The sequence below is a fragment of the Microbacterium sp. Leaf320 genome (genome assembly GCF_001423485.1).
Classification (GTDB): Bacteria; Actinomycetota; Actinomycetes; order Actinomycetales; family Microbacteriaceae; genus Microbacterium.
This window is the reverse complement of sequence record NZ_LMOD01000004.1, coordinates 391219-506561: the sequence shown is the minus strand read 5'-3', so window position 1 is coordinate 506561 and position 115343 is coordinate 391219. Positions and strand designations below refer to the sequence as shown.

Genomic DNA, 115343 nt, shown 5'->3' with positions numbered 1-115343 from the left:
GTCCGGGCGGCGCACCAGTTCTGCGGCACATGCAACCCCGCGCAGGGTATGCGCCGGGAGCACATCAGCCCCTCCTGTGAAGCCAGCAGAGGCGTGGCTCCATAGGTCGATCCCCTCATGCCAATCGCTCCGCCCCACGGACGGGCAGGGTCAAACTCGCCTTGAGGGTCTTGTCGTCGCCAGGTTCAATAGTCCTTGGGCGGCGGCTGCAGCCGGTGGCGTTGCGGCCTGGCCAAGATCACTGTCGGAGTCTCGTCAATTCCGATGCGAGCGGTACGGTCACGAAGCACGTGGCGCGCACGGACCGGCCCGGGTGGCTGTTCGACGCGAACAGTCGAAGGCTCGCGAGCGACAGTCGTTGTCCATATTGTCGCCGCTGCGATGCTCTTGAGCGACCGCGTCAGCATCCGGCAGAAGTCGGTTGACCAGGTTGAATGCCCCGGGGCCACAACGAGCCAGGGGCCAGACACCGGGGATGAATGAATGCGCTCAAGCTGGTGAAGCTACGGTTCCGAGCAGCAGCAGCTGGACGACGATAGCGGCGGCTGCTGCGACCGACGTCGATGGCATACTCGCAGCCCCGTGGATCTCTCCCCATGAGGCGCGTGCCATCGCAGCGTTGATGACAAAGAACACGGTGAAGTACCCCCACATTGCAAGTGCGGCCCAGCCGAGGTCCAGGCATACAAGGAACTTGACCGCCGCCACGGTTGCCGGAGGGATGAGGATCAGGACGATGGTGTGTGCCCACGCGAATCGATATGTGGTGTCACCGGGAGTAGTAGCCATGCGGTGTCTATGCGCGAGCTACAGGTGCGCGACCCCACGGCCCACAACCTGCCCGCCATACTGACGAAGTTGCGTATATTCGGTGCCAGCTGGCAAGGCGAAGGGGCTCCAGCCTCGTGGTGCGCACGCGGTTGAGATCGCACGAAAATCTGCGCTGAGACCGTCAAGGTTCACCGCGCCCGTCGCCGTTTCGACGAGCACGTCCTGCGTCCTTCCGCTTGCGTGATGTAGTCGCACCGCGAAACGGAACAGCGAGTCCGGGGCAACGAGAATTGCGTCAATGAGCGGCCCACGCGCCGCACGCGGCGACGGAATGTACGCAACAAAAGCGTGGGGAAGGCCATGTGCCTCGAGCAGCGCGCCTCCACGTTGCCTGCCCGGGACGGATCCTATCGAGTACGTTACAGGCGCGTATCCTTCCGCTGTCGCCACCGCGGCCACGTCCAACGCTCCGAAGCACAAGGCACCGTCGCCAGTCACCCGTTGCGCCGGCGCGTCCAAGAACACAAACGGAAAGGCGAGCATGTCCACGCGCGTCAGGGGGAAGTCTGTGCCACCTTCGTTCCAGATCGCGATGCGTTGCGACACCCACACGCCCGGTGCCGATTCGACGCCGCCAACAAGGACGGCCCTCGGCCGCGCCTCGCGCGCCTGCTTCCGACTGCCCATAATGGGAACCACCAGCGCCCCGATGGCGACAATAACGGTAACGACAGCACAGATCGTGCTGATCACGCCCCACGGCGCCTCATCCATTCTTGGCCTCGATAGTCAGCCGGTCGTGCTTCACGGTCGCTCCGAACGAAAGTGTGCGTGATGTTCCAGCGCGGCGATCGCTCGCATCCCTGGGGCGTCGCAGCTTCGGACGAAGTTCCAGTCCCCGAGGATAAAGATCTGTTCCTTCGTTCGTGTGAGCGCCACATTCAGGAGCTTTGCCGCGCTGTTCGCGCGCTTTCCACCTGTCAGGTCTGCCGCCGCAACCCACCGTGGCTTGTCATCCTGCATCAGGTCGAAGATCACCGTCGGGTACTCCTGGCCCTGGAACTTGTGCGCGGTCCCTGCGGGAAGCTCTAGGCCACGTTGTCTTGCAAGACGTTCGACGAGCCGGGCCTGCGGGGCATAGGGAGTGATGAACCCGGCTCCCGCGTGGCGCGACGCAAGCTCTTTCGCGATGCGCGCTGTCGCTTCGCACGACCAGGATCCGCCGATTCGTGTGAGGCTTCGGTTCGCGATGTGGGATGTGTCGATGAACGTGACCACGGTGTCGTTACCGATGTCGCGCTGCGCACCGCTCTCCAGAAGACCGTCATAACAGAACTCGTTCACGACGTCAGCGATGATCGGCGGGTATCGATACTGTACAGACAACGCAACGCATCGGGGGTGGTTGTCCGCCGACGTGCGGTCGGTGATACCCGCGAGCTCGAACACGTCTCCCGCCCGCCAGACCGCAAGGTCCGTCGCTTCCTGCGTACGCGGGTCGTCGATCTCATTGATGGGTGCATTCTGGAGGAAGTCGCCGACGATCGCGAGCGTGCGGTTGGCACGCGAGCCGGCATAGATGACGTTGGCCGCAGTGGCGCTTGCTGCTTCGTCGACGATCACCACATCGAAGCGTCGGGACCGCAGCGCCGCGTTCGAGGCGAGCGTACTCAAGGTGCAAGCGACGATGCCGGCAGTATGAATCAGCTCGGTCTTGGTCTTCGCGAACTCCTCCGTCAAAGCCGTCCTTTGTGCTTTCAACGCGTCAAGGTCATCGTCGAGCAGCGCCACCCGGGCCACCGTCCGGCGGTACTGCTCGGCCAGATCCAACGACCCATCGTCACTGGCCTCTGTCATCAGAACGAGATGCGCGCCCGGGTCCCCCACTTCCCCTTTGAGGCCGGCGGCTGCTTGACGCACCGTCTCCCGTCGAGCCTGACAAGCAAACGACGCGTCCGCTGCCACCTGCACCTCTCGGGCCGTCTCCGCCTCACGTTGCGCGAGGCCTGCCAACGCCACACGCTCCTGCCGAAGGCCGTGGCACACTCGCAGCGCACCGCCCACCAGACGCTCGGCATGCCCAACCTCACGGGAGCTCACACTCTCTTCAAGGGTGGACCGGTGGACGGCGCGAAGCGCCTCCTCACGGGCAGCTTCCCGCGCCCGCCTGATCCACGGCACCGCCCTGATCCACCCCGATTGCAGGTCGAGCTCGCGGGTGCGGAGCATCGATTCGGCCATCGCCGTGGACGTTCGACAGGCGGCATGTTGTTGCCTCGCAGTGTCCAACGCGGCGCTACGTTCGGCGTGATCCCGGTCCGCACGCGCAAGATCAGCGTCAAGGGCCTGCAGGCGCTCGAAAGCTCCTCTCACCATCAGATACTCGTCGTACCGTGCTTGATGCGCTTCTCCCGCATCCCTGGCCTGCGCGGTGAGCTCCGCCAGCTCTCGTTGCATGCGACGCAGATCCTCGAACGAGGCAGAAGCGTCGATGGCTCGCAACAGCGCTGACAGGTCGTGAGTGCGGGCGTCGAACTCATCCTTGATCTCGGCCTCTCGGGCCCTATCGGGGTGTGCCAGGTTCTCCCGAATCGCCGCCTCGATCTCCGCCCGACGGTGCTCTACCCGCGTGATCCGGGCCGCACACTTGTCGACCATCAGAAAGTCGTGGCCCACGACCGTTGGATGGATCTTGGACTCGTCGGTTCCGACTCGGATCGCGCGCCCTTCGGTGACCACACCAAGCCCATACGCCTCGTTGTCGTTCACGACGCCGAGGAGAACGTTGTCGACGGCGACGTGAGTGTGCGAGGTGATGAGCACCGAACGTTGATGTCTCACAGCGTCGACCACCGCGCTCGTGATCACCGTTGTCTTCCCTGTCCCCGGCGGCCCCCACACGAAGAACCCGCCTGGAGATGTCATTGCGGACAGTGCCACCTGTTGGCCGTCGTTGAGACCTCGACCAGGCGGCAAGTACTCGGGGCGTGCCGCAGGTAGCAGCGCAGGTGCGGCAGCACGGTTCCACAACGACGCAACCACGTCCCCTCTCGTGGCCATGCCCAGTGCGCCTTCCAGCGCCTGCTTCATCTTCAGCTCGGTCGTGTCCGCACGCAGCACGTTCACACGCGTGACCCCCGTCAGCCCTTTTCGTCCGCTCGGCGTGATCGCAAGGACAAGTATTCCGGTTGCCTTGGTGTACGAGACGTAGGTCAGTGCAAACCGATTGACCCGCTGTTGCGGGTCCAGCTCTGCATCCACGGCGACGAACCTGGAGCTCTTCCAATCGGTGCGTTGCCGTGAGCCCACCACCACACGAACAGTGTCCGCGCCACCATTCCACGCGATGGGCTGCGACGGGAGAAGGACGACCGGATCCCTCTGAACGATCTCGGCAATGTCGGCCGCGGTCGCCTCTAATGCCCGTTTGTGGATGCGTCCCCAGCCGGGGCCGAAAGCCAGCTCTCTCGCACGACGGACTACATCATCTGTTTCGTCGGCCATGGCCCCTCCTCCGTCACTCGCTCACATCGAAGGGTCCTGGCTACTTCGTTGCATCACGCAGATCGCCTAAGTCTGCGTGGTTCCTCCTCGCCCTCATCCCCGGAGCAGGACGCTTGGGTGCCAAGGCGCGACGATTGCGTAGCCACAGCGACACCCGCGGCCACAGGGCCGACATCTTTAAGTGGACGGACCGCAATGCAGTGGATGTCTCGACGGCGCCCGCTACCGAGACGCGACGCGACGCGACGCGACGCGACGACCATCACGCCGTAAAGCGTGTTCGGCTTCCAGGCGTTCGCTGCCTTCCTGTGCTCGAACCTCAGGGACAGCGCCACCACACCAGGTCTTGCTCGAGGTGGTTGGTTTCGCCGATATCGAGTTGACGGACGACTCCACCGGCCCCGGCATGTTCGCGCTGGCTCAACGTCGCGCTCCCCGCTGAGGAACCGCCCGCAACATCCAGCGTGATCGAGCGGCGCCGCGACGAAGCGCCGAGCACGACGCAAGGGTACGCCAGTTGTTAACACCCGAGCCGCAAAATACTTACGCCCCTCGATGGCTTCCTTGAACGGAATCCGAACGCACTCAGCGGCTCGAGTGGTCCGTGCCCTCGCCCGGTTCGATGGGCCGCCCCTCGAGCACGGACGTGAGCACCGCGGCTGCGTAGTCGCCGTCCACTCGGATCCTGAGGTCGACATCTGAGGGCTCGCGCCGATAGAGCGCGTGAATGTCTTCATGGATGGGGGAATCCTCCGGTTCCTCCTCGCGGGCGAAGTTGACCGTGTACACCCACAGGACGGCTGCCGCATAGTTCAGGTCGAGGCCGCTGAGGTCGAATCCTCGAACCGCGGCCCACTCCTGGAGCTTCTTGGATGCGTCCTCGCCGTCGAGCATGTCTCGGATATCGATGACGATGTCACCGTTATCGGTGACGCGGACCTCCTTCGGTCCGTGGAAGCGTCGCCACGCGGGGCGACCGTTGTGGATCGGCGTGTGACGGAGTGCGTTGGTCGTAGTCATGGAGTTCCTTCTTCTAGTCGGGACAACCGTGTGTTATCCCTCACACAGGCATCTATGCGCGGCACTCGTCGCTCGGTGCCCCAGCGACGGGAGGCTGGCTCCTACTAGGGTGAACGCCCCTTGCGCTTTCCCTCCTTCGCGAACGCATACTCTTTCCCACCACATTCGGCATCATCACCCTGAGGCTGCCCTGTCATCCAGGCGCGTCTCATTTCCCTGAGCGCACGTGCGTGTGCCACGACCGTCTTCGACGACGGCACCCATCCGCCACAGTCGGCGAGTTTGTTGTCGCCGGGCCTCGGGGAGCAGCGTCCGGCACCGACTTCAAGCTCTCCAAAGAGCAGGTCGGCGTGCGCTTCGTCCCGTCGTTCACGGATGTTGACCTGCCGGAATCTGTTTCACCCAACGCCCCGAAATGATGCGGGGCGTGCCCCTTCGCGCGCCCGCACCACGCCTACCGAGGCACGACGACCATCACGCCAAGGAGGGTGTTTGGCGCCCAGCCGTTCGCTGCCTTGCTGTGCTCAAACCTCAGGGACAGCGCTACCAAGCCGGGGGCCGCGTCGAAGCTGCGGACGGCCTCGACGGCGATCTTCGCCACCTCGTCGACGGTTGCATCCTTGTCTTCGACGAAGTCGTTCTTGCTGGTCGCGAGCAGGAACGCGCCGTTGAGTTCCCCGCACACCCCGGTAGAGCAGGTCTCGCTCGAAGTGGTTGGTTTCGCTGATCATGAGTTGACGGACAGTGACTCCCAGGTACTCGCGGGCGATGCAGTTCAGGACCGTGGCGACGGGAGTGCGCATTTCAGATTCCTTCTCGGGGACGGATGCGGTCAACCGATCCCGGGATCGGTTGACCGCGAACCTGGCACGGCCGCGACGACGCGCGTCGTCGCGGCCACATTCACTGCGGCGCCTCATTGGGGAGTGGCGCGCGCCGCTCCTGCTTAGAACTCGATGAACGCGTGAACCTCGCAGCTTCGGCAGCTGCACTCCTTCTCGCGCGGCTTCGGCACCGGCTCACACCCGGCTTCCCACTCGCGCCACGCACCATCATCGCCGGCGCGCCATGCGGTTAACCGGAACTCCATGTCCTTGCCGAACGTCTCTTCCACCTCTCCCATGAGCCGCCCCTCGCTGAACACCTCGAGTCGCTGAGTCTCCGGGTAGCTCACGCTCTGCGTCAGGACGACCGTGAGGTTCTGCCTGTTTGACAGTTCGGCGCTTGCCGCGCGCAGCTTGGCGACGTCGTCGTCATCGGTCAACTGTTCGTCAACGTTGATGACGAGCAGTGCGTTCCCGTCGTTCCGGAGGAACAGTTCGGTTGACGTGCACAACGTGTAGTAGACGGAGTCCTTCGCCTGGTGGGCGAAGGCGGGGGCGGTTGTTGTCATGTTCTTCTCTTTCAGTCGTTTCGGTGCCCCAGCCTCGACAGCTGGTACATCCGAGGACCTCCCCTATGCGCGCGCCTATAGTGGCGACGGGCCCGTCGATTCGGTGGGCATCGCGGTCGCCAGATGTCGCTCCGCCGAAGTTCCCGATCTTCGGCCAGCCCCGGTCCCGAGACAGCACGGCCGTCGCGCCCGTCTGGGTCCGACGCGGAGCTAGCAGACTCTCCCTCAATCTGTAACCGATTGAATAGCTCGAACGCACGAGTGTGCTGGTTCGACTGACGGCCTCACACCGTGCCGGAGCTCGATGCTTCAGACGCGTGCGGCAGGTGCCTCCACCGTGGTTCGCTGCACAGACACCGCGGAACACGCTCGACGAGACATCTGGCATGCGGAAGCTGCTTGACGTGGCCTAGATCGCTGGGAAGTCGATCCACGCTCGATCCTTGGGGAAGCCTCGCGTCGCGTTTCGGCGCACGTTGATGGTGCCGTCTTTTTCGAGAGCGGTGAGGATGGGTCTCACATGCGTCTCTCGATAGGGCGTGTTGAGGACAGTGTGCCACTCGATCTCGTCGATGGGCACTTCGTGGCGCTCAGCGAAATAACTGAGAAGTTCGGCACGTAGCGGAGCTGTGTCGGGTTCAGCGTCGAAGAGGACCTCTACGCCGTGCAGTCGGTCCTGGAACGTGGTCCCGCCGCCGGGATCTGCCTTCCACATGGCAGCCTTCATCAGCTTCACGCCTTCACGGTGGTGAGTGCCGTGGACGAGATAGTACGACACGTTCCCGGTGAAGTTGGTCATCGCGAAGGAGCGCACGTATTCGAACCCGCCGACGTCGCGCAGTTGCCGCATGTAAACGTCTCGGAGATGCTCGACCCGTTTCGCGTCGGTGAGCTTGCCGGCCATGACGTCGCTGGCGGGCAAGCCGAACAGGGATTCGATGGCTGCCTCCTGCCCGTCGCGTTCGATGAAGCGTTGGACGGACCCAACCATGAAGTTCACAAGGACTTCGGACTGCGAGTTGCCGAACAAACTCTTGATGAGATCCATCGGCAAGCCCGTGTACCCGAACGGATCGATGAAAGCAAACGTCGGCGCGATCTTCGCGCCCTTGGCTTCGAGGCTCTCCGCTAGCTTCCGACCAGTCTTCTCGAAGGTGTTCTGCGTGAGGTCGATGCCGATCTCCGGGCCAGCTTCGTCGTCGTGCTCGGCGATAAACGAGGTCAGCTCTCCTCTGAGCGCCGCTTCGTTGTCTTTGTTCGCTTCAATGAACCAGAAGATGAACTTGCAGTGCGACATTCGGCCCAAGTGCTGATGGTCCACGAGCGCGCGCAGCGCGATGAGAGGCGATCCCTCGGTGCCATCTGTGTACCGGCCTCGGCCCGCAAACCCGTCGAGGTAGATGACTTTCTCCCGAAAGGACGTGAGCTTCGGAAACCAGCCCTTGAGGTAGCTGTCCAGAATCTGGTGCTTCGCTCGCGTATGCGGATCGATAGCCCATTTCTCGGGGCTCGCGTCGTTCATGTCGTCCTATCTATCGCCGCTCCGGCGCGCCGTTGAATCGAGCATACTGACCGCTCTTTTACATCGCTGCCCCGACCTCCTCCCCACGATGGTCACGGCAGCGGGTCGCAGCTATTGGACATCGAGTAGAGATGACGGAGGGCTTGCCGGATGTCCGGCAGGCGCCGCCCCTTAAACACACGTCATCTCTTTGGTGCCCCGGAACAATCGATTCCCCCTTTCGAGCGGTCTCCACTTAGCTGGAGCGGAAGTCCTGCTGGATCAGCAAACCTCGGTACGTAAGGCTCGACGCTCGATACCCAAGACGCACGTCGCGATGCGTGGGTCGCACTAGGGTCGAGATCACATGTTGACGCGGTTCACGCCGCATAATCTCGATGGAGAGCACGTGACCAAGACCGACGCGTTCTTTCAATCCCAGAAGCCGGCGGCGGTTCTCAAACACGCGCTTCTGCACCGATATCTCACGCCGTATGTGACCATGCTGGGGTCTTTCAGCCAGCACATCTGGCTGGTCGATGCGTACGCCGGCCCTGGCACGTACGACGCGGACGAGACGGGCAAGGGAACTCCCGGATCCCCGAAGATCATCTGCGACCTCGCGACAGCACAAGCGGAACGGGGGCTTCATGTGCACGGCACGTTCATCGAGCGCGATCCGATTCACGTTCAACGTCTCCGTTCGCTCGTTTCGCAGGCGGACCCTGCGCACGAGAGGCACACCGTCATCGAGGGAGATGCTCAAGAGCACCTTGAAGCGGTCAGCAACCGCGCGGGCTCTGACCCTCTGCTTCTCTTTCTGGACCCGTTCGGCACCGGACTCTCTTTCGCCACTCTGACTGCCGCAGTCCGCGCCCGTCCGGCCGGAGCATCCACAGAGATCCTCTTGAACTTCAACCTGGAGGCCGTGTGGCGTATCGGGGGCCTACTCAACCACGAGGGGCGCTCGCTCGCCGATGAGAAGACACTGACCCGGGTTGATGGATTCCTGGGCGGCACGTGGTGGCGGGAGCACTTTGTCACTGTGAGAGACGAACACGCTGCCTCCGCCGCTGCGGCCGCGAGAAGCGTAGCGAGCCAGTTTCGCGCTCGGGTGTACAACGAAATCGGGTTGCGGTCCCTCGCCGTTCCGATCCGACGGCGCCCGAATCACGAGCCACTGTTTCTGCTCACTCTCTTCTACACTCACCCCGCGGCGCCAGCGACCTTCATCGAAGCCGCATCCGGTGCGAATCAGGAGTGGCGAGCATACAACCGTCAACGCGATCTTGAAGCCGAGTTGGAACGCATAGGCGAAGGCCGCCTCTTCCCGTCCGAGTGGGACCAGGAACTGTCGGATTCGGAACTTGAAAGGGTCGAAACCGAGCTCGAATCAGAGTGGGTCGCTCAAATCGTAGAGAACATCCGCAGGCACGCACAGGAGCGATCGGAGCTCCCGCTCGCTGACACGCTCCCACTTATCTACGGAGAAACGTTAGCCCTCGCTCGCACGAAGCACCTCCGGCAAGCCTGGGACCAGCTCGCCACGGAGGGAGTCGTGCAACCTCGGACCACACGCGGCCGTCTTTGGAAGCTCGTCATTCGCCGCTGATGGAGGGGCATACCACTCAGCACCTCGCATGACGGTTCGTGCTCGCCGGACGGTTGCACCAGCGGCGCGATATCCGGGCGATCCCGTCGTCGCTTGCGCGTTGACGGTTCGAGCAACGCCGAGGCGTCAGACAGCTGGCCTCATCCCGTCGGTCGGCATTTCGCTCCATAGGCGGCCATCGAGAGTGCGTCCGCCTGCCTTGGGTGTACGACCGCCCCACTGCTTGTGGAAGAAGGGCACATCGTTCGTCGCGCAGGTGTCGCGGATTTCTCGCACCCAATCCGGGTTGAGCGGGCGAGCTCCCGGCCCAGATTCGCCTCCTGTGATCACCCATCCGATCCCGTCAAGGTCGAGCGATGACAGTGGACCGATGAGCGGTTCGCAGGAAAGGAATCGGACAGCCGCCGGCACGGAACGCAGATGATCTACGCGATACAGATGGTCCTCGTTTTCGACGCTGACACCCATCCACAAGTTGTCCGGCCAGTCAAGCTTGTCGGCGATCTTCGGCAGCCGGGCTGAGCGCTTTGTCAGCACCTGATAGGTGTGCTGCGGCGTGTCAGCGATCACCTCGAAGACGCGACGCACGAAGTCGAGGGGAACGCGCGCATGGAACAGGTCGCTCATGGAGTTGACGAAGACGGTGCGGCGGCCTGTCCACTTGTAAGGCTGCGCGAGCGCCGGCTCATGCAGCGTCAGCGCAAAGCCCGGGCCGGAGGTTGCGGGATTGCCGTCGTTCTGGTACTTGTCGGCGCCCATCGCCTTCAGCCTCTTTGACAAGGTCAGCGCGTAGCAGTTGTCGCAACCTGGGCTGATTCGGTCGCACCCGGTCGTGGGGTTCCAGGTGACCTCAGTCCACTCGATACCTGTTCGCTTGACCATGACGCTCCGACTCGATGTGCGTTACGCGATCTGCGTTACGTGATATGAGTATCTTATGGACACCCTCCCCCAGGTCGACGCACTGCGTGGCGTTTCGCGAAGTGCGTTCGGGCAGTCCTATCGCCTCGAGCTGATGCTTGCGATAGCCCGCTCGGAGGACGGCTTGTGCACCCTTACGGAGTTGGCCCAGCAGACTGGCGTCGCGATGAGCAGCCTGCAGCGGCCATTCCAGTCGCTCGTCGACGTCGGGCTCATCTCGCCCGTACCGGATGCGGACAGCCGATATCGGTACTTCCTGCGCAATCCCAGCGCAGCATGGACCTGGGCGGTCGAGCTCGCGTCTGCCGCGCAAGCCAGGTAACGGGGTTCGCTCCATGCTTGCACGCGATGCAGCATGGACCGGACCGCCATGTTGCTCAGCACGCTTCCGCGAACCTCGAACCCTTGAGCGTCGCATCAACATCGTCCGGCCTGGCTGACGATCAGGCAGCCGCGGATCGAGAACCGCCTGGTACGCGAGACGGCCTGGAGAACGACACCGTGGCGTGCATCGCACCGTTGGGCCGAAATCCACAGCCGGACCGCGCATGTAGAGGGGGAAGTCGCACGCCCAGTGCGACTACGACATAGGAGACTCGCATGACCACGCAGCACGACATCGCCAAGACCGCCTTCCAGGACGCCTCGGCGATCATCCAGCACTCCGGAATCGGGACGGCCGTCGAAAACTGGCTCAACGACCACGTGCTCGACTTCCCGCCGCACGAGCTCGATGCTGAGGTCGCCCTGACCGGATGGCTCGCTGCCGCCCTCGCTGGCCTGCCGCTCACCGATTGGAGCGTGACTCACCTCGTGAACACGTTCTTCGATAAGTATGAAGTGTCCGAGGAGCAGGTGCGCGAAGTCACCCACCGATTCCTCTGGACCGCCAAGCGCGCCTTCCCGGTGACCATCTAGGTCCCCGCGTGCCGGAATCCGTCAACGAGGCCGTCGGCACGCTGTCGGCGGCCTCATCGTGCCCGCGGGCACGGTCGAAGACATTCTTCGGTTCGTCAGCGAGAACGGCAACGCGCAGCGACTCGTTGCAGACGAGCACACGCCACAAACCTGGATCGGCGGCACAGGATCTTGTACTCTCGTCAGTGATCCCGGGATCCGGAGGCCGAGTAATGAGAGCTCTCGAACACACGAGCGACATCGTGTTGCCCGACCAACGCGTTGCGGTATGTGGAGACTGGCACGGCAACGTGGGCTGGGCTCGGACTATTGCCCGCGTGCTGCCGCACCTCGCACCCGACGTGACGACGCTCCTTCATCTCGGTGACTGGTGGATGCCTTCGGCAGAAGTCGACGAGGTCTTCGCCGACACCGGCATCGAGCGCATCTTCGTCACCCTCGGCAACCATGAGCAGTGGGACGAGATCACACCTATCCTCGACGCGCACCCCGGTGACGCTGTACGCATCTCCGAGCTGATCTGGCTACTCCCCCGTCCGGCGCGCCTCGTCATCCGGGGCTGTCGCGTTCTGTCACTCGGCGGCGCCGCCTCCGTCGACCGCCAGTCGAGGATAGAGGGCCTTACCTGGTGGCCCGATGAAGCCATCGATGACGCTCACGTCGCAGAAGCCATCGCTGGCGGTCCTGCCGACGTAATGCTCACTCACGAGTCGCCGGCGGGCACTCCCGTCCGGGTCGTCCGGGAGATCCTGCGCACGAACCCATACGGCTTCCCCGAGGCCGCGCTCGAAGCGTCCGCCGCGTCTAGAGCACGGGTCACGGAAGTCTGGGATGCCGTGCGCCCGGAGCTACTCGCTCACGGGCACCTTCACGCACCAGGTGGCGGCAAGACCGAGGACGGTCGCCGGGTCGCGAGCCTCGGAAGAGAAGGCCAGGAAGGGAACCTCGGAATCCTCGACATGAAGACGTTGAGAATGGCGACACCGTCCCTTGCGATCATCCGCAGCATGGCGGAGCAGTGGGAGGACGAGCACCTCGCACGCGAGAGGCGCGCGAAAGGGGCCGCCGAGGCCCTGCACTCAGGAGTGTTAGACGGGCTTACCCCAACTCCTGGGGCTCTCCGCGACGCCCAAGACTACGTCGACGGACGCCGCACGCTCGATGAAATCATCGATGGTGTTATTCGCCGCCACACTCGGCACCCGAAGGGCGACAAGGAGGACGAGCCATGACCGCTGACGAACTGAAACCGTGAGCCGAGATCGTTGGCCCCCGTTACACGATTACGCGGATGGCCCGCACCCTCGTGTGGACGGAGGCCAAGGTCGTGGCGGCCGGGAACGATCTACGACTCCTTGTGCTGCACTCCGACGAGGACATCTACCTCTGCCCGTCGTTCCAGCTTCAAGACGGCAATGTCGTCGAAGGATTACAGGAGGTTCTTCTCGTCCTTCAGACCGGGGTGAACTCACCGTGGACGTGGGCGCAGTGGTTGAACGGCGCGTTGCCCGAAGAGGATCCACCCCGCAACCTTCAGCGTCTGTTTGAGGGCCCGCTCGATGAGACCATTCGAGATGCCGAACACGTCGCGCCGGAGTGGAGCTCTTAAGGCCTCCCAGGCCCACGAGCGGCCGCCGCAAAGGAAGCGACCAGACAACCCTGGATGAACGGCGTCCGCCAGATCGACGTCACCGGCGGCGTGCTCGCCACCCGGTTCCGGCACTACGAGTCCCGCAACGGCGACCCGCACCTGCATGATCACCTGGTCGTGTCGAACAAGGTGCAGGGCACGGACGGGAAGTGGCGCACCCTCGATTCCCGTCTCCTGCTGCGCATGAAAGTCGCCGCATCTACCGAGTACGACAAGCAGCTCATGATCGAACTCGACCAGCTGGGACTCGGATCAGAGACCCGGATCCTCGTCGACGGGAAGACGCCCCGCCTCGAAATCGCCGGTGTCGACGACCGCCTCATCGACACGTTCTCCACGCGCCGCAACGAGATCCGAACCGTCACCCGCGACCTCGTCGACGAGTACGTCACCGAGCACGGACGCGCCCCCAACCCGGCCGCGCGGATCAAGCTCTCCGCGCAGGCATGGCAGCAGACCCGCCCCAAGAAAGACGCGGTCAGATCGCTCAGCGCGCTGCGCGCCGACGCCCGCGAGCGGGCCTCCGCGGCGACCTCCCCGGAAGCTGTGGCAAGAATCATGCACCAGGTGCAGACGGCGACCGCGCGGGTGCGCGCGGCCGAGCACGCCAAGGCACCCATCGACGTGCACCAGGCGCTCACGGACGTCATGCGCGGCGTCGAATCCGCGCGCGGAACATGGGGCGCTAACCACGTCATCGCCGAGATCAACCGCTTCACCGACGCGCACGCCTACCGCCGCTACACCCTCACAGACAACGGCCACACACAGGAACTCTCCCGCGACCACGTCGAGAGCTTCATCCTCTACGCCGCCCTGAACCGCGACTCCATCAAGGTCACCCCCGACCCCGTACACGGACGGTTCCAGCCCCTCACTCGCACCAGCGACACCGACAGCGTCTACGTGTCCAAAGCCCGCACCCTCTACACCTCCACCCGTGTTCTCGAAGCCGAAGTACGCCTCCTCGCCGCCGCCCGCACCACCTCGCAGCACGCCGCTGCGGTCGACGTCGACACCTTCGCCCAGGCGCTGCGCGACCTCCCCAATGGCGACTACGCGCAGGTGCGTCTCGCTCGCGAGTTCGTCACCAACCGCACCGCCCTCGTCCTGGGTGCGGGTCGCGCAGGCGCGGGCAAGACCCGGTCGATGAAGCTCGCCGCCCACGCCGTCAAGCTCGCCGGCGGACGCATGATCGGCCTTGCCCCGTCCAAGCAAGCAGCGGGCGTCTTCCGCCGCGACGTCGGCGTCCATGCATTCACCATCGACGGGTTCCTCACCGCGCACCGCGGCGCCCAAGCAAATGGCACAACCGTCTCGGCGAGATACCGAATCACTGCCGGCGACGTCGTCGTCATCGACGAAGCTGCCATGGCCACAACCACCCAACTCGACGAGGTGACAGCCATCGTCACTGCCGCCGGCGGATACGTCCGCCCCCTCGGTGACGACGGTCAGATCGGTGCCGTCGGCGCGGGCGGCGCCTTCCGGCTCATCCGCCGCGAGGTCGGCGCCGTCGAGCTCGAAACCGTGTACCGCTTCACCAACAAGGAGGAAGCCGAAGCGACCGTCCTCCTCCGCGAATCAACCGCCAGCATCGACCCGTTCACCTGGTACAAGGACAACAACCGCATCATCGCCGCAACCCCGGACCGCATCGGCGAAGTGCTGTTCGCCGACTACATTGCAGACCTCGCCGCGGGCGATGCGTCGATCATGATGGCGCCCACGAACGCCCACGTCGACGAGCTCAACGGCCGCGCACAAGCCCTTGCCATGACCGAAGGCCGCCTCGTCCCCGGTGCCGCGGCTACTCTCCGCGACGGCAACAGAGCCTACGTGGGCGATCGCATCATGACCCGCCGGAACACCCCGGATCTGCGCACCGACGACGGCACGCACGACGTCTCCAACGGTGACATCTACACCGTGCGCCAGGTGCACCCTGACGGATCCGTCACCGCTACCCACACCGACCACGGGGGCACCATCCGCCTCCCCCACGACTACCTCGCAGAGCACGCGCACCTCGGGTACGCGTTCACCATCAACCAGACGCAGGGCGACACGATCGGCGGCACGAACGACCTCAACGTGCAGATCGACGGGCACAGCCGTGCAATCGCGAACGCCACCACCGCCCGCGCAAACGCTTACGTCGCACTCACCCGCGGCACCACCAGCAACACCCTCTACGTCGAGATCGAACCCGGTCAGAATCCCGACGACGTCCTCGCCAAGATCGCATCTAACGCTGACACGAACCTCTCCGCGCACGAGATGATCGCCGTCGAATCCGACCGCATCACCGACCTGTCCCGCCTCATCGACGAGTACAACGACATCGCCAACCAGGCCAACGCGACCCGGTTCGAAACCCTCGCGGTCCGCGCCCTCGGAGACACAAACGCCGGCACCCTCATCAGCTCCGACGGGTGGGAAGCGGCGGCCGCGGGCCTCGCCCGCGCCGAAAAGCTCGGCCTCGACCCCGCCCACGTCCTCACCGAAACCTGGAACCAGCGCGAATTCAAGACCGCCGCAGACGTCGGCGCCGTCATGTCCTGGCGCATCGAAGGACACCTCGAAACAGAGGTCGACGAAGGCATCCTCGAACCCCTCCCCGAACTCGGGACAGACACCGGCCGCTACGACTGGGCGATCGACCGGACCGCACAGAACCACCCCGACGTCCCCGAACCCTGGCGCGACCACCTCACCGAACGCGGCACCTACATCTCCGACCGGATGACCGAGCGTGGTGTGGCGCTCACGCTCGAGAAGCCGACCTGGACACGACAGCTCGGCCCGGTCCCCGCCGACCCCCAGCGCCGCACCGCATGGATGGGATTGGCCGCCGAAATCGACCTGTTCCGCACCCGGTACAACGTCCCCGACGACAGCCCCATCGCGATCCCAGAGAACCTCCGCGATCACCCCGTCGGCGCCAACCTCGCCGCCCGCGTCACCGCCCTGCGCAAGTCCACCGCCATCCGTGCAGCCCGCGGCAGAACCCGTGAAGCGATCCCCGCCGAACAGCTCGCCGCACTCCAGAAGATCGCCCAACGTGTCGACGCGAAACGCCCGATCGCCGACGCCGAAACAGCAGCGGCAGCCCTGAACCCCGACCATCGCAGCCCTCTCTCGTCCCTCCTCGAGCGCGCCGCCCGGCTCGCCGAGACAACAACGCACAGCCTCGATGCCACCAAGAACAAGACCGACCCCACAGAGACGGTCGACGATGGCACACCACCGAGCATCACCGACTCGCCCAACCCGATAGAACGCCCACGCGGACCACGTCTCTGACTCGCAACGCTGGGAATCCCTGCGGCGCCGGCTGCTGCTGATCATCTGTAGGTTCCCGGCAGGCATGGCGGAGGACGCCTCGGGTTTCAAGCCCACTGACGGTGGTGCCGCGTATGAGATTCCACGGCAAGTGGCACATTCCTAGATCCGCAGGGGTGACGCTCTCCGCCGGACCGTCACCACGGGAAGCGTCAGCTCCACCGCGGATATGAACCGATCGGGTTCAGCCGCGCGACTCCTCAGCCGCTTGGGTTCTCTATGAGCACGGCAATTAGCGCTGATCAGGGAGTGGCAACGTTACAAGCGACTCGCGATCATAGAACCTCTCTTGTTGGTCCTCTACCAGGTCGATGAAGTAGATGATTGCTGCTCGCGCCACTCGGAGAGACTGGTGAGCTGCATGGACCAGCGCCTGCGCGTCGATGCTGCTGTGCGCGAGCTCCGTAACGCCGGTGGGGGAATCGTAGGTGAGGTGAACCAGCCGGTGCGTGCCCGCATTGCGTAGCGTCTTCGCTTCCGGGTAGAGACCTACGCCATCGATATCGAACGCGAGCTCCGCTAGCGCAACGGCGGCGCTGGCGAGCTCCTGCGGAACCGGGAGTCCTTCTCGAAGTCGACCAGTCCGTGCTTCGCACCAGAAGTTCGCGAAAGTGACCTTCCTTGGCGACATTCCCGTGCCGAAATGGTCGTTCGCCGCAACGGCGATCTTGTCCAGAAGATCGAGCGTCGCTCGCTGGGCGAGGATCAACCGCGCTGGAGGCTCACCATAGAGCGACATGTCCAGAGTGTCGGCATACACTCCCGTGTCCGTCGGATGTTGAGCATACGGTGACTCTTCCGAAGACGCTCCCCTTCGCATGCAAGACGCCGCGCCACCAGAAACTCCGCTTTGAGTACATTCATGGATGTGAAGATCCGCGGCGGATCGGGTTCGCCGATTTGGACGGCTACCCCCTCCACCATCGCGCTGTCCCAGCGAGGCTCATCCGACCCCAAGCCTTCAACCGCGACCGTCAACGCAAGTCGGTGTTCCTTGATCCACTGCTGATAGGCGTCGAGCGGGTCACCGTCGTGGGACGTGTGCCCCAGACTCCCCGAAGGCGCCAGAGCATCCCAGCGCCGAGCCACCAAACCGCCCGCGATAGCCGACCCGCGGACCTTGACCACGTGACCGTGTCGCTCACAGTCAGAGATCGCCGCGGATTCACCCACTATTACCAAGAGCTCGTCACCACACCGGTCGCTGTGCGCGACGCCTGGAACCTCCTTGCGCGAAACGCCCCACCACCCACCACCCATGCGGCGCGCTCCGACCACACACACCCACGCACAGAGAAGAATCAATGAGCACCCCGTGCTCTCGGCACCGATCTCCGATACGGCGCAGCGGTCGGAGTACTCCGGGCCCACATCTGCCGGCATTGGACACGAACGCTACGTCCAGGGAGGATGGCCGACAACGGCGACCGCGACGCAGAGCTGGTCAGTAAGAGCGTCACCGACGAAGAGTACGGTGACGCCTCCACTGTCAGTCGGAGGCCTACGTAGTAGGACATTGAGAAGCGCATCGCCCTTGGGGCCACTATCGAACAGGGCCCGGGCGCCACGCCGAGCTCCTTGTGATGGTCGTTGAAGGTGAGAGCGAATGGGCGCACGACTGCTGAGTCGTCCGGCGTTGCTGCCGAGCTGCGATCTGGTGCCACGTGCGGTGCGTCCGTGAACGACAAAGCGACCACCGGATCTCACCAGCAGCGAGTGCGGAGTCGATCGCAAACCGGCTAGCCGGCGCCGTCATCAGGATCGAAGTTAAAGGCGCCTCACCGGCAGGTCGTCGGGTCAAGACTCACTGCGGATGGGCCTTGTCGCCCGGGCTCGAGTCGTGTCGGGAATGACTTTCACCGTCACTTGCGCGCCTCAGGGCCTCGGTCATTCCCCATTCCGCGGCAACAAGGCGCTGCGGCCTTGGCCCCACAGGTTGCTAGCTCGGTGCGGTAGCGGACCTAGATGCCAAAGTTGCCCTCTCCCACGACATTTTGTGTTTCGCATGGTGGTAGCTCAGCCATTCCTCTGACCACTTCACCGGCTTGGTGGTTCCACGGCAAGGCTGCCGTCTTGCACTTAACTGTCCGCTATCAAGCACCGACGGACGTGCCCCTCCCGACACGGGAGGCCACCACCACGGGAAGATGAGCACGCACCGATGATGGTCGGTGCTCTCGAGCCTGCCCTTTGCGCGCCCTGCTGCCGGGCGCCGGGCAAGCACCTCGAGTAGCCGATACGAAGCAGTAAGGAACATCGTGGCGATAAAACCCACCTTCACAACACGCGTGCCATATGTCAACGGTGCACGAAATCGCCTGAGGAGGACGGTTGCCACAGCCACGGCCATCGTGCTCAGCTCAGTGGGGCTCGTCCTCTCAGGAGCTGTGTCTCCTGCCACCGCGGAATCGAGCGACCCTCTCGTGTACATGCGCGGATCCCAGACGCAATACGCCTACCTCGCAGACGGCGACGCACTGTCCTTGAGTTTCACCAAACAGCGGATTGATACCAATGGGGGGTCCACGACGGTGTACACAGCCCTCGACGCTGAGGGTACGACGCGCTGGACCTGCACCGTTGACGCCACGGACCCCATCGGAACAGCTTGCGCCACCCCCGCGCCCCTGACTGGTGCCGCCGGCGTCTGGGAAATACGAGTTCAGGACAATAGCAACACCGGCCAGAGTCGCGTCAGTGGGTACCACTGGGATCACACCGTTACCCACAACGGCGCCCCACTTGCGGGACGCCTCTGGACGAACCAGTACGTGATCTGGCAACCCGGTGACGCGTTTGTCACCGACATGTCGTTCTGGGCCGTGTCCGACGCTGGCTACAAATACACCATCAACATGGAACAGTACATGGGTGTTCACTCCACGCTTGCAGTCAATGCGGCCGGAGTAACCGATCCTCCAAACACGTGCACCTCGTTGTACGCATCTTTCGATGCAGACGGTACGGTCAACCCCAACTGCACCCTATTCCGGCTCTTCTGGGAAGAGCCTGCCGCCGACCTGCCCGAGTCGGCACCCTCACCGTCAGGCGAAACGAAGGTCGTTCCGCCCCTTCTGGACCTTGACGGCCTGGCTGTGCCCGACCTCGCATTCACGTCCAGCAGCACGGTCGCAGGAGCAGGAACGTTCAACTACTCGATCACCCCCTACTTCCTGGGAAACTACTGGGTCGAGATTGACACGAATGGCAATGGTTCGTACACGGACTCGGTCGATCGGCGTATCCTGCAGGGCGCCGACGGTTCAGGAACCTACTCCACCGCCTTTGACGGTCTCGACGGCGAAGGGAACCCGGTTGACGAGTGCGGACAGATGCGCGCACGCATCTATTACGACAAAGTTGGAGAGATCCACTTCGTCAGCCGGGACGTCGAATGGCGGGGCGGCGGAATCGAGATGATCCGGCAGAACGGCCCCGGGGCACCGGACGACGTGATCTACTGGGACGATACTCAGCTCGATCCGAACCGCCCCACGACAACGCCGCTGGTGGATGGGACTGCTGGTGTTCCTAGCACTGGGGGCGTCCACGGCTGGGCGCGCGCCGCCGGACCCGCTCCAGTCTCCTGGGGCGATGCGCGCCTGATGGACGACTGGGCTTATGTCCCCATCACGCAGGGAACCGGAGAGATCGCCCTCGACGGTCGTTGCCTGAGTCTGGAAAAGAGCACGGACGGCTCCGCGAACGCCGTAATTGGCGACACAGTGACGTACACCGTGTCAGTGACGAACAACGGTGCGGGCGACTACACCGAAGCCGACCCCGCCGTCGTTGTCGACGACATGACTGCCGTCCTTGACGACGCAACGTTCAATGACGACGCCGAAGCCTCCGTCGGCTCGGTCGAGTTCGCTGACAACGCACTCACGTGGACCGGCCGTCTCGCCGCTGGCGAGACGGCCACATTCACGTACTCGGTCACCGTCACCAACGTAGGCGACCATCGCCTCACCAACACCGCAGCCGTGACGCCCGGACAGTGTCTCTCGAACTCTGAGCGGTGCACCTCCACGACCGACACGCCACTGGCCAACGTGGTCCCGGCCAAGACTTCCAATCCTGCACCGGGCGCCACCGTCAAGCAGGGCGACGAGATCACATATACGCTCTCGTACACCAACGACGGCGCGGCCGCGGGACCGGTCGATTCCACCGACGATCTGTCTGCAGTTCTCGACGATGCCGAGATACTCGTCGAGCCTGTGTCAGACACATCCGGCATCACAGCAACGCGAACCAACGACACCCTTCGCGTCGTTGGCAGCCTCAATCCCGGAGCTACAGCAACCGTGACCTACACGGTCAAGGTTCGTGACGACGGTGCCCGCGGCGACAGCCAACTGCGGAACGTTGTTGTCCCGGACGTGGAACCGGCATGCTCGCTCACTGCGACCTGTCCGGAGCGAGCAACCGAGCACAAGGTCACCCCGACTCCCCCGGTGACCCGTTCGTCGCTCGCTTCCACAGGTCTCGACCTCCCCCCAGTGGTCCCCGTGGCCGCTGGGATACTGCTAGCGGTAGGTGCCGCAGCGTTCATGGTTGGCCGACGCAAGCGGCGCAGTCGGCACAGCGACTGATCGGCACAGAGATGGGGCTTTGGAATCCGACCGGACTTCAAAGCCCCATTGGTCTCGCATCGCTGTCGCTGTCGATGTCGATGTCGCCAGGATCGCAGAGGCCGAGATCACACACCCAGGCGAGGATCAGAAAGCTCCAGCTAGGCGCCGCCCGAGCGCCCGTCTTTGAAGTGTCGGCGTCACGGCAACAGACACCCCAGCCGGCGCGTCACAGGACCGTTGCCCGCACTGTTTGTCCCAAACCTCAGCTGCCAGACGCGCTCTCGTGCAAAGCGATCGCGACTCGCCAAACTAAGACGACGTGGTCGAAAACCCACTGTGCCCATCAGTTGCTCAGGATAGGCCAGATCTTGGAGCACGAATCTAGCCCTCCACAGATACTGTCCTCACCTAAGCGCGGTTGTCACCAGGGATTCGAGTTTCAGACCGAGCCGCAGCTTACCGAGAATAAGCCATCGCCTACGTCTCTCAGACCGCCATGGCCCCGAACCTCAGTGCCGTCGTGAACTTGTCACCTTTCTCGCCAACTGCAGGACACCGATCACAAGAATCCGCCAATTTCGGCTAGAACCTACATCATCACCGTGCTCGCGCTGCTCGCCGTGCTCGTCGCAGACGGAATACTCCGCATACAGTGACGTGACCTATCAGGTGGGGTATCCTAAACGGGAAGCTCCCCCTTCGCGGAGGTCGGAGAAGTGAACCCGGGATTTCCTGCTGATTGTGGGGCCCGGGTTTCGCGCATCTACAGGTCTACCCATAGCTGGTGATCGAGCCGCCTCGTCCAGGGATCGTCACCGTTCAGCCTGCCATTGACGGCGCCGCACACCGCATCAGGTAGCCACAACAAAGGCTCCAGTGCCCCACGCACATGATCGACACGCATCCCCGACGTAATGGTGCGGGACGCACGCAGCGACTGCACCATCTTCATGTCGCGCTGATCATCCGCAGCACCCCGAGACTCAAACACCACATGCGTATGAGAATGTCAACTTGATCTGAGACCGTCTTGTCACTCTGAACTGGGACCACTCCCTGCCCCGTGGAAGGGTGAATTCTTCGAGCAGGGATGCTCGTCAGGGGCGTCCTGCTGCTGGGTTTAGGCCATCTCACTGCTCGGCTGGATGGTTCTGCTAGGGAACGTCTCCCAAGTCGCGGAGGGACAGTTCGGTCGGGGATGCTGGTGTTGTGGCTCGGCGTCGTGAACTCTCGGATTCTCAGTGGGAACGGCTCGAAGGGTTGATGCCGCGGATGTGGGGTCGAAGTCGTCCGTGGCGTGATCACCGCCAGGTGGTCGAGGGCATCATCTTCCGGTACCGGACCGGGGTGCCCTGGCGGGATCTGCCGGATCGGTTCGGGCCGTGGCAGACCGTCTGGAAACGACACCGCCAGTTTTCCGTCGACGGCACGTGGGACCGGATCCTTGCGACGCTGCTGACCGCTGCGGACGCTGCTGGCGATATCGATTGGGTGGTCAGCGTGGACTCGACGATCGTGCGCGCGCATCAGCATGCGACCCGGCTTCCGCGGACCACAGGGGGATCTGTCGAATCACAAGAATCCTGGTGTCGAACCCGCCGATCACGCCATCGGCCGCTCCCGCGGCGGATTGTCGACAAAGATCCACCACGCCGTCGACGGGCGCCGCCGCCCCCTTGCGATCCTCGTCAGTCCAGGGCAGGGTGGCGACGCACCCATGTTTCTGCCGCTGCTCAGTCAGCTGCGGGTGCTGCGGTCGGAACGCGGCAGACCCCGCACTCGGCCCGTGGCGGTGCTCGCCGACCGGGCGTACTCGTCCAGGGCGATCCGGGCTGACCTGCGCCGCCGCCAGATCCAGGCCGTCATTCCGGAGAAGCGGGACCAGCAGGCTCACCGGAAACGTCGCGGCAGAGCTGGCGGTCGCCCGGTCAGCTACGACAAGGACACCTACAAACGCCGACACACGGTCGAGTGCGCGTTCAACACGCTCAAAGAGTGGCGGGCATTGGCTACCCGGTACGACCGGCACGCGGTAATTTTCCGCGGCGCCGTCGTCCTCGCCGCCATCCTGGCCTGGTTACGCTGACCCGTTCAATGGTGGCGCAGCTGGAACAGGATCGCGTCACACACGGATAGAGGCGAGGCAACGGCATTCGAATGGAACTGCCTCCATGAACTCCTCATCCCAATACACATCGCAGAGCCCGTCCCATTCGATGGCGATTCTCCCGTCAACGAGCTGTCCGAACCTCAGCTCAGCATCGAACACATCGTGATGTCCGAACACATACATGAACGCCGACTCCGGATGCGCGTAGTCCGCATCGGAGTGATGGCCCCACGAGAATCTGAGCCCTGTCAGAGCCGCTCGCTCCTCAGTCGGCACTGCCAGACCTTGGTGATACAGCCCCGGCGCCCACCACTCGCCGTCGATGTTCTGGGCGTGGGTTTCAATCTCAACCCCCGCGGCTGCGGTGCCGAGCACCACCATCGCCGTCGAGACTTCGAATCGCCGCTCACGCAGCAGTAGATAGCCGCTCATGGCAGGCCTCCCTCAGATTCCGACTGCCCATCCGAGGATGGCAAACCTTCAACGAAGCTACCAGCGACTTGGGAGACGTTCCCTAGCAGCAGGCTAAAATCCGCATCTGCTTCCGCGCCGGTGGGGAACGCGAAGACCAGATAATCAATCGGTCCGCCGTAGATGTCTGCGACAATTTCGGCAGAATAGACCTCTCGTCGTTTCGCTGAGAAGACTTTCTCGCGACGTTCGCCCGAAGATCGTCAGACGTCGTAGAGCAATTCCGTATGCCCGACGCGTGCGCCGACGGGCTGTTCGTAACCGGGTTCTCCCACCATGCGCCTATTCGGAAGAATCATCGCGTCCTCCCCGATGACTGCACCCGCGATGGAGATGCTCCCGGCGCCTGAGACTCGTGTGCGAGTCAGGTCCAGTGCTGCCGGCGTGTGCAATCTCATCCGGTCGAAGGAGAGGAGAGCGTCGCCGACGCCGCACCCGACTACGGCGACAGTCCCGGACAACACTTCCGTTCCGAAGAAGGTGATCGCAGAGTCGCCAGCCAGCGTCGTGGCATCGACGCGGATGGCCGCTTGGGCGCCGACGGATGCCTCCCGGAAGTCGATCTGTGCAGAACCGTCAAGACTGGAGTCCTCGACGATGATCCCGGCTCCAGTTGCCAGGGTGACCTCGTTCATGGCGATGGTGGAAGTGGCTTCAGGACGGACCCGGCGAAAGTTCAGCTGCCCGAGGTCCGACAGTCGTACTCGAGAAGCGATGATGGAGCTGCGGCTGTGCAGGTGCGTGTCGTCAAAGGAGACGCGTGCGCCGTTGTCGACGGAGACGTCCGCGAGCGACACAGTTGCGGTGTCATATATCTGGAGCGCATCGAAGAGGACGGTCCAGCGTCCCGAAATGCTCGCCCGATCCAGCCGCAGCATCGCATAGTCGAAGATCTCACCGTGCGATATGTCGAGTACCGTCCCGTTGTCGCACGCGATACCCTCGAGAGCGACCGGGAACCAGATCGGTGCGCCCGACAACGGAAACTGTCGCCCTTCCCACTCCGTGTCCAATCGGAAACCTTCCGGTGTGAGATGCGAGGCGATGAGCTGGTAGCCGGCTTGTCGCACGGATGCCTCCGCCGCCGTGCGCTCTGCCGCCGTCGCGGCCGAACGCAGGTAGCCACACATGACATCGATGCATACCTGGAGTTCATTCGGTCGACCGAACGCGAGCCAGTCATCCCCCAACGCTGCAAGCGCGTACAGTCCGGCTGTCCGCTTGACCGGTGCGTCGGCCCCGAGGAGCTCAACGGCCGCGACGAAACGGCTGCGGAGGTCACGCTCGACTTCCAGCTGGCGTTGCGCGGCCACATCTGTCGCTCGCGCATCCTCGCGGCCGCGTTCTAGCGCCAGTTGTGTGTCGAACTCTGTGCGACGCCTGTTCTCGTCGTCCCGCTGGTTGCGTGCGTCCAAGAGCGTTTGTCCGTGGCGAGCGAGACTGAGGGCGACACCGATAACTGCGATGATCCCTCCGAGCCCCAGGAGGACGATCTGTCCCGCGGACCCCAGCAGGATCCGTCTTTCGCCCTCTGTCCCGTTTGGTATCCAGTGCGCGAGAAGCAGACCAGGAACGCTGGCCACGATCACGATGCCAACGATCACGAAGGTAAGCGCGGGAACCCACAGTTTCCATCCCCGAGGGAAGCGCACAACAGGAGGTGTTTCATCGGCCATTCGGCCATCGTGGCACACGTCGGATGTGCCCATCGACGGCCGCTGGCCGTCAGAAGATTGGCAAAGCCGTGACGCGCCGCCCAGGGACGATGCTGCCCGCGAGGATGCCCAGCGCCACGGCGACCATCGTCGACAATGTCGCAAGGATCGTGTTCAAGCTTCCCGTACCCGCATCCAACAAGGTCGTTACCCCGACGAGTCCGAGCGCTCCCGGCACGAGCAGCCAGAACGCGGGAAGGAACGGCACAATCGCAGCGGGCCCGCCGTGGCGGGCGATGTATGCGGCCACCGGTGTTATTGCGAGCGCAGCGAGGAACGCGGAGATCACCGCCCCGACCAGCGGCTCGGTGAGAACCTGGACACTGTAGGCGACATACAAGAGTGCGGTAATCCAGGGAAGCGCGTACGGTGCGGCGTTCTGGTGAATACCGATAGTGATACCGAAAACCCCGACGGCCACCCAGGGGGCGATAGCGCCCAGGGGCTGCTGTGCAGGCCCGAGCTCGACAGCCGGGATACCCACCAGAGTGCTGGCCGCGACGATGCCGAGCGCGAGAAGGATCAGTTGCATGAACCCTGCCGCCAATCGTGCTCCCCCGGACACGATCTGCCCCGTCGTGAGTTCCACCACGGAGGTGGTCAACGTCCCCCCCCCCCCGGAAGGAAGATGATGAGGGGCGCGACGAGGGATGGGAGCGCGCCAGCGTCGACCGCGGTGACGTTCAGCAGCCAGAACACCGTCACCGCGACGACCAATGCCGACCCAAACGTAACTAGGGGGCGGGTGCGACTGGGCAGACGCACACTCCCGGTGAGAAGGACTCCCACGAGAAGACCCAGGATCGTCGCCACAACCACCCCGGACACCGACGCCCCCAGCAAGACGGACAACGACCCGGACGCGACCGAATATGCCAGGACCCTCTTGTATCCCGAGAACGGTTGACGTTCCTCCCTCAGCAATCGCACCATGGTCCGCACCTGCCCGGGAGTGAGATTCCCGTCGCGGGCGGACCGTGCCACCCGGTCCACCGCATCAACCTGGTGGAAGGTGAGGGGCCGGGATCCGGTGCTGACCGCACGTGTCAGCACCTGCCCTCGAACCCGTGAAGACACAATGATCGCGGTGGGGAGCACGACGACCTCCGCGTTGTCGAGGTTGTTGCGCAGGGCGACGCGATCCAGGGTCTCCCGCACCGTGTTGACGGTGTAGTTCGCATCGCTCATCGCCTCCCCCAAGGCGACAAAGGCATCCAACGCGTCCGCGTCGCGGCCTACGGCCGAGACACGCGCGTACGCCGCGGGGGCCTTGTGTGCAGGTTTACGCCTGACAAACGTGAGGGCTACTGCCGTGACCATCAGAACTCCTGCGGCGATAGTCGAAGACGCGTCCATGGGTTCGGTGAGCGGTTATCGCGAGTCTCTTTTCGCTTGTCGACGTGCCCCCCCTGCGCACGCGTGGACGCGTCCCGCTTCACTCCCCCGGTTGTCTGCTGGTGCTCTCGCATCCGTCCCGCGTCGACGCCCAGCTCATGCACGCCATCGGTTCCCGGGCCTGACCATTTGCCTGACCGCGCGCGCCAGCCGTTCATCCTTCAGCGCTTCTGCTTCTTCGTGTGCGACGCGAGCAAGTTCCGCACTGATGATGGACAGTGCTTCTTCGAACACATACGCATGCGCGCGCGCCTTATCGGAGCCCGCCGCCGCCGCACCGCGCCCGCCCGCCTGACTGACGCGTTCAGCGGCACCACGACGGTAGTTGGTGGTGTGCTTGTTGCGAGCCCGACGAACCCTCTTATGCAGGGCGAGAAGCCCGTCTTCGTCGAGCTCACCCAACCGGTCGGGCTCCAACTCGCGAATGAGGTCTCGTTCCTTGTCCTTCAAAACCCACAGATACTGTTCCATGTCCCTCGATCTCCTTTGAACGGGCGTTTCCGCCTCTGGGTGGTGCAACTGAGTATGAAGCTGGGGAGCCTTTGCCGCCAGTGTGGGGAGGGGGAGGGGCTGACGGCACCGACGTTCCTGTTCTACATATGTGGTGTTTTCAAGCTCAGTTGCGTGCACCACGCTCTCCGCTCAGTATCCTCGGCGGGCCATGTGAGCAGCGCCTCCCCTGCCGCCCGTTCCGCATCCCGCTGTCGGATCCATTTCGCGATAGCCGACTCCCACTTGCACCCACAGCCGTATGTGCCGACGATCGTTGATGAGAACCGGCTCAGCCAGGGCGTACCCAGCACCGGAGCCCGGCTGAGACCAGGGCCAGCACCGTACTGGGCTCCGAGATAGGCGGTGGGGACCGAGGAGAGAGCAGGTAGGGGCAAGTACGATGACATGTCGTCGATCCGCTCTTGCGGACGTATGTCGCCCTGGGCCGAGCTGATTATCGGTTCGATAGGCTCCGCATCGCGGGTCGCCGCTGTATTTGGAGGCGTGAGAGCCCCGGGGCGCCCGCACGTTGCCACGCCTGTGAGCGACGGCCTCCATCCACCGAATATCGGGAATCTCACCGCATGGCACCCGGACGATCCCCACCTAGTGGGACGGACCAGGGACACGCGATGCGACACCGGCCCGGACTGCAGATGCTCGCACCGCACGCTACCCCGCCTGATCCTCAGCTCCGATTGATGGGTTGCCGCACTTCTGCTGGTGAAGCACCGAACGCGGGCACCGGAATACGCAAACTGGCATTTCGCACCACCGCACGAACGCTTCCAACCTCGTTGCACTCCGGCCGACACGTCATCGTAGAGGTGTCGGCCGCCCGCCCCTTCCGAGATGATGGTCACCCGTGCTTCGAAGCCTTTTCCATGTTGCCGCCCCCGAACGCCACTCTGGGCTGCTCTCGCGCGTCCGTGACGAACACTGTTCCCTGCTTCGGGAAGAACTCGAGGCAGGCGAGCAACAACAGCACCGCGGACGCCTCTCCGGGTGGTGGCGACGTGCGCGAGGCCGGGAGGAGCGCCTCCGACACGACCAGGCCCGCGTGATCCGTCGCGAGTTGAGACGACCTGCGGTGTGAGCGCTCAGCGCCGTCATTCGAACCGCCGTGTCACGACGCGCGCGTCGCGAGAACATCCCAAGGGCGACCGGCAACGATGATGAGTCGACGACAGCTGACCTACACCGTCGCGGTCATCATCGGGGCATCAATCGCCGTGCCGGTGCTTCGTTGCGATGCCGCACGCCCCCGGCACGCTCACCCGGTAAGGCACCTCGGGCTCTCTGTCGCAACGAAGGGAGCACGCCCGTGATGACCCCATGCTGAAGACGTCGCGTGCGCGCGATGCCGCACGCACCCCACCACCCCACGCGGCGCACGCCACACACTCTCCCGACGCCCCGGGTTCTCGACGGGTCAGGCGGTGGGTGCGGGATATGATTGCGATTGTGCTGGTCGGAGCACTCGCGTCCTTCGGGCTGAAGAGTTACGTGGTGCGCACGTTCTACATCCCGTCCCCATCGATGGAGAACACTCTCCTTGTGCAAGATCGTGTCCTGGTCGACCTCCTCACACCTCACTGGGTGAACTACGAGCGCGGAGACGTTGTCGTCTTCACCGATCCGGGAGGGTGGCTCTCCCACACTCCCCCCGTGGGCTCGTGGGCATCCCGCGGGACGAGCTTTGCGGACCGGCTTCTCAGTTTTGCCGGCGCCGACGACCCCGACGAATACCTCGTCAAGCGCATCGTCGGGCTACCCGGTGATCACGTGATCTGTTGCACCGCTGAGGGCTTCGTCACGGTCAACGGTGAACCCGTCGACGAGCGGGCCTACCTGAACGGTGCAGACGTTGTCGCGTCTCACACTCCGTTCGATGTCGTCGTTCCGCCCGGCGCAGTATGGCTCCTTGGAGACAACCGCGACCGATCCTCGGATGCTCGCAGCCACCAGGACCTCCCCAGTGGCGGGTTTGTTCCCATCGAGAACATCGTCGGGAAGGCGGTGCTCCGGTGGTGGCCGTTGGACCGGTGGGGAACTATCGATGCCCACCATGAGGTTTTTGACGCTGTCCCGCCCCCATGAGGCCTCTCACACGCGTGCCCGCCACATGTCGACCTAACGCGTACCCGTTCTCTACCGAACCCTCACTGGCACCCACGGAAGGCGGATCTGCCACGTCTCGTCATCCGTTTTGCCGTCCGAAGCGAGATGGCTCGGGTGACGCCCTCACACAGATCGCACCCGGACATCACTGGACTCGATGAGGGCCGCTGGAAGAACAGCGTCGCTGGCGTGGCGACGGGTGCGCTCATCCCTGGCGGGACACTCCTTCGAGCCCTGCGATACCAAGACTCAGGTGGGGAGTTGCCACCGCTGCGGCGCCTCTGATGGACGTGACAGTGAAGGATACGACGTTCAAGGGATCCGCCCCGACGATCGATGTACAACGCAGGTCCCTGGGGGTGCTGCGCGTGTGTGCCACGGGCGGCAAAGGCACCCCAGTCATCAGCAGTGCCACATCCTCGAGTCGATCCGTGAAGACGCGGATCATTGTCCCAATCGGAGCCTCGGGACGCTTGATCGAATGGACCGCCATCGCGCAGGGAAGACGGCCAGGTAGCCTCTCCGCATATGCGTCGGTTCGTTCGCTCGTCGCTCAGATCAATCCGAAGTCCGTCGCTCCGTGTGCGCAGAGCTAGACAGCGAGAGGCCGCACTCACCGCGGACGTGGTGCGCACCTCACGGGTGTGAAAGTAGATGGTGATGTCGTACCGCGAGTCAACGCGGTACGACATCACCTTGGTGCAGTGCCGCTCTGTCGCGCAACGCCACGGATCTCGCCGGCGTTCACATGAGAGCGACTGCAGAAGGTTGCAGCCTCGGCTACCGTGAGCGCCCGACGGTCAGAGGGACTTTCGCGCTGAGCAGCTATCGAACCAGTTCGGAACCGTGACACACGCTCGGATATACGTCGGTCGGTGCTGTCCGGTGGGCATGGCCACCGTCAGCGTCTTTCCCGATCCGAGGCGATTGAACACCTCCCGCGTCTCGAAGCCCACACCTGCCTGACTTCCGTACGTGATCTGGGCGTAAGCCGTGCGGCCGTCGGCCTTCGTGTCTTTGATCGTGAGTGTCCCGTTGGCGCTCACGGATACGTCCGCGCCGACAACAGACACCGTCCGGGGCGTGACCGACACGGCTGACGCGGGCGCCGCGGCGCTGAGGACCGCTACCAGAGCGAGGGTTGCTCCCGCAATAGAAACTCCCACTCGGCGCGAACGGACTGAGTTGAACATGAATCTCCCACTTGGTCTGGTACCCAGGATTGGCGTACGAGCTGACGGTAGCGGCGGCCGTTGTTCTCGTCGGCCGAAACGCGGAGAGATCCGTGGCAGACTGTCCGGCCTTGAGTGGTCGACGTGAGTGAACACCGTGAGTTCTGCAAGTGTTGGCGAGTGTCCCGTCGCCGTTGGCGTGCTGTCCGGTGGCACAGTCGCCGTCCCGGCGGTCCGTTGCACACAGCCACGACTCGGAATCCCCGCTCACGAAATCCGTGTGTCCCCACATGCGCGCCTGCGTCGCCCACCAACTGCTGAGTTCGACCGATCGGTCCGACGCCTCGACGGTTCCGCGGGTTCCCGCTCCTGGTCCGACCTGGTCGGCAGTCGCGGTCGTCTCTTCCCCACGCACAGGGGCGAGAGTAGGACTGTCGATGTTCCTCCACGCAAGACCCGCACACCGTGTCGCCTCCGATCGATGACTCGGCTCGGGAGCTCCACCGTCTCACGAGGATCATGAGCACTCACACGCTCCGGATAGGGAGATCATTCCAACCGGGGTCTGAGCGGGTCCGCAAACTCTCTAGCGAGTCAGTCGGAACCAGCAAGGCGGCGACTAGTGGGGCCGTCGTTGCGAGAGCACGGACAATGTGCGCCGATATCGACGGATCCGGTCGATAGTGTCGACACCCTCGGACACAGCCTGCTCGGTGGCTCCTGGCCGACCCCACGTCTCGAACGTCGCCGCCAGAGTCGCCCCGCCAACCGCAGTCACGAGGACTCCGACAACACCTTCCGCGAGGTTGTTCACGCACCATAGCCCGGCGGCACCCACCGCGAGACCGACACCGTAGCCGACAGCTTGCGCGCTGTACCGTCGGCGACGCAGCTCCCGCAACCGGCGCCGACGGCGAGAGTTCTCCGCTTGAAGCGTCTCATCACTGAGCCCGCTGAAGGGGATGTGGTTGCGGCCTTCCGCGACCATATCTTCGCCGGTACTGCCGATGGTCCTCACGCGACCCTTTCCTTCCTCCCGGTGGCGCGCATGCGGCGCCACGATGAACGGACACTCCCGAACGCGCCGGACGCTCGTTCCGGTCTAGCTCCGCCAAATACGTGAACTCGCGCAGATCCAGATTCGCGGACAAGGGGCAACGCCACGCGCGTCTCACATCGCGTGCAGTAGGACGCGAGACTCGATGCAGTGCCGGTGCGCCACAACTCCGTGTCGGCAGCCGGCCCGACCGCTTCATGGGCGACACCGCCGGTCCTTTCCTTTGCCCACTCGTTGTGAAGACGGCGAGGCGCACAGCAACACGCGGTGGCACGCCGTCGGCGCACGACACGCACCCCTACCAGTGGGTGATCGCTCACCCACCCGCACGGACGGCATCTGCCCAGGGGACTCCGTGTAGTCATCTACATCCGGTCGGGCTCTGTCCGCACCGTGCTGACGCAACTGTGTACCGAGACCTCACACCCGGCTGGCGCAAATGGGGACATCCCTGGTGTCGTGAGTCGTCGTGAATGCCGTCCACCTGATTCCAGATCATGCGTGATCCGACGATGAGCGTCACCTCGGGTTGATTGAGCGCCCACTTCTGCAGTTAGCAGGTCCGACTAACCGGTGGTTGTGTCACGCGCGCCCGAGGACGGAGAACAGTGTGCAGACGGCTTGCTCCACATCTGACGCTGCGCTCTCACGCAGTGTCGTAGTGAGAGATGCCACTGCGTGATCGAGCTCCGTCTTGATCGCGGGATCAGTGTCTTTCGTGCCAGAGCGCAGCACACAGTGAGCCGCGAGCGCCACCTCGGCGAGATGCACAGCCTGACGTGGATGGTCGATGAGGTCGGTCACGGCCGTGAGGAATCTCGACGCCGCGTCGGCGCGAGCGGCGGGAGAGTCCGCGCGGAGGAAGTGCTTGGTGGCAGATGTGAGTGCGCGCCGTGCAGCACGGCTATCGCCGGGAAGCGCGCCCCGAAGGGCGAGTCCCGCGAGCAGGCCCGCGTAGCCGACCGTCGCGCGTGCCTCCGGGGTCGAGAAGTCCGCAACCTTGGTGTACCTGGCCGGAGACACATCCACAAGCCCGACATCGCGGAGACGGATGAGGGCTTCGCGCACCGGGGCCATGGACACGCGCAAGTCGAGTGCGACTTGCCGGGGCTGCAGGGCGTCCCCCGGGGCATACTCGCCCGCGCGGATCGCGTTACTGATGTGAGTGAAGACGAGGTCGGGCAGAGGGGTACGGTCGAGGAGACGGCCGAGCATGATTCATGGACTCCGAGTCGAGGGGCACGTCTCGTAGGGCGCGCGAGACGGGAGCGTGCAGGGTGGTGGTGGTGCGCGAGGTGACGACAGTACCCCCGCGAACACGACGCAAAGTGCCGTCTACGTGCGAATCATCCAAGATGCAGTATCTATGGGGCGCTTTCTGAAGAGCTCTCACACGAGCCCCTGTGCCTGAGTCCGTACACGCCTAAGCGATGGCGTGGCAACCGCTGCGGGCGCCTGGCTTCCCTGACGCGAAGTTCGTCGCAAGCGTCCGCCTGCAGCCTTCTCCTCGACGATTCCGCCCCGTACGCGATCGACGACGCAGTTGCGACGACGGGGCCACCGGCCGGCGTGCACCGGTGCGGGAGCGGGCTCAGCCTCGCATGCGTTGTAGGCATGCGAGGCTGAGCCTCGACGACATGTGTCGTCAGGTGGTGTTACGCCTGCTGACGGCGCTTGGACAGCAGCAGGATGCTTCCGGCAGCCAGGAGCGCGGCGATGATCCCTCCTGCAGCGGCAGCGATCGATCCACCCGTCTGCGCCAGGGTTGTGGTTGCGGCCGTCGCGCCGGGGCCCGTTGCCGTTCCCGTGTGCCCGGCGTCCGACGTCGCGGGGGCGACGGTGATGCGCACGGTGGCAGTGGCCGTGGCTCCCTCTTCGTTGGCGACGGTGTAGGTGAACTCATCCGCACCGGTGTAGCCGGCTGCGGGCGTGTAGGTGACGGTGCCGTCGTCGTTGAGGACAACCGTACCGTGGGACGCGTCGGAAACCGAAGTGACGGTCCATCCCGTCGTGTCGCCGTCGTTCGCGAGCACGTCGATGTCGACGGGCGACCCGCTGGTGGCAGTTGCGGTGTCGTCGACAGGCGAGACGCCTGCGGGCTGCGCGTCCACGGTCACCGTGACGGTCGCCGTCGATGAGAACCCGTCACGGTCGGTCACCACATAGGTGAACGTGTCCTGACCGGTGAAATCTGCCCCGGCGGTGTAAGTGAGAGTGCCGTCGGCGTTCACGGTAACCCGCCCATCCGTGACCGCGGCACCGCCGTCGAGGGTGACGGTCGAGCCGACACGGACCGTGTCGTTCGCAAGCACGGGGACGCTGATGGTCCCACCGCTGAGCGTTGTCGCGGTGTCGTCGGCTGCTGCGGGCGGGTCGACGACCCGCTGAGTGAGAGTGCCGTCGAACGCGCCAGTCGCTCCGCCGATGGTGACGTTCGTCGCCCACGTGAGCTTCTGCACGCCCGGCGTGGTGTATGTGACGGCCCCGGCGTCGTAGCTACCACCCGTGACCGCGAGAGGGAGGGCGGTGCCGTCGGCCGCGGTGACCGTCACCGCGTAGGGGGTGCCGACCGCGGCGACCTTCATCGTTTCGATCTGCCGTTTCGCGGACACGAAAGTGAGCTCAGGGAGCTTGCCGTCCAGCGGGCTGAGGTCCGTGATGTGGTTACCGTCGAGCCACAGCGTCTCCAACGCCGCCAGCTCGCCCAGCGGGGCGACATCGGAGACGAGGTTGAAGGCGAGGTTCAGGTCCAGAAGGTTGGTGTTCAGGGCGGTGAGAGCGGAAACGTCGGTGACCAGGTTGGAGGACAGGTCCAGCGTGGTCAGGTTCGTCAGGTTCGACAGCGGCGACACGTCCCTGATCCCGTTGAGGGTCAGATCGAGGAAGTCAAGGTTGGTGAGCCCTGCCAAAGGCGTGAGGTCCGTGGCCTTGTTGTTCTCGAGCTCGAGATCCGTGAGGGTCGTCATGCCCGACAGTGGGGACAAGTCGGATACCTGTCCGGGCTGGATTTTCAGCGACGACAGCGTCAACCCGGACAGGGGCTGAATGTTCGACACCTGGCTCTGCGAGATGGAGAGCCGATCCAGCGTGGTGAGCCCGGACAGTGGAGAGAGGTCCACGTCGCCGCTGCCGGAGAATGACAGCGACGTTGCCTGCGTGGCGTGCTCCAGACCGGTGATGTCGCTGATCGGAGCGACGCAAGCGAGGGTGCGCACCTTGGCGATGTCCGCCGTGCCCACCGCGCTGGTAGCGTCCAGCCCCACGCTCTTCGCGATACACGCCCGGAGGTTATCGTCGGGGACGATCGCCGTGGCGGCGGCGGCCGGGTGTGCGGCGAACAGAGTCGCCCCCACTGCGATGACGGTGGTCGCGCCACCCCAGTTCTTCAGTCTCGTTCGAACGCCCATCGGACGCCCACCTCTTTCCCTACGTTCTGGCGCGCCAGCAGTGACGCACATCACTTAGACGTTACGAATCGCGGGCGTTCACCTCACGACGGGCGGGCAGGGATTGCGTGTGCGTCGCGGGGATTGCAGTGCCCGCCCGTGCAGGTTCTCGGAGAGCGCTGGCACTCTTAAGTGGCGAGAGATCCAGACCGCCCCCGTCCCAACGAACCGCCACGCCGCCCGCCTCCGCCGGCGACACGGGAGCGTGTCGGCACGGCGAAGGGGCAGTTGATCGCGACTCAACTGCCCCTTCAGGTGACCGCTCACGATGGTCACCACCGTGCACGCCAAGTCGGCACGGCCTGTCACAGAGTCTGGGAGGAATCCCGTGACGCTGTCACTCTATGCACGCCACTGGCCCACCGATCGCGCTTTGCGTGCTCGACACCAGTGCCACCGAGGAACTGCATGTCGATTGCCGTGCTCAGGGCAACAGAGTACGTGTGCGGCCGACGCTCGGCTGACTGTCTAGTGCCGTGGAGGTCAGTATCCGTAGGGGCTGCTGGCCGCGCCGAACGCCGCGATTGCCGCCGCGAACATCCCGATGTAGACGATGACGAGAATCGCCCCCAGTGCGGTGAATGTGTAGCCGAGGATGAGCCCGGCGCGCGCGAATCCACGACCGGGCTCCCCTCTGGCGTTGACCTGGCCGACGGCGATGTGGCCGAACACGATCCCGACGACGGGGACTACGAAGCAGCCGAGAAACGCGATGAGAGCGAACAAGTTGTACCGGGGTGCCGTGCGCGGTCCCGTGAACTGCGGCGCGGGTCCCGGGACGGTGAGACCCGCAGGTGGGTCGACGATGTGTGTCATAGAGTCTCCTATTCGTTGAAGAATCTGGAGCCTGTCAGCGCCCAGGCATCACAACCGGAAGATGACCGCGGATGCGGTGGCGGGAGCCGAAGGGTTCAGTGCCCCGCGTCACAGGTGCGGTGCAGCGGGCTCACCCGTTGAGGGGCTGCATGCGCGCACGTGTCCGCGATACCAGCACCCCTCGACGGGTTGCGCCCTGTCAGGTCCTCTTTGGCGCGAACAGTCCCGGCACGTCATCCCGCACCGGGCGGTGTACCGCCGTTCACGATGGTGACGCCCGTCGAGCGCCGCCATTGACGTGCCGCCGACATGGTCGCCCGCCTTGCTGAGGCAGCACCCGCAGCTGAGGGGCACCTCATTTTCGGAGCACGACACTCAAAGACTTCGCGGGCGACGTTCGCCGTGTCGAACGGCAGGTACGGTCGCCACGGCGGCGGACGGTCCGTCGCAGAAAGGCGAGCCTCAGAGGATGATCACGTGCACCGTGACGACGGCAGCGATGGTTGCTGACGACCCGGCGTCGGCCCTCAGCGGGAACCGGAGGTGGCGGACGTCAACAACACGCCGTCACGCACCACGTTCGCGCACCACGGCGCCAGGAGTTGCGGATACGGCGAATTCAAGCGGGCCATCGCGTGGGCGAACGGGCGGACGAGGGCTGCAGCGTGCCACCAGATGCGTGTCCTCTAGCCGTCAACCGCGTGCCTGTGCGCGCGGGTCTCACCGTGGGCACACGGCGAGTGTGACGTTTTCGTGGCTATCGGCGAATACCTAGTGTGAAACGACAAACAAGAACTCCTACCCCGCCACCGGGCGACCACGCACCCGCGGTGCGCCGGATCGGGCACGACCCTGCCGAACTAGAGGCGTTCTACCGCGAGCACATTGACGCTGTCGAAGCATTCGTCGCCCGCCGCGTGTCGGACGCGCACACCGTGGCGGACGTTACCGCTGATACCTTCATGCGGGCTGTCGACACATGCCGCCGCTACGACGCCGCTCGAGGCACGGCACGCGCATGGCTGCTCGGGATCGCCTACAACGTGATCGTCGACAGCGAGCGGCGGGCCGCCCGCCGTTGGCGCGCCCATTCCCGGGAGGGCACACGCCGCCTCATCGACGCCGACGCGTTAGACCGGGTTGATGCCCGCATCGACGCAGAAGAACCCGCCCGCGCTCTGCGTGCCGCATACACCAGCGTCACCGGCATCGACCGTGCCCTCCTGGAACTCACAGCCATCGATGAGCTCAGCGTCACGGACGCCGCGACCGCCGTCGGGGTATCCCCCGGGGCGGCTCGGACCCGGCTCTACCGCGTGAAACAGCGCCTTCGCGAGCACATCACCACTCACGCAGCGTACCCGCCCCTCGGCGCACGCCTCCACACCCTCGCCGCTGAACACCCCACCCCTTGAATGGAGACCCCCATGACCAACACACTCGACTCGCTTCAGACGTCCGTGCTCACCGAGGTGCAGGCACACGCCGCACGCCGGCGCGGTCGACGCCGCACCCTTGCCGGAGCGGGCAGCGTCCTGACCGCAGCGGCTGTTGCCGGCACCATCGCGCTCAGCAGCGCGCTCGCCCCCACCGCCGCGTTCGCCGTCGATGAGCAGTCCGATGGCGACATCCTCATCACCATCACCGCGCTCGCCGACAGCGACGCACTGCAAGCAGAACTGCTCAGTCACGGCATCGAGGCGATCGTGGACTTCACCGGCACATCCAACACCGCCCCCGTCGCCCCGTCCGAGGCCGGGCCCCCCGCGCCGAGCGTGCCCCTGCCGACCCCCATGCCGGAAGCGGGCGCCGTGACCAGCCCGGGAGTGGTCCGCTCCACCGCGGACGGAAGCAAAGTCTTCGATGCGGACGAATACGCGACGATGTGTGGGGCTGAGACGGGCGCCCTGCCACGCCTCGAGGTCGCCAGCAGCGGGGCCGCCACCGTCACCATCCCCGCTGGCACTCTTCGCTCCGATACCCCGCTGAGCATCAGCGCGTCCGCCTCTTCCGGGGTGTCCACCCTCAACATCAGCTGGCCCGCATCTGGCGGAACCTGCCTCCTCGAGATGGCGAACGCCCCCAAGTAGCACGAGCGGATGGGGCTGCTGCGGTGGTTCAGCCCCGTCCGGCACACGTGGTGTCACTCGGCTAGCGGACAGCGCCCACGATGACGTATCCGCCAACCGCGACCACAGCTGCCTCGTCGCGCCGCGACGGTTGCTCGAGACGTTACGATCATCGCAACGACCAGCAGATGCCCACCCCACGTCTATATCGGCGGGGTGGGCATCTGCCGTAACGGCCGACCCGGGCTCCCGGACGGAGTCCACGCGTGTCCGACGTCCGCTGCTCCTCCTGCTGCGGACGAAGAGTCCGGAACGCAACCCCGTCGTGGTGACGCGCGGCGCGACCGCCGAGGAGGCGAAGCGGTCATGCGTTGTGGATGATCTTGCGGCGGTTGCTGGACGACTGTCCGCGGTGCGCGCATGATTGGGCGCATCTGGTCTCCCCGGCGTTCCGGGCGAAGGAGAGGGTCTGCCATGGATGTGTCGCTGTCGCCACGTGTCAAGGTCATCGCCGCATCCGGCGTGCTGCTCGTTGCCGCCGCCGGCATCACGCTCGCCGCGTTCACCGACAGCGGGGACGTGGAAACGACATACGCGACAGGGACCCTGGATCTGAAGTTCGACGATGACCAGGACGGCGCACCCTCCCCGTACCTGGTCGACTTCAGTGCCGGTTTCGACAACATCGCGCCCGGCGACACGGTCACGCGGGAACTCCTGGTGTACAACTCCGGCACGGTGGACGCGCTCGTCGATCTCACCGCCCCGCAGATCACGAACGCGGCAGGCTCCCCCGCGTCCGCGATGGAGGACGCGATGACGCTCACCATCTCCGAAACCGCGACGTCCACAGTCCTGTACACGGGTCCGCTGGCGGCCGCCCAACTCACGGGGGTGGACATCGGCTCCGGCGGGTCCGGGAGTGGAGTCACGATGCTGTTCACCGTTACCCTCGACCCGGCTGCAACGGTCGATGTCGCCGGGCAGTCGATCTCGGTGGTGTTCCCGTTCACCGCGACCCAGAGCTGATCACCCCATGCCCACCGCCGTTCCTTCGACCCTGGACTGGATCCCCCCAAGCATCACCGTCTCGAACGTGAAGCCCGGTGACATCACGACAACCACGTTCGTGTTGCACAACGACAACACGGTCCCCATCGAGTTGAGCACCGTTGAGCTCCGTGACGGAGCTCTGTTTACCGGCTCGACGCCGCTCACCGTGGACATCTCCCTGTCGGCGGCCGGTGCCTGCCCGCTGAACGCGCAGGCTATCCCTCCAGACACAACAGTGACGCTGACGATGACCGCATCCCTGCCCGCGGAGGCCGGTAACGAGTATCAGGGGCTGACGGGCTCGGCGACGGTCGTCGCGACTGCCACCGAAGCTGCCGTCTGCGAACCCGCCATCGCCGGCCCCGGAGGTGATCTCGCATCCACCGGCAGTCCGGTGAGCATCGGGCTCACGCTCGTGGTCGCAGGCGCGCTGATCCTCGGCGGCATCGCCGTTGCCCGACGAAGGCGAGCACGATGAGGACCGCGCGGCGCAGCCTGTTTGCCCTGGTCGTGGCCGCCGCCTTGACCGGCACGCTGATGGGACCAGCCATGTCGACGGAGGCGGCGTTCACGGATGCAGGGTCCGTGGGTGCGTCCTTGACCACCGTCCCGCCGGTCACCCTCGACTTCGTGGACCTCGCCGCAGGAGAGGACTACTCCCTTGGATGGACATCCGACGGGCAGCTGTTCTCCTGGGGATTCAATGACCGTGGACAGCTCGGCACCGGCGACACACAAGATCGCGACATTCCGACCCACGTGCTGTTCCCCGACCCCGTGACCATCACCGACGCCGATGCCGGCATCAATACATCTATCGCCCTCACCTCGGCCGGTGAGGTGTACACCTGGGGGAACTCCGACATCGGCGGCAACACAAACAGTCCCCAGAAGGTGGTCGCCCTCGAAGGGGCCACGGTCGTCGGCGTCGCCTCCGGCGGCTACTTCTATCTGGCGTGGACCGGTGAAGGGAAACTGTACTCGTGGGGGACGCCGGGCGGCGGCCGGTTGGGCCGCGGAGGGTCCGCCGACACGCCGGCACTCGTGACCGCGCAGGGCACCTCGGCCGGGTTCGTCACGACCGCGGACGCTGGTCGGTTCTACGGAACAGCGGTCCTCGACAACGGCTCCCGGGTCACCACCTGGGGCCAAGATCACGGCAGCGCGACCGGTGTCACGACCACCGGACTGCCGGCAGGAACGGTCATCGCAGGCATGTCGGCAGGAAACAACTTCACCTTCGCGTGGTCCACGGACGGGGCGTTGTTCGCAGAATCGTCCGGGGTCTACACGCAGCCGACCGCACCCGCAGGGTATGTCGGAGCGCAGGTCAGCATCCAAGCTTTCGGCGGCAGTTCGTTTTATACCTGGCGAGACACCGGCGAACTATTCGCGTGGGGGGAGAACTCTGACGGGCAGCTCGGGCTCGGTGACAACACCGACAAACCCGCCCCCGTCCCCGTGACCCTCCCCGCCGACGCAACGATCCGAGGAGTCGCTTCGGGCGGAGCTCATGCTCTCATCACCGCCGACGGGGGCGCCTACTCCGCCGCCGGTTCGAACAATGCCGGGCAGCTCGGGTCGGGTACCCTCACCCCACGAAACACGTTCAGCACACCGGTGGTCGTCAGGCGGTGGCCGTGACCCGCGTCCGTGGAGCGCGCACGCGTTCAGGGCACCCGGCACGGATACTGTTGAACGCAGCCGCGATTCTGGGGGTGGTGTGCGTCATCACCGCCACTGCCATCTTTATCGCCGGCGGGAACGTGATCATCTTCTCGTCCGGGTCCATGGCACCCGCCATTCCCGCGGGAGCCGTCGCCCTCACCGTTCCTACCCCTGCAGATACAATCGCGAAAGGGGACGTCATCACCGTGCGCCGCGATGACGGCAGACTCGTTACCCACCGAGTGCAGGAAGCGACCACGTCACAGCACATGACCCGCGTGACCCTGCGCGGCGACGCAAACGCCAGCGACGACCCGCACCCGTACGCCCTCCAAGGCTCGGTACAACGCGTCCTGTGGAGTGTGCCCGAGCTCGGACGGGTGATGGCGGCCGCACAATCACCCTGGCTCCTCCTCCCCGTCGCTGCCCTGCTGATTCTGCTCCTCCTCCCGACCCGGCGCGCGCACACGTCACGGCCCACAGGCGGCGATCCCGGCCACGGAGACTCCGTGCCCGTCTGACAGCTGAACCGGCACCCCGCACTCCTGCGCAGTACCGCTCGCGCGAGGCGCGGAGCCTCCCGATCAGCCGGGATCGCACCCAGTCACTGATTCTCGAAGCGCACTGCTGCTCGGTCGTCCGCATCGTGCGGTCTACCACCGGAAACCGTCCGGCAGAGCATGGTGGGGGCGCCTTCCCTCACAGGCGATAAGGCGCCCCCACAGCCGTAACGCGCTGGGGCGGCACGGCCAGTCGCTGAGCGGGCCAACGGGCGCCGCATCAGCGATGTCAAGTATCCCACTCGGGTCCCAGGGGCGACCGGTGTCCGCCTGCGCGAGAGGGAACGCGAACGGGTCGACCTGCGAGGAGCAGGGCGGCCCGTTCGCGGTGACTACCCGTTTCCTGCGGAAAGGGAGCGTGTTGCGTTCTTCCGACGTCCAACGAGGAGTGCCGCCGCACCGGACACGATGAACAGTGTCGCGAAGACAACAATCACCATCTGCACCTCACCGCCGGTCCGGCTCAGCGTCGGGGGCACCGTCGGGTGCTCCGTGCAGAGGCCCGTGTCCGGGACACAGACAGGATCGTCCCCGGCGAGGGCGACCACGTTGGCGAGCCTGTGGTTACCCTGATCCGCATACGCCTTCACCTCCACCACATAGGTAACGGTCGCGGTCTCGCCCGCGTCGAGGAGACCATCGACGGTGAGGCGGTCCTCCGCGACCTCGACCGTCAGCGTGTCCACGGAGGCGCTCGGCTCGCCCTCGAGGACGGCGTCGTCGAGAACATCGCGCATGTGGTCGACAAACGACACGGGTGCGGGGGACGCGTCCGGGGAGGTGGACGTGTTCGTGAACGTGAGCGTGTACTGGACGCGGTCTCCGTCCTTGACCGTCGACCGCGATACCGGGTCGGAGGATTTCACTACCGTGACCACCGAGACAGGGTTGACCGTGCATGTGCGCTCGTCCGTGTCACACCGCGGTTCATCGCCCGTCGGAACGAGGAAGTTCCCCAGTCGGTCATCCCCGCGTGACCCATCCGCGTTCACCGTGACCTGATAGGTCACCGTCGCGGTCTCACCGGGTGCGAGGGTTCCGGTGACGCGCACCCGCCCGTCCGTGAGATCCCCGGTGGTGATCGCGGCGACCGAGGAGGCGGGGGCAGAGGTAAGCTGCGCGTCGTCGAGGACACCGTCGAGGACATCTTCGTAGTCGACGCCAACAGGGGCCTCTCCCGTGTTCTCGAAGTGCAGGGTGTATGTCAGAACGTCGCCGGCGGAGACCAAAGCACCGGATCCGGGATCCACGCTCTTCCACACGTCGAGCTCACCAACGGGATGAGTCGTCTCGCAGACGGAACCCGCGCACGCGTCCGGGTTATCGGGGAGCAGCACGTTATCGAGGGTGTTGTCGCCGCGCTCTCCGTCCCCGCGGATAGCGACGGTATACGTCACGAGTGCGGTCGTACCTGGGGCGAGGGATCCCGTCACCCGGAGAGTGTCGCCGGTGAGCTCCGGGCTGACACTGGTGGTGTCGGATGACGGGGCGGTGACGATGTCTGCGTCGTCGAGGATGTCGGACAGGTCGTCCGTAGAGTCGACGACGTCGGGCGCGTCACCGGTGTTGGTGTACGTGAGCGTGTACCTGATCAGATCACCGGCGTTCACGGCAGACCCGCTGGCCGGGTCGGAGGACTTCGCCATCCGCACTTCCGGGACACCGGCGGGAAGGACGATGGTGTCCTGGAGCGCGATATCGATGGTCGCCCAGTCGTCGATCACCCGGTTGTTGCCCCACGTGCCGCCGGACACCCGGTCCGCTGCAGGGGCGTTCGCCATCGGCGACCCGACCCACACACAATCCCCAAGACCCCATCAATGCACACCGCCGGCGCTGTCCACACCCGCGACCCCGCTGGCCAGCGGGGCCGTGGCCGAACACTTCAGGTCGGCCTGCGGGTCATTCATCGCAGACGTCACGTGCGTGTCGTCCCAGAAAATGCGGGTTTCGGTGCCGTCTGCGGGGCCGTTCAGACGACGCACCTGGATTCCATTGCCGAGAACTTCGGTGTCCTGGTCGGAGAAATGCACCTCCGCGAACCCGTCAGCGCTCACCCTGAAAGCCACAGGCGTGGTGTACGGGATGGGATTTCCGACAGCGTCGAGGCCGTCGAAGACAACCGAGCCTTCGCCGCCGACGATTCCCATCGTCGTGGTGCGCTCGTTCGGCCCATCGAAGGCCCCGTCACCGTCCGCGTCAACGTGGACGAGCGCGCTGCCCTCGAAGTTGCTGAAAACCGCCTCGATGGTTCCCGAACGGGAGCCGACCGTGTCCTGCGTGAATGTCACCGCATCCAGGGTGGGGGTGACCGGGGGTGTCGACAACCAGGTCGTCTCCCCGGTGGGGAGCGTCACCTGCGCGGGAAGGTCGTCGGCGGGTGCGGCGAAGAACATCTTGAACGGGGTGTACCGGCAGGTCGTGTTCGAGATTTTCTGATACCCGCGGCCCGCTGTCGAAGAGTGTGCGGACGCGCACGTGGCCGGGTCGACCACACCGAACGCGTCTGCGGTGTAGATAGAGTCGATGCCTTGCATCCCCAAACGGTCCACCTCATAGATGTACCCCTGCTCGGTGAGATACCAGAGTGTCAGGTCTACCGGGCCTCCGAGCGGTGCGGGCTGCAGCGGCAGGTCGTACTGCGCGTATCGTTCTGTCCACACCCGGCCGGGGCGTGGCTCGCCGCCGTCGTAGACGGAGATGTCCCAGTCGAGTACCTGGCGACCCTGAGCAGTCTCCTGCCCCTCGGGGGCGACCAGGGCCACCGACCACACGCCGTCACCTGCGGCCACTTCCGTGAACGCGCATTGGGATCCGACCGGGTCAGCGGCCGTGAGCGCGCACTCTGACGCCACGCTACCGTCAGGGCGCGTGATGACGACGGTGGGGTCCATCTGACCGTTGAGCACCTGGAACACTTTGGTGAAGTCGGTCGACACCGTCTCGCCGGCCCCAGCGTACAGGTACCAGGTCTGCGGCGTCCGCACATGCCCGGCCGGCGGGGATGTTTCGGCGGACGCCGAGGTTGGCACCACCAGACCGCCCACGGCCATCAGCAACGCTGCCACGGCAGCGATACCCTCGCGCGACCCCTCGATTTCGTCATCGTCCTCACGACGTTCCTTCCCAGACAGTAAACAGTTCCTGTGCACGAGCATCAAGGCCGCACCGATTCACGGCAGACCAGAAGTACCCCGAATCTGTCGAACATAGAAGATGGCGGACGACGACTCTCAGCCACAACGCCCGATTACGTAGTCACGGAGCACAATGCAGTGGTCACCACACCGTTCTCCGCGGTAATGACGTGCAGATGAGCGAACCGTCGCCGAGAGAGACGATCTCGATGCTGTCCGCTCCCCCAGTGTGACGCTGCGCGCCGCCGACGCATCCGCGGGATCCGAAAAGATCATCCACAGCGGACGAGGCGGGCATGCGGCAGCTGACTGCCACCCCGCCGCCACTCGTGTCCCGAACGCCGCCGCGCCGACACGGCACAGCTCGCACACGTAACCGAGCGTGAGCGGACACGCACACCTCGCAGCCCGGCCACGCAAAGATGCCGCATGGTCACGCAACCCACCGGCGCATCTCCGCGGTGACCGGTCACGCCGTCTACCGTGGATCGCAGACCGGTCGGGCACACTCGGCCGCCTCCACCCGAACCCGCCCCCACCTGGAGCATACGCATGACTGCACGCCCTCGCACGCATCCGCGTCGCCGCATTACCGCCCTCGCCTCTTCCCTCGCCCTCGGGACCGTCATCCTCGGGGTGTGCGCACCGTCCGGCGCCTGGGCAGCGCCCGTTCCGGGCGCGATCACCGGCATCCGTGTCGTCGACGCGCAGGCCGCACCGTTCGCGCCGGTGAAGGTCGAGCTGGAATGGACGGTACCGGACACCGCGCACACCGGTGATACGTTCACAGTCGCGATGCCCGGACAGCTCACACCTCTCACCGCAGGGTTCGCTCTCACCGACGCGCAGGGCGTGAAGGTTGCGGACGCGGTCGTGACCGGCGCGACAATCACCTTCACGCTCACCGACTGGGTGGACACGCACGCGGATGTGTCAGGCGCGGCGTTCTTCGACGCCACCTTCTACACCGACCAGGCTCCCGGCGTGGATGTGCCTGTCGCGTTCACCGCCGACGGGACGCCGTTCCAGGATGTGGTGCGTGTTCTCAGCGTCGATGAAGTTGACCGCACGAAACCGCAGCTCGCGGGCTACTGGACCGACCCAGCCGATCAGGGCACCGTTTCCCCGACGGGGGCGATCAGCTGGTCATTGCAGACACCCCTCGGGCCGTTGCCGTCCGTGGTTCTCAGCGCCACACCCGGACCGGGACAGTCGCTCGCATGCGACAAGCCGATCCGTGTGGAGCGGACGGAAACATATCAGGCCGGCACGGGATGGCTGACCAACCTCACCCCCGTTCCCGCCGGCGACTACTCCGTCGACTGTGACAGCACCAGCATCCGTGTCACCCTGCACCGTGCGGCCGGCGACCACGAGATCATCGCCGTAACGTACGCCACGAACGTGGACGACCCCTCCGCGCAGACCTACCAGGGTGAAGGAACCATCCACGTCGGCGACGACCCGCGGGCGGCACACTCCTCCGTCACGCGCGCGAACGCCGGGGGCGACGGGACCGGTGCGGTGCCCGCACCTCCCACGTCGCCCGCGCCCCCCGCCGCTGAAGTCCCGCCGGTACCCACGACCCCAGACACCACGGACACTCCCCCCGTGGTCTCGGTGGACAGTGCACCACAGGGCCAGGCCGCGACCTCCTCCCCCTCCGCCCTCGCCGCGACCGGTGGCACGCTCGGAGCCGGAGCCCTAGCGGGGACGCTGCTGATGCTGTCGGGCCTGGTGTTCGCAGCCCGCGCCCCACGCCGCGCACTCCGTCGCACACGCTGACACGCCCCCTCCCCCGCGACGAGGAGAGCCCCGTGCATGTCGCACCGACAGCACGGAATCTCCTGTTCCCCGCGCCCATCCCGCACCATGCTCTCCCGGCCGAACAATCACTGGCCCCGCCTGGACCACGAATCGTCTTCTCGGCTCTTCTGCTCGGCCGAGGATCCTCCTGCCGCTCCCGGCATCCACCGTGGGCCACGCTGCGAAGAGCGAGGGAACCCGGAGCACCCCGCCCCGCCCCGCCCCGCCCCGCGTTCACCGTGCAGTAATCCACCGCGACGCGCAGCGCGACCATGCTGACCGGAGCGGTGAGCGCCCTCCGGGGTACTCGCCCTCATGCGACCGGGCCGCGCGATCCTCACCCGACCCCATCGAGCCAGCACACGAGACCGCGTTCCCGTTCCGCGAAAATGCGAGCGGTCGGTGTCGCGACATGTGCCCGGTCGTCCACTCTGTGCTGCGACCAGGGGCGTGCTCCCCGGTGACCGGTTCTGCCCTTCTTCGCACACGACGGGACGAGAAGGCGGTTCCCACACGACAAGACGGGGTGAACTCTGCGCCAACGAGCACAGAGCCCAGCCCGAGGTGCGGCGAGAACGAACGGGAGGCGGTTACGGCAGCTCCCACACCACCGCGGGTGTCTCAGCGGCGAAGTCCGCGCTGGGGGTGCGCAGACGCGCACCGGAGAGGACAGCGAACGACCGGCGGTCTCCGGCGGCGTTTGGCCCCTCGAGGACGATGTCGATGTCGATGTACGTGTACGCCGACACCACAGAGTTCGTTCCCCTCTCGCCCGACACGGAGGCCAGTGCGAATTCACTACCAGCCGTGAGTGTAGGTACGACCGTCTCGTCGGCGCGGTCGTCCGCGTCCTGCCCGTAGCTGGACACGTCCAACCCGCACGCAGTCGTCAACGCCGTCGACGCCAAGCATTCTCGCGAGGACGCCGAGACGTGCGCCTGGAAGGACGCCTGACCGGTCTCGCTGAGCTCAGCCCGCACGGTAGGAGCGTCATCATCGTCCTCCACCACCACAAGCGGGTCCCCCGCAACCGCGACGTTCTCCGACGCGGACGCGAGTTCGGGGCCACCATGACGCGACCGCCGAGCCTGCGCTGCCCCCGGGTTCTCTAAGGCGGGGACGCCGCCCCACTCGGCCCGCGTGCGCTGAATGAGACGGTGCAGCACACGTAAAGGTCCCAAAAGACCACGTCCCGCGCCCCCGGGGACACTGCGCCACCGGGCGCCGCGCACGGCACCTGAGCAAGCGGCCTCCGTCCGGCCGACGCGCGACGGTAACCTGTGCTTGTCCCCGCAGCTCGAGGAGCCCCTATGATCACCTCCCGCTCCCCGCGTCACCCAACAACGTCCACGCCTGTTCGCCCTCGCGATGTGACCCTGACGGGGTGCGGCCGCGTATATGTGTTCCCGCCCGACGCCCCGCAGTTCACTCGGGCGGCCGGACCCGGCCACCACGCGCACCGTGTCGGATACGTCGAAGCCGCCGATGACTCCTGGGTGGCCCGAGATTTCGGGAACTGGATGCTTGGGTCACCGACTTCGTCCCGCAAGGAAGCACTGCAGAGAGTTCTCCACGCGTCCGGGTACCACCTCACTCCGGCGGCATGGCCGCCCGCGGAGTCGGCGGGGAGGACCGTTCCGGTCCCTCGCTCGCTCGCATCGAAGTACGGACAGGTGTTCGTCGACGCCCTCGGGCTGGTGTTCCTCGGCGGTCACGGACGCGGGGTCCGTCCGCGGGTGAATCGCCGTCTCGTCCTCGGCGCAGTCTGGGCCACGTGCGGGAGTTTCGCCGCACTCCCCCACGGTGCGCATAGCACTACGCTGACGATGTTCCCGTCCCGGCGGGCCGCGATCCGCTCACTCGTCCCCGCAGACCCGGACGCCCCCACACACTGACACGTCACCGCCACGACAGGTCCACGCACTGTGGATCCGCCGGGGACCCCGTCGGCCACTGCGGTGGAGAGGTCAGTTCACCGGAGCCGGGGGTGGGTCCTGGGGTCGGCGCCAAGCGGCGGCTCCGACACGGCGCGGCCTCACCAGCACGAACACGACCGTGGGGACACCGACGACCAGGATTGCCCACCACGGGATTCCGGGCCCCGTTGCCTGCGCATCGGCGAGGGTGTCCGAGCGGTCCGCAGCGACGTCCGTCTCAACGCGTTCGGCCCGCACGAGGAGCCGGTGGGTGTTCACTCCCGTGGGCGTGCAGGTCACGAGCGTGAGGTAGTCCTTGCCGTCCACTCGCCGCAACGCGTCGATCTCCGTGGGCAGAACGGTGGCCCGTTCGTCCACCTCATAGGTGAGAGTGCGCCCGAGCACATCGATGAGGATACGGTCCCCGGCACGAAGGTCACGAATGTCATCGAAGAACGTCCCAGAGATGTGGCCGGTGTGGCCGGTGAGAACGGTGTGGGTGTCGGGGCCTCCCACAGGAAGGGAACTGCCGTAGAGGTGGCCGATACCGCGGGTGAGGGTCTCATCCGTCGTTCCGTGCAGTACCGGCAGGTCCACACCCAAGGAGGGTATGCGGATACGGGCGATGGTGTCGGTACCGTCCACCCGCAACGAGTCGGCGTACCTGCCCTGATGATCGTCAACAGTGATCGGAGTACCGTCCCGGTCGAGGGCGTACGGGTCACGCAGGGGACCGTCCGGCAGTGTGTCGTTGAACGCGTGCGCACTCTCCAGGAGCGCGGTCGTGGTATCGGTGGGGAGCGCGGCGACGCTGTTGACGTAGCCGTCGACGTCCGTGGCGTGAGCCCACGCGGACATCCATGCGGCCGCGCTCGGGTAGGCGAGGATCAGTGCACCGAGGATCGCACCGACGACGGTCAGGCGTTGCGTCCATCCCCAGGCGGGAGGGCGGCGGCGGGAGGCGTCCGCGAGAGCGCGTCGGGTGAGGTGAGCCGGCGGGTGTGCAGTCATAGGTGCGGGGAGGTGAGGGGCCGGGTCTGCGCAGCACGCAGACCCGGCCCGGGGGTCACTCGGTTGCGGCGGAAGCCCGGCGACGAGTGCGGAGGGTGAGGATCGTCACGCCGACGAGCACCGCGACACCACCCACGATGAACAGGACAGTACCTGCGCCGCCGGTCAGAGGCAGCGGGAACCCGCCGTTGCTCTTGACGTTGACGACATCCAGGTCGATGCCCACGGCAGTCGTCTGCGCGGTGACCTCGAACGGGATCGGTTCGGAAAGCTTCTCGTACCCGCTGGGAGCGACGACCTCCACCAGCCAGTACTGCTGGTAGCCAGCCTCTCCCGGGGACACCTCCGCGTTGTTCGCCCAGCCGGAGTAGCGCAGCCCGGAGAGGGTGAGCGTGCCGTCCTCCCCGACGGCGAAGGTGGTCGCCCCGGCGAGAGAGAGCGGGTTCTCCCCCGCGCGCGCGTCTGCCTCGGACGTGTATACCGAGAACACGGCGCCCTGCAGGGGGGCTGCTTCCTTCGTGGTCTTCTGAATGGTGATCTCGCCCCACTTCGTGACGACCTCGGGCGTGACGGGCGGGCCGCCGGGCTCACCGGGACGAACACTGAACGACGGTGCGTTCGGGTAGAGCAGGGCCGTGTTGGCGATCTCCCCGATGGTGTTCACGGTGGTGGTGATTTCGGTCACGACACGCAGGTCGGTGTTCGCGGCGAGGAGCTCACGCCCGGCGGAGGTGAAAACCACTTCCACGACCGGACCGGCTGCGGTAGGAGCGGTGGGCGTGAGGTCGTAGTGGGTCCCGACCTGCAGGACGGTTCCATCGTCAAGGGTCACACGGGTCGACTGGTAGTCGAGCTTGTCGTCCAGGTCGTCCACGACCTTGTACCCGTCGATGATGTCCACATTAGGGATATCTGTGGTGATCGTGAACACCAGTTCGTCACCGAGCTGGACGTCGCTGGCGTCATCGACGTCCTTGACGGCCCCGGTGAGAGCATTCTTCGGGTAGACGTGCACGTCGTACAGCCACGCGTCAAGGTTGTCGGGATCTGTGAGCGGGATCGTCACGAGGAACGGTGAGACGGCGGTGGCCCCCGGCAGCGGGCTGGTCTCCACCACGAAGTACAGGCCCAGGTCCAGGTCGGTGAGCGCGATCTCCCCAGCAGTGTTCGTGAGCTGCTCGCCCCGGCTCGCACTCAGCGTGTAACCGGCGCTGGTGACGGAGTCGGAGGTCCCGTCGAACCGGTCGTACAGTTCAGAGGTGTCGGTCCAGCCGCTGTTGGTGGTGAGGTCGATGCCGTCGACCTTATAGACGGTGAAGCCGACACCGGCAAGCGGGTCGAGAGCGACCTGCTGTTCCGTGCCGTTGTTGGCAAGTCCGGTCCGGTCGACAGGCGCGTCGTACTTGTGGATCGTCAAGGATCCTCGCCGTTCCGCATCCACCACGTTCGCGGCGGTCGCCGGGGTGGCGAAACTCAGGGCGGCAGCGGCAAGGGCGACAGCTGTCGCCGCAAGCCGGTGCCACCGACGTGTTGTGGGAGTGTTCATTACCTTCTCTTTCCGTGACCGGGTTCCCCCCGGGTGGTCGTGAATGTTGTACGGTCCTGCTGGGTCAGAGGAGCCCACGGTCCCTGCGACGGGAGCGGTACACCGCGCCCGCTGTCGCGGCGATCACCGCGAGCCCCGCCACGAGGAACACGTCCGCGCCCGCTCCGCCTGTCGCCGGAAGTTCCACTGCCGGGACGTCGCGCACGGTGAGGGTGTCGCCTGTCACCGTGACGGCGGTGTCGCCCGCTGCGGTGAGAGTGAGCGCACCATCTGCGCCGACCGTGAACGGAACGGGTGCAGCGAGCAGTTCGAAACCATGGGGGGCTTTCGTCTCGGTCAGCCAGTAAGCTCCGGGCGCGATATCGGTCACCTGGAACAGTCCGGTCTCCACCGGTTCGGTCGGGATGTCAACGAGCTCACCGGGACGACCATCGTCGTCCCGGCGGATCGACCACGCTGATCCGTCCATGCGCACCCATGTGCCGTCGATGGACTCCCCCACCTTTTCGACGCGGAATCCGAACAGGGAAGGAAGAGGGGCGGGCAGAACCAGCGAGTGGTCTTCGACCTCGCCGGAGTCCGCCATCCCGACCGGGCTGAGCAGCTGGTCGCCCGTGAACCCCACTCGCAGGCGCAGGTACGTCTCGCCCGGGATGTAGTCGGCAGGGACGGTCCACGTCAACGCGCCGTCCGTCGCCCCCGTCGCGACCGTATCGGAAGCGCGTTCGGTGTCGTCGAACGTGCCGTTGCCGTTGAAGTCGATCCACCCGGCAAGAACGGCGTCTTTGACGATGCCAGACATGGGCACGGGCACGGTGACCGTGTCACCGGGGACGGCTGCGGCGAACAGCTCCGTCAGTTGCGCGGTGGTCACAGCGTCGTAGCCGGTGTCTGAGGAGGACTCTGCTGTCCCGGATCGCGCTTCGGTGAGGAAGGCGTCATCGAATGCGGGCACGATCTCCGCCCCCAACCGCGCACCCGCGACAACGTGGGTGGCGGGTCCGAACGTGGCAGGAATCACCGCCGGAGATCCGGAGACCTCGGTGCGCACCTCCACAGTGAACGCCTGCGACGTCTCCGTCACGATCCTCGGAAAGTAGCTTGTTTCGGGGCGTCCTTCGACACCGTTGGCGACGTCGTCGAGGATGACCTGCACGAGAACTCGCAGCTTGAGAGTGCTGACGAGCACCCCGCCCGTGTCGATGCGAACCGTCCCGCAAGGGTTCGTCACGGTGCGGACATTCGGGTTGTCGAGGTTGAGCGGGAGGCCGAGGAACTAGTCCTCGTCGATGGGGTCGGTGTAGTAGTAGTTGTCGGTGTCGCACCGCCCCGGCATGGGAACCTCGTTGGCCGGGTCGCCGGGGAGGATGGTGGCATTGCCGGTGTCGTACCCGGTCGCGAACGTTCCGGTCGGGTCCGCGAAGGCGACCGGCACCTCTTCTCCCGCCGGTGTCACCGCACCGGTGACCCCGAAAGTGGAGTTACTGACGGTCACCCGCGCTGGCTCATCGCTTGCACCGACCGGGGCGCTGGCGGATCCGGCGGCGTGGGCGCGGAGGATCGGGTCGGCGACAGGTTGTGACAACTCGAGCTCGAACGTGGCTCATTCGTGCCAATCCACCCCGTCGAAGGGGGCGACGCCTCGACGTCCCGGGTTCTCCAGCACGAGCTGGAGCGCCGCTTGACCGTCCGCGAACCCGTAGGTCTGAGAGTCCCAGCAGGTGGAAGCGAGCGTGCAGGTCGGGTCGGGGTTCATCAGCCGGGACGTTGCCGTCAGAGTCCCGTCCTCGAAACCGGGGTAGACCACCGGCCGTTTGCGAACGACAACGAGAACCCAGAAGGGGAGGTGATTGTCTGTGCTTCGGCCGTATCGGGCCGCTCGGCCGCGCTGGACGATACGGCCGTACCGGCACACAAGGCCATCGCCGTCATCGCAATGCACGCCCGATAGAACCATGTCCCGCGGGCGGGCGCGGGCGAATCTCGATTGATCATCGTCTCTCCAAGTGGGACCAGGCAATGCGGTGCCCGGTTCGAGTGCGCGCAACCAAGCGCGCAGGCGGGATCACGGGCCCCAGAGCACCGCGAAAGGCATCGAAAGTCTGATGCATGCTGACACCGTGCACCGGCCACCTACGAGTAAATGCAGTAGGTGGGGAGCGATTTTGGGTGCGCGCGGTGCATCGTGCAGTGACCGCCGCGTCAGTAGGCGGCAACAGGCAGGCGAGACGCTCTTATCGGATCGGGCGACGCATCGAGAAGAGTCCCCGGTGGACGCCGTGCTGCGTCGGCAGCGCTCGGGCTAGCGGACGTCAACCGTCCATGTGTCACCGTCGTGGGTGAGGTGCAGGTGCGCGGCGGAGTTCGTCAGACCGACGATCACTAGCGACCCCGTTGAGCGGGTGTCGGCGGTGAGGGCAACACCGTGAGGGAGGCTGCCTTCAGCGGCGTAGAGGCGCAGAAGGTCCGGGCAGCCCAGGTTCAGTCGCTGTCCTTGCTCGAGGAGTGATGCGGACGCGTACGCGCACGCGCCGTCGTAGTCGCCGGCGTTCACCTCTGCCAGAAATGCCGCGGCCGTGTCGCGAGCCGTCGGCCCTGCCGGCGCCTGCGGGGCGAGGAGCGTGAAGAGGGTGAGGCCTGCGGCGATGATCAGGGCGGCGCCGCCCACGCACGCAAGAAGATACCGGTAGGGCATGGGATGCTTTCGGTCAGGGGGCAGGGCCGGGTCCGGCATTCACCGGACCCGGCCCCTCGGTCACTCGGTCCGCTGGCGCCAGCGGGAAGCGCCGACGACCCCGAGGACGCTCAACGCCACACCGAGCAGCAGAGCGGTGAGGGAGATTGCGCCGCCGGTGGACGCGAGCCCGTGCCCACCCTCGGTGCCGATACCGGTGCCGGGTGCGGCGACCACATCTGTGGACGCACACGCCGGGTCACTCTGCGCATCGCCGACAAGCTCAGTGTCGACGGCCCAGTTCGCCGGGTCATCGACAACGGCGCAGTTGGTGATCGTCGCGCCGGCGGGGGCGGCCACCCGTCCCGTGACGGTGAGTTCCCGGCTGTCACCGGCGGCGAGGTTCTCAATCTGCCAGGTGACAGTCCCGTCCGCGAACGTCGCGTCACCGCTGGCCGTGTCGAAGGTGACACCGGTGGGGAGCGTGTCGGTGACCGTGACGTCGACCGCGTCGATGTCGCCGGCGTTCGTGAGCGTGAGCGTCCAGGTGAGGGTGCCGTCAGCGGTCACCGTCGACGGTGCGGTTTTCGTCAAGGTCAGCGCACCGGCGGGCGCATCAACACAAGCGACGTCCGTGACGGTAGTGGCGTCCAAGTCCACCGCTGCGGTGTTCCTCAGGCCTTCCCCGGCCTCACAGGACATACTGTCCGCCGGCAGACCGCCGGGAACCTGCACGGTCGCGGTGACCTGGAACTGCTGTGTCCCACCGGCAGGGACAGTCGCGTCACGGACGACGACCGGCTGGTCCACACCGTTCCATGACGCGTCCGGTTCGATGTCGCCCGTGACCGTAGCGCCCGCAAGGGTGATGCCAGGACCGAACGCGAACGCATCCCGGAGCGTGTACTGCTCGTCGAACGCGCCCGTGTTCGTGACGGTCAGCAGGTACGTGATGGTGCCCGTCCCATCAGCCGCAATGTCAACACTGTCGACGGTCTTGGTGACGTCGACAGACGAGGCCGCGGCGGTCAGCTCCGAGGAGTCGGAGGCGTCGTCGGTCTGACCGAACTGGTCGGTGATCGTCGCCGTCGCCTCATTGAGCTGCGTGCCCGCCTCGGGGATCGTTGCCTGGAAGGTCAACGTCGCCGACTGGCCCGGCGCGAGCTCTCCGACCGTCCAGGTGGGGGTGAAGCCCGATGTGTCGCCGGTGTCGGCGTTCACGGTCCCGGGCACCAGTTCCAGACCGGCGGGAAGCACATCGTCCACCTGCACGTCTCCGCTGAGAGCTCCGGTGTTGGTGACGACGAGGCGGAACGCTCCGACGCCCCCGTGCCGCACGGTGTGGCTCTCCGCCCAGACGGAATCATCGGCGATCTCGCACTCGGACACGTCCTCGGCCGTGCACGTCTGCTTGACGAGCGCGACCTGGGGTGCCTGCACCTGAATGGGCACATCCGGGGAGTTCACGGGGCGGCTGAGCACCTCGGGGTTCACCCGGGCACGGAACCGGTTGGTGTACGTATCACCGGTGACGTTCCCGGTCGGCACAGCGGACAGCTGCCACGTGACGGTCTCGTTGGTGTCGAGGACCACCTGACCGCCGGTGGACGGGGATGCGAACCGCACCGCGGTCGCATTCGCGGTGGTCGGGCACCCGGCCGTGTCCAGCTCGTCGATGGTGCACGCCCACACGCCGGTTCCGGGTTCCACGAACCACGCGTCGCCCGGGGAGCCGGGGTCGGCGAAGCCGTCGGCATCTCCATCGGCCGCATCGAGCTGCTGCGGGGAGGTCACGGTGACGTACGCGGTGAGGGTACCGGGCAGGTTCTCGACGGACAGGTCGGTGAAACCACCGCTGAACGACGACGCAGGGGTGCGCTCGTCACCGGTGAACGGCAACACGTCGATGACATCCAGACGGTTCATCGGATTCTGGGTGGCATTACGCACCGTGAGGTCCCACACGAGGGGCCCAGCGAGCGGCTGGTACGGCGCAGCAGTGGACTTCGTCGCGTAGACAGTGGCACCGGCGATGACCTGCGCGGTGGCGGACGCTGTCCGCAAGGTCAGCGCGGAGGGGTCATCCGGGGAGGACACCGCCGCCGTGTTGAGGTACTGGGCGCCATTCGCCGCATCGAGGGGCACTCGGGCGGAGAACTGCACGTCCGGGAGGGTCGTGCCGGGGGCGACGTCTCCGAACAGCCACCGCACACCGAACATCGTCCCCTCCGGGGTGCTCGTCCAGTCCGACCCGTCACAGAGTGCGCAGAACTGCACCTCCGCACTGTCGGGACGGCTCACACTCAGCGGGTTCACTTCCAACCGGGGTGCGGTCGATGGCATCACGTCTGTGACGGTGACGTCCCGTAGCGGGTCGCCGGGGTCTCCGCCGCTGACCGTCTCCACTCGCGGGGTGAGGCGGAAGGTCGCGTCGGTGCCGGGGGCGACCTGTGAGCCCGAACCGGGGTTCTGTTCTACAACAGTCTTGTCCAGGCGGACCTGCCCGCGCACGAGGGTGATCCGGTCTCCCATCCCGCCGCCGTGGGTGACCGGGTCGTAGGTGGTGGAGTTCCAGACGAACGGAGACCCGGACCCGGTGACACCGAAGTTGCTGACCAGGGTCCCGTCAGGGTTGTTCGCCGGATCGAGGGTCGAGAGGGAGTCGATGCGCAGGTAGGTGGAGAGGCTGATGCCGCTGCTGCCCGGAAGGTCGACGAGGAACCGGACACGGACCCGGTCGACGCTGTCCCGGTATCCGTCGGGGCTGAGTGCCCCGCCGAGGGCCGCGTCGGTGGGGTCGGTCGACCAGGTCGCGTCGGTGTCCCCACACCGGGCCGCACGCATGTCGGCAAAGGTGGACGGGCGGGTGGTGGGTGCCCCGTACTCGAGGACGTAATCGGTTCCTTCGACCAGCACGCCTGCGTTGACGCGGGCAGGCGTGACCCCCGTTCGACTCGTCGTGAGACGCTGGGAGGTGTTGTCGAACACGTCACAGACGACGAGGTTGGGGGTGGGGAGCAGCTGCTTGGCGTACTGCACCAGCGAGATGAACCGGGAGCCGACGTTCGCGCGGGCGTCGCCGCTGCGCTCGCCGGACGCACTCGATGGCGCACCTCCGGTGACAAAGTCCCGGTAGGACTTCAGTCGGGATACGCCGCCGGCGATCACCTGACGGGTGTGGGTGTTGTTCGCCAACGGTTCGACGTCGTCACCGTAGTTGGAGCGTCCGGTGACGTCGGTGGGGTCGAAGTCCCGGTACGTGTTCGCGAAGGTCATGTTCCCGGCGATGTCAGACAGCGGTGTCCACACGAACACGCGGCCGGTGGCGACGTAGAACTTGCCCGGGGGGAGAGCTTCGCCCGTACCGACCTGCGTGGGGTATGAGAGTCCGCGGGTGTCCGTGCCAGTGAGGGTGACCTGGAAGGTGCCTCCCGGCGTCCCGGGGGTGCAGCTGATGGTGCCGGTGTTCGGGACGGAGTTCACGCTCGTCGCGCTGCCCCCGATTCGGGAGTTGGGGAGGAGGCGGTTCGCACTGATAGTCGTGCATCCGGGCCCCGGGTTGACCTGCGGGGTGGCCCACGTCATCAAGCGGGTATTCGGGGTGAGGCCGCTGAGGTCATCGGTGAACGTCATCGGCGACGCGAGCGGGGTGATGCCTTTCAGGGCTTGGTCACCCGTGCGGGTGGGGTGGGACACGGTGATCCCGAACGTGTATCCGGAGTACACGCCCGGTTCGACACCGTCCTCGCCGACGGTGGAGGTGAAGGAGGTGAAGTTCTTCTCCAGGTCGTAGAACGCTCCGGCGGAGACGGTCGTAGAGACGGTGTTCGTGGTCGTCACCGGAGTGCCGTCCGCATCCCCCAGATCGAACGTCACATCCTTGACGTCACCGTGGAGCGACGCGGTGGTCACTTTCGCGACCGGGCTGATCGATTCGGTGCCCGGGCTGGTGGTCGAGTCGCGCTGACAGATCAGCACGCGACGGTCACCCCCGGGCGCGCCGGTGACCGAGTCGTACACGCCGGTGCTGTTCGGGACGGTGCCGGGTCCGGTGCACTGCGGTGGCGCGGCCAACCATTCCATTCCTGCCGGGAGCGTGGAAGTGAGGTACGGGTTCGTGGTCGGTCCGTCGTAGTCGTACTCCAGGCGGTACTGGACAGTGTCGTTCGTGCGGACGATACCGTTCGTGGCACCGGAGTCGTTGCCGGGTTCATCGTCTGCGTCGAATACCGCAGTGCCGTCCGCGACGACGCTGAGCGTCGGCGCTGTGACTGCGAAGGGGGTGATAGTGGCGCGTTCCGAGGCGGTGGGGTCCTGTTCATCGTCGGACTGTGGGGCCGACTCCTCAGTCTGTGCGTCCGGGGCATCATCGACCGGCGGGGTCGGGTTCGGTGCAATAGTGTCCGACGGCAGGGCCGGGTCGGGAGTGGCTGTCTCGGTTGGCGCGACGTCGGGGGCCGGGGTCGGCGAGGTCACGTCCGCGACTGCAACGGCGGGAATCAGCGGGGACACCGCTACGAGGACGGCGGCGAGGATCGCGATCCCGCGCCGTGGGCGCAAGCGATTACGGTGCTGACTCATCAGCGGATCTCCGTTTCTGGTGGCGCGGCAACGGCCGGGCAACGGGCGTATGTGGGAAGGGTCGTCCGCCGCTGCCAGGCAGGCTGGGACGACGAATGTCGAAGGGCGCGGAAGACGGCGGGATTGGCAGGCTCGGTGATGCCGCAGGGGCGGTCACGCGCCGACGGCAGTGCGTTGTTACGCTACGTCTCACAATCGTGGCGGTGTTGCCTGCTGCCCCTGCTGCCGTACCCGCGGTGGGGGGCCGCGCAGATTCGGAGGCAACTTAAGTGGACTCCGGTGGTCGTTAAGTGTTCCCGGCATGCGATCCCCCGCGGTGCGCTTTCCGCCCGTGGACTGTGGTGGCCGGAGGCGGCGCCCGGGCACTCTACGTATCGACGTGGCGGGGGCGGGAGAATACCAGCGCATGCATCAGTCCTCACGGTGACGGTGATGCTGATCCTGCACCGGGCTGTGCGCGACGTCCAGAGTTCTCATCCTCCACGCATGAGAACTCTGGACGTCGATGCGGGTGCGCGGCTTCTGACGGGCCTGCGATTGTCAGCGGACGAGGTGGACCAGTGTTCCGACGGGCAGCGAGTCGATGGTGGTGAGGGTGTCGTTGTCACCGCGAATGCATCCGTGGGAGATGGTGCCGCCAGTGATGGCGCCGAAGTGGATGCCGATCAGGCCGCCGTCAGAGCCTCGGAACGGTTCGTCAGCGGCGGTCGCGTGAAGGGACGTCAGCTGAATACGATGCGTCGTCTGACCTTGACTGGGGTCGAGATAGCGGGCTTGCAGGTACCCGACCGCTCCCGTCGGAGTCGGGGTACCGGGGGCTCCCACAGCAACAGGGAACGAGCGTATGACCCTGCCGTCGGTATCCCGGATCTCCAAGGTCTGCCGGGACGCGGATATGACAACATGTTGCCTCAACTCGTGTGACGGGGTCAGTAACACCGTCGGGACCCAGGCTGCCGTCTGCGCGGCCGCGGTGCTACCATCCGGCACCTGCGAGGGCTTGTTCTGACGCGACGGGGTGAGAACCAACGACCACTCGCCGTCGGTGGCGACCTGCACGACGGTGGACGGTTCGCCGAGGAAGTTCTCCGCCTCAAACCGGGCCACCGGCACGGTGCGGTCATCCCCGAACAACGGCGCGTCCGCGGCGAGGGTGAACGCGGCAGCGGTGTCGACCGTGGATGGCCCGCGAAGCAGCCCCGGAATCACCGCGTCGTAGCGGGCGGGGCTCAGAGCGGCGATCTCATCCGGGCTCACCGGCGGTGGGACGGGAGAGAATACTGGTTGGGCTGATCGCGCCGGTGCCGACACCGGAGATGGTGTCGGTGAGGCAAAGCCCTCGTCGTGCGACGCCCAGGGTCCCCAGAGGACGAGCGGCAAGGCGGCAACAGCCACGGTTGCGAGCGCCGCGGTGAGCGCAATGGGCGTGCGTGCACGCAGCCGGACACGGGTCATGGTGAGCCTTTCGGGTGGGGCCGGGCCGAGGAACTCTCGGGCCGGCCGGGAAGCGTCAGCCGCTGACGATGGGAAGGTTGGTCGGAGCAACCGGCGCAGCGGCGGCACCGGCAGCGGCAGTAGCACCGGGGACGACAGGCGCGGGCGGCGTGGCAGGGGTCGCCGGGTCCGCGGTGATGGTGGCACTGCCAGTGACAGTCACCCCGCTGACATCGCCCACGGCGGTGACAGTGACGGTCCCGGCGACAGAGGCGCCGCTCTCCAGCCACAGCTGGAACAGGATCCACCCGTCTTCGTCCGCCTCGGATGCCTCGACCTGGTAGGTGACGCCGGCGTATTCGGCGGTCACCTGCACCGTCTCCCCCGGCGTGAAACCGCTCGCTTCGACGAAGATGCCCTTGTCGGGGTTCTGCCAGTCGCCGGTGGTGAGCGAACCGGGGGTGATGGTCATAGTCGCCTCCGCCGCGGCCTCCGCCGCACCGGTGTCGGGCGTCTCGACGGTTTCCTCAGTGACGACTGCGGGAGGCACGGCCTCCTCAGCGTGGGCAGTCCCGGCAGCCCCGGCGACCAGTCCCGTCGCAACCAGTGCGGTCAGAGCGGTGCGGGCGAATCGGCCTCGTGTGATCACGGTGCACTCCTTTGTTGTTCGCGACGCACGGAATATGCGCGTCCCCTGCACGCTCTCGCGGCTCCACTCGACAGCCAGTGTCGTGCCCCGAGTTCCGTGTCCGATGACTAGGAGTTAAGTGCTCACACGGTCGATTTCGGGGTCGGCTCTCAATGTGGCGGTGCACCCGCAGCGCGACATCACGTCATCGCGGCCTCGTCCGGGGTCTCATCCTCCGGTGGTGACATTCCTGGTGTGCCACCGGACAGCGCTGGCAAGCTGGTGTGCACGCGGCCGCCCGGCTGCAGATGTGGAGATCTTCATGATCGGTTTTCGGCTGTCCGCCACCCCCCTGACCGGCGGGGAGAGCCTGCCGTTCACACCGACACCCAGCGGCAGCACCGCGGGAATCACCATGCAGGATTCCACGTACTCCCCCCGGCCCCGTCCTGCGCGTCTGCCCGAGGACGCCCCGAACATCGTCATCATTCTCATCGACGACGCCGGACCCGGCCTTCCGGAACCGCTCGGCGGAGAAGTGCGGACCCCGCACCTCGGTCGGATTCTCCAGGAAGGCGTGTCCTTCAACCGGTTCCACACCACCGCCATGTGCTCTCCGACCCGGGCGTCACTATTGACCGGCCGCAACCAGCATCGGGTTGGTGCCGGGCAGATCGCCGAATTCGCGAACGACTGGGACGGGTACTCCGGACGCATCCCCCGGGAGGCGGCGCCGTTGCCGGAGATTCTCCGTCACTACGGGTACGCGACCAGCGCGTTCGGGAAATGGCACAACACGCCCAGCAACGAAACCCACCCGGCCGGCCCGTACGACAACTGGCCCACCGGGCTCGGTTTCGAGTACTTCTACGGCTTCCTCGCGGGGGAAGCGTCCCAGTACGAACCGAACCTCGTTCGCAACACCACCAGTGTGCTCCCCCCTCGCACCCCCGAAGAGGGATATCACCTCTCTGAGGATCTCGCGGACGACGCCATCAGCTGGCTGCACCAGCACAAGACACTCCGCGCACACGACCCGTTCTTCATGTACTGGGCCAGCGGTGCGATCCACGGCCCCCACCACGTCGCCTCCGAATGGGCAGACAAGTACGCTGGCCAGTTCGACGACGGCTGGGACGCCTACCGGGAACGCGCGCACGCCCGAGCCATCGAACGCGGGTGGATCCCCGCGGGCACAGAACTCACCCCCCGCGACCCAGAGCTGGCCGCGTGGGAGGACATCCCTGAGGAGGAGCGTGCGTTCCAAGCCCGACTGATGGAAGTCGCTGCCGGGTTCGCCGAACACGTCGACCACCAGGTCGGCCGCATCCTCGACGAGCTTGACACGCTCGGGTACACGAACGACACGCTCGTGTTCTACATCTGGGGAGACAACGGCTCGTCCGCCGAAGGCCAGAACGGCACGATCAGCGAACTGCTCGCCCAGAACGGCATCCCCTCCACCATCGCCCAGCACATCGACACGCTGGAGGAGCTCGGCGGACTGCCGGTGCTGGGGTCCCCGAAGGTGGACAACATGTACCACGCCGGGTGGGCGTGGGCAGGCTCCACCCCTTACAAAGGGATGAAGCTGCTCGCCTCCCACCTGGGCGGCACCCGCAACCCGCTCGCGATCCGTTGGCCGTCCCGCATCGCCCCTGACGCGCGGCCCCGCACGCAGTTCCACCACTGCAACGACATCGTTCCGACGATCCTCGAAATCACCGGAATCCCCGCCCCCACCCAGGTGAACGGGGTGCCGCAGAAGTCACTGGATGGCACCAGCATGGTCTACGCCCTCGAAGACCCCCACGCGACCGGGCGTGTGCGCACCCAATACTTCGAGGTGATGGGAAGCCGGGCGATCTACCACGACGGGTGGATGGCGTGCGCGCGGGGACCGCGCCTGCCGTGGAAGCCGGGACTCCCCCCGGGGATCCACACCTGGACCCCGAATGAGGACGTGTGGGAACTGTACAACCTCGACACCGACTGGTCCCAAGCCCACGACCTCGCCGCCGAACACCCGGAGCGCCTCACCGCCCTGAAAGAGCTGTTCCTGGTCGAGTCGGCTCGCAACGACGTGCTCCCCGTCGGCGGAGGGCTGTGGATCATGGCACTGCACCCCGAAGACCGCCCCCAATCTCCGTATACCGAGTGGGAGATGTTCGACAGCACCACCCGCATCCCCGAATCCGCTGCCCCCACTCTGGGGAACCGCAGCAGCGTCGTCACGTTCGACGTCGACCTCGAGCACGACGCGTCCGGGGTGCTGTTCAAGCTCGGCCAGGCGGCGGGCGGCATGACGGTGTACATGGATGAGGGTCGGATCCACTACGAATACAACCTGTTCCTCATCTCCCGCACGCACATCAGTACGCCTCCCCTCCCCGGCGGCCCGGCGACGATCACGATCCGGTCCACACGCCGCACCTCCGCACCGGACTCGGCGATGGACATCACTATTGAGGTCAACGGGGACACGCTCACGTCAGGGACCGTACCGGTGCTCGCAAACATCGGGTTCTCCGCCAACGACGGGCTCGACATCGGACGAGCCCTGGGATCCCCGGTGTCGCTCGCGTACGCCGACCGCGCCCCCTTCCCATTCACGGGCCAGATCCGCCGCGTCCACATGGCATATGTCTGACGCTGGTACTGCACCACACCGGCGTCGCGACATGGTGACATTCCCGGCAGCTCACTTTGTGATGGGCTCCAACCGTCACTACCTAGACGAACGTCCCACGCACCTCCGGCACGTGGACGCCTTTCACCTCGACCGCACACCCGTGACGAACGCCCAGTTCGCAGCGTTCGTCACCGCGACCGGATACGTGACGGTCGCGGAACGCCCCGTTCCCGCGCACCTCACCGGCGGCGCCGAGGACCTGCCACCCGGGAGCATGGTGTTCACCCCACCGGAACGGCCTGTCGACCTGTCCGATTGGCGAGCGTGGTGGTCGTGGGTGCCGGGCGCCACCTGGTCACATCCGGAAGGCCCGGGCAGTGACCTGACCGCACGCGCCACTCACCCCGTCGTGCACGTCGCATTCGATGACGCCGCAGCGTACGCGGCATGGGTGGGCTGTCGGCTGCCCACCGAAGCGGAATACGAGTACGCCGCCGGCGGCGGCACCGGTCACGCGTTCGCCTGGGGAGACGACCCCTACCCCGCCGACGGGCCACGAGCGAACACATGGATCGGACGGTTCCCGCACGACAACCAGGGCATCGGGGGAACCAGCCCGGTGGGCAGCTACCCGGCGAACGCGGATGGCCTGTTCGACATGATCGGGAACGTGTGGGAATGGACGACCGACACCTACCGTCCTTTTCATCAGCCTCCGCACGTCGACCCGGACGGACGCCTCCCGCTCCTCACATTCGGCAACGGCAGCACTGCCGCGCCTCGCCGCGTCCTAAAGGGAGGGTCGTTCCTCTGTTCGCCGGACTACTGCCTTCGATTCCGTCCGGCCGCCCGGTCCCCGCAGACTGACGACACAGCCATGTCCCACATCGGATTCCGGTGCGCGGCGGATGCGGCACCTCACAGCTAACGCGCACGAATCCGACGGTGCGTCCGGTCCCTCGAACTCGACGTCCTCACGCTGAGCTCACCGCGACATCCGACGCACACTTCCGTCGCCCTCAACGCCGCCGGCCTCGTCGAAGATAGGGCCCGGCGGCGCTCACGGGACGCGCGCTCACGGAAGGTTTGCCAAGAAGGCGTCGACCTTCTTGAAGAGTTCAGGGATGCTCCCGCTCTCCACGCGCTTCCCGTCGAGCTCAATCGTGGGTGTGCTGCGGATGTCGTGCTCTTCCGCCTGCACGCGCACATACTCGGCGTACACGTCATCCCGGACGCAGGACATCGCACTCTCCGCGCCCACGGCTCTCGCATAGTCGGCGAGTTGGTCGCTCGTCAGTCCTGCCGTATTCTCCGCAGGCTGGTTCAGGAACAGCAGGCCGATGAAATCAAGTACCAGGTCGGGATCGTCCTCCGCGACGCAATACACGGCACTGGCGGCGCGGGAGGAGTACTCCGTCCCTTGCGAAAACCGGTCAAGCGCCGAGATGGGGTGCACGTTCCACGTAACCTTGTCGCCGTCGCTCAGCGAATCGAGGCGCTCCGAGAAAGACTGCTCGAACGCGTTACAGGCCGGGCACATGAAATCGACGTACGTATCGACCGTGTGCGCGCCATTTCCGTAGCTGATCGCGCCCGTCTCTACATCGACACGGGTTCCGCTCGGGACCGCGTCAACGGTTGCAGCCTCATTGTTGAGGTGCACGACAACCGCACCCAGAACGAGCAGGATCAACGCGACGACCGTGGAGACCCCGACAACGAACCAATTGGTCTTCCGCGCGCCGATCACACTAAACACCCCTCAGGAGAACGCGCACAGGCGAATACTTGCTGCGCGACAGGTCCGAACATGAGATCCCAGGTTCACACGGCCCACACGAGACCTCACGCACCCGTCCATCAAGCGCAGGGTGAACGCGCTGTTCTGCAGTGCACAAGAGAGCCTGCTACGTAGGTCTCTGCCGTCCATTACGAGTCGCGATAGAGCGCTCTAGTGTGGACGTTGCGGGTGAGAGCCGTCACGCGCCGTTCCCGGCCGGCGGGGACAGCCGCATGGCTTCCGGCGATCGCATTCACCGATGCAGTGGCACGGAGGACCAGATGCTTACGTGCACGCGCGTGCGCGGCGCACGGGCTGCGAGTACAGGCTGGCAGTCCTCGACCCGCCGCCCGGTGCGCGTCCGCTCCCAGGGGTCTCCCCCAGAAGCGGGCTCGGTCCGCCTACCTCACCTGTGACCCGCTGTATCCGCGCGCTCCGACTCTGGCTTTCACCGTCACGAGACACCGCCGCGCAGGCCAATGATCCGGAATTCCACCTTCTCTGGCACTGCACCACGGTGATGCCGGCACGCAAAGTATCCGCCGCTGGGTCATCGGTCGTGTCGAACGCTCATTGTTAGTAGCGACCCGCCTTAGTTTCGGCCTGCGCACGCCGCAGGGCCCGCTGTGGTCGGCGCAGTAGACAAGCGAGTGATGAGGGTGCCCAGCACCGCGCGAGCCGCCGCGACGGGTTCATCGTGATCGATGGCATTCCCGTCGATGAGTCGGACTACCTCAACCTCAGGGACGGAACTGCGGATGCGTCGCACTCGTCGTTCGACGTGGTCGCGCCTACTGGGATGGCGTGGGCGGGGGCGAGAACCGCGTCCATCCACCTGTCTCCGCCGCCATCAAGACTTACCGGGCGGCGGCTTCGTTCCCCAAGGCAACCTCGTCGGAAACGTGCTCCTGCGGCGGCGGCCACCTGCCTGGTCGGTTCCGATCGATCGCCACTCTGCCGCGTTCGCGAATGTCGCGCCCGGGCGCCGCTACGAAACGACAAGCGGTCGATTCGCCAGGCCGCGGGAGCGGCGCTGCCCCGCTGTGCGGCGGCAGCAGCGCGGCCCTCCACGCGGCGACCGCGGCGGGTGAACTTTCTTGGAAGTGTTTTGAGCGAACGGGGCAATACCTAGTATGAAGACCGATAGTGAAGTGATCCGCGAGTCACTCAAACAGCCCGAGCGGTTCTCGGAGATTTTCGAACGACACGGCCCCAGCGTCGGCTCGTTCGTGGCTTCCCGCCTCGGCATCCACGGGGCAGATGACGCTCTCAGCGAGACGTTCCTCTCTGCATTCCGACACCGGGCGAAGTTCCGTCTTGAATCCGCATCGGCGCGCCCGTGGTTGATGGGAATCGCGGTGAGAGTGATGCGCCGGCATCGCTCGAAAGAGGCCGCTTTTTGGCGGGCATCCGCGCAGGCTGTGCACGCGGGGCAAGTGGTGGCAGACGACGCGGCTCAGGACGTGTCGAACCGTCTCGATGCGGCTGCAGCCGTGCGAGAAATCAGCCCATTGATCGCGGCGCTATCGCCGCGAGACCGCGATGTTCTTTTCCTGTACGCGTGGGGCGAGTTGACCTATCAGCAGATTGCGGACGCGCTGCGAATGCCTGTGGGGACGGTGGCATCCCGCCTCAACCGCATTCGTCTGCGCCTTGCCAGCCCTCCCATCTCCGCTCGCCCCGACCCTACTGACCGCCACATCGAAAGGACCACAGCCAATGGACTCGCTTGACCAGGTGCGCGCTCTCCGCACCAACGGGACCGTCGATCTCTCCGCTAGCCGAGCGACACTCAACGCTGCAATCGCTTCGCACGGGCACCGCCGGACGGCGCGTCTGCGAGGAGTTGTCCTCGCAGGCGCAGTGATCGTCACGGCAGGGGTCGTCGCCGCGAATATCGGCGGCGTCACCGACCCGAGCTCCGTCCCCACCGCGAACGCAGCGTCCGTGCTGCTCAATGACGCGGCGCAGTTGCAGCTGACGACGTCTGACCCTCAGGTCGGGCCCGAGCAGTATCTGCGCACCACCATTGCGATGTCTAACATCAGCAAGGTGCACGAAGGCTGGGAGAATTCGAGCGACCCTTTCAACGAACACGACGGCCAGATTCTGGCGGCAGTGCGCACGGAATCAGTCTCGACGCAGTACGAGCGGGAAGGCGCTCCCCTGATCACTGAGGAACTGTACTTCCATGGCGTCGAGGTCCTTGGAGACGCCGCAACGGCGCAAGCCGCGTGGGACGGTTACTACGGAGACACGAACGTGCCACCCATCGGTACGGCACCCGAACCAATCGTCTGGGAGGTTCCCAGCAGCCCGTACTTGTTGGGCACCTACCCGACCAACCCGCAACAGTATCTCGATGAGCACCTCGCTGCCGCCAAGGAGATGGAGGAAGTGCTCCCCGAAGAGCTGCGCCAGCCGCCGGAGCGGAGCATGTGGGTTGCTATGGGGGACGAGTCATTCCATTCTGCGCCAGCCGCCTACCGCGCCACGCACCTGAAGGCGCTCGCGCTTCTTCCCGGCATCACGATCACCCATGAGGACGACGCTCGAGCGGTCCTGGAATGCGCCACTTCGCGCGGTGATCTCTATCGCGTCACGCTGGACACCCATTCCGGACGCGTCCTGAAGGTTGAGGAGCGCTTCTCGGAGCGCGCGAACCCTGATGGCAGCACGCCGCCCTTCCTGGAAGGCAAATTCGACATCTCGCACACGATCACGCAGGACGTCGTCGATGCGGCACCTCAGGTGACCGAGCCAGAAGGGTAACTCCGGGAGACCGACAACGATCATGCGGCACCCATCCGGCCACGACCCGATGGGTGCCGCACCGCTTCTCGGACGCTCGCCCCGTCGGACCTTCGGGAGGGCTTGGCGCTCACCGGAAGCGACCAACATGGAGCGTCGTGGCGGTCGCCGTCGCAACGACAGCCATGGTTGCTGGGTACGATCTCGTGGCCGCGAGACGACGTCGTACCCCGTGTGAGGACAGTGTCGATGTCGGGTGAACACTGCCGCTGGCGCCGAACGAAAGTTGACCCTGGTGGACGGTTGGTCGTGACTGGTGTGGCCGGGGTGATGCCGCGCGTAGCCTTGTCTCGTATTGGTTCAAAGGGAGGGCCGGCGGGAGTGCTTGAGCGGGTTGTGGTCAGCGGGTGGTCCGTTGAGTGTTGTGGCGACCCGTTCCAGATCGGTGGAGCGGTCACCTGGGAGACGACAGAGCTGCTTCCCGAGCAACAGGCGCTCTACTCTGAGTTTGGTGCGCCGGTCACCCGCGGGAAGGAACACCATGGCGAGGCGACCGGGTCGATCCCTGGGGTGGTTCGCAAGATCTACGCGGTGCGCTGGCGATATGAAGAGCGGGATGAACGGGTTGGGAACTGTGCGCCGTGTAGTCACGCCGATCGCTCGTACCGGGACAACGACCGAGCTGCCATCTGTTTTCAGCGCTGGCGACGTGAGTGCATTTCTCGTCGATGTCGAGACCTACCCGTAGTCCCTGGGCTGCGCGGCGCAAGCACGTCACCCGCTGGGCGTGCGGTTGTATTTGGCGAGGAGCTCACCGCGTTGGCAGGCATGGTAAGAGTCCCCGGTGAGGGTTAGGCCCTGAGCATGGTACACAACCTGGTCGATCATCGCCGCAGCGACGGCATCGTCGCCGGAGAATGTCTCACCCCATCGGCCGAAGGGCAGGCCGCTAGCGACCATGATGGAGCCCGTGCTCGCAGTGCGCGAGTTGCACAGTGCCGGCTCGAATCGGGGGGGGGAACGCGGTCCGGATACGGATCAACGCTTTAGCGGGCTCCCGCTCGTTGAGCTGCGGTCAGGACGAGCGCGACGGGGACTCGTGTCTGTCAACAGTCGGCGTCAGGCTGGTCGCGCGCCCTTCCTTTCGATCGAAGGCGACGACCGTCGGGCCTTGAGTCTCCCCAATCCGCATCTACCCGCGGGCTCCGTTCAGCACCGCCTGCTCCCAAAATGGATGATGTCCGTGCACACACTTACGTGGTGCCGTGCGGATACTGCTCGCGCGCACTCGACCTACCGCAAGTGAGACGGCTCGCATTCGCTTTAGTAAGCGGTCACTTAGCGTCGGGTTATGACGGAAGCTTCCGCTCTTGCCCCCGTTCTCCGATCCCCACACACGTCCAATCGTCGACGTGCTGTCCTTCGGTGGGTGTTCCTCGCGTTCTACGCGAGCATGGTGATCCTGTCCCATTCAGGGGCTTTCCATTCAGGGGCTTTCTCCGGACTGGCCCCGCTGGCGTCGGGGACGCTGAATGTCGTGGTGTATGGCGTGCAGGCCGCCGCCGCGGTGTGGCTGTTCGGTGGCGTGTTCCGTCACGGATGGTCAATGACTCGGAGGAGCCCCTGGAAGACCGCGGGGCTGATTGTGTTCGGTCTCCTCTCCGCGATCGTTGCGACGGTACTCGTCGGATCGATCATCGGCGCTCTCACCGGCCCGGTCACGAGCGGCAACCAGCAAGCAATCGACTCCCTGTTCTCCGCGGTGGTGAGCTCGTGGCCGGCGCTCGTCTTGTTCGGTCTGACTACGGCGGTCATCGGTCCGTTTGTGGAAGAGGTCGTCTTTCGCGAGGTGTTGATCCGACGCATGAGACACAGGATCCCGACATTCCTCGCCCTCGTTCTGTCGTCTCTCCTCTTTGGTGCCCTGCATCTGACGCAGTGGAGCGAGTGGCCTTTGCTGTTCAGCTACGCCGCGATGGGCCTTGTCCTCGGATCGTTCTACCTGTGGTCGAGGTGCAACTTCTTCGTTCCCTTCTCCATCCACCTCTTGTGGAACGGATCGCTCCTGCTCCTCGCTGGCTAGCCTCTATACCCCACACCTGTATAGCTGCGCGCAGGACGGCACGGCAGGGGGAAGTCGACGGAGCCGCGGGATCCGGCTCGGAACTGCTGCTGATGGCGTGGCGCCCTTGGCCACCACGTCATCAGGCTCTTGGTTACGCGCTGAGTCCCACGCGGGGAGACGACCGTCCCGACCCAGCCAGTCGATCTCACACCTACTGGCGCCAGATTCATACTCAGGTCACACACTTCTCCCCTGAGGGAGGGATGCACGTGTCGCACCAACGGTGGCGTCGCCTACTTAGCTGACACGAACGGCTCGCTTACTCTCGACCGCGATGCAAGGTGCGGCCGCGATCCCAGACCAGATGAGTTCGGCTACAGGGACTTGTGAGACGCATGTTCCAGGGGGATGATCGGTGTAGGACTCGGGGGGAGTTCTCGTGCCGGGGCCCCTGGGGTATGGCGTTCGGCAGGTCGGTGGCTCCCCTCGTTCCGAACCCTCCCCCACATACGGCGGGGGCAGCCACTTACTCCCAGCGGATGGTGTTGACCGATGCGGTTGTGAGGGGGACCATGGGTCTACCTGCACCCGTGTGTGCACGCACGGATTTCGAGTGCAGGCTGGCGGTCCTTGACCCGCCGGCGGGTGGGCGTCCTGGAGTACGGTCTCCCCCAGAAACAGGCAGTGTCCACCCGCCCCTGATCTTTGTGGCCGACGACCCCGGTGGATGGCGCGGCGGAAGTTTCAGGGGCACTCAAGGGTGTGGTGGGCCAGTTGGGCTGCTGCCCTTCACATCAACGAGAGCAGGTCGCGAAGATTGGCACGCCCGACGTTGCGGTCAACGCCTCGCCGAGTCCGAGAACCGCGGAGGCCAGCGTGACACGCAGGACGCACCGCCTGTGCGCCTCGATGTCAGATCTGCAGCGCCCGAGCGCAGACCACTGCTGCCGCGGCTGCCCAGGCTTGCGGGCGGCAGGCCGCGGGGTAAGGCACGGGGTTCCCGCCACTGATGCGGGTATCGCCCGCGTGGAGTTCCGGTACCCGGTAGTTGAAGCCCTCTGCCGCGTCGAGCAGTTGCGATGCGATGTGGCGGGCTTCGTCGACGAGTCCCGCCTTGAGCATCCCGTGGATGGCGATTGCGGTGTCGTGAGTCCAGACGCTGCCGCCGTGGTAGCTCAGCGGCCAATACCCGGTCGCCTGCGTGGACAGGGTTCTGATGCCGTATCCGCTCGAGAGCGTTGGGGCGGCGAGGAGCGTTGCACAGGCGCGTTCTTCGTCCGGGTCGAGGAGGCCCGTACCAATGAGGTGGCCGATGTTACTCGTGAGCGAATCAACGGGCGCTCCCTGCGCGTCGAGCGCCACGGCGGGGTAATGGCCTTCGTCGGTCGAGATCCAGAACGCGGCGCGGAAGCGCGCGCGCAGACTATCGGCCCAGTTCCTCAGCCTCTCCCCTCCCGGTTCGCCGAGCTCGTCGAGAAGCGCGGCACCGCGGACCGCGGCTTCGTGGGCGTACGCCTGCACTTCGCTGAGAGCGATGGGCCCCTCGGCGAGCCGGCCATCTCGCCATTGGATGGAGTCGCCCGAGTCTTTCCACCCTTGGTTTGCGAGTCCGTGCCCAGTCTCGTCGACGTAGTCGATGAAGCCGCTTCCCGACGCGTCACCATGGACGATCATCCATTCGAGCGCGGAGTTCAACGCCGGGAGGAGCTCCCGGACCTCGCTGAGCGGCATGCCTGCCTCGCGGGCGTCGGCGAGCAGACAGACCCACAACGGTGTGGCGTCGACCGTGCCGTAGTAGAGCGGCGGGAGATGCACGCCCTCCTTCGGAAGCGACAAGGCACCGCTGCGCAGCTCGTGCAGGATCTTGCCTGGCGCCTCCGCGGTCGCAACGTTGGTCGCTTTCCCTTGCAGGCGCGCAAGGACACGAAGCGTGGATCCTGCCATCGCTGGGTCCGCGGCGAGGGCCAGCCGAGCGGCCCAAATCGAGTCGCGGCCAAAGAGGGTGAAGAACCACGGGGCTCCGGCCGCGTAGAACGCGTCCTCTGCGTGCTCAGGCAACGCGAGGCGCAGGGCCGCAAGGTCGGCGGTCGCGCGCTGCGTCCACTGCGCGAGACGCGGGTCGGTTGTGGCGGACGGCACGGCCGTCGTCGAAGGCTGCGCCGCGGTGACCACCATCGACGAGTCGTGAAGATCGACGGCCCAGTCCACCTCGACTGTGCCGCGCGGGGGAACCTCGACGTCCCAACGCACAACGAGTCCGTCCACATCTGAGGTCACGGTCGCGGCCGCAGCCGTGAGTGTAAACGATGCGGTCGCGCTGCGCAGAACGTGACCGTCCCAGTGCCAGTCCGCGGTTGATGGGGATCCGGATTTGACAGCCTGCATCTCCGCGAAATCGGGGCGGAGTCGCACCGCGAGAGAGGCGGGCACGGGCCGATCAAGGTGCGTGCTCAGACGCACCCGCTCCGCGAAGCGTCCCGCGGTGGCGGTGCGCTCTCGGTCAAGGCGCACCTGCGGATCGGCGGAGTCGTCATCGATCCCGCGGAGAACGTCGGTGAAGTTCGCACGCTGGGGCGTCGGCGATGAGTATCCGATCGATTCGAGCTCTGTCCCGTCGATCGAGAGGTCGACGGCTCGGATGTGGCGGAGGTCACCGTGATAGATGCCGTGGATCGGGGCCGTGCCGATCCGGCCGGTGTCGTCTGACCACACCTGGGTCGGTGCCTGGAGCACGATCACGGCGTCGTCCAGCAGCGGTTGCAGAGTGGCGGGGGTGGGGGTCATTCTTTAACGGCTCCTTCTGTGGAATTCATGATGCGTCGCTGGAAGATGAAGAACATCACGGCGACGGGGATCGTCATGATGAGAGCGGCGGCGAGTTTAAGCGGATACTGCGTCCCTTGGCTGAGCTGGCCGCTCGCGAGGGACGCGACGCCCTTCGTCAGGGTCGTCAGTGCCGGATCGTTGGTGGACACGATGAAGTGGCTGAGTTCGTTCCATGACCCCTGAAACGAGAGGATCACGATCGTGATCAGCGCGGGGGTCGCCATCGGCAACACAACGGACCAGAAGATACGGAACGTACCCGCGCCGTCGATGCGGGCCTGCTCCTCGACAGACACCGGGATCGACTCGAAGAAGTTCTTCATGATGAAGACCCCCGCGGCGTCCACGAGCAGCGGCAGGATCATGCCGGCATACGAATTGAACATCCCGAGCTGATTGATGACGAGGAACTTGGGAATCAGCAGAACGACGGCCGGCACCGACATAACCGTGATCAGCGCAGCGAAGACCACGTTCCGTCCCCGGAAGTGCAGGCGGGCGAGCGCGTAGCCGGCGAGCGAATTGAAGAAGACCCGCCCGGCGGTCACGAAGATCGTCACGATCGCGCTGTTGACGAACCAGGAGGGGAAGTCGCTGCGCGCGAACAGCCGTTCGTAAGCGGCAAACGTCCACACTTCGGGAATCAGGGAGATGCCGCTGGGTGCGGCTTCTTCGTCAGTCTTGAAGCTCGTCGCGACCTGCACGAGGAACGGGTAGATGTAGACGATGGCGAGACCGATCAGCACGGTGTACAGCAGGATCTGCCAGGTCAATTGCTTACGTGAGAGTCTCACGATGCACCTCCTTTCGTCGTCATCTCGTACGCGCGGATCCGACGCCGTGACACGGGGCGGTCGCGGAGCACCCAGCGCTGCAGCAGCGTGAACACGACGATGATCACGAACAGGATGAACGCGATGGCCGCTCCCTGACCCCATTCCTGGTTGGTGAACGCGGTCTGATACGACAGGTAGGCGGGCGTGAGCGTGGTCTTACTCGGGGCGCCACGGGTACCGGTGTAGATCTGGTCGAAGACCTGCCACGACCCGATGAGCCCCAGCGTCAGCACGGTGAACAGTGTGGGGCGCAGTTGCGGCAGCGTGACCCGCCAGAAGCGCTGCCATCCGTCGCGCCGTCCATCATGGCCGCCTCGTCGACGTCTGCACCGAGGTTCTGCAACCCCGCCAGGAACAGCAGCATGAAGGTGCCCGAGGTCGTGAACACGGCCATCAAGATGTACGCGGTCATGGCGATCGATGGTCCGGCGAGCCAGTCCCACCACGAGACACCGAGCAGGGTGCCCTGTGCGAGGGCGGCGGGTCCGGAATCGACTCCGACTGCGTCGAGAACGAGGTGCAGGATGCCCCGCGGATCGTTGAACCAGTTCGGTCCGTTGATCCCGAACCACGCCAGCACCCCGTTGACCGCGCCGCTCGCCGAAAAGAGGTACAGCCACAGCACGGTGATCGCGACGGAGCTGGTCACCGAGGGGAAATAGTAGGCGGTGCGGAAGAACCCGCGCCCGCGCAGCACCGCCCGGTTGACGAGGATGGCAAGGAACAGTGCGAGCGCGGTCTGCAGGGGCACGACGAGCAGCACGTACCACGCATTGTTGCGCAGCGCGGTGCCGAAATCCTTCGTCGCCAGCCCGCCATCTGTGAGCACGGCCGAGAAGTTGTCGGCACCGACGAACGACACGGAACCGGAGAGGGGGCTTCCGCGTCCTCCCCAGTCTGACACGCTCACCCAGAGGGCCATCAGCACCGGGACGAAGAGGAAGACGCCGAGGATCGCGATCACGGGGGCGGTGAACAGCCACCCGGCGGCGGCGTCACCCTGCTTCGTGGTCATCGCTAGTCGACGATCGACTCGAGGTTCGACTGCACGGAGTCGAGGATGTCAGCGGGTTCCGTGGTCTTCAGCGACTCGAGCTGCGCGTTGAAGTCGGCGATCACATCGGCGGCGCCGTCCTCGTTCGGGGGGAACTGGGCGTACTCAGCTCCGGCGAGGAACGGGGCGAGCGCGGCGTTGTCGGCGGTCCAGGCGTCGGCTGCGGACTTGATCGACGGCATCGGGCCGAACGCCTTCGAAAACGCGAGCTGGCTGTCAGCACTCGTCAGATACTCGACGAGATCGAGTGCCGCCTGCTGGTTGGGGCTATCGGCGGCCATGCCCCAGCAGTTCGTGAACTGCAGTGTTCCCGGCCCTGCGGGCCCGGCGGGCAGCTCGGCGACGGTGTACTCGAGCGAGCTGAAGTCGTTCGCCAGGGCACCGGTGATCCAGTTGCCCTCGATCACCATCGCCGCAGCCCCCTTGCCGAGAGCTTCTCCGCCCCATCCGGCGCCGACGTCTTTCGCGTACGCGAATGATCCGTCCGCAAGGTGGGACTTGACATAGTCGAGGGCCTCAGCGTTCGCGTCATCGGCAGCGATCACCTGCCCGTCTTCGACAAGGCCGCCGCCTGCCTGTGCCATGAAGGCGCCGATGCGCTGGAACTCGGCACCGAAGGCGAGACCGACGTGATCCGCGGTGGTCAGTGTCTTCGCCGCAGCGGCAAGCTCCTCCCAGCCCTGGGGGATGTCGGCATCGGTGAGCCCCGCTTCCGTCCACATCTGTGTGTTGATCACAAGCGCGAGAGTCGAGAAGTCTTTGGGCGCACAGTAGAATTCGCCGTCAATGGTGAAGTTCTCCACGAGAGACGGATAGAAGTCGTCCTTGTTGCTCAGCTGATCCCCGTACGCCTGCAGGGATCCGTTCGACGCATAACCGGCGATCTGATCGGTTGAGAGGTAGAACAGGTCGGCGGGCGCACCCGCCGCGAATCCCTGCGAGAGCTCTTGCGACAGGTTGCTGGCGACCTGCAACGAGACCTTCGTTCCCGATTCCGCCGACCACGCGTCGAGCGCTTCCTGGACCGCGACGGTCTCGGCATCCCCAGAGGATCCGATGAGGACCGTGAGGCCGTCGTCAGAAGACGTCAGCGCAGACGAGTCGGACGGCTCCTCGTCACCGGTGAAGCCCGATCCGCACCCAGTGAGTACGAGTGCGGTGGTCAGGAGCACCACCCCGGTGCCGAGGACGGTGCGTGTGATGTGCCGAGTCATGGTCTCTCTCCTTTGATGAGTCATTGCGGGGCCAGTCGAAAGGCGGATGGGATGTCCGAACCAGAAATTTGAACGATCAAACGCCGTGTGCAATACGCTAGAGGCGTCAGCGCGAACGTGTCAAGCGCGCGGCCCACGAGACGAGGAGCAGCGATGGCGAAGGCGCCCACGGTCGAAGACGTCGCAGCGCACGCCGGCGTCTCCCGTCAGACAGTGTCCAACGTTCTCAACTCGCCCGATATCGTGCGCCCCGCGACGAAACAGCGAGTACTCGACGCGATTGACACGCTTGGATACCGCCGTCATGCCGCAGCTCGGCGCCTCCGCCTGCGCCGGAGTTCGACGATCGGCGTGCGCCTCGACCCGTATGTGGGTGGCATCTCCGGCGTCGTGCTCGACCGTTTTGTCCATGCGATCACCGATCGCGCGAGCGAACGAGGAATGCGCATCCTCGTTTATGCCGCTCGCACGACACAGGACGAACTCACCCGACTCTCAGAGCTCTGGGAGGGGTCGGAGATCGATGCGGCGATCATCTCCGGAACGTTTCGCGACGATCCCCGCGTCGACCATCTCGACGCCGAGGGACTTCCCTTCATCTCCTTCGGCAGGCCGTGGGGTGACGATGACATGGTCGCGCCCCGGCACTCGTGGGTCGACGTCGATGGTGCGGCAGGAACACGTTCCGCGACCGAACACGCGCTCCATTTCGGCGACAACGTGGCCTTCTTCGGCTGGCCGCCCGGCTCCGGCACGGGGGATGATCGAGAGCGCGGCTGGCGTGACGCGCTCCGTTCCGCCGGCGCGCGCGGCGAACGTGTGATCGCCGAAGACTCGGTCCCCCACGCCCGCGCGCGGTTTGCGGCAGCGCTGGAGGCCGGGCTCACAGCCGACGCGCTCGTCTGCGCGAGCGACTCGCTGGCGGTCGGCGCGCTCCTCGCCTGCGGGGATGCACGCCGCCAACTCCCCGTCACAGGATTCGACAACACGCCGACCGCTGAAGCCCTCGGGTTCTCGAGCGTCGAACAGCGGCCCGAAGAAGTCGCGAACGCGGTTCTCGAACTGCTGATGGGCCCGACGGGTGATGTCGTAACCCAAAGCTGCGTGGGATCCGGGGCCGCCCATGCCCTCATTGTCCCCGAGCTGGTCGTGCGCTAAGCGCCCAGGCTCCCCCAGCGGTGGTCGCCAGGCACAGGCTGTCCGCCTAGTCCCGCCGGTGCATCCAGGAAGCCAGCGTGGACGGAATCGCGCCGAAGGCCGAAGAACATTCCATGAACTTGTGCGTCCATGGACTCATGCTTGTTCCTTCCTCACCCCGGATGCTCGCACGACGGCTACTACGCGATGAGGCCGCGGATACCATCCGAGGCGCAATCCTCGACGGGACTCTCGGTCCGGGCGAGCTGCTCGACGACGCCATCTTGATGGACTGGCTGAGCGTGTCCCGCTCGCCTATCCGAGAGGCCCTGCTGCTGCTTCAACAGGAGAGCCTGATGGTGATCCATCCGCAGGCGGAAACCCGGGTGGCAACCGTCACGCACGCGGAGCTCGAGCAAAGCCTCCAAGCGGTGGGCGCGATCATGCGGACGGTTGCTCATGTCACGCTGAGGACGATTCCGCCCAACGACCGAGACGAGATCGCCAGCGCTGTCTCCGATGCGATGGCCGGGCCACAACCGAGGACCAGCAGGAGTACTACTTGCGGGTTACTGGCGCACCCGACGCTCTGATCCTCGCGTGCCCCACCCGGTTCTCGCAGCGATAGCCCGGTCAAGTGTCGCTCAGCTCACCTTCCGCCATCGTGCGCTCCACTCCTCCTGCGCCCCCGCGGGCACGACGAGTCCCGTTACTGGTCCGCGCTCCGCGACGCACTCGCGATTGGCGCCCCCCACGCGGCAACGTCAGCCCTCATTGCTCTCCACGAACAGCACACGCACGAACATCCGGGGGGCCGCGACCCACGCTAGGACAAGCACCCCGATTCGGGGTGCAGCGCGTCGCACACGCGCCGACTCACAGTCTCCCGGCAGCCCCCGACCGAGGGCGCCCTTATAGAACTGCGGTGAGAACCTTGGCAACAGCGGCCGCTGCCGAGCACTGGTTAGGACCGCGGTCGACGCGCACCCTCGGTTGCGTGATGTTCACCGCACGACCGCTTCCGACGACGCGGCCGTACCCGTTCGGAGGGGAGGGAGAGGCTCGGCGTCCGTGGGGGTCGCCGAGCCTCTCACCGATGAGACCTGGGGAATCTCGAGCGCGACACGTGGTCGCATATCTGACGGTACGGAACGATGGCAGGAGTCTCTACTCGGACGGGCGCTGTTCATCAATCGCGGATGAATTCGCTCAAGCGAGGCCCACCCCAGCGGCGACGGCGGCGCTGTCGACTTCGGTCACGGATGCCGAGTCGGGACCTGGGTCACTGACGCCTGCTGGGTCCTTTAGCGGCTGACGCACCCTGGTGCGCCCAGGCATCCTCACCCGAGACTCATTGCCCATACCCGGCGACCACGGCGCAGGACCCCTCAGTCGTCTGCCACGTGAACTCCACAGCGCTTGCCGTCACATCTCCGGATGCGGTGACCTGAACCGGCGTCCCCTCATCAAGAAGGCCCGCGGGGATGTGAATGACGGCGCTGGTGCCTTCGTACCAGGTCGTGATGCCCAGATCCCCCGGACTGCAGGAAGCGCTCTCAGCGTCGGCAGCGGCCCCGCCGACACCAGTCCACGATCCGGAGGCCGGGCCCTCGACCCCCGACACAGGATCCGTCACATACAGGACGCTCTCGGCTTCGACACCGGTGAACGTCACCGTCGCGTCGAGGCCATGAGCACTGAGTTCTGCTTCTAGCGCTTCTTCGGCGTCAAGAGAATTCAGGGTGATGAGGAGTCCGTCGTCTTTCGCGGTGACCGCGAAAGCAGGTGTCGGGGTGGTGAGCTGCGCCATCGCGAGGACCCCAGCCAACGCGAAGCCGCCGGCGACCCCCACGACAGACGCTCGCCGTCGCCGTCGCGCCGTGGATCGAGCGCCGGCAAACGTGTGAAGCCTCTCGAGTGCGGCAGTTTGGTACGTGTCTAGTGTGTTCATGGGTTTCTCCTATCGAGCGTGAGCGAGGGTGGCAGTCGGTTCCGCCACCGGCGGTGGTGCGGGTCGCAGGGATGTGCGCAGCTTCGTCTTCAGCCGGTGCAAGCGGACGCGCGCCGTCCCGTGCGCGAGCCCCAGTCCGACGGCGGCGTCGGCGATGGATAGCCCGTCAATAGACGTCAGCTCGAGAAGAGCCCGGTCTCGCTCGCTGAGCCGCTCAAGCTGTACGCGCAAATCTCGCGCTTCACGCTCCGCGTCGATCCGCGCCTCCAACCGCTCAATCGAATCGGACTCAAGAACCGAGAGATGGGCGCCTTCATGTTGAAGGCGCGTGCGTCGGGCGCTGCGACGATGATGCTCTGCCACGAGCCGGTAAGCGATGCCGAACAACCACACCCGCGGGTTCGTCGCGCGATCAGGGTCGAACTTGCGGCACGACGCGATGGCGGCCAAGAACACCTCCGAGGTCACGTCAGCCACACAGGCGGGATGCGTCAAACGTCGAGCGACGAACCCCTCCACCGCCGATACATGAGCGCGATACAGCGTCTCAAGCTGCTGCGGGTCGCGATCGATGCGGCGCACATCGACAACGTCTGCCTCGCTCACGGCGCGGTCACGTTCGATAGTCACAATTGGTATTCGTTTCTCCACCCCACGGTGTTACACCCGGGTTCCTGATGGCCGCTCCGACACCAACCACACCGGTCGCGGGTGCCGGACCCTGTCCCTCCACCGGGCGACACCACCGAAGAGCAGAGGCCGAACCATTGCGTACCGGCGCGATCAGGGGGATGCTGTGATGAAGCGGGTGTTGGGGCCTGCCTGTTCTGGGGAACTTGGCCTGGTGGGGATCGGGCCGAGGCTGGGTGTCTACCGTCGTCCCCTCCCCAGCAGACGGAGACACCCACGCCCGACACACCGACGTGCGGCGCGAGAGTGGTTCAGCGACCCACCCGCGAGCGGTCGCCCGCACGGACTACTTTCAGGCGGGAGGCCACACCCCGATGATGAAGCCCATCACCGCGATGGTAAAAAACTCGTTGAGGAGTGTGTAACCGGTGACTCGGAACCGGCGCGGATCGAACGCATCATGCACGAGCACCCGGGCGGCCGTCATCCCGACATACAGCACGAGCGATACACCCAGCGCCGTCACCAGAAAAGACCCCCCGTACACATCGAACGCCACCGCCGTCGCCACGGCCAGCACCAGCGCGGTCACCGCACTCCCCAGCAGCGGCACCGCATACACCCACCCGGCCGTCGACAGGGTGGACTCCTCCGCGTGGCCAATAGCGCGCATCCACCCCGTACCGAACACCCGCGGGTGATAGAACACGAACCCCACCAGCATGCTCGACGCGGTGGCCGCCACAACGGCCAGGACATTGATCTCCGGGAACTCCATCCCTGGATCATAAAGACGCCCCACACACCCACCCGACGCATCCTCGTCCTCGTTCGCTCACAGCTTCACCGGTCTGTGGGCGAGCACACCAGCCCGTCCACGTGCCATCGACCGCAGCATGGACCGCCATCACTGGCGGGCAAGGGGCGTGCCTCTAGTGCGAGCCCTGTTTCGACGGCAGAGAGACGTCTGAGGACCACGGTCTGCCGCCGATCCTCGAGTAGGAAGGAGGCCTGCGTGAACCACGAGAAACACACTGACGACAGCTTGGCACCACGGGAGCAGTGGATTCCGCCGACTCCGAACTCACCCAGATTGGTGGGCGAGTCCACCACGGGAGTCACGTTCCAGCGCCGTGCAGAGGCCGCTGACGCCGAACAATTCGGTCAATACACCGAGTGACGCCTTCATGTCGAAGAGTCGATGACCACGGTCCGCATCGTCCGGAACATCTGCACCGTGATCGGGCTCGCCGCAGCCGCCTACGTCGGTCTCATCTGCGGTATCGGCAGCGTTACCCTCAGCCAGTGGGGTGCCTCCTACAATTCAGCGACCGCGCCGACGTTCTGGATCGCGACCGCGGTCGCCGTCGCACTGCTCGGATCCGCAGTCGGCGGGCACGTGCTCCTCTACCTTCTCCGCCGGACACGTCGACGCCTCCTCCTCATCGGCACGAAAATGCCCGTGGAGCCCGCCCAGTCAGAGTTCCACTTGTTCCTTTGGCTCCCACGGCCTCCGTCTCCTGCACGAATCCGCAACGCACAGAGTCGTGTTCGCTCAGTGTTCAGTTCCGATGGTCTGCGGCTGCACGCCGACCTGACCGTACCAGTCGCGCACGGCCTGTCGCTGAGGTTCTGAGCAGGTCACGCCGTGGCCGATGCTGACCTCCCAGTATTCATGCGAGCTCGTCCAGACAACGTGATCGAGAGCCCAACCGGGCAGATAAGTCAGCGCGAAACAGTCCGCCATGACTTCCCAGTCGCCGCCGAAGGACGTCACTGCGACCTCGGACGCTTCGGGATTGGTGAACTGCAGCACATGAGCAAACTCGTGATACGCGATACCGGTACGGATCTCGTCGGTCATGAACGGCTGAGTGTTCTCGGCCGCATCAAAGTGGACCACAAGCGGGTCGTTTTCATACACGCAACCCAGGACTGATTCGCCGCCGTCGCACGACTCGTTGTCGAGAACCGAGCGCACGAACCCGCCACCGAGGCTGTCGATAACTGCTTCGTAGACGCTCCCGGATGCGTTCGACTGCATCTCGAGCTGCGCCACGGCCCAGGCCTGCTCCAGCTGTTGGGTCTCGAACTCGACCTGATCCGTGGCGGCCGCGAGCTCCGCCACGTCCCAGCGGAAAGTCCACGCGCGCTCGGCCAGGCGTTCGTACGTTTCCCACGGGACGACAGAAGCAGTGAGAACCGCATCGAACTTCTCCGTCGTCGTCATCAACGTGCCCATGGCCGCACCGAAAGACTCCTTCTCTTCGATGAGCTCGCGCTGCTGCTGGATCTTGTTGTCTTGCTCCAAGATCCGATCCTGCGCGGCAAGATACTGCAAGAACAGCCAGGCGCCCGCGGCAAGCAGAAGTACAAGCGCCGAGCTCAGAAGCCAGACCGCGACCTTCGCGCCGCCTGAGCGGCGCGAAGGCCGGGTGTCCAAGGAACCGGCGAGCGACGAGTCGGCCCGGCCAACGGTGCGGGCGCCGTCGAGTCCACCCGGCCGACCGGTGGTGGGGTAGATGGCGGACTGGCCTGTGGCTCGCTCGCCTGCTCGGGAGCTGTCGCTGCATCGCCGTAGCCAGGCACCGGGCAGTCGCCGAGAACACCCTTGGCAGGGCGGAATTGGTCTTCCATACGAGCCTTTCTCATATACTTCTCGGTCCTAGGATCCGTTACCTCGGCGGCCAGGGCGGCTTGGGTCCTCTCAGCGAAATCACCGTCGGGGTTCAATTCGAGAACCCCAGCGAGCAGTACCCCCGGCTCAGAAAGAACTGAGACACGCGCCTTGCCATATTGCCATTAATTCTCAGTGGCGCGTTCGCCTGCGAAGAGCATCAGACGCCAAACATAACGACCTGACATCACCCTGACGTCAGCTAGGCCCGTTCAGATATCACACTTCCTCGCGCAGCGTAGGCCCAGAACAGACGCTCAGTTGGACTCCGGTGTGGCTGATTTTCTCAAGCCATGAATGCGTAATTATCAGCCCCGCGTTGCCCCATCGCCGAACCAGTTCCAGTTCGACTGAGGCTCGCGCTCCGCGTAGCGCATCGCGTAGCGCTACCGCGACGAGCCTCTGGCGCTCACTAGCGTCGTTTGTCTCGACCGTCGAAATACATTGCCGTCAGATCAGACAAGAATTGCATCGAGAGATGATTCGTTGCGCACAAAACTCTCATCGATCCTGTCCGACGACGGAGCCTCAGCCTCGACCCACACGTCTCGAATCAGCGGGAGATGTGCACTTAGATCATGCGCAGACCAGTCAAACCCTATATCCACCCACTCCGGGTACAACCAGAAGACAAGGTCCGTAGCAACGTCGGGCACAACGCTAATCCGACGGAGCATGGATATAAATGGGGCGAGAGCGGCGCCCAATTGCACCTTCCGAACCCTAGTTTGCAGCTTCGGCCGGTATCGACGGATGCCGTTTCTTGATCGTGTACGCGAGGTTGGATCGATCTGGACGAAATGATGAGCGATGTCAACATCATCTCTACTCACGGCCGTGATCGCGCCTCGTATCGTGCTCATTTCGCCCACTCGATTAGCCCGTCGCCGCAGATAGAGGCGACGTGATGATTCGGCCGAGCACAACGAGAACTCGTTCAACCATAACCATCACTGTTGGCTTCCAATTTATACCAGGAGACACCGGGCCGGGTGTAACGGAGCGACCGATGCCATCATCGACATCTCCGATAACATCTCCATTCTCGCCACCAACGCGCACGTCGCCGGAGTTGACATCCACTTCAACGTCGGCAACGCCAAGCGCGCGAGCGAATTGGCCCACGCGACTCCTCCGCTTCCTATCCTGATCGTCATTGAGGCCGTCGTCGAATCCTGACCGCGTGAGGCTGCAACCCATGCCACCCTGAACGCAACCTCCCCTAGTCAGGTGGAGTGCTGTCCCTAGGATGTGGTTGGACCCAAATGTCTCGCGCGAAGTCCGTCGTCGACCACGGTGAACCCAACGTCCGAGAGCACTCATATTCGACTGCGTACTCCTTCCCCCACGGAGATCCCGGATATGAGCATCGATAAGACTCCCTATTCTGCGCCTCAGCAAGCAACGAAGGTTGAATAAGATAAATGGCGGGCTGAGGTTCCCGAATCGAAGCGGGGACGGGCACCTCATCGAGAGGTGGGAGGTTAGTATCAAGGTTCGCGGCCCACTCGAGTTCAAACCGAAGGCGCACGACGATCTTTGGTTCCTGAAGTCGAACCCGACTATTCACCACCGACAGCAAATGCAGCGCGCTCTCGATATACGCATTCTTCACAACGGGAACTCGGTAAAGCTCATACAGGTGCGCGGATCGATACGTAGCCGAGCGCGACGCTCGCAGGAGCGAGACTTGAGTCGACACCCACTCGGCGATAATTTGTTCATCCATTCGGTACTCTCCAGCCGTGAGCCACGAGCCATCTGACCTGATCCCGGGTCAGCGTTGTGAATCCATGCTTCCACGTCCCGTCGATGTTCAATGCGGCGCCGTTGCTGAAGTGAACATGTGGGATCTCTCCCTTCACACCACCGCCTCTGTCAACGCGGACGACCCCCCGGGGTCCCTGACCTCGTTGCACAGATTGCTGGATCTGATTGAGGGATGGGGCTCGCTGGGCCCCGCCACCTCCGGCCTCATTGAACATCAGCCCAGTGCCACCCGCGATGGCACCTGCACCTCCCACAACTGCCGCACCTCCCACAAGGGTGCCCACGGTCACGGTGCCTCCTGCAATGGCGACGGTGCTTCCGCCAGCGAGCGCCAACCCTCCGCCGCCGATGGCGATTGGGGCGGCGCAAATGCCTACGGTTGCGACGACGCACGCGAGACCCGCAGCGATGAGGAGCGCACCACCGACCGCGAATCCGATCCCCGCCCATTGCTGCGCGGTTAGCGGGCTGAGCGAGCCATTGGTCGATTGCGAGCCACAGACTTCGTACGAGAGGACACAGGGCGGGTGGCGGTCCGAGGTGAACGTCGCTGATGCGTCAGCTGGTGTGCGTTTCGGGCGCGGCGCTCGGATACTTGCTGGGGCCGTCTGTCGTGCGCTGGGCTTGTTCTTGCCGCTGATGACGTCGAGGAGCGTGCTCGAGTTGAGGTTCGCCAAGGCTGCGGCGCGGTTCGCGTTCGTGATCGGCTTCCTCGCCTTGCGCGCGGCGTATCCGAGGTAGTCGGAGTACCCGACGGGGTCGTTCTCGACATACGCAAACCGGTTCAGCGCCTGCGGGCGCACGAGCAGGCCCCGCCACTCATCCGGTTGCAGCCACGAGCCGGCTGCGGTGTCGTAGTCGCGGGCATAGTAGTGGTCCAGCCCGAGGGTCGGGTCGCCGGGTTGCTGGTCGTTACCAACCAAGGAGCCCCACCCGGTGGCCCCATAGTCCGGGGCTCCGAAGTCGGCGTAGTCGACGAGGTCGGTGATATGCCCGGACGCGTCCGCGGTCGCGGTGGCGTTGCGTTGATCCCCGAGCACCCACCCCGCGCCGTATGGGCCGCCCTGGAACACCACAGCACCCAGAGGATCCCTGAGCAGAGTCGTCGTCCCGTGCAGGTCGCTGTCTGTGGCGGCCGGGTCGAATCCGTCCCATGCGGTCGTCGTGGTGTCGGTTCCGTGTGGGGTCTGGTCCGTGATGGTGGTGCGGCGGTCGAGCCCGTCATATGTGTATGAAGTGGACCGGCCCTCCGCCTGGGTTCCCAGGAGTCGCCCGGCGGGGTCATGGGTGAACGTCGTCGACTGGCCGTTCACGGCCTGCGAGGACCGGTTCCCGGCGCCGTCGAAACCATACGTTGCGGTCCCGGAGTGGACACCGGTCGTCGTCGTGGTGGTCAGCTGTCCGGCGGCGTTGAACGTGGCGACGACCTCGGACTCCCCCGCGACGGTGCCGGAGCTGGTCCAGGTGGTGCGGTTGCCGGTCGGGTCGTACCCGTACTCGTTCACCTCCCCATCGGAGGACTCCGATGAGGCGAGCCGCCCCAGCCGGTCGTAACCATACGCGTGCGAGAGGACCTCCGGCTCCACAACCGTGGGCGCGGACACGTCCGGGGTCTCGACGGTCGCCTCACCCTCGGTCGCCTCACCCTCGGTCGCCTCGCCGTCGGTCGCCTCGCCGTCGGTCGGCGCCTCTTCGGGGGCACCGGGAGTCTCGGGTGCGGGGATCTCCGGCCCGGTGATCGTGCGGACGGTGTCGGTGACGCTACCCGCCGGGTCGTACGTGTAGTCGTACGTCAGGGACGCGCCCGCGGGGACCGGATTGTTCGGGTCGGGGAGGGTGCGCCGGCCGAGATAATCCCGCGTCTTCACGCACGGTTTCTGCCCGCCCGCGGCGGGGATGTCCCGGTCGGCGTAATAGTCGTCACCACGGCACTGTCCTGCGGTCATCTGCAACGGCACCACCGGGTCCGGGGCCACCATCGACGGTTCCGCCGGTGTCGGCGTCTCATGCAGCACCTGCGTCACTTGCCCGACGGCGTCGTACGCCATCGATGTGGTGACCTGGTTCGGGCGGGTGATGCCGACCAGGCGCCCGGCCTGATCCCAGGTGTAGCCGAGGTCGCCGTCCGGGGTGGACTGGGTGACCGGGTGTCCGGCGTCATCGAACGTGTACACGGTGGTCGTGCCGTCCGGGTAGGTAAGGGAGTCCCTGAGGCCCGCCGCGGTGTAGGTGGAGGTGAGGGTCTGGTCGTGGGTGTCGGTCTGCTCGAGCAGGCGTCCGGCCTCGTCGTAGATCCACCCGGTGGTCCCAGTGGGGTCGTCCATCACGAGGGGACGCTGCTCTCCGTCGTACGTGAACGATACGTCCCCGTCCGCCCGAGTGAGGGTCTTCACATCACCACGCTTGTCATACGCGTACGCAGCAACGATCCCTGCGGGGTTCGACACCCGGTGCACACGCCCCGCATTGTCGTACGACGTGGTCGTGGTGATGCCCGTCGGCCCAGTCTCCACGGTTGGGCGCCCCGCCGCGTCGTACGTGAAGGTGGTGACCGCGTCGAGCGGGTTCGTGATCGTCTCCAGGAGCCCGGTCGCGGTGTATGCGTACTCGGTTACCACGTTCGTATCCGCAGCGTCCGCTTCGCCCTGTGCGTACCCTTCGGTGACGCGGATGAGCTGTCCGGCCGGGTCGTACCCGAACCGGGTAGTCTCCCCGACCGGGTCGGTGGTGGCGGTCTGACGTCCCGCCTTGTCGTACGCGTACGTGGTCGTCGCACCGAGAGGGTCCGTGGCGGTCACGAGCCGGGCGGCCTTGTCGTAGGCGTACGTCGTCGACGCACCCACTGGGTCGGTGGTCGATGTCAGTCGCCCGGCGGCGTCGTAGGCGTAGTCGGTGCGGGCACCGCCCGGCGCGATGACCGCGGTCTGGAGACCGTTGCGGTTGTACTCGATACCGGTCGTGCGGCCGTCCGCGTCGGTGATGCTTGTGATGCGGCCAGCGGGGTCGTACTCGAACATGGTCACCGCACCGGTCTGATCGGTCTCGGTCAGCACTTGGCCTGCGGCGTCCACCTCGTAGAGGGTGGGGTTTCCGTTCCGGTCGATGACACCGACGAGGTACCCGTCTTCGTTGTAGAGGTACTCGGTGGCGAATCCGGCGGGGTCGGTGATCGTCGTCACGCGGTCCATCAGGTCGTACGTGTGGGTCGTCACTCCACCGGCGGTGTCCGTCTCGGAGGTCACCCGGCCCGCATCGTCGTACTCGAGGGTGGAGGAGACGCCGGTGGCGTCGGTGGTGGTCGTCGGACGTCCGAGCTCGTCGAGACTGAATGCGGTCGTGGCGTCCGACGGGTCGACGGATGCGGTCTGCACCCCCGTCGGGTCGTACTCCCTCGCCCACTCCCCACCGTTGGGATCGACGATCCCCACAGTCCGGTACGTGTCGTCGAGGAGGAACTGGGTTGTCCCGCCCTCCGCGTCGGTGGTCGCGGTGAGGTTGTCTTCGGTGTCGTAGGTGTACGACGTCGCCCCGCCCTCCGGGTCGGTGACCGTCACCAGGCGAGCCATCGTGTCCCACGCGTACCCGGTGACCGCACCGGTCGGATCGGTCGCCGCGGTGAGCTGCCCATTGGCATCATACACGTACGTCGTGACCCCGCCCTCGGCATCCGTCTGCGTGACGAGACGGTCGGCCGCATCCCACCCGAACCCGGTCACGCCCCCGGCTGGATCGGTGACGGACGTCAGCCGGTTACCGGCATCGTAGGCATACGTGGTGACGCGATCCAGGGGATCGGTTGAGACGACAAGGTTTCCGCGGGCGTCATACGCGTACGTGGTCGCCGACCCCGAGGGGAGCGTGCTCCGGGTGAGATCCCCGGCACTGTTGTACTCGAAACCGAGCGTCGTGCCATCGGCCTGCTTCACCTGGGTGATCAGCCCCTGGGCGTTGTAGACACGGGTCTCGACGCGGTCACCGTCCAGGTCGGTGACCGTCTCGACATCCCCGTCCGCCGTGTACGTGTACTCGGTGACCGCACCTGCCGGGTCGGTCTCGGCCAGCAGGTTACCGTCATCGTCGTACTCGTACGTCCACGTGCGGCCTGCTTCGTCGGTGTGCGCGGTGATGTTACCCACATCATCGAACGTCCATTCGGCGGTATCGCCAGCGGCGTTCGTAATGCCGGTGATGCGGAAAGCGTCGTCGTAAGCGAACGTCGATTCCGTGCCTTCGTTGTCGGTGTAGACGGTCTCACCATCGGTGTATACGAAGGTCCGGACGTTCTGCTCCGCGTCGAGCTGACGCACCACCCGGCCGGCGTTGTCGTACTCATTCACGAGATACGTCACCCCTGCCGCGTCGGTCGCGGTCAGCATCCGATGCTCGCCGTCGTAGGTGAACGTCGTCGTCGCACCGTCCGCACCCCGGAGAGACGTGAGATCACCGGCCGTGTTGTACGCGAGAGTCCACGTGCGCCCGTCGGGAAGCGTGAATCCGGTGATCCGTCCGACACCGTCGCTCGTCACCGTGACGGTCTGCCCCGCCGCGTCCGTGATGGAGGTCAATGGGGTGAACTGGTGCACGTTCCGATCCGCGGCCCCGTAGCTGAGGGTCGTGGCGTTGCCCTGCCGATCGATGTGACGGACGAGCTCGCCGATGCCCCACACGTCCGTGGCATCGAACACCCACGTCTCACCCTCGTCGCTGTCCAACTGCAACACCCCGGAACCGGCCTCGGTGAGCGTTAGCCCCAGACCGTCCTCCCCCACGTACCCACCGTCCCCGTCGGGCGCGAACACGAACGAGGCACCGTCGGCGCGGACCACCATGACCGAATCGTCGTCGAATCGCTGCGCCCGCGCACCGAGGTCGAATGACCATCCGGCACCGACGCGGGAGAGACGGCCGTCCTGCGCGTTGTACACGAGTGTCGCGTTCAGGGACTGCTCACCGAGACCGGTGAGATCGAACAACGGGAACGACTCGACCAGGTTTCCGGTGGAGAAGGACACGGGGTCTGCGCCGTACGTCTGGTAGTTGTGATCGCCGAGGTGTTTCCACCGGGCTAGTTCCGCCTGCGACGGCGGCGACGGCCACCCGCCGATGACGGGGTCGGTGCAGTCGAACCCGACACCTTCGAGGTACCCGCCGAGGCTCCGGAACGTGCCGTCGATGATGGACCCAAACCCGTTGTCGATCACGGGACGGTCGAAGTTGTGGTCGAGGAACAGGGTCTCGACGTGCGCGTAGGCGCCTGGGAGGCCCGCGTACTGCGAGAAAGGGAAGTTCGCGTTCGAGGGTTCAGCGTTCGCCGGCCGGCCCGTGTAGGTCGGCATGTGGGTGAGGAATGAGTCTCGCAACGCGTTGTCGGGCCCGGACCCGCGGGAGTACCCCATGGTGCCGCCCTCGGACGCCGTCCCCCACCCGTGGCCCTGCCAGGTCGCGAACCCGAACCCGACCGTCGCGACCGGGTTCGCGGCCGCCGCAACCCCGGCCCGTGTCGCCCGGGACACGAACTTCACCCCGGGAGGACGGGTGATGATCACCTGCGCGTTGCACTGCAGGGCAAGGTACCCCGCCAGCCCCTCGACGAGGGAATAGTTGTAGGGGAACTCTGTCGCCGGCGCCGGAGTCTCCACGACACCTTCGTCGTTGTCCGGGTCGAGGACGACCACCGGTCCCGGCGGAACCGGGAACGGCGTCCCGATGACGACGAACTGGGACAGGTGGTCCGACTCGCCCTTGACCGTGCCGGTCTCCGCGTCGAAGTACGACGGCAGTTCCGTCCACTCGTCATCGGGCGTGGAACGGGTGTAGATCCGCAACGTCGACTCCGAGACACCCGCATCTTTGACACGGTCCAGGTCCACGTCGAACTCGAGCGTGATCCCTGGGATGACGTCTTTCACCATCGGTCCGTGTTCCGGGTCCTCGTCGGGGACGTCGACAAGCTCGGCGGGGAACTGGGTGACCTTCTCCCCCGCTTCGTCGACCGCGACGATCTCCACCGGGTCTGTGATGACGACACCCGCGGTGTCCACGACGGCGCTACGTCTGGCCTGCGCGACGGCAGGCGCCTTCGTCAGGGTCAGGGACACCGGAGAGGCCAGGCCATGGCCGGAGAAGACGGCGTTCGCCCCCAGCGGCGTCGATGACACCTCAGCCGACTCCCCCGGGGTGAGTTCAGAGGACACGGACGCCACCGAGGAGGTCGCGGATGCGGCAGTGACACCGCCGGACGCAGGATCATCGCTCGCGACCGGCGCGGGGGTCGCCTCGGCTTCGGAGGTCGGTTCGGGGTTCCCGTCCTCGTCGAGACCCGCCGCCGCGTACACCCGTGCGAGGACCTCTGCGCGGGCGAGCTCCTGCATCTGCAGCGGTGTCAACGGGGCAGGCGCGACGGCTCCGAGTCCGAGCACAAGCGCGGTGACCGTCGACGCGGCCACAGACCGGAACCACATCACAGGCCCTCAGTGGTGCTGTCGACGAAGTCGTCGCCGGCGGCCGGAGTACGCGCCGCACGGCGCCTGTGTCCCCACAGCAATCCGCCCGTGGTCAGCAGCACCGCAGCGACGAGCACCAACAACCAGGCGATCTGGGCGCCGGTGATGGCCAGATCGTCGACGCGGACCACGCACGCCGCCAACTCCGCCGCATCGGAGACGCCGTTACCGTCGAAGTCCTCCGAACCGTCCGCGCAGGTGCGCGTCCCACAGATCACGAACTCGACCCAGTCGCCGATCCGGTCCCCGTCTGCGTCTTCCAACGAGTTCGAGCACGTGTCGGTATCGCACACGAGTCGCTCGGCGAAATCAGGGATCCCGTCCTTGTCACGGTCCGCTGTCACCTTCGCACAGGTGGTGGAATCACAGGACAGCACTTCCGTCCAATCGGGGATGCCGTCCGCGTCACGGTCCTCCGTCCCCACCGCGCACGTTGCCGACCCACACACTTCCCGCTCGACCACATCCGGGATGGTGTCGTCGTCGGAGTCCTTCACGTCAGCGGCGGCCGCCGCTGCTACAGGGATCGTCGCCGCGACTGGTGAGTCTGCGGCGGCGGGGGTTGCGGGGGCCAGGAGTGCGAGGGCGATGAGCACGGCCGTGGGCATCAGTCGACGAAAGCGAGAAGCGGTGCGCATCAGATGCTCCGGGTGGTGTCGGGGGTGGGCGAGTCGGTCAGGTCAGACAGGGAGAGCGACCGGGAAGCTCCAGGCGACGCGCGCACCATCAGGTCGAACGCGTCTCGCACCGAGTCGGGCGTCGTGGCGATCTCCTCGTAGTAGTGCGTGAACCCGCGAGCGTCCCGCACCACCATCGACACCCGGACCGTGTCCGGGAGGTCAGTAACGCCCTCACCGGTACGAAGTCCGGTCCGCATTGGTACGTCTTGAAGGCGGTCGACGGCACCACCGTCCGGTTCCAGGCGCGCACGGGACGACCCACCGGTTACACGTCGCACCCCACGGGGCGCCGTTCGCGATGTGCGGGCACGCAGAAATCCACCCACTCGCGCTCCTCCCTGCAAAGGTCCGGTCCTACCAGCAGGATGCTCCCGCGGCAGAGGAGACGTTAGTGACGCGCCCCCGTGATGACGGAGCCACTCCTCCAAGTGCAGTGCCGCCCCGACGCAATTAGGTACGGCCCGACCCCGAAACCCGTATCGGCGCGGAGCGTCCGTCGCCGCGCAGCGACGTCGCACTGCGACCCCATCGCCCGGGAGAAGCGCACGCACTCCAGTGGCACGTCGGAGTGCCTCTCGGCGCCGCAAACTCCGCCCTGCGGCGGCGGAGCGCCCGCACCGACGCGGGGTCAGCCCGACAACACCGGCGGTGGCCTGTCGGCGCTAGCCCACCACACACGCCGGGCGTTCTACACTGGCCCCATGGCTGAGCCGCAACGCACGCGTGACCGCGTCCTGAGGGTGCACCGGGCGCTGCGTCCCGGGTTCGGTACGGAGGCGGCAGTGTCCGGGACCATCATGGTCAGCGGACTCATCGCCGTGTCCGCCCCGAACGGAAAGCCGTCCGTCGCGGTGCTCGTCACCGTCGTCGTGACCGTGATCGTTTTTTGGGCGGCGCACCTGTACGCAGGAACCGTCGTGTTCATGGGCACCCATCGCACCATCGGGGTGCGCGGCGCGATCCGACGGGCACTGCCCTTGTCTTTCGGCGTGCTCGGATCGTCCGCGATCCCGACGCTGATCCTCCTCGCCGGAACAACCCGGCTGATCCCCGACGAGATCGCCAATGACGTCGCCCTGTGGTCGGGCACCATCGTCCTCGCGTTCCTCGGCTATGTCGCCTTCCTCCGCCGTGGAAGCACACGATTCGGGCGCTTAGCGGGGTCGTTGACGACGGCGTCATTCGGAATCGTCTTCGTCATCCTCAACGCCCTCTTGCATTGACCGACAACGCACGGATGGGGCCGCCGACCCCGCGTCGACGACCCCATCCGCAGCTTGTTCAGACGGTCGTGCTCTCCCCGCGCAGCGCCTGAGACTTCAGGACCGCGAACTCGTCCGCGGTAATCGTCCCGGCGTCCAGCAGACGCTGCGCCTTCACGATCTCATCCGCGGGACTGGATCCTGCGACGTCCCGGATGTACGCTTCCGTGGCCTCTCGGGCTTCCCGGGCACTGTCGTTGACGCGCTCCGACATCGTGCCCCCTCGAGCGATGAGGTAGATCAGGGAAGTCAGCAACGGGACGAAGACAAGGAAGACGATCCACGCCGCCTTCGCCCACCCATTGAGCTTCCGATCCCGGAACAGGTCCGTGAGCACCATCAGCGCGGCGAACAACGTCGAGATGAACACGAACGCCCAGAACAGCAGGACGAGAACGTCCCACACAGATTCCCACAAGCTCATTGTCGAGCCCCTTCCCATGTCAGTGACGGGTTTTCCCGTCCCCGTTGTCAGCGCCGGAGGTCCCGGGCGCTGGATGTGTGTCAGCTACTCGCAGGACAGGTCGGCCAGGGCGGCGGTACGCGCGTCCTGGAATGACTTCGCCTCTTCGACCAGGCCATCCCGGGCATCAGAAATCTCGGTCTCATCATCGACATCGCCAAGCGCCTCCGTGAACGCCTCTCCCGCTTCCTGGACCGCGTCTGCCCGATCCGATGCGACCTCATCCAGGGCGGCATTGGCTATGTCGTAAGCGGTGACGACACGGTCCCGAATATCCCGCACCTCGCCCACCGTGCTCGCCTGCTGCAGATCCGCGGACGCCTCGTCGATGGTCATCTCCAACGTCTGCAATGCGGCGCACGCGGCAGTGACGTTCTCTTCCTGCGACGGTGCTGCCGGCGCGCACCCCGTCATACCCACCGTGGTGAGCACACCGACAACGATGGCCGCCGTGAAGACACGTGTCCGGTTCATCAGATTCCTTCCTGCGCGGCCGCGATCTGGCGGCAGCGACTCGCTTGCCACCACCCTGCCCGGACGCGCCCGCGGGGTGCACCGATGCGCGCGAGAATCATCCGCGACGGACGAGGGTCACCCCTGACCCGCCCGCCAGCGGTCAACCGCCACTCTCGCTTCCGACAGGGCCGCACCCACCCGGTCCCGGGCCGCGAACACGTGCCCTTCCCCGATCCGGCTCAGCGCACCGGTGGTGCGCAACTGCGACAAGACGCTGTCGCTGACGCCGGAGATGTAGAGGGCGGCACCCGCGGCGCGCAATCGCGCCGCGTACCCCTCCAATACCCGCAGAAAAGTGCTGCCGATCTCCTCCGTGCCCCGTAACCGAAGGATCACCGCCGTCCCCACCGCGCCGGAGGGCACGGCCGGCAGTTGCGCCTCCAACACCGGCGCTGCGGCGAAGAACAGACTCCCATAGGGCATCAGGATCACCGTCTCCCCCGCGGGCAACACCTGCGGCGGGTCCACCTCTCGAGGCAGCACCGAGGAATCGTCAAACACCCACCGGCGCACCACCACCCGGTTCGACTGCCGGATCACGTGCAACAACACCGCCACCCCCACCCCGGAGAGCGCCGCGTACTGCAACGGGATGAGCAGGGTGAGCACGAACGTGACCGCCAACACCGTCGCCTGTACCGGGCCGGTCCGCCATACCAGCAGCACGTCCTGGAGTTTGAAGGTCCTCACACCGATCAGGATCAGCAGGCCCGCCAGCGCGGGCATCGCCACGAAACCGATCACGGGTCCCAGCACCAGGATCGTCGCCGCCATCACCGCGGCGGCGACGAGGTTCGCGAGCGCTGAGGTGGCGCCGGCCGCGCGCACCAGCGCGGTGGCGGACATCGACCCGCCCACCGGCATCCCTTGGAACAGCCCGCTGGCGAGGTTCGCGACACCTTGGCCCCGGAAATCCGCGGACGCGTCCGCGTACTTCCCGTCCGGGTTCGGGATGGACCCGCTGATCGCCGCCCCCTGGACGAGCCCGACGAGAGTCAGTGAGCATGCCGGTACGATCAGCTCGAGGACCAGCGACAGGTCTGGGAGACTGACCCCCGGCAAGGCCCGCGGCACCTCCACCAGGTCGCCGATGAGGGCGACGGGGTGCACCCCGGGCACAAGAGCGAGAAGAGCAGCGAACCCGGACCCCAGGACGACGGCGGCGACCATCGCCAACGGCCCCAGGCGCGTCCGCTCCAACACGAGGACCAGAACGAGGGTGGCACCAGCCACCGCGACCGCCGGGATGTTCCATGACAGGATGTGCACGACCGCGTCCACCGCCCGGAGGACCCGGTTCTCACCCTCCGCTTCGCGGCCCGTGGCGTTGTCGATCTGCCCGAGGACGATGTTCACCGCCACCGCATTGACGAACCCCACCAGCACCGCGGTCGGAATGAAGCGCACCAGGGACCCGAACCTCAAGATCCCCAACACCAGCATCGCCACCCCGGTCAGGATCCCCAGGGTCGCAAGACCGGAGTCGGTGAGACCCCCGGGGAGCGACTGGTTCACATCCGCCACAACGACCGCCATCGCGCCCGTCGCTTGCACCGTCATGAACACCGACCCCGTCGCCAACGCCCCGCCGAGCGTGCCCAACAGGTAGGCGTGCACTCCGTGCAAGGGGTTCAATCCCGCGAGCAGCCCCGCGGCCAGTCCGTCCGGGACGCTCTCCACCCCGAGGACGACCCCCGCACGGACATCGCGTGCGACCGTTCTCCGGGTCCCGAATCGCGTGAGATACCGTGCGGTGCTTCGACGCACGGACGGCACGAATCGTTTCACCGGCCCACCCCTTCCCTAATTTCCGCCTCCAGCGTCGCCCGCGCCTCCCGGACACTGGGAAACGTGCGGGTCCCGTCCCCCAGCGAGAGCTGTGTGAACCGTGCGGCCAGATCGGGGGTGATGCCCGCCACGGCCACGCTCACCCGTGACCCAGCGAGGTCTTCGAACGTTCGAGACAACGCCCGCGCACCGGTCACGTCGACATCCGAGACGCTCTCCACGTCCCACACCACCGCGGACACCCCCACCGCCCGGCCGGCCGCGCGGATACGGTCCGCGACCGTCGCGGCATTGGCGAAAAACACCGGCCCCACGCTCCTGACCACCACGACCGGAACGGAAGCAGACACCTCGATGCGGGGCGCCGCCGCACGCCGCGCAAGGTTCACCAACGACAACACGAACGCGATGATCAGCCCGTGCAGCGGCCCACACACCAACACACTCACCAGGCACACCACGCTGATCCCGAACTCGTACCGGGAGATCCCGGCCAGCTCCCTCAATTCGCGGACCCCCACGAGTTTCCACACGGCCACGGCCACCACCGCACCGATCACCGGAGACGGCATCTGGGCAAGCACGTCCGTGCCCACCAGGAGCAGCAGGGTCGCGCCGACGGCAAGGACCACACTGGGCAGCTGCGTGCGCGATCCCGCCTCGTCCATCGCCGCAGTCCGCGACGTCGACGACCCCACCGCGAACGACATCGACACCCCTGCCGCCATGTTCGCAGCCCCGAACCCCAACACATCCCGGTTCGCATCAGTGCGATACCCGTGCGCGTCGCCGTACGAACGCGACAGGAGCACCCCTTCCGCCATCGTGATCAACGCCAACGCACACGCCGATGGCAGCAGCGACACCCACTGCCCGATCGACAGATCCGGAAATGCGAACGCCGGAGGGCCGGCCAGCACGTCACCGAGCACCGCCACACCCTGCTGATCCCACCCGAACCCGGCCGTGACCGCGGTGCCTGCGATCAGCACGACCAGCGCCGTCGGAACGCGCGGGAAAAACCGTCGACCCACCACCAACACCAGCAACGCCGCACCGCTGAGCAGGAGGGACAACACCGACGCTGTCCGCACGTTCACGACCGTGTCCACCAAGTCCACGAAGAACCCGTGGCCGTCTCCACGCGGCAACCCCAACATCTTCCGCACTTGGCTGAGGAGAACCTCCAGCGCCAGCCCGCCCACAAAACCGACCAGGATCGGATGCGACAAGAACGATGCCAGAAAACCCCACCTCAGCACGGACGCGACCACCAGCAGCGCCCCGCACACCAGCGCCTGCCCCGCCGCCATCGACCCGACGTCATCTCCGCCGACACCCAACCCGGCCAGTGATGAAAACACCAGGGCGGCAGCGGCTGCATCGGGCGATACCACCACCTGACGCGACGACACCAACAGAACGTAGACGAGAGTGGGAACCACCAGCGCGTACAACCCGGCAGTCGCCGGCAACCCCGCGATCTGGGCGTACCCGATGTTCAGCGGCACCGAGATCGCCAGGAGCGTCACCCCCGCCAGCACCTCCCGCCCTATGGTGCGGAGCCTCACACCCCGCAGTGGACGCAACGCATCTCGCATCCGCACCTCGTTCAATCAACCAGTAGCACCCTGTGATCTCACTGTGCGCCCTCAACGGTGCGGCACGGAAGGAGCGCGAAACGAGATCATTGACACCTGATGACCGCACGCGAAGTGGTTATGATCATCACATGGATCTGATGCCGGGAGCATCGTGGGTGAGGTCACCCTGGTTCCTGACCTCCGCCCCCGAGGTGACATCGCACACCGTGGAACGCCCGCGGCTCTTGGACCGTTTGGAACGTGTCCTCGCTGACACCGGCGTGGCGATCCTTGCCGCACCGTCCGGGTATGGAAAGACCGTCCTCTTGACGTCGTACACCCACCTTCACCCGACCACCACAGCCTGGTTGACGGTGACCGCTCACGACCGCGACAACGAAGAGCTCCTACTGATGGGGGTTGTCTCCGCGCTCGACGCTCTCGCCGAGGACCCAGACCCCCACCCCCCAGTGCGGGCACTGCGCGTGACCGCTCCCCCCATGACAGCCCGGGACCTCATCGGCCGCATCGCCGCCATGGTCGCCGGCGCCCCCTCCCCGCTCACACTGATCATTGACGACGCCCACCTCGCCGGAGCGATCCTGGAAAGCGGCGTTGTGACCGTATTGCGACGTCTCACACAGGGACGGTTGATGTTTGCCGTCGCAGGATCCCCGGAAATCCTGCCCTGGTTCGCCCCCCGCCTCCCCACCCCGGACTCCGTGTTCACCGCCAACGACCTGGCAATGACGTCCGACGAGATCGTCGCGGACGCCGACCAGCGCGGCGAGCCCCTCACCGCCACCGAAGCCGACTCCCGTCACCACCTCACCCAAGGGTGGCCGATCGCGTTGCACCTGCAACAGTTCGACGGCCGGGGAGGGCAAGGTCCCACCGACTTCGGAAGGGAAGGGGTCCTGGTCACCTACATCGAGTCCACCGTCCTCGCCTCCCTCCCGCCCCGCATGCGCGAATTCATCCTCACCACGACCACCTGCACGCGGTTGACCAGCGCCCTCGCCCGCACCCTCTCCGGCGACGCAGACAGCGCGTCACTCCTGGAACAATGCGTCGCCTCAGGCCTGTTCCTCGAGCGGTTCCACGACGGGGACGGAACGGTCGTGTACCGCTGGCATGACGCGTTCGCGGACGCCTGCCGACGGATCGTGCTGCGCACGGACAGCGAACGCAGCCGCGCCCTGGAAGCGATCGCCGCCGACACTCTCGCCCACCGGTACCCCGTGGAAGCTCTTCGCCACTCCCTCCGCGCCGACGATCCGCAACGCACCCTCGCGCTGATCCGCTCCTCCTGGCTGCGTATCATCGTCGACCACGGCGCCCGCCCCCTGCACACCAGCTGCCTGGCACTACCGAAACCACTCGCCGAAGACGCAGAGATCCTGATGATTCGGGCATCGTGCGCGAACCTGCTCGGTGACCGGGATGCGGCGCGTGCACTCGCAGCCGCCGCACATGCCCACCCGCACGCCACCGGAGACACGTTCACAGACACCGACGCGTTTGCGCAGCTGTTCCTCACCGACGTCCAAGACGACCTGCAAGCCGCCGTCGACCGGGCCCAGAAGCTGGTCGAAGCCGCCACACCCGACCCTGACGTGCATGCCTACCGGCTGTTCCTTCTCGGATGGACACGACTACGGTTGCGCCGTCAACCCCTCGAAGCGATCCGGTTGCTACGCGCATCCTCCGAGGAAGCACGCCTCACCGACCGAACCATCCTCGCCCACCGCGCAGACCTGAATCTGCAATTCGCGCTCACCTTCAGCGGACAATTCACCGCAGCCGAACGCTCCGCGACCGCCTCCGCCGTCGCCGCCACGGACGCCGACGACTGGGATCACTACGACGGCGGCATCGGAATATTCACCCTCGGGTTCCGCGCCTACTGGCAAGGGAACCTCGCTGACGCCGAGAACCGGTTCCGGATCCTCGTCGACCTCGACGGCCACGAAGAGTCCTACACCGCCCTCGCACGGGTGTATCTCGCTTTCCTCGCAGCGCTGTCCGCGGATCAGCACCGCATGCGGGAAGCGAAAAACCTGCTCACTCGGATCGGACGCACCGAAATGCACGGCGTGCCCTGGCCGGTATATCGCGCCATCGCGCACGCGGAGCTATCCGCGGCAGCCGGCGACATGGAACGGGCGATGCATCTCGTCGACACCCTCAGCACGCAACACAACGTGCCCATCGTGCGCGCGTCGTGCGCGGACCTCGCCCGCCGAGCCGGCCAACTGGGGCTCGCCATGGAACTTCTCGCAGGCCTCACCGAACCCGAACGACGCGTCTCCTACGTGGCCGTGTCCGCGGAAACGACCGCAGCCCTAGTCGCGCACGAACGCGGGGACACCGCCCGCGCCCACGCCCGTCTCGAGCGGGCCCTCACTGCCGCCACCCACGAGAACATCGTCCGCCCGTTCCTCACGAAAGACCCTCGTATCCGGGAAATCCTCGCCGACCACGCCCGAGGAGGAACCGGACATCCGGAGTTCGTCGCCGCGCGCCTCGCCGAGTTGGAGCGGACACCCGCTGACGACCGTCGCGGCAACGTCCTCTCCGCGCGAGAACTACAAATCCTCGGATACCTGCGCAGTTCGATGACCGCCAGCGAAGTCGCCGCCGCCCTCTTCGTATCGGTGAACACCGTCCGCACCCACCAGCGGGCAATCTACCGAAAGCTCGGTGTCACGAACCGCCGCGACGCACTGCGCGTGACCCTGTAGCCCTCACAGTCCATCCGCGGGCACAGGCACGGCGACGTCACCGCCCGCCTCATGAGTGAGCCGGTCGCCCATCTGCACCACGGTCGGCTGGGTGATGAATCCCCCGGCGAACACCGCCTGCCCCTGTCGGAAGGATTGCGACGACCGGATCTGGTCCTCGGGCACGAAACCGAACACATCCGCGAGCTCGGCAAGGTCGCGCGGAGAGTTCATCCTCATCACACCCAAGTTGTCACACTGGGAGAGCACATTCGGGTGAATCTTCGTGGGGCGTTGCGTGGACAGGAAAAGCCACAACCCGAACTTCCGCCCCTCCGCGGCGATCTGGATGACCCGCTCCGTCAACGCCCGCTCGACCGCGGTGACCGGGGCAGGAGGACAGATGTTGTGCGCCTCGTCGATGACGATCAGTACGGGCTTGCGGGACTCCCGCTGCGCCCACAGGTGCTCCAGCACGGCCAACGCGGCGACTTTCGGTTCCGCGGGATGTTCGAACCCTCCCAGATCCAGCACGGTCGCCCGCGGCCGCGCCTCCACCGTGTCGGTGACCGCCGCCTGGCCTCGTGCCCACAGCTCCCATTCCAAGACCTGCAGGTTCTCCATCCGGTTTGCCAATCGCGCCTGCGCCGGGTCCCCGCTGCCTCGCAACGCCCGCACCATCGCACCGGCATCGAACGTCGCCGCGTCCGCACCCGCGTCTACGTGCAGAAGCACGTTGAACTCCTCCGCGTCCGCTATCGGATCCATCTGCAGCACGGCGGCTTTCGCGGCCGTCGACAAGTTCACCCATCGCGCATGCAGACGGTCGTCGGCGCTCGCGCCGGCACCCGAGCGGAACACCCGCACCTCCAGGTTGCGCAACCGTTCACGGACGTCCGGCCCGACAGAGTCCCGCACCGTGTGCATCCGCACAAAATCCGCATTCGGGTCGAGGATCAGCAACGGCAACTCGGTACGCAACAGCAGCTGCTCCAGCACCACCCCCAACGCGTAGGTCTTGCCACTGCCGCTCTGCCCGCACCAGAACGTGTGCCGGTTGAAGCGCTCCGCGTCCAGACTGACCGGAATAGTCGGGTTGTGAACGTCAGAACCGATGGTCAATGCGCGCATGCTGCCTCCACGGGACAAAAGGACGGGCCTGTGCCATTGGATCGCGCCGCACCCTCATCGGCGCACATCCGACGGGCCTGTCCATCGGAAATCATCACCGACGGATGATGCACGTCATCCCGCCACGCCGGACAATCAACCCACGATCCACAGAAAGGGTCACACGATGCCCACCCTCGAACGCCTCCGCGCCGTCCGCGCCCCCGTTGTGGGGATTGTTCTGTGCCGCACGGGCGGCTGCGCTGCCGGCGCGACCGGCACGCTCCTCGTCGCGGTGAGCGTCCACCGGTCTCGATTGTTCCCTCAGGTCGAGGCACTCGCATGAGCATCGCCCGCACACACCACCTGAGCGATATCGGCCCCCTCGAACTGTTCATCGTCCGGTTCGAAGGCACCGCACCCGACCCGGACGTCATCGGCGCGCTCCACGACCTCGCCGATTACGGCACGGTGAGGCTCGTCGACCTGCTCATCGCCGTCCGTGACAGCAGCGGCCACGTCCATGTCAGCGAACTCGCGGACATCGACCCGAGACTTGCCGCCCGCACTCCCCTCATCGCCGACGGACTCATCGGCGACGACGACGCCCGCACCGCCGCGGCGGACATCCCTCCGGGAAGCGGTGTGGCGTTGGCGGCTTTGGAGATGCGGTGGGCAAGCGCGCTGTCGTCCGCGGTCGCCGCCGCGGGCGGCCGTGTGGTGCACGTCGCCCTCATCCCCGCGCCCACCGTTCACGAGCTCATCCAGGCCGGTCTCGCCACGACGACCACCCCCGAGGAGAACTGATATGCCCTTCCTCAGACGCGTAGGACGCCCCGGGTTGCTCGCCGCGGCGGCTCGCACCGCCATTGTCGCCGGGACCGCGACCGCCGTCAGCGGCGCCGTCGCCCACCGCCAGCAGCAGCGCCTGCATCCGCCCGCCGAGCCGGACCCCCAGCCTCCTGCGCCGCCGGTTTCGGTATCCCCCGCGCCGGGAACCGGCTCTGACCTCACCTCCCGGCTTCAGCAGCTCGGCACAATGCACCAACAGGGACTGCTCACTGCGGACGAGTTCGCACTCGCGAAGAATCAGCTGCTCCATGAGTGACTACGCCGACACTCTCACCGACGAATCCATCGGCGTCCTCCGCGCCCGCGTCTCCATGTTGGAGACCGAGAACGAACGACTGCGGACCGCGTTGACCCCGCCGGTCAGCCCGGCCCGACGCGGTGCCGGCTGGAGGGTCGCCTCCGCTGTCCTCGTGATCATCGGCCTGCTCGCCGGCCTCGCAGGTCTCGTCACCGCCTACGCGAGAACGCAACTCCTCACCACCGAGCAGTTCGTGGGGACCTTCGCTCCCCTCGCCGACGACCCCGCCATCCAGGACGTGCTCGTCGAGGCGTCGTTGACGGCCATCAATGACGCCGTCGACGTGCCCGGACTCACGACCGAACTCATCGACGGGATCCGCACCCTGGACCTGCCGCCACGCGCGGACTCCGCGCTGAACCTCTTGAAAGGACCCGCCGCACAAGGCGCCCAGTCCCTCATCGACTCCAGCGTGAACACCATCGTCCGCTCCGACGCTTTCGCCTCCACCTGGGAGAACGCACTGCAGGTCACACATACGCAACTGCTCGCCACCATGCGCGGTGAGGAGGACGCGGCACTCAGCATCACCGATGGCACACTCAGTGTGCAACTGGGCCCGGTGGTCGAGCAGGTCCGCACACGACTGCTGGACGCGGGTATCGGGCTCGCCGATGCCATCCCCACCATCGACCGGTCCATCCCCCTGCTTGAGAACACATCTCTCGATCAGATCCGCGGCGCGTACTATCTCATCGACATCGCCGGCGCATGGTTGCCGTGGGTGTCGTTGGTTCTGCTCACCGCAGGCGTCATGTGTGCCAGGCGCCGACGACGGGCTGTGGCCGTCACCGCGGCGATGACCGCCGTGACCATGCTGATTCTCACCGTAGGACTCGCCCTCGCGCGCACCATCGTCACTGTCTCCGTGTCCGGCGCGAAGACAGCCATGACGCCTGACGCGGCGCAGAGTCTGTTCGACGCGGCCACCGAGAACCTGTCCTCGATGATCGTCGCGCTCACCACTCTCGCCATCACCGTGTTCCTCGTCGCGTGGCTCAGCGGGCCGGCGTCCCTGCCCACGAAGCTGCGGGCTACGGTCACCGCCGCAGGGGTTCAGACGCGCGAACGACTGGAGGCCCGCGGCCTACACGCAGGCCGGGTCGGAGCGTGGGTGAGCGCACACACGACCGTCATTGTCGCCCTTATCGCCGTCGCCGGAGCGGCGGTCATACTCCTCACCAGGCCGTTGTCCCCGGCCGTGATCATCTGGACTGTGGTCGGGGCGGCAGTCATCGCTGTCAGCATCACGTTCGTGCCCCGCCCACCTGTGGCGGTTCCCTCGGACGTGTTCGGGACGGAGGACGCCGCTGAATGACGTGTTGGGGACTGTGCTCCCCCACGCAGCCGCCATCGCCGCAAGCCCCCTGCCGGTAGTCGCCGTGATCCTCATCCTGATGTCTCCTCGTGCCCGGACGCGAGGACTGGTGTTCCTCGCGGGGTGGTTTCTCGGGGTTGTCGTGGCGACCGGATTCTTTGCGTGGCTCCGCGAGGTGCTGCCGTCCACGGACTCCACCCCAGCCGGCACCATCATCCGTGTCATGCAGATCCTTGTCGGGGTGGGGCTCCTGTGGCTCGGGTGGCGTCAATGGCGCACCCGCCCCGCCCCCGGGGCCACACCGACAACGCCCCCATGGATGAATAGGGTGGACACCCTCCCCGCGGTGACGACGGGAGCGCTCGCGTTCGCGCTGTCCGCCGTGACTCCGAAGAACCTGCTCGTCGCCGCATCAGCGGGCACGGAACTCGGCACCCTCGACGCAGCCTCCCCCGAGTTGTGGGTGGCCGTAGCTCTGTTCGCGATGCTCGCCTCTGTCACCGTCCTTATTCCCGTCCTGCTCGTCATCGTGGCCCCCTCTCCCTCCCGGCGTGCACTCACGCGCATCCGAGACTGGTTGACGGCCAACAGTGCCGTGATCATGACCGCCCTGTTTTTGCTTGTCGGAGCCCACATCATCATCACGGGGATCTCGGCGCTCTGACAGCAGGCACACTGGACGACCAAGCCCCGGGGGATGTCGATTCGACTCGTGGCACCGTGTCCCCTGGTCCCGGCGGGCACGCGGGGAGGGCAACCTCCGCAGGGAACTCACCGCTCCGCGCCTCGCATTCCTCGGCGGGTGACGAGGGGCACAAGGTTCCTGTTATGAGTCGCGTGTGTGAGACGCCGCGGACATCGGATCAGCCCGGGCCGCCGCTCGCGCATACTCCCGGCGATGCCGGCGGCTTTGTGGGCTCCTACGGCGAAGCGGGGACGTCTCTCGCCCTGATTCCCCCGAGTGCGATCCCGACCGACTTCACCGCACGACGTGAGCGGCGCATCCCCGGAGAGCGCGACTGTGTTGATCATTCCTGGATGACTTTCTGGGCCCCCTCAAGCTGTTCTCGCCTGCCCGCACCGTGCCCGGGTGCGGGACATGCGACGATAACGAGAAGTGTCAAAGGGCGAAATGGGGAACCGATGACAACACTCAGCGACGAGAGCCAGAACACCGGGGCCATCGGTGACCTCCAGGCTGGTATCGCGGACGCGTTGGGTCCGAGTACAGCGAGGGGCTGGGTCCCCACACCGTGGTACTTGACCTCTGCGTCTGATCTTCCCAGCAATGTCATCGACCGCCCTCACCTGCGCGCTCGGGTCGACGAGTCCTTGGATATCGCGAACGTGATTCTCATCGTCGCGCCACCCGGGTTCGGCAAGTCGGTACTCCTCACCTCCTGGGCTGCGCGCGCGACGTCCACCGTCGCTTGGTTGACCCTGGAGCCCACCCCGCACGATGATCCGGTCGCCGTGCTGATGGGGATTGTCGCCGCGCTGGAGCGCGCCCTGCACCCGGGCCGAGCCAGCATCCTCACAACACGACGGACAACGTCCCCTCACACGACCGACATCACAGGATTGATGACCACAGTCGCCGAACTGCTGACATCCGCACCGTCGCCCGTCACGATGGTCATTGACGATGCCCAGCATGCGCCCTCCGCGGTCGGGAGCGTTATCAGCGCGCTCACTCGTGTCAGCGCCTCACGCCTTCGCGTGATCTGCGCGGGCACAGCAGGGTTCGAAACCGGATTCTCACGACTGATGATGGCGCACCCCGGCATCCTCATGGATGCGCGGGAGCTGGCCATGACGGTTCCGGAGATCATCGCGACAGCTCACCTACGCAACCCCGATCACACTATCGACGCAGATGCGGCAACGGCGGTGGTGAGGGAGACGGGCGGGTGGCCGGCCGCCGTCGCCCTTCGACTCCTTCCAGGGGACACACCATCTGCCCGCATCCACCCCCCAGAACGACTCCCCGACTATATCCGCGAGGTGGTTCTCCCCAGCTTGCGGCCGCCCCTGCGCCAATTCGTGCTGGACGCGACGACCAGCCTCACGCTCGGACCGGGCCTGGCGGCCGCGCTCACCGACGATCCCTCGTCCTCGCGTCTGCTCGACGAATGTGCAGCCAACGGCATCTTCCTCGACCGTTTCGTCGACGACTCCGGCGCCATCATGTACCGCTGGCACGACTTGTTCGCTCGTGCGTGCCGCACTCTCGTTCGCCGCACAGACCCCGCTCACGCTCAAAGGCTGCACGCCCGAGCCGCCCGCTATCTTCTGCACCGACACGCTGCCGAGGCGCTCACGCACGCCTCCTTCACCGAGGATGCGACACTCATCCGCGAGATGATCTGCGCGAGCTGGCTGCAGCTCCTCGTCGAGCAAGATGCCCGGACGCTGCACGAGGTCTGCGTCTCCGCCCCCGATACGCTGCAGGAGGACCCCACCATCACCCTCATCCGCGCGACCTGCATCCGCCTTCTCGGAGACGGCGACAACGCCAGGCTGGTCGCCGCGCGGGCGTTCGCGCATCAGGATGAGTCCGCACAGTGGAGCCGTACGCAGCCGTTCGCTCAGATCCTCCTCGCCGACGGGGAAGACTCCCTCCTCGCCGCGGTGACTGCCGCCCTGCACGCCCTCACCGTCGGCGACAGCACCAGCACGCTGCACCCCTACCAGGTGTTCATCGCCGGGTGGGGCATGATGCGCACGCGCCAACGGCCCCAGGAGGCGATCCGGTTGCTGCGTGCCGCTGTGGACGAGGCGACCCGGACTCGCCGCACCGTCCTTGCCAACCGGGCCCAGTCGAACCTGTTGTTCGCGTTGGTGTACGGCGGGCATCTCACGGCCGGGCACGCCCTGATCACCGGCACCCCGTTGAGTCAGGAGACGGTTGACGACTGGTATCGATACGACGGGGGCATCGGGATGTTCGCGCACGCGTTCCTCGCGTACTGGCGCGCAGACCGTCCACTTGCCGACCGGCTCCTCACCGAGCTCTCCGCAGGCACGTCCGGGGAACAGTCCTATCCAGCACTGGCACGCCTGTATCTCGTACTGATCATCAGCGCCGGTCACCACCCGGCAGCGATCCGGACGGCGAATGCTCTTCTGACAGGAATATCCTCGGAGAACCGTCACGGCGTGCCCTGGGCGACGTATCGGGCGCTCGCACAGGCGGCGCTGCACGCGGGACTGCACGCGCATGCGGACGCGGTCGCCATCGTCCAGCAGTTCCGGGAACAACGCAACGTTCCCCTGGTACGGGCGTTCGGAGCGGACATCGCCCGCCAGGCGGGACGGGGCGACCTCGCCATGGAGCTGCTCAGCGGCCTCACCGCCACCGAACGCCGAGTCAGTTACGTCGCCGCATCGGCCGAAACCACCGCAGCACTCGTCGCCTGGGCCGACGGCGATGCCGCTCGCGCTCGCCTCCGCCTGCGCCGGGCTATCGCCGCCGCAGCCCCGGAAGGCATCCTCTGGCCGTTCCTGTCCGCGGGCGAGGAGATCCGTCCGCTCCTTGACGATGCAGCCAGCTCTTCCACCCCGCACACCGACTTCATCGCTCACCTCCTTACCCGACTGCTGAACACCTCGAGCCGAATCGTCGGCGAGCCGCTGTCCCCCCGGGAACAAGAGGTCTACGGGTACCTGGGGACGACGATGACAGCCGAGGAGATCGCGGCCGCGCTGTTCGTCTCCACCAACACCGTGCGCTCCCACCAGCGGTCCATCTACCGCAAACTCGGAGTGACTAGTCGCCGAGATGCCGTACGTTTGCGGCTCTGAACCACCACACGCACGGGGTCTGCGCCGCCAGCGTGCGGAGCCCGGGGACGCCACCAACGACACAGGCGCACGACGCCCTTGACCGCCCCGTCAGGCAGCATTCTCGTCATCCCTTGTCGCACGCCGGGACGACGTGGGCAGGATACGCCCGCCCGTCGTCGCGGTGACAGCGTGCAGCGTTCGCGGACGAGCGCGGCGGTCACATTCCGTGGTGGCTGAGAATGTAGTCGCCGACGGACTGTCGATTAGGAAGATCGAGCTTGCGCATGATGCGGTGCATGTGGCTCTCCACCGTGCGCACACTCAGCACCAGCTGAGAGGCGATGGCGGGGTTCGACATCCCCTCGGCAACCAGGCGGGCGATCTCGACCTCACGATCCGTGAGTTTCACCGTTGTCGCCGCGAACCGGTCTGCATCGACGCTGCGCAGCGGCAGCGACTCCAGGTACTCGCTGGCGCGAGCGTCGGCGTCCCGGGCACGAGAGTCATCTCCCGCCGCCCGGTACACGTGCGCCGCTCGACGTAGCGCGGCCAACGCCATCCCCATCCGTCCTGTCGCCACCAGCCCGGGTACGGCAGCTTCCAGCGCCGGACCGTCCTGTGCCGCGGCGGCCACCACAAGGGAGTAGTGGGCGGAGAGCAGAGGACTATCCATGTCGGTCATCCGGGCGCGCAACGCATCCAACCAGTCCTCCTGTGGCGCCACTTCACACGCGTTCAACATGCTCAGGATTCCGGACATGCGCCCACCCCGAGCCCACAGGCGCTCCCCCGTTTCCCAGAGGACGGCGGCAGCGTTGAGTGCGTCCCCGTCAGATGCGAGAAGCTGCGCGTGTGACCACGATTCGGACTGGCCCGGCAGAAGACCGTTTTCTCCAGGCAGGGACGTCAGCTCAGTGCGGTAGCGTTCACCCAAAGCGACGTTGCCGCGCCGGATAGCCACGACCGCGGCCATCGTCAGCAGCATGCGGTGATACCCCGCCGAGACGCGCGGGAACGGCCCCGCCGCGACGAGGGTCGCCACGAGATCCTCGACGGCTGCGTTGTCCCCTGACATGATCATGCATACCGCGCCGACTGCGCCGTGTGCGCGCGCAGTGTCCACATCCAACAGCCCGAACGATTCGTCCACGCCCCGCATCGACCACGTCAATGCGTCCCCGAGACGCCCCACCCCCAGCAACGCCAGCCCATTCAGTGCCCGTGTGCTGCCAGGCATGTAGACGGCCGCACGCTCGTCGGCCTCGTACTGCGCGAACACGCGGGACGCATCCACGAAGCGACCGAGGGTGGTGAGAACGAGGATCTGCGCGTCCCACAACGCGGCCCGCACCGGTTCCGAGGTGAGGTCATCCACCTCCAGTCGTGTGGCGAAATCCTCGGGCACGCTTCGGTGCTCGCATTCGATGGTCACCGCCGCCGCAGCAAACATCCCCGCAAGAGCGTCCCCTGCCGCGCGAGCATCGTCCAAATCGCGCAAGGCACTGTCCACGTCCCCGACGCTGGCGGTCCACCGGGCTCGAAGTATCGCAAGGCGCGCCTGGCCGAGCGGGTCCCCTGCAGGTTCTCCGGGCCGGTTCAAGACCGCGGTGATCATCGAATCCGGAGCTCCCGCGTTCATCAGCGCCGTCACGTACTCGTAGGCCGTGTGCGGTTCTGGACGCGCTTCCCATTCCGCGCGCGTCACCACCTGTCGGGTGCGGGTGCGTTCATGGACGAGTCGCACCAGCGCAGCATCTTTGTCGGGGGCGAACGCACCGGAGCTGACCCCGGGCACTGGCGTACGCTCACCGTCCATACCCAATCGTTCACCGATCAGTGCTTGCAATCGCATCCGGCGCGCAGCGAGTGGTTCGTTGCGGAAGAACTCCACCAGCAAGGGCGGCACCACTGTGACGAGGTGCCGGTTCCCGGACGTGACCACTTGGATCATCGCCCGCTGTTCCAGAAGCTCCAACGTCGGCCATGCGACGAGCTTGCGAACGGTGTCAATGTCGGCGTCGCCCACCAGGGCGATCACCTCCAGAGCGTCCAAAGCATCATCATCCAGGTTCTCGATGTGCGCTTCAACCACCCCTCGGAGCCCCGCACTCCACAGGTCCCGCGTCGCCGTCCACGCCCCGTCAGACTTGCGAATACGTCCGTCACGGATCGCGGCAGCGACCACGCTGGTCGCAAGCCCCACGATCCCTCCTGACTTTGCATAGATCCGCCGCATGGTACTGATCTCCACCGGTGCCTCGAACACTGTCTCCACTGCGGATTCGAGCTCATCGAAACGCAACGGGGTGATGTCGATGACGAAAGCAGGCTCCAGTGTCGACGCGTCAAGACCGGAGGGTGTGTGGCGGGCGTGCCTCCCCTGCAGTCGGGAGATGATCACCGGGACGCCTAGAGACCGCCGGGTTCCCTCAACAATCCCCCACGACGCTTCATCGAGGTCGTCCCAGTCGTCTATGACGATCACGGCGCGTTTGTCGCGTACGAGCGTTTCCAGCGCTTCGGCGGTGCTCTGAATCGTCAACGGGCGTGAGTCGTTCGCCCGCACCACGCCCGCCAGTTGCATCGCGGCGAGGGGATGCTGCCGCAACGAAGCCACCCCCCGTAGCCGCACAATCACCCAGCCGGCGTTCTGCAGTCGTAGACAGACCGCTTCCAGAAACGTGGTGCGTCCGCTGCCGCGGCTGCCGACGACATCCAAACTGCCCCCGTCCTGGATGACATTCATCGCGATGGCAAGGTCGCGTTCTCTGCCCACCACCATGGTCGACCTCTTCCGCACAGGGATCCTTTCCGGAACGGTACCGCTGATCTGCGCGCGCGACTAGAAGCAACGCACCGCGATCGCACGAACTCTCAGCGTGGCCACTCCGAAGTCTGAGCCAAGAACGAAAGCAGGTTTGTGCGTAGGAATGCGAACAGGTGCAGTGGAGAAGGCAGACTTCTTGCGTGTCCATGATCGTGCCGCAGCGAATGAGGCGGCCGCTGAGCGCGGATGCATCGACAACAAATCCGGCACACTGAACAGCATCCTGTCTCGCTCGCAAGAGCGAGGCAATAACCCTTCACCTCGGCGTTCGGTTACCTAGACCACGCGCATGACCCGCGTAAATCACCGTCTTCGGCCTCCCGACAGCGACCGTCCCCAGCACAGTGGTATCGGACGCCGACCCCCATCTGGCGTCTCCCCCGGTGAGTCGACATTCTTGTCGGCATTCACTGGAAGCGGTGGAATCCCCATGTCCACCGCTTCCCAGGCGCTGCCTCGGCTCCCCCCGCGGCAGCGCCTTCTCCGTACATCGACGCTGCCCCCGTCAGATTGGACGCTGTATGACTCCCCTCACCCCTTATTCCGACGTTCGCACACTACCCACCGACCTCACCCTGACGGCGACCGTCCCCCAGGTCGTGTGCCCGCGTTGCTTCCTCCTCGTCCGCAACAACGGCACCTGCGGGACCATCGGCTGCGAATGAGCCACACCAGAGCATTCACCCTCGCTCGAACCGCCATCCGTTTGGACGAAACAGAGCGTGCGAACTTCCACGCGGTCTTTCCCGATGAGTGTGGTCCGCTGCAGTGGGCGGCTCTTCACCGCGAACCCTGGCGGTGCGGGGACTGCCGAGCAACGCAACAGGACACGACTCTGGCGTGGGCTGCGGTGCTGCCCCGCCCCCTCCAGACCGTCTCCGTCCGCGTCGCCGCCCTCGAGTGGTGCCACACCCTCCCCCGCAGAAACCGAGGAGAAGCACTCGACCTCGTCACCCTCACGCTTACCGGCGTTCTTGTCGCCAACGGAGGGGCGGTGCGGTGGAACACGCAGACACACCAACTGGAGCACGCTCGCGGGCACGTCCGCGCACTCCCGCCCACCTACACACCCGTGCTGCGGGCGATGCTGCCTCACTGAACGACGGGACGGTGACGGCGCAGCACCACCGCGAGATCACCTCACGAAGGCGTCGGATGACCGCTCAGCGATGTGGCCAGACGGGGCGAGCGAGAACCGCCTCCATGCGCGCGATCAGCTGCACACTCGGCCAGGTACGCCCCGCAAGGACACCGAGCAGCGTCGAGTGATTGAGGTCCACCTGATCGGCGAACGCTCGCAGCCCATGGCTGTCGATGGCAGACCGCAGCTCAAGGGCAACACGGCGCGCGACCTCGCCCGCGGGATCGTCCGTCGCCACGTCCGGCCATCCCGAGACAAGCTCTGCAGGGCTCAGACGCGGGACACCGACCATGCCGCCCATGCTACGTCGGAAGCCTCTGGTTATGTTCTTCGCTGCCGCCGCGCCCCGGTCACATGGGGCTACCTCACGGGGACGCCCGACGGTTCGTCCGAATGACCGCCGCGGAGGACACCGAAGACGCGGGCCTGGCGCGCCCTGGACATGTGACGCGCGCATCGGGGATCATCTGGACATGACACGTCAGACATGGCGAATCCTGGGGTGGGTATCTGCAGCCCTTGCCACCACCGGCGGAGCACTGTTCCTCTTCGGCGCATACCGGCAGACCGCGCTCACCTCGGTGGGATTCCTGCTCGTTCTCATTGGTGTCACGGGCATGCTGAGCCTGCTGATTGCCGCCATGCGGCGCACACACCCGCCAAAAGAGTCGACCGCTCTCACGGACCAAGCACCTCACGACCACCTTCCGAACGAACAATGCCCCGACGCGGAGAGCTCGATTCCCCGCCAATAAGGCCCCCTTCTGCGAATGAAGGCGGCACGCCGCTCGAAGCCGGGTTTCGTGCTCGCAACAACACCGACCTCGCCGCCCCCCCTTCGCACTCGGCGACGACTCGAACCGGCACGGTGAGATGCGCCAGGTGCGCGACGCTCATGAAGCGTAACCTCCCCCGCCCGAGTACCGAACCCTCCGCGGAAGAACACGTGAAAACCTCCGTGCACTACGCCGTCACACCGCACAGACTACGGAGATCCACTCCGACAGCACTGCGATCCCCTCCAACCCGCACCCCTACCCGGGTGTCCGAGGAGACGATGGAGATTCCAGTCAGGTCCACGAGGGAGGCATGTCGATGATCGGGGATCCTCACGCGCTGGCCAGCACGGTGGCCGGCATGACGTTGGGGATTACCGTGAGCGCGAGCGTCCTGTTCTGGATCGTGCTCGCTTGCCGCCCGCTCACCCGCTCCCTGAATGCTCTCGGGGAGCGTCGTCGCCGCACCCGGAGTCCCCGGACGGCGGCACAGGACCGCTAACCTGGAGGTGAGAGGCACCCGTCCGGCCCGATGTGGTGCCTCTCGTCAGGTCCCTCAGAATGGATGACGATGCCGACCTGGAGCCACGCGGTCAGCGCGGTACCTGTGGAGGGATCTCATCCATTGCGCATGAGATCCCTCCGATCTCCTCGGTGATGTCCGACTCCGCGGCGTAGCGTCGCGTCCTGCGGTGCGTGAGGCTGCGCTCCGCCGAAAGGACGAGGCCATGAACGTGTACCCCAAACAGGCGGTAGCGCGTGGGGAGCGTCATCGCGGCCCCGCCCCGCTGTCGATTCTGGCGCCCTTCGCTCTTCTCCTCGCCGTCCTCGCAACAATTCTCACCGGCCCCGCACCGCACGCACAGGCCGAAGCGAATGTGCCCGGCGTGCCCATCAACAACACAAACGTCTTCTATGCGTACGCCACGACGGGGGAGACGATCGACGTGGCGTTCACCAAGGTCAGCAACATCGGTACCGCCGGGGCCACGCAACGCTTCCAGGCATTCGATCCCACCGGGGCGCTCGCCTGGACCTGCACCGTCCCCGGCAGCGACGCCCCCGGCACGGTCTGCGCGCAGACCTTCACCGCCACAACACCTGGGGCGTGGAAGATCACATCCACCCGTATCACCGCCCTCCAGGCCAGCTTCACGTGGGCCATCACCGCCAACAACGCCGGTACCCCGCAGCCGGGACGGGTCTGGACCAACCAGTACACAGTCGTGCAAAACGACACCATCCTTCGCGACCTGCAGTACTACCTCATCAACGACGCCGGCTACCGATACACCATTACCCTTCGCGGTTACAACGGCGCCGGGTCCGTGATCCGCGCCAACAGCCTCGGCAACGTCACCGCTGACTGTGTCCCCCTGTACGCGTCCGTCGAAGGCTCCTCCGCCACCTGTGGGACAAACTATCGGCTGTTCTTCGACACCCCGGCCGCCGACCTGCCCCCGACAGCCCCCTCCGCCGACGGCACCCTCACTGTCGCCCCCACCCTTCTCACCGAAGACGACCTCACCGTCACTGACATGGCCTTCCAACCGGCCGGTCCCACCGCCACAGCCGGATCGTTCACCTACTCGATCACTGACCGGTTCCAGGGCGGCTACAAACTACAGATCGACGCGGACGGGGACGGGTCTTTCGACGAGGCCGTGGACCGGACCATCCAGCTCGGCGCGGACGGCACAGGAACCTACAGCTACGACTTCGACGGACTCGACGGCCAAGGCACCCCCATCTCCGACTGCACCACCATCAACGCCCGCATCCTCTTCGACGCTGCCGGCGAAGTCCACCTACTCCAGCAGGATGTGGAGGGCCGCTCCGGAGGCATCCAACTCACCCGCACGAACGGGACCGGGGCCCCGGACTCCGTCATCCGCTGGAACGACACGAACCTCACCACTGCGGGACGTGTGAACGTCACCCCCGAGCTCGACGGACGCGCCGGTGTCGACAGCACCGGAGGGATCCACGGCTGGCCCTACGCGGTGAACAGCTGGGGAGATTCCCGCACCATCGACGACTGGGCTGAAACTTCCCTGTTCTACCCCACCGGTGCCATCGCCCTCCCCGGCCAATGCCTGACGATCACGAAAACCTCGGACACACCCGACGCGCGCGTCGGCGACGCCCTCACCTACACCGTCACCGCCACCAACGACGGAGACACCGCCTACACCACAGGCACCCCCGCCACGGTCACCGACGACCTGACCCAGGCCCTCACCAACGCCACCTACAACGACGACGTCACCGCAGACCGCGCCGGCACCCTCACCACCACCGACGGGAAGGTCACGTGGGCAGGTGCGCTCGACCCCGGGGACACCGTCACCCTCACGTACACGATTACCGTGACCGGCGCGGGTGACGGTCGGCTCCGCAACGTCGCCTACGCGGGCACCCCCGACCAGCCCACACCAGCCTGCAACCAGGACGACGGACCCCGTGACCCCGCCACGGGCATTCCCTGCGCCGTCACTGAAACGCTGCTGCCCCGCCTCATCCTCAGCAAGAGCGCGAACGTCGACACGGTCAACACGCCCGGGGAGACCATCACCTACACCGTGACCGCCACAAACATCGGCCCCGGGAGCTTCACCGACGACGCGCCCGCCCAGATCACCGACGACCTCACCGACGTTGTTGACGACGCCACCTTCGACGGCACGGTCTCCGCTTCCACCGGACCGGACCCCACCTACGACGCACCGACCCTCACCTGGGCGGGCGCGTTGAACCCGGGAGACACCGTCACCCTCACCTACACCGCCACGTTCGCCGGCGGCGGCGATTACACGCTCAGCAACGCCGCCTGCATTCCCGTCGGCGACGCCGCTCCCGGGGTAGCGGCGTGTGCGACGAGCACCGTCACTTCCCCGCACATCATCGAGTGGAAGACGTCCACTCCTGCCTCCGGGACGACCGTCACCCCCGGCCAACAACTTACATACACGCTGCACCTCGAGAACACCGGAAGTGCTCCCGGCGATGTGGACACCACGGACGACCTCACCCACGCGATCGATGATGCGGTCCTCGTCGCCGATCCTGTCTCCTCCACCGGTGACATCCAGATCGGCCCATTCGATGACGCCAACCGGGCGCGAATCACCGGGACGCTTGAGCCCGGTCATACAGCCACAATCACGTACACGCTGCGTGTCCGCAACGCCGACGACCTCGGTGACCGCACGCTGTCCAACTTCCTCGTCGCTCCGGAAGACCCCGCTCCCACCAGCCCCCGCTGTGAGGACACGTCTCCACAACCGCTGTGCACCACCCACACGGTCACCCTCAACGGTGGAGGCCTCGCCATCACCGGAGGACCGATCATCGGCGGCATCCTCGCCGCGGCGCTGATCGCCTGCGGCGTCATCCTCGCTGTCGTCGTGCGACGCCGCGACCAGCGAACAGTCGCGCGCACGACCGAGGGCACCGTCACAGCCTGACCCGAGCGCGAAACCGCGCAGCTGCCCACCCCTGGGCTCGTGTGGAGAACAGGGGGCGGGCAACTGAGTCAGAGAGCGTTGTGCGTGTCGTCGACGAACTCGATGACCATCTTCTCCGTCGGCGCCGTATCGCCTTCGTCCTCGAGAGGCTCGTCACCGAGAGGCTCGAGGATCGCGTCCTCAGACGCCCCCACCGGGGTCTGCTCGTCGCTGAAGATGCCGTCGGGGCGGATCAGCTCGCGCACCTCGGCCATGAAGCTGGCGAGCTGCTGCTGCTGCCACCGCAGCTGACGGGCGTGGTCCTCGGCGTCGCGGAGCACCGTCGAGGTGTGGCTCGTGACCGAGTCGACGATCTTCTGCGACTTCACCCGAGCGCGGTCGAGCGTGTCGCGTGCGCGCACCTGAGCATCCGCCTCGATGGTCTGCGCCTGCGAGCGCATCAGGCGCTCGTAGTCGTCGGCCTTGCCGGAGATGCGCTGCGCGTGCTCGAGCGACGCCGCGACCTGCTCGTTGGCGTCGGTGGTGATGCGCTCGGCGTGGGCGACGGCCTGGTTGTGCAACACGAGGAACTCCTGCTGCGCGTCGTCCTGGCGACGGGTGAGCGTCTCTTCGAACTCGAGCACTCGGGCGTTCATCTCGCGCACCTCGCGCTCGGCGTCCGCGCGCAGCTGCGTGGTCTCCCGTGTGACGAGGGAGCGCAGCGCCGCAGCGCCCTTCTCGGCCTCGGTGCGGATGGCCGTGGCCTCCTGCGTCGCCTGGTGCACCTTCTCAGCGGCGTGCGCGGCTTCGCGTTCGAGCGTCGCCTCATGCGCGGTGTACTCGGTGTCGATCTT

General features: G+C 65.9%; 82 protein-coding genes and 2 pseudogenes (1 of these 84 running past the window's edge). 34 read left to right on the top strand and 50 right to left on the bottom strand.

What is annotated here, in order from left to right:
- Window positions 1–489 precede the first annotated feature (489 nt).
- The 8 genes from ASF63_RS15880 to ASF63_RS15850 all read right to left on the bottom strand — a co-directional run bounded on the left by ASF63_RS15880 (window position 490) and on the right by ASF63_RS15850 (window position 8210).
- Entirely contained in the window at window positions 490–789 is a 300-nt protein-coding gene (locus ASF63_RS15880; RefSeq protein ID WP_056516245.1) for a hypothetical protein, read from the bottom strand.
- An 18-nt stretch (window positions 790–807) separates the two neighbouring features.
- Entirely contained in the window at window positions 808–1524 is a 717-nt protein-coding gene (locus ASF63_RS15875; protein WP_157534408.1) for a hypothetical protein, read from the bottom strand.
- Between the two features lie 51 nt (window positions 1525–1575).
- Window positions 1576–4275: a DEAD/DEAH box helicase gene (locus ASF63_RS15870; protein ID WP_056516239.1), complete on the bottom strand. Its 2700-nt coding sequence runs from the start codon at window positions 4273–4275 to the stop codon at window positions 1576–1578.
- Between the two features lie 319 nt (window positions 4276–4594).
- Window positions 4595–4774 carry a hypothetical protein gene (locus tag ASF63_RS19170; RefSeq protein WP_157534407.1) on the bottom strand — a complete coding sequence of 60 codons (180 nt, stop codon included), beginning with the start codon at window positions 4772–4774 and terminating at the stop codon, window positions 4595–4597.
- 86 nt (window positions 4775–4860) lie between these two features.
- A complete protein-coding gene (locus ASF63_RS15865; RefSeq protein ID WP_056516236.1) occupies window positions 4861–5295 on the bottom strand; it encodes a hypothetical protein in 435 nt (144 codons plus the stop codon).
- A 454-nt stretch (window positions 5296–5749) separates the two neighbouring features.
- A complete protein-coding gene (locus ASF63_RS15860; protein WP_056516231.1) occupies window positions 5750–5980 on the bottom strand; it encodes a hypothetical protein in 231 nt (76 codons plus the stop codon).
- Window positions 5981–6241: 261 nt separating this feature from the next.
- Entirely contained in the window at window positions 6242–6688 is a 447-nt protein-coding gene (locus ASF63_RS15855) for a hypothetical protein (protein ID WP_056516228.1), read from the bottom strand.
- A 409-nt stretch (window positions 6689–7097) separates the two neighbouring features.
- Entirely contained in the window at window positions 7098–8210 is a 1113-nt protein-coding gene (locus ASF63_RS15850; RefSeq protein WP_056516226.1) for a three-Cys-motif partner protein TcmP, read from the bottom strand.
- Window positions 8211–8598: 388 nt separating this feature from the next.
- Between ASF63_RS15850 and tcmP the strand changes: the two genes are divergently transcribed.
- On the top strand, window positions 8599–9801 hold the full coding sequence (tcmP, locus tag ASF63_RS15845; RefSeq protein ID WP_162238905.1) for a three-Cys-motif partner protein TcmP: 1203 nt from the start codon (window positions 8599–8601) through the stop codon (window positions 9799–9801).
- A 126-nt stretch (window positions 9802–9927) separates the two neighbouring features.
- Here tcmP and ASF63_RS15840 read toward each other — a convergent pair whose 3' ends face one another.
- Window positions 9928–10683 (bottom strand): DUF5131 family protein, encoded by a 756-nt coding sequence (locus ASF63_RS15840; protein ID WP_056516221.1) that lies wholly within the window; start codon window positions 10681–10683, stop codon window positions 9928–9930.
- Window positions 10684–10738: 55 nt separating this feature from the next.
- Here ASF63_RS15840 and ASF63_RS19505 point away from each other — a divergent pair, with 55 nt between their 5' ends.
- The 6 genes and pseudogenes from ASF63_RS19505 to ASF63_RS15815 all read left to right on the top strand — a co-directional run bounded on the left by ASF63_RS19505 (window position 10739) and on the right by ASF63_RS15815 (window position 16597).
- Window positions 10739–11044 carry a MarR family transcriptional regulator gene (locus ASF63_RS19505; protein ID WP_056516218.1) on the top strand — a complete coding sequence of 102 codons (306 nt, stop codon included), beginning with the start codon at window positions 10739–10741 and terminating at the stop codon, window positions 11042–11044.
- A gap of 278 nt (window positions 11045–11322) precedes the next feature.
- The gene (locus tag ASF63_RS15830; protein ID WP_056516215.1) at window positions 11323–11640 is read left to right on the top strand and encodes a hypothetical protein; all 318 of its coding nucleotides are present in this window, start codon (window positions 11323–11325) and stop codon (window positions 11638–11640) included.
- 8 nt (window positions 11641–11648) lie between these two features.
- Window positions 11649–12872 (top strand): metallophosphoesterase, encoded by a 1224-nt coding sequence (locus tag ASF63_RS15825; protein ID WP_235560826.1) that lies wholly within the window; start codon window positions 11649–11651, stop codon window positions 12870–12872.
- 59 nt (window positions 12873–12931) lie between these two features.
- On the top strand, window positions 12932–13249 hold the full coding sequence (locus ASF63_RS15820) for a hypothetical protein (RefSeq protein WP_056516208.1): 318 nt from the start codon (window positions 12932–12934) through the stop codon (window positions 13247–13249).
- 45 nt (window positions 13250–13294) lie between these two features.
- Window positions 13295–13810, top strand: a pseudogene (gene mobF / locus ASF63_RS19565) (MobF family relaxase); the annotation flags it as partial.
- 39 nt (window positions 13811–13849) lie between these two features.
- On the top strand, window positions 13850–16597 hold the full coding sequence (locus ASF63_RS15815; protein ID WP_321163165.1) for an ATP-dependent DNA helicase: 2748 nt from the start codon (window positions 13850–13852) through the stop codon (window positions 16595–16597).
- A gap of 271 nt (window positions 16598–16868) precedes the next feature.
- Here ASF63_RS15815 and ASF63_RS15810 read toward each other — a convergent pair whose 3' ends face one another.
- Window positions 16869–17456, bottom strand: a complete 588-nt coding sequence (locus ASF63_RS15810; protein WP_268771107.1) for an LA2681 family HEPN domain-containing protein — start codon at window positions 17454–17456, stop codon at window positions 16869–16871.
- A gap of 1609 nt (window positions 17457–19065) precedes the next feature.
- On the opposite strand from ASF63_RS15810, the gene ASF63_RS15805 reads away from it, so the two are divergent.
- Window positions 19066–21234: a DUF11 domain-containing protein gene (locus tag ASF63_RS15805; RefSeq protein WP_157534405.1), complete on the top strand. Its 2169-nt coding sequence runs from the start codon at window positions 19066–19068 to the stop codon at window positions 21232–21234.
- Between the two features lie 1191 nt (window positions 21235–22425).
- Window positions 22426–23302, top strand: a protein-coding gene (locus ASF63_RS18905; RefSeq protein WP_235560825.1) for an IS5 family transposase whose coding sequence is annotated in 2 segments (ribosomal slippage) — window positions 22426–22782 and window positions 22784–23302 — 876 coding nt in all. Because the reading frame shifts where the segments join, the coding sequence is not laid out codon by codon here.
- Between the two features lie 36 nt (window positions 23303–23338).
- Here the strand turns inward: ASF63_RS18905 and ASF63_RS15795 are convergent.
- The 5 genes from ASF63_RS15795 to ASF63_RS15775 form a co-directional block, all read right to left on the bottom strand.
- The gene (locus ASF63_RS15795) at window positions 23339–23758 is read right to left on the bottom strand and encodes a hypothetical protein (RefSeq protein WP_056516191.1); all 420 of its coding nucleotides are present in this window, start codon (window positions 23756–23758) and stop codon (window positions 23339–23341) included.
- Between the two features lie 242 nt (window positions 23759–24000).
- Window positions 24001–25473 (bottom strand): hypothetical protein, encoded by a 1473-nt coding sequence (locus tag ASF63_RS15790; protein WP_157534404.1) that lies wholly within the window; start codon window positions 25471–25473, stop codon window positions 24001–24003.
- Between the two features lie 49 nt (window positions 25474–25522).
- Window positions 25523–26116, bottom strand: a complete 594-nt coding sequence (locus ASF63_RS15785) for a hypothetical protein (RefSeq protein ID WP_157534403.1) — start codon at window positions 26114–26116, stop codon at window positions 25523–25525.
- Window positions 26113–26832 carry a threonine/serine exporter family protein gene (locus tag ASF63_RS15780; RefSeq protein WP_056516182.1) on the bottom strand — a complete coding sequence of 240 codons (720 nt, stop codon included), beginning with the start codon at window positions 26830–26832 and terminating at the stop codon, window positions 26113–26115. Before ASF63_RS15780 ends, ASF63_RS15785 begins: the two co-directional genes overlap by 4 nt.
- A 171-nt stretch (window positions 26833–27003) precedes the next feature.
- On the bottom strand, window positions 27004–27378 hold the full coding sequence (locus ASF63_RS15775; RefSeq protein ID WP_235560824.1) for a hypothetical protein: 375 nt from the start codon (window positions 27376–27378) through the stop codon (window positions 27004–27006).
- Between the two features lie 1473 nt (window positions 27379–28851).
- Between ASF63_RS15775 and lepB the strand changes: the two genes are divergently transcribed.
- Window positions 28852–29499 (top strand): signal peptidase I, encoded by a 648-nt coding sequence (gene lepB, locus ASF63_RS15770; protein ID WP_235560823.1) that lies wholly within the window; start codon window positions 28852–28854, stop codon window positions 29497–29499.
- 2832 nt (window positions 29500–32331) lie between these two features.
- On the opposite strand, the gene ASF63_RS15755 is transcribed toward lepB, so the two are convergent.
- The 3 genes from ASF63_RS15755 to ASF63_RS15745 all read right to left on the bottom strand — a co-directional run bounded on the left by ASF63_RS15755 (window position 32332) and on the right by ASF63_RS15745 (window position 36011).
- Window positions 32332–32964, bottom strand: coding sequence for a GntR family transcriptional regulator (locus tag ASF63_RS15755; RefSeq protein WP_056516170.1), 633 nt, complete (start codon window positions 32962–32964; stop codon window positions 32332–32334).
- 440 nt (window positions 32965–33404) lie between these two features.
- Window positions 33405–35156, bottom strand: a complete 1752-nt coding sequence (locus tag ASF63_RS15750) for an Ig-like domain-containing protein (RefSeq protein WP_056516167.1) — start codon at window positions 35154–35156, stop codon at window positions 33405–33407.
- Window positions 35157–35678: 522 nt separating this feature from the next.
- A complete protein-coding gene (locus ASF63_RS15745) occupies window positions 35679–36011 on the bottom strand; it encodes a DUF4190 domain-containing protein (RefSeq protein ID WP_056516164.1) in 333 nt (110 codons plus the stop codon).
- 776 nt (window positions 36012–36787) lie between these two features.
- Between ASF63_RS15745 and ASF63_RS15740 the strand changes: the two genes are divergently transcribed.
- The 6 genes from ASF63_RS15740 to ASF63_RS15715 all read left to right on the top strand — a co-directional run bounded on the left by ASF63_RS15740 (window position 36788) and on the right by ASF63_RS15715 (window position 41322).
- Window positions 36788–37426 carry a sigma-70 family RNA polymerase sigma factor gene (locus ASF63_RS15740; protein ID WP_321163163.1) on the top strand — a complete coding sequence of 213 codons (639 nt, stop codon included), beginning with the start codon at window positions 36788–36790 and terminating at the stop codon, window positions 37424–37426.
- Window positions 37427–37438: 12 nt separating this feature from the next.
- A complete protein-coding gene (locus ASF63_RS15735; protein ID WP_056516158.1) occupies window positions 37439–38101 on the top strand; it encodes a hypothetical protein in 663 nt (220 codons plus the stop codon).
- A 453-nt stretch (window positions 38102–38554) separates the two neighbouring features.
- Window positions 38555–39109, top strand: coding sequence for a TasA family protein (locus ASF63_RS15730; protein WP_056516155.1), 555 nt, complete (start codon window positions 38555–38557; stop codon window positions 39107–39109).
- Between the two features lie 7 nt (window positions 39110–39116).
- Window positions 39117–39611, top strand: coding sequence for a hypothetical protein (locus ASF63_RS15725; protein ID WP_056516152.1), 495 nt, complete (start codon window positions 39117–39119; stop codon window positions 39609–39611).
- Entirely contained in the window at window positions 39608–40777 is a 1170-nt protein-coding gene (locus tag ASF63_RS15720) for an RCC1 domain-containing protein (protein WP_082478250.1), read from the top strand. Before ASF63_RS15725 ends, ASF63_RS15720 begins: the two co-directional genes overlap by 4 nt.
- Before the next feature lie 50 nt (window positions 40778–40827).
- Window positions 40828–41322 carry a signal peptidase I gene (locus ASF63_RS15715; protein ID WP_162238904.1) on the top strand — a complete coding sequence of 165 codons (495 nt, stop codon included), beginning with the start codon at window positions 40828–40830 and terminating at the stop codon, window positions 41320–41322.
- A 371-nt stretch (window positions 41323–41693) separates the two neighbouring features.
- On the opposite strand, the gene ASF63_RS15710 is transcribed toward ASF63_RS15715, so the two are convergent.
- Together ASF63_RS15710 and ASF63_RS15705 are read right to left on the bottom strand one after the other, a co-directional pair.
- A complete protein-coding gene (locus tag ASF63_RS15710; protein ID WP_235560822.1) occupies window positions 41694–42794 on the bottom strand; it encodes a DUF11 domain-containing protein in 1101 nt (366 codons plus the stop codon).
- A 384-nt stretch (window positions 42795–43178) separates the two neighbouring features.
- A complete protein-coding gene (locus ASF63_RS15705; RefSeq protein ID WP_157534401.1) occupies window positions 43179–44429 on the bottom strand; it encodes a hypothetical protein in 1251 nt (416 codons plus the stop codon).
- Window positions 44430–45050: 621 nt separating this feature from the next.
- On the opposite strand from ASF63_RS15705, the gene ASF63_RS15700 reads away from it, so the two are divergent.
- Window positions 45051–46283 carry an Ig-like domain-containing protein gene (locus ASF63_RS15700; protein WP_056516136.1) on the top strand — a complete coding sequence of 411 codons (1233 nt, stop codon included), beginning with the start codon at window positions 45051–45053 and terminating at the stop codon, window positions 46281–46283.
- Between the two features lie 611 nt (window positions 46284–46894).
- Here the strand turns inward: ASF63_RS15700 and ASF63_RS15695 are convergent.
- From ASF63_RS15695 to ASF63_RS15645, 9 genes are all read right to left on the bottom strand, one after another.
- On the bottom strand, window positions 46895–47284 hold the full coding sequence (locus ASF63_RS15695) for a hypothetical protein (protein WP_157534400.1): 390 nt from the start codon (window positions 47282–47284) through the stop codon (window positions 46895–46897).
- 987 nt (window positions 47285–48271) lie between these two features.
- A complete protein-coding gene (locus ASF63_RS15685; RefSeq protein WP_056516128.1) occupies window positions 48272–49231 on the bottom strand; it encodes a class C sortase in 960 nt (319 codons plus the stop codon).
- A 55-nt stretch (window positions 49232–49286) separates the two neighbouring features.
- Window positions 49287–50777 carry a SpaH/EbpB family LPXTG-anchored major pilin gene (locus ASF63_RS15680; RefSeq protein WP_056516125.1) on the bottom strand — a complete coding sequence of 497 codons (1491 nt, stop codon included), beginning with the start codon at window positions 50775–50777 and terminating at the stop codon, window positions 49287–49289.
- A 64-nt stretch (window positions 50778–50841) separates the two neighbouring features.
- Complete coding sequence (locus ASF63_RS15675) at window positions 50842–51966, bottom strand: GEVED domain-containing protein (RefSeq protein ID WP_056516122.1); 1125 nt, start codon at window positions 51964–51966, stop codon at window positions 50842–50844.
- A gap of 87 nt (window positions 51967–52053) precedes the next feature.
- Window positions 52054–52272 (bottom strand): hypothetical protein, encoded by a 219-nt coding sequence (locus ASF63_RS15670; protein WP_056516119.1) that lies wholly within the window; start codon window positions 52270–52272, stop codon window positions 52054–52056.
- Window positions 52273–53079: 807 nt separating this feature from the next.
- Window positions 53080–53445 (bottom strand): hypothetical protein, encoded by a 366-nt coding sequence (locus tag ASF63_RS15660; protein ID WP_056516113.1) that lies wholly within the window; start codon window positions 53443–53445, stop codon window positions 53080–53082.
- A gap of 87 nt (window positions 53446–53532) precedes the next feature.
- Entirely contained in the window at window positions 53533–57927 is a 4395-nt protein-coding gene (locus ASF63_RS15655) for a DUF11 domain-containing protein (RefSeq protein ID WP_162238903.1), read from the bottom strand.
- A gap of 645 nt (window positions 57928–58572) precedes the next feature.
- Window positions 58573–59487 carry a L,D-transpeptidase gene (locus ASF63_RS15650; RefSeq protein WP_082478246.1) on the bottom strand — a complete coding sequence of 305 codons (915 nt, stop codon included), beginning with the start codon at window positions 59485–59487 and terminating at the stop codon, window positions 58573–58575.
- A gap of 55 nt (window positions 59488–59542) precedes the next feature.
- Entirely contained in the window at window positions 59543–60115 is a 573-nt protein-coding gene (locus ASF63_RS15645) for a hypothetical protein (RefSeq protein WP_056516102.1), read from the bottom strand.
- A 301-nt stretch (window positions 60116–60416) separates the two neighbouring features.
- Here ASF63_RS15645 and ASF63_RS15640 point away from each other — a divergent pair, with 301 nt between their 5' ends.
- A complete protein-coding gene (locus ASF63_RS15640; protein WP_056516100.1) occupies window positions 60417–62744 on the top strand; it encodes an arylsulfatase in 2328 nt (775 codons plus the stop codon).
- A 31-nt stretch (window positions 62745–62775) separates the two neighbouring features.
- On the top strand, window positions 62776–63654 hold the full coding sequence (locus ASF63_RS15635; RefSeq protein WP_056516097.1) for a formylglycine-generating enzyme family protein: 879 nt from the start codon (window positions 62776–62778) through the stop codon (window positions 63652–63654).
- Between the two features lie 147 nt (window positions 63655–63801).
- Here the strand turns inward: ASF63_RS15635 and ASF63_RS15630 are convergent, their stop codons facing one another.
- Window positions 63802–64476: a DsbA family protein gene (locus tag ASF63_RS15630; protein WP_157534399.1), complete on the bottom strand. Its 675-nt coding sequence runs from the start codon at window positions 64474–64476 to the stop codon at window positions 63802–63804.
- Between the two features lie 1163 nt (window positions 64477–65639).
- On the opposite strand from ASF63_RS15630, the gene ASF63_RS15625 reads away from it, so the two are divergent.
- The 3 genes from ASF63_RS15625 to ASF63_RS19685 all read left to right on the top strand — a co-directional run bounded on the left by ASF63_RS15625 (window position 65640) and on the right by ASF63_RS19685 (window position 68112).
- Entirely contained in the window at window positions 65640–66239 is a 600-nt protein-coding gene (locus tag ASF63_RS15625) for an RNA polymerase sigma factor (protein ID WP_082478244.1), read from the top strand.
- Between the two features lie 130 nt (window positions 66240–66369).
- Window positions 66370–67278, top strand: a complete 909-nt coding sequence (locus ASF63_RS15620) for a hypothetical protein (RefSeq protein ID WP_056516091.1) — start codon at window positions 66370–66372, stop codon at window positions 67276–67278.
- A gap of 228 nt (window positions 67279–67506) precedes the next feature.
- A complete protein-coding gene (locus tag ASF63_RS19685; protein WP_414843758.1) occupies window positions 67507–68112 on the top strand; it encodes a DUF6578 domain-containing protein in 606 nt (201 codons plus the stop codon).
- On the opposite strand, the gene ASF63_RS15615 is transcribed toward ASF63_RS19685, so the two are convergent.
- A complete protein-coding gene (locus ASF63_RS15615; protein ID WP_321163164.1) occupies window positions 68032–68253 on the bottom strand; it encodes an ATP-binding protein in 222 nt (73 codons plus the stop codon). The genes ASF63_RS19685 and ASF63_RS15615 overlap by 81 nt on opposite strands.
- Window positions 68254–68686: 433 nt before the next feature.
- On the opposite strand from ASF63_RS15615, the gene ASF63_RS15610 reads away from it, so the two are divergent.
- Entirely contained in the window at window positions 68687–69340 is a 654-nt protein-coding gene (locus tag ASF63_RS15610) for a CPBP family intramembrane glutamic endopeptidase (RefSeq protein ID WP_056516086.1), read from the top strand.
- A gap of 894 nt (window positions 69341–70234) precedes the next feature.
- Here ASF63_RS15610 and ASF63_RS15605 read toward each other — a convergent pair.
- The 4 genes and pseudogenes from ASF63_RS15605 to ASF63_RS15590 all read right to left on the bottom strand — a co-directional run bounded on the left by ASF63_RS15605 (window position 70235) and on the right by ASF63_RS15590 (window position 75252).
- Window positions 70235–72106 carry a glycogen debranching N-terminal domain-containing protein gene (locus ASF63_RS15605; protein ID WP_056516082.1) on the bottom strand — a complete coding sequence of 624 codons (1872 nt, stop codon included), beginning with the start codon at window positions 72104–72106 and terminating at the stop codon, window positions 70235–70237.
- Entirely contained in the window at window positions 72103–72945 is an 843-nt protein-coding gene (locus tag ASF63_RS15600; protein ID WP_056516342.1) for a carbohydrate ABC transporter permease, read from the bottom strand. The genes ASF63_RS15605 and ASF63_RS15600 overlap by 4 nt, the downstream gene beginning before the upstream one ends.
- A pseudogene (locus tag ASF63_RS15595) lies at window positions 72939–73999 on the bottom strand (carbohydrate ABC transporter permease). The gene ASF63_RS15600 and the pseudogene ASF63_RS15595 overlap by 7 nt, the downstream one beginning before the upstream one ends.
- A 2-nt stretch (window positions 74000–74001) precedes the next feature.
- Window positions 74002–75252 carry an extracellular solute-binding protein gene (locus tag ASF63_RS15590; RefSeq protein ID WP_056516079.1) on the bottom strand — a complete coding sequence of 417 codons (1251 nt, stop codon included), beginning with the start codon at window positions 75250–75252 and terminating at the stop codon, window positions 74002–74004.
- A 153-nt stretch (window positions 75253–75405) separates the two neighbouring features.
- On the opposite strand from ASF63_RS15590, the gene ASF63_RS15585 reads away from it, so the two are divergent.
- Together ASF63_RS15585 and ASF63_RS15580 are read left to right on the top strand one after the other, a co-directional pair.
- Entirely contained in the window at window positions 75406–76410 is a 1005-nt protein-coding gene (locus ASF63_RS15585) for a LacI family DNA-binding transcriptional regulator (protein WP_056516076.1), read from the top strand.
- A 77-nt stretch (window positions 76411–76487) separates the two neighbouring features.
- Window positions 76488–76982, top strand: a complete 495-nt coding sequence (locus ASF63_RS15580) for a GntR family transcriptional regulator (RefSeq protein ID WP_056516074.1) — start codon at window positions 76488–76490, stop codon at window positions 76980–76982.
- 758 nt (window positions 76983–77740) lie between these two features.
- Here the strand turns inward: ASF63_RS15580 and ASF63_RS15575 are convergent.
- The 7 genes from ASF63_RS15575 to ASF63_RS15540 all read right to left on the bottom strand — a co-directional run bounded on the left by ASF63_RS15575 (window position 77741) and on the right by ASF63_RS15540 (window position 90740).
- Complete coding sequence (locus ASF63_RS15575; RefSeq protein WP_157534398.1) at window positions 77741–78199, bottom strand: hypothetical protein; 459 nt, start codon at window positions 78197–78199, stop codon at window positions 77741–77743.
- 150 nt (window positions 78200–78349) lie between these two features.
- Entirely contained in the window at window positions 78350–78946 is a 597-nt protein-coding gene (locus tag ASF63_RS15570) for an RNA polymerase sigma factor (RefSeq protein ID WP_056516340.1), read from the bottom strand.
- Window positions 78947–79322: 376 nt separating this feature from the next.
- Complete coding sequence (locus tag ASF63_RS15565) at window positions 79323–79748, bottom strand: DUF1761 domain-containing protein (RefSeq protein WP_056516070.1); 426 nt, start codon at window positions 79746–79748, stop codon at window positions 79323–79325.
- Between the two features lie 777 nt (window positions 79749–80525).
- The gene (locus ASF63_RS15560) at window positions 80526–81413 is read right to left on the bottom strand and encodes a hypothetical protein (protein WP_056516067.1); all 888 of its coding nucleotides are present in this window, start codon (window positions 81411–81413) and stop codon (window positions 80526–80528) included.
- 1955 nt (window positions 81414–83368) lie between these two features.
- Window positions 83369–89878, bottom strand: coding sequence for a DUF6531 domain-containing protein (locus tag ASF63_RS15550; RefSeq protein ID WP_056516059.1), 6510 nt, complete (start codon window positions 89876–89878; stop codon window positions 83369–83371).
- On the bottom strand, window positions 89878–90516 hold the full coding sequence (locus ASF63_RS19500; RefSeq protein ID WP_235560820.1) for a hypothetical protein: 639 nt from the start codon (window positions 90514–90516) through the stop codon (window positions 89878–89880). Before ASF63_RS19500 ends, ASF63_RS15550 begins: the two co-directional genes overlap by 1 nt.
- A 41-nt stretch (window positions 90517–90557) precedes the next feature.
- Window positions 90558–90740 carry a hypothetical protein gene (locus tag ASF63_RS15540; protein ID WP_056516056.1) on the bottom strand — a complete coding sequence of 61 codons (183 nt, stop codon included), beginning with the start codon at window positions 90738–90740 and terminating at the stop codon, window positions 90558–90560.
- A 561-nt stretch (window positions 90741–91301) separates the two neighbouring features.
- On the opposite strand from ASF63_RS15540, the gene ASF63_RS15535 reads away from it, so the two are divergent.
- Window positions 91302–91823: a hypothetical protein gene (locus tag ASF63_RS15535; protein ID WP_157534397.1), complete on the top strand. Its 522-nt coding sequence runs from the start codon at window positions 91302–91304 to the stop codon at window positions 91821–91823.
- A gap of 58 nt (window positions 91824–91881) precedes the next feature.
- Here ASF63_RS15535 and ASF63_RS15530 read toward each other — a convergent pair whose 3' ends face one another.
- The 4 genes from ASF63_RS15530 to ASF63_RS15515 all read right to left on the bottom strand — a co-directional run bounded on the left by ASF63_RS15530 (window position 91882) and on the right by ASF63_RS15515 (window position 96230).
- Window positions 91882–92286, bottom strand: coding sequence for a PLDc N-terminal domain-containing protein (locus ASF63_RS15530; RefSeq protein ID WP_056516048.1), 405 nt, complete (start codon window positions 92284–92286; stop codon window positions 91882–91884).
- Window positions 92287–92370: 84 nt separating this feature from the next.
- Window positions 92371–92799, bottom strand: coding sequence for a hypothetical protein (locus ASF63_RS15525; RefSeq protein WP_056516045.1), 429 nt, complete (start codon window positions 92797–92799; stop codon window positions 92371–92373).
- Window positions 92800–92916: 117 nt separating this feature from the next.
- Window positions 92917–94608, bottom strand: a complete 1692-nt coding sequence (locus ASF63_RS15520; protein ID WP_056516334.1) for a SulP family inorganic anion transporter — start codon at window positions 94606–94608, stop codon at window positions 92917–92919.
- 17 nt (window positions 94609–94625) lie between these two features.
- A complete protein-coding gene (locus ASF63_RS15515; protein ID WP_056516042.1) occupies window positions 94626–96230 on the bottom strand; it encodes a SulP family inorganic anion transporter in 1605 nt (534 codons plus the stop codon).
- 131 nt (window positions 96231–96361) lie between these two features.
- Here ASF63_RS15515 and ASF63_RS15510 point away from each other — a divergent pair, with 131 nt between their 5' ends.
- A complete protein-coding gene (locus tag ASF63_RS15510) occupies window positions 96362–98956 on the top strand; it encodes a LuxR C-terminal-related transcriptional regulator (protein ID WP_056516039.1) in 2595 nt (864 codons plus the stop codon).
- Window positions 98957–98959: 3 nt separating this feature from the next.
- On the opposite strand, the gene ASF63_RS15505 is transcribed toward ASF63_RS15510, so the two are convergent.
- Complete coding sequence (locus ASF63_RS15505) at window positions 98960–100066, bottom strand: ATP-binding protein (protein WP_056516036.1); 1107 nt, start codon at window positions 100064–100066, stop codon at window positions 98960–98962.
- A 321-nt stretch (window positions 100067–100387) separates the two neighbouring features.
- On the opposite strand from ASF63_RS15505, the gene ASF63_RS15500 reads away from it, so the two are divergent.
- The 5 genes from ASF63_RS15500 to ASF63_RS15480 all read left to right on the top strand — a co-directional run bounded on the left by ASF63_RS15500 (window position 100388) and on the right by ASF63_RS15480 (window position 106317).
- The gene (locus ASF63_RS15500; protein ID WP_056516033.1) at window positions 100388–100852 is read left to right on the top strand and encodes a DUF6325 family protein; all 465 of its coding nucleotides are present in this window, start codon (window positions 100388–100390) and stop codon (window positions 100850–100852) included.
- A 1-nt stretch (window position 100853) separates the two neighbouring features.
- Window positions 100854–101153: an SHOCT domain-containing protein gene (locus ASF63_RS15495; protein WP_056516029.1), complete on the top strand. Its 300-nt coding sequence runs from the start codon at window positions 100854–100856 to the stop codon at window positions 101151–101153.
- Window positions 101146–102513: a hypothetical protein gene (locus ASF63_RS15490; RefSeq protein WP_056516027.1), complete on the top strand. Its 1368-nt coding sequence runs from the start codon at window positions 101146–101148 to the stop codon at window positions 102511–102513. The genes ASF63_RS15495 and ASF63_RS15490 overlap by 8 nt, the downstream gene beginning before the upstream one ends.
- Window position 102514: 1 nt before the next feature.
- Entirely contained in the window at window positions 102515–103177 is a 663-nt protein-coding gene (locus ASF63_RS15485) for a GAP family protein (protein WP_056516024.1), read from the top strand.
- A 164-nt stretch (window positions 103178–103341) separates the two neighbouring features.
- Window positions 103342–106317 (top strand): LuxR C-terminal-related transcriptional regulator, encoded by a 2976-nt coding sequence (locus ASF63_RS15480; protein WP_082478238.1) that lies wholly within the window; start codon window positions 103342–103344, stop codon window positions 106315–106317.
- Between the two features lie 199 nt (window positions 106318–106516).
- Here ASF63_RS15480 and ASF63_RS15475 read toward each other — a convergent pair whose 3' ends face one another.
- The gene (locus ASF63_RS15475; RefSeq protein WP_157534395.1) at window positions 106517–109081 is read right to left on the bottom strand and encodes a helix-turn-helix domain-containing protein; all 2565 of its coding nucleotides are present in this window, start codon (window positions 109079–109081) and stop codon (window positions 106517–106519) included.
- A 1208-nt stretch (window positions 109082–110289) separates the two neighbouring features.
- The gene (locus ASF63_RS15465; protein ID WP_157534394.1) at window positions 110290–110559 is read right to left on the bottom strand and encodes a hypothetical protein; all 270 of its coding nucleotides are present in this window, start codon (window positions 110557–110559) and stop codon (window positions 110290–110292) included.
- A 181-nt stretch (window positions 110560–110740) separates the two neighbouring features.
- Between ASF63_RS15465 and ASF63_RS15460 the strand changes: the two genes are divergently transcribed.
- Entirely contained in the window at window positions 110741–111022 is a 282-nt protein-coding gene (locus ASF63_RS15460; RefSeq protein WP_056516004.1) for a hypothetical protein, read from the top strand.
- A 749-nt stretch (window positions 111023–111771) separates the two neighbouring features.
- Window positions 111772–114510 (top strand): DUF11 domain-containing protein, encoded by a 2739-nt coding sequence (locus ASF63_RS15445; protein ID WP_082478236.1) that lies wholly within the window; start codon window positions 111772–111774, stop codon window positions 114508–114510.
- A gap of 68 nt (window positions 114511–114578) precedes the next feature.
- Here ASF63_RS15445 and ASF63_RS15440 read toward each other — a convergent pair whose 3' ends face one another.
- Window positions 114579–115343, bottom strand: partial view of a hypothetical protein gene (locus ASF63_RS15440; RefSeq protein WP_056515990.1) — the 3' portion only. It continues 540 nt past the right edge of the window; only the last 765 of its 1305 coding nucleotides appear in the window; its start codon lies beyond the right edge, outside the window; it ends in the stop codon at window positions 114579–114581.

Coding starts and splice junctions, on each gene's coding strand:
- ASF63_RS15880 (WP_056516245.1), bottom strand. CDS start 789: ATGGCTACTACTCCCGGTGACACCACATATCGATTCGCGTGGGCACAC.
- ASF63_RS15870 (WP_056516239.1), bottom strand. CDS start 4,275: ATGGCCGACGAAACAGATGATGTAGTCCGTCGTGCGAGAGAGCTGGCT.
- ASF63_RS15865 (WP_056516236.1), bottom strand. CDS start 5,295: ATGACTACGACCAACGCACTCCGTCACACGCCGATCCACAACGGTCGC.
- ASF63_RS15855 (WP_056516228.1), bottom strand. CDS start 6,688: ATGACAACAACCGCCCCCGCCTTCGCCCACCAGGCGAAGGACTCCGTC.
- ASF63_RS15850 (WP_056516226.1), bottom strand. CDS start 8,210: ATGAACGACGCGAGCCCCGAGAAATGGGCTATCGATCCGCATACGCGA.
- ASF63_RS15840 (WP_056516221.1), bottom strand. CDS start 10,683: ATGGTCAAGCGAACAGGTATCGAGTGGACTGAGGTCACCTGGAACCCC.
- ASF63_RS19505 (WP_056516218.1), top strand. CDS start 10,739: ATGGACACCCTCCCCCAGGTCGACGCACTGCGTGGCGTTTCGCGAAGT.
- ASF63_RS15830 (WP_056516215.1), top strand. CDS start 11,323: ATGACCACGCAGCACGACATCGCCAAGACCGCCTTCCAGGACGCCTCG.
- ASF63_RS15820 (WP_056516208.1), top strand. CDS start 12,932: ATGGCCCGCACCCTCGTGTGGACGGAGGCCAAGGTCGTGGCGGCCGGG.
- ASF63_RS15815 (WP_321163165.1), top strand. CDS start 13,850: ATGCACCAGGTGCAGACGGCGACCGCGCGGGTGCGCGCGGCCGAGCAC.
- ASF63_RS15810 (WP_268771107.1), bottom strand. CDS start 17,456: ATGCGAAGGGGAGCGTCTTCGGAAGAGTCACCGTATGCTCAACATCCG.
- ASF63_RS15805 (WP_157534405.1), top strand. CDS start 19,066: ATGCGCGGATCCCAGACGCAATACGCCTACCTCGCAGACGGCGACGCA.
- ASF63_RS15795 (WP_056516191.1), bottom strand. CDS start 23,758: ATGAGCGGCTATCTACTGCTGCGTGAGCGGCGATTCGAAGTCTCGACG.
- ASF63_RS15790 (WP_157534404.1), bottom strand. CDS start 25,473: ATGGCCGATGAAACACCTCCTGTTGTGCGCTTCCCTCGGGGATGGAAA.
- ASF63_RS15780 (WP_056516182.1), bottom strand. CDS start 26,832: ATGGTCACGGCAGTAGCCCTCACGTTTGTCAGGCGTAAACCTGCACAC.
- ASF63_RS15775 (WP_235560824.1), bottom strand. CDS start 27,378: ATGGAACAGTATCTGTGGGTTTTGAAGGACAAGGAACGAGACCTCATT.
- lepB (WP_235560823.1), top strand. CDS start 28,852: ATGATTGCGATTGTGCTGGTCGGAGCACTCGCGTCCTTCGGGCTGAAG.
- ASF63_RS15755 (WP_056516170.1), bottom strand. CDS start 32,964: ATGCTCGGCCGTCTCCTCGACCGTACCCCTCTGCCCGACCTCGTCTTC.
- ASF63_RS15750 (WP_056516167.1), bottom strand. CDS start 35,156: ATGGGCGTTCGAACGAGACTGAAGAACTGGGGTGGCGCGACCACCGTC.
- ASF63_RS15745 (WP_056516164.1), bottom strand. CDS start 36,011: ATGACACACATCGTCGACCCACCTGCGGGTCTCACCGTCCCGGGACCC.
- ASF63_RS15735 (WP_056516158.1), top strand. CDS start 37,439: ATGACCAACACACTCGACTCGCTTCAGACGTCCGTGCTCACCGAGGTG.
- ASF63_RS15730 (WP_056516155.1), top strand. CDS start 38,555: ATGGATGTGTCGCTGTCGCCACGTGTCAAGGTCATCGCCGCATCCGGC.
- ASF63_RS15725 (WP_056516152.1), top strand. CDS start 39,117: ATGCCCACCGCCGTTCCTTCGACCCTGGACTGGATCCCCCCAAGCATC.
- ASF63_RS15720 (WP_082478250.1), top strand. CDS start 39,608: ATGAGGACCGCGCGGCGCAGCCTGTTTGCCCTGGTCGTGGCCGCCGCC.
- ASF63_RS15700 (WP_056516136.1), top strand. CDS start 45,051: ATGACTGCACGCCCTCGCACGCATCCGCGTCGCCGCATTACCGCCCTC.
- ASF63_RS15685 (WP_056516128.1), bottom strand. CDS start 49,231: ATGACTGCACACCCGCCGGCTCACCTCACCCGACGCGCTCTCGCGGAC.
- ASF63_RS15680 (WP_056516125.1), bottom strand. CDS start 50,777: ATGAACACTCCCACAACACGTCGGTGGCACCGGCTTGCGGCGACAGCT.
- ASF63_RS15650 (WP_082478246.1), bottom strand. CDS start 59,487: ATGACCCGTGTCCGGCTGCGTGCACGCACGCCCATTGCGCTCACCGCG.
- ASF63_RS15640 (WP_056516100.1), top strand. CDS start 60,417: ATGATCGGTTTTCGGCTGTCCGCCACCCCCCTGACCGGCGGGGAGAGC.
- ASF63_RS15635 (WP_056516097.1), top strand. CDS start 62,776: ATGGTGACATTCCCGGCAGCTCACTTTGTGATGGGCTCCAACCGTCAC.
- ASF63_RS15625 (WP_082478244.1), top strand. CDS start 65,640: ATGAAGACCGATAGTGAAGTGATCCGCGAGTCACTCAAACAGCCCGAG.
- ASF63_RS19685 (WP_414843758.1), top strand. CDS start 67,507: ATGTCGGGTGAACACTGCCGCTGGCGCCGAACGAAAGTTGACCCTGGT.
- ASF63_RS15605 (WP_056516082.1), bottom strand. CDS start 72,106: ATGACCCCCACCCCCGCCACTCTGCAACCGCTGCTGGACGACGCCGTG.
- ASF63_RS15590 (WP_056516079.1), bottom strand. CDS start 75,252: ATGACTCGGCACATCACACGCACCGTCCTCGGCACCGGGGTGGTGCTC.
- ASF63_RS15585 (WP_056516076.1), top strand. CDS start 75,406: ATGGCGAAGGCGCCCACGGTCGAAGACGTCGCAGCGCACGCCGGCGTC.
- ASF63_RS15575 (WP_157534398.1), bottom strand. CDS start 78,199: ATGGCGCAGCTCACCACCCCGACACCTGCTTTCGCGGTCACCGCGAAA.
- ASF63_RS15565 (WP_056516070.1), bottom strand. CDS start 79,748: ATGGAGTTCCCGGAGATCAATGTCCTGGCCGTTGTGGCGGCCACCGCG.
- ASF63_RS15550 (WP_056516059.1), bottom strand. CDS start 89,878: ATGTGGTTCCGGTCTGTGGCCGCGTCGACGGTCACCGCGCTTGTGCTC.
- ASF63_RS15535 (WP_157534397.1), top strand. CDS start 91,302: ATGGCTGAGCCGCAACGCACGCGTGACCGCGTCCTGAGGGTGCACCGG.
- ASF63_RS15530 (WP_056516048.1), bottom strand. CDS start 92,286: ATGAGCTTGTGGGAATCTGTGTGGGACGTTCTCGTCCTGCTGTTCTGG.
- ASF63_RS15525 (WP_056516045.1), bottom strand. CDS start 92,799: ATGAACCGGACACGTGTCTTCACGGCGGCCATCGTTGTCGGTGTGCTC.
- ASF63_RS15515 (WP_056516042.1), bottom strand. CDS start 96,230: ATGCGAGATGCGTTGCGTCCACTGCGGGGTGTGAGGCTCCGCACCATA.
- ASF63_RS15510 (WP_056516039.1), top strand. CDS start 96,362: ATGGATCTGATGCCGGGAGCATCGTGGGTGAGGTCACCCTGGTTCCTG.
- ASF63_RS15505 (WP_056516036.1), bottom strand. CDS start 100,066: ATGCGCGCATTGACCATCGGTTCTGACGTTCACAACCCGACTATTCCG.
- ASF63_RS15500 (WP_056516033.1), top strand. CDS start 100,388: ATGAGCATCGCCCGCACACACCACCTGAGCGATATCGGCCCCCTCGAA.
- ASF63_RS15495 (WP_056516029.1), top strand. CDS start 100,854: ATGCCCTTCCTCAGACGCGTAGGACGCCCCGGGTTGCTCGCCGCGGCG.
- ASF63_RS15490 (WP_056516027.1), top strand. CDS start 101,146: ATGAGTGACTACGCCGACACTCTCACCGACGAATCCATCGGCGTCCTC.
- ASF63_RS15480 (WP_082478238.1), top strand. CDS start 103,342: ATGAGTCGCGTGTGTGAGACGCCGCGGACATCGGATCAGCCCGGGCCG.
- ASF63_RS15475 (WP_157534395.1), bottom strand. CDS start 109,081: ATGGTGGTGGGCAGAGAACGCGACCTTGCCATCGCGATGAATGTCATC.
- ASF63_RS15465 (WP_157534394.1), bottom strand. CDS start 110,559: ATGGTCGGTGTCCCGCGTCTGAGCCCTGCAGAGCTTGTCTCGGGATGG.
- ASF63_RS15460 (WP_056516004.1), top strand. CDS start 110,741: ATGACACGTCAGACATGGCGAATCCTGGGGTGGGTATCTGCAGCCCTT.
- ASF63_RS15445 (WP_082478236.1), top strand. CDS start 111,772: ATGAACGTGTACCCCAAACAGGCGGTAGCGCGTGGGGAGCGTCATCGC.